This window comes from Streptomyces sp. NPDC006314 (assembly GCF_040613075.1).
Taxonomy (GTDB): Bacteria; Actinomycetota; Actinomycetes; order Streptomycetales; family Streptomycetaceae; genus Streptomyces.
The window spans coordinates 56,445-138,234 of sequence record NZ_JBEXRL010000021.1 but is presented as its reverse complement, the minus strand read 5'-3'; the positions used below and the strand labels follow the sequence as shown (position 1 = coordinate 138,234).

Annotated in this window: 69 protein-coding genes and 3 pseudogenes; 25 read left to right on the top strand and 47 right to left on the bottom strand. The window is 71.8% G+C overall.

Annotated features, from left to right (window positions below; genetic code table 11):
* Window positions 1-316: transposase (locus ABZ079_RS30460; RefSeq protein WP_356942647.1), on the top strand; the 316-nt coding region annotated here is incomplete at its 5' end.
* A 94-nt stretch (window positions 317-410) separates the two neighbouring features.
* Window positions 411-1,007 carry a flavin reductase family protein gene (locus ABZ079_RS30455; RefSeq protein WP_356942646.1) on the top strand — a complete coding sequence of 199 codons (597 nt, stop codon included), beginning with the start codon at window positions 411-413 and terminating at the stop codon, window positions 1,005-1,007.
* A gap of 32 nt (window positions 1,008-1,039) precedes the next feature.
* On the opposite strand, the gene ABZ079_RS30450 is transcribed toward ABZ079_RS30455, so the two are convergent.
* Window positions 1,040-2,344, bottom strand: coding sequence for an MFS transporter (locus ABZ079_RS30450; RefSeq protein ID WP_356942645.1), 1,305 nt, complete (start codon window positions 2,342-2,344; stop codon window positions 1,040-1,042).
* 71 nt (window positions 2,345-2,415) lie between these two features.
* Here ABZ079_RS30450 and ABZ079_RS30445 point away from each other — a divergent pair, with 71 nt between their 5' ends.
* Window positions 2,416-3,447, top strand: a complete 1,032-nt coding sequence (locus ABZ079_RS30445; RefSeq protein ID WP_356942644.1) for a helix-turn-helix domain-containing protein — start codon at window positions 2,416-2,418, stop codon at window positions 3,445-3,447.
* Here ABZ079_RS30445 and ABZ079_RS30440 read toward each other — a convergent pair.
* From ABZ079_RS30440 to ABZ079_RS30425, 4 genes are all read right to left on the bottom strand, one after another.
* Window positions 3,343-4,608: an MFS transporter gene (locus ABZ079_RS30440; protein WP_356942643.1), complete on the bottom strand. Its 1,266-nt coding sequence runs from the start codon at window positions 4,606-4,608 to the stop codon at window positions 3,343-3,345. The genes ABZ079_RS30445 and ABZ079_RS30440 overlap by 105 nt on opposite strands.
* 88 nt (window positions 4,609-4,696) lie before the next feature.
* A complete protein-coding gene (locus ABZ079_RS30435) occupies window positions 4,697-5,746 on the bottom strand; it encodes a Zn-dependent alcohol dehydrogenase (protein WP_356942642.1) in 1,050 nt (349 codons plus the stop codon).
* The gene (locus tag ABZ079_RS30430) at window positions 5,746-6,894 is read right to left on the bottom strand and encodes an acyl-CoA dehydrogenase family protein (RefSeq protein WP_356942641.1); all 1,149 of its coding nucleotides are present in this window, start codon (window positions 6,892-6,894) and stop codon (window positions 5,746-5,748) included. Before ABZ079_RS30430 ends, ABZ079_RS30435 begins: the two co-directional genes overlap by 1 nt.
* A gap of 128 nt (window positions 6,895-7,022) precedes the next feature.
* Window positions 7,023-7,934 carry an SDR family NAD(P)-dependent oxidoreductase gene (locus ABZ079_RS30425; protein ID WP_356942640.1) on the bottom strand — a complete coding sequence of 304 codons (912 nt, stop codon included), beginning with the start codon at window positions 7,932-7,934 and terminating at the stop codon, window positions 7,023-7,025.
* Window positions 7,935-8,020: 86 nt separating this feature from the next.
* On the opposite strand from ABZ079_RS30425, the gene ABZ079_RS30420 reads away from it, so the two are divergent.
* A complete protein-coding gene (locus tag ABZ079_RS30420) occupies window positions 8,021-8,947 on the top strand; it encodes a cyclase family protein (RefSeq protein ID WP_356942639.1) in 927 nt (308 codons plus the stop codon).
* Between the two features lie 305 nt (window positions 8,948-9,252).
* Here ABZ079_RS30420 and ABZ079_RS30415 read toward each other — a convergent pair whose 3' ends face one another.
* From ABZ079_RS30415 to ABZ079_RS30400, 4 genes are all read right to left on the bottom strand, one after another.
* On the bottom strand, window positions 9,253-9,726 hold the full coding sequence (locus tag ABZ079_RS30415; protein ID WP_356942657.1) for an ATP-binding protein: 474 nt from the start codon (window positions 9,724-9,726) through the stop codon (window positions 9,253-9,255).
* A 551-nt stretch (window positions 9,727-10,277) separates the two neighbouring features.
* Entirely contained in the window at window positions 10,278-11,153 is an 876-nt protein-coding gene (locus ABZ079_RS30410) for an acyl-CoA dehydrogenase family protein (protein WP_356942638.1), read from the bottom strand.
* A 2-nt stretch (window positions 11,154-11,155) separates the two neighbouring features.
* Entirely contained in the window at window positions 11,156-12,289 is a 1,134-nt protein-coding gene (locus ABZ079_RS30405) for an acyl-CoA dehydrogenase family protein (RefSeq protein WP_356942656.1), read from the bottom strand.
* The gene (locus ABZ079_RS30400) at window positions 12,289-13,491 is read right to left on the bottom strand and encodes an amidohydrolase family protein (protein WP_356942637.1); all 1,203 of its coding nucleotides are present in this window, start codon (window positions 13,489-13,491) and stop codon (window positions 12,289-12,291) included. The genes ABZ079_RS30405 and ABZ079_RS30400 overlap by 1 nt, the downstream gene beginning before the upstream one ends.
* A 142-nt stretch (window positions 13,492-13,633) precedes the next feature.
* Here ABZ079_RS30400 and ABZ079_RS30395 point away from each other — a divergent pair, with 142 nt between their 5' ends.
* The gene (locus ABZ079_RS30395) at window positions 13,634-15,148 is read left to right on the top strand and encodes an AMP-binding protein (RefSeq protein WP_356942636.1); all 1,515 of its coding nucleotides are present in this window, start codon (window positions 13,634-13,636) and stop codon (window positions 15,146-15,148) included.
* A 271-nt stretch (window positions 15,149-15,419) separates the two neighbouring features.
* Here the strand turns inward: ABZ079_RS30395 and ABZ079_RS30390 are convergent, their stop codons facing one another.
* Together ABZ079_RS30390 and ABZ079_RS30385 are read right to left on the bottom strand one after the other, a co-directional pair.
* Complete coding sequence (locus tag ABZ079_RS30390) at window positions 15,420-15,932, bottom strand: EF-hand domain-containing protein (RefSeq protein ID WP_356942635.1); 513 nt, start codon at window positions 15,930-15,932, stop codon at window positions 15,420-15,422.
* Window positions 15,933-16,085: 153 nt separating this feature from the next.
* Window positions 16,086-16,466, bottom strand: coding sequence for an STAS domain-containing protein (locus ABZ079_RS30385; RefSeq protein ID WP_356942634.1), 381 nt, complete (start codon window positions 16,464-16,466; stop codon window positions 16,086-16,088).
* 337 nt (window positions 16,467-16,803) lie between these two features.
* Here ABZ079_RS30385 and ABZ079_RS30380 point away from each other — a divergent pair, with 337 nt between their 5' ends.
* Together ABZ079_RS30380 and ABZ079_RS30375 are read left to right on the top strand one after the other, a co-directional pair.
* Window positions 16,804-17,376 (top strand): sigma-70 family RNA polymerase sigma factor, encoded by a 573-nt coding sequence (locus tag ABZ079_RS30380; protein ID WP_356942633.1) that lies wholly within the window; start codon window positions 16,804-16,806, stop codon window positions 17,374-17,376.
* Window positions 17,373-18,797 (top strand): zf-HC2 domain-containing protein, encoded by a 1,425-nt coding sequence (locus tag ABZ079_RS30375; protein ID WP_356942632.1) that lies wholly within the window; start codon window positions 17,373-17,375, stop codon window positions 18,795-18,797. The genes ABZ079_RS30380 and ABZ079_RS30375 overlap by 4 nt, the downstream gene beginning before the upstream one ends.
* A 78-nt stretch (window positions 18,798-18,875) precedes the next feature.
* Here the strand turns inward: ABZ079_RS30375 and purU are convergent, their stop codons facing one another.
* A complete protein-coding gene (gene purU, locus ABZ079_RS30370) occupies window positions 18,876-19,754 on the bottom strand; it encodes a formyltetrahydrofolate deformylase (RefSeq protein WP_356942631.1) in 879 nt (292 codons plus the stop codon).
* Window positions 19,755-19,800: 46 nt separating this feature from the next.
* Window positions 19,801-20,301, bottom strand: coding sequence for a hypothetical protein (locus tag ABZ079_RS30365; protein ID WP_356942630.1), 501 nt, complete (start codon window positions 20,299-20,301; stop codon window positions 19,801-19,803).
* Between the two features lie 118 nt (window positions 20,302-20,419).
* On the opposite strand from ABZ079_RS30365, the gene ABZ079_RS30360 reads away from it, so the two are divergent.
* A complete protein-coding gene (locus ABZ079_RS30360) occupies window positions 20,420-21,745 on the top strand; it encodes an ABC transporter substrate-binding protein (protein ID WP_356942629.1) in 1,326 nt (441 codons plus the stop codon).
* A gap of 32 nt (window positions 21,746-21,777) precedes the next feature.
* Here ABZ079_RS30360 and ABZ079_RS30355 read toward each other — a convergent pair whose 3' ends face one another.
* Together ABZ079_RS30355 and ABZ079_RS30350 are read right to left on the bottom strand one after the other, a co-directional pair.
* On the bottom strand, window positions 21,778-23,451 hold the full coding sequence (locus tag ABZ079_RS30355) for a hypothetical protein (protein WP_356942628.1): 1,674 nt from the start codon (window positions 23,449-23,451) through the stop codon (window positions 21,778-21,780).
* 199 nt (window positions 23,452-23,650) lie between these two features.
* A complete protein-coding gene (locus ABZ079_RS30350; protein WP_356942627.1) occupies window positions 23,651-25,036 on the bottom strand; it encodes a transcriptional regulator in 1,386 nt (461 codons plus the stop codon).
* Window positions 25,037-25,351: 315 nt separating this feature from the next.
* Between ABZ079_RS30350 and ABZ079_RS30345 the strand changes: the two genes are divergently transcribed.
* The 3 genes from ABZ079_RS30345 (at window position 25,352) to ABZ079_RS30335 (ending at window position 28,495) form a co-directional block, all read left to right on the top strand.
* A complete protein-coding gene (locus tag ABZ079_RS30345) occupies window positions 25,352-26,017 on the top strand; it encodes a bifunctional DNA primase/polymerase (protein WP_356942626.1) in 666 nt (221 codons plus the stop codon).
* A gap of 115 nt (window positions 26,018-26,132) precedes the next feature.
* Complete coding sequence (locus tag ABZ079_RS30340) at window positions 26,133-26,909, top strand: ABC transporter ATP-binding protein (RefSeq protein ID WP_356942625.1); 777 nt, start codon at window positions 26,133-26,135, stop codon at window positions 26,907-26,909.
* A complete protein-coding gene (locus ABZ079_RS30335) occupies window positions 26,906-28,495 on the top strand; it encodes a transporter (protein WP_356942624.1) in 1,590 nt (529 codons plus the stop codon). Before ABZ079_RS30340 ends, ABZ079_RS30335 begins: the two co-directional genes overlap by 4 nt.
* Before the next feature lie 144 nt (window positions 28,496-28,639).
* Here ABZ079_RS30335 and ABZ079_RS30330 read toward each other — a convergent pair whose 3' ends face one another.
* Together ABZ079_RS30330 and ABZ079_RS30325 are read right to left on the bottom strand one after the other, a co-directional pair.
* Complete coding sequence (locus ABZ079_RS30330) at window positions 28,640-29,530, bottom strand: alpha/beta hydrolase (protein ID WP_356942623.1); 891 nt, start codon at window positions 29,528-29,530, stop codon at window positions 28,640-28,642.
* A gap of 291 nt (window positions 29,531-29,821) precedes the next feature.
* Window positions 29,822-30,514 carry a metal-dependent transcriptional regulator gene (locus ABZ079_RS30325; protein WP_356942622.1) on the bottom strand — a complete coding sequence of 231 codons (693 nt, stop codon included), beginning with the start codon at window positions 30,512-30,514 and terminating at the stop codon, window positions 29,822-29,824.
* 455 nt (window positions 30,515-30,969) lie between these two features.
* On the opposite strand from ABZ079_RS30325, the gene ABZ079_RS30320 reads away from it, so the two are divergent.
* Window positions 30,970-31,725 carry an SIS domain-containing protein gene (locus tag ABZ079_RS30320; protein ID WP_356942621.1) on the top strand — a complete coding sequence of 252 codons (756 nt, stop codon included), beginning with the start codon at window positions 30,970-30,972 and terminating at the stop codon, window positions 31,723-31,725.
* 195 nt (window positions 31,726-31,920) lie between these two features.
* On the opposite strand, the gene ABZ079_RS30315 is transcribed toward ABZ079_RS30320, so the two are convergent.
* The 3 genes from ABZ079_RS30315 to pdxH all read right to left on the bottom strand — a co-directional run bounded on the left by ABZ079_RS30315 (window position 31,921) and on the right by pdxH (window position 34,798).
* Window positions 31,921-33,315, bottom strand: a complete 1,395-nt coding sequence (locus ABZ079_RS30315) for a PAS domain-containing protein (protein WP_356942620.1) — start codon at window positions 33,313-33,315, stop codon at window positions 31,921-31,923.
* A 113-nt stretch (window positions 33,316-33,428) separates the two neighbouring features.
* A complete protein-coding gene (locus tag ABZ079_RS30310) occupies window positions 33,429-33,608 on the bottom strand; it encodes a hypothetical protein (protein ID WP_356942619.1) in 180 nt (59 codons plus the stop codon).
* A gap of 503 nt (window positions 33,609-34,111) precedes the next feature.
* The gene (gene pdxH, locus ABZ079_RS30305; RefSeq protein ID WP_356942618.1) at window positions 34,112-34,798 is read right to left on the bottom strand and encodes a pyridoxamine 5'-phosphate oxidase; all 687 of its coding nucleotides are present in this window, start codon (window positions 34,796-34,798) and stop codon (window positions 34,112-34,114) included.
* A gap of 165 nt (window positions 34,799-34,963) precedes the next feature.
* Here pdxH and ABZ079_RS30300 point away from each other — a divergent pair, with 165 nt between their 5' ends.
* Window positions 34,964-36,064, top strand: coding sequence for a citrate synthase 2 (locus ABZ079_RS30300; protein WP_356942617.1), 1,101 nt, complete (start codon window positions 34,964-34,966; stop codon window positions 36,062-36,064).
* Window positions 36,065-36,172: 108 nt separating this feature from the next.
* Here ABZ079_RS30300 and ABZ079_RS30295 read toward each other — a convergent pair whose 3' ends face one another.
* From ABZ079_RS30295 to ABZ079_RS30235, 13 genes are all read right to left on the bottom strand, one after another.
* Window positions 36,173-37,204, bottom strand: a complete 1,032-nt coding sequence (locus tag ABZ079_RS30295) for a 2-oxoglutarate and iron-dependent oxygenase domain-containing protein (RefSeq protein WP_356942616.1) — start codon at window positions 37,202-37,204, stop codon at window positions 36,173-36,175.
* A gap of 816 nt (window positions 37,205-38,020) precedes the next feature.
* A complete protein-coding gene (locus ABZ079_RS30290) occupies window positions 38,021-38,626 on the bottom strand; it encodes a TetR/AcrR family transcriptional regulator (RefSeq protein ID WP_356942615.1) in 606 nt (201 codons plus the stop codon).
* Entirely contained in the window at window positions 38,614-39,351 is a 738-nt protein-coding gene (locus tag ABZ079_RS30285; protein WP_356942614.1) for an enoyl-CoA hydratase family protein, read from the bottom strand. Before ABZ079_RS30285 ends, ABZ079_RS30290 begins: the two co-directional genes overlap by 13 nt.
* Complete coding sequence (locus tag ABZ079_RS30280; RefSeq protein WP_356942613.1) at window positions 39,348-40,916, bottom strand: 4-coumarate--CoA ligase family protein; 1,569 nt, start codon at window positions 40,914-40,916, stop codon at window positions 39,348-39,350. The genes ABZ079_RS30285 and ABZ079_RS30280 overlap by 4 nt, the downstream gene beginning before the upstream one ends.
* 27 nt (window positions 40,917-40,943) lie before the next feature.
* A complete protein-coding gene (locus ABZ079_RS30275; protein ID WP_356942612.1) occupies window positions 40,944-42,104 on the bottom strand; it encodes an acyl-CoA dehydrogenase family protein in 1,161 nt (386 codons plus the stop codon).
* Between the two features lie 52 nt (window positions 42,105-42,156).
* On the bottom strand, window positions 42,157-44,010 hold the full coding sequence (locus ABZ079_RS30270; RefSeq protein WP_356942611.1) for a biotin carboxylase N-terminal domain-containing protein: 1,854 nt from the start codon (window positions 44,008-44,010) through the stop codon (window positions 42,157-42,159).
* An 8-nt stretch (window positions 44,011-44,018) separates the two neighbouring features.
* Window positions 44,019-45,617: a carboxyl transferase domain-containing protein gene (locus ABZ079_RS30265; protein ID WP_356942610.1), complete on the bottom strand. Its 1,599-nt coding sequence runs from the start codon at window positions 45,615-45,617 to the stop codon at window positions 44,019-44,021.
* Window positions 45,614-47,290, bottom strand: coding sequence for an acyclic terpene utilization AtuA family protein (locus tag ABZ079_RS30260; RefSeq protein WP_356942609.1), 1,677 nt, complete (start codon window positions 47,288-47,290; stop codon window positions 45,614-45,616). Before ABZ079_RS30260 ends, ABZ079_RS30265 begins: the two co-directional genes overlap by 4 nt.
* Complete coding sequence (locus tag ABZ079_RS30255) at window positions 47,287-48,081, bottom strand: TIGR03084 family metal-binding protein (RefSeq protein WP_356942608.1); 795 nt, start codon at window positions 48,079-48,081, stop codon at window positions 47,287-47,289. The genes ABZ079_RS30260 and ABZ079_RS30255 overlap by 4 nt, the downstream gene beginning before the upstream one ends.
* A gap of 66 nt (window positions 48,082-48,147) precedes the next feature.
* On the bottom strand, window positions 48,148-49,545 hold the full coding sequence (locus ABZ079_RS30250; RefSeq protein WP_356942607.1) for a glycosyltransferase: 1,398 nt from the start codon (window positions 49,543-49,545) through the stop codon (window positions 48,148-48,150).
* Entirely contained in the window at window positions 49,542-49,718 is a 177-nt protein-coding gene (locus tag ABZ079_RS30245) for a hypothetical protein (RefSeq protein ID WP_356942606.1), read from the bottom strand. The genes ABZ079_RS30250 and ABZ079_RS30245 overlap by 4 nt, the downstream gene beginning before the upstream one ends.
* A 636-nt stretch (window positions 49,719-50,354) precedes the next feature.
* Window positions 50,355-51,626 (bottom strand): VanZ family protein, encoded by a 1,272-nt coding sequence (locus ABZ079_RS30240; protein WP_356942605.1) that lies wholly within the window; start codon window positions 51,624-51,626, stop codon window positions 50,355-50,357.
* A gap of 93 nt (window positions 51,627-51,719) precedes the next feature.
* Window positions 51,720-52,127, bottom strand: a complete 408-nt coding sequence (locus ABZ079_RS30235; RefSeq protein ID WP_356942604.1) for a hypothetical protein — start codon at window positions 52,125-52,127, stop codon at window positions 51,720-51,722.
* Window positions 52,128-52,384: 257 nt separating this feature from the next.
* On the opposite strand from ABZ079_RS30235, the pseudogene ABZ079_RS30230 reads away from it, so the two are divergent.
* Window positions 52,385-53,012, top strand: a pseudogene (locus ABZ079_RS30230) (IS5 family transposase); the annotation flags it as partial.
* Between the two features lie 56 nt (window positions 53,013-53,068).
* Window positions 53,069-53,219, top strand: a pseudogene (locus ABZ079_RS30225) (SAM-dependent methyltransferase); the annotation flags it as partial.
* An 18-nt stretch (window positions 53,220-53,237) separates the two neighbouring features.
* On the opposite strand, the gene ABZ079_RS30220 reads toward ABZ079_RS30225, so the two are convergent.
* From ABZ079_RS30220 to ABZ079_RS30205, 4 genes are all read right to left on the bottom strand, one after another.
* Window positions 53,238-54,176: an EamA family transporter gene (locus tag ABZ079_RS30220; RefSeq protein ID WP_356942603.1), complete on the bottom strand. Its 939-nt coding sequence runs from the start codon at window positions 54,174-54,176 to the stop codon at window positions 53,238-53,240.
* Window positions 54,177-54,367: 191 nt separating this feature from the next.
* Window positions 54,368-55,489, bottom strand: a complete 1,122-nt coding sequence (locus ABZ079_RS30215) for a peptidoglycan bridge formation glycyltransferase FemA/FemB family protein (RefSeq protein ID WP_356942602.1) — start codon at window positions 55,487-55,489, stop codon at window positions 54,368-54,370.
* Window positions 55,490-55,572: 83 nt separating this feature from the next.
* Window positions 55,573-56,358, bottom strand: coding sequence for a metallophosphoesterase family protein (locus ABZ079_RS30210; protein WP_356942601.1), 786 nt, complete (start codon window positions 56,356-56,358; stop codon window positions 55,573-55,575).
* A gap of 10 nt (window positions 56,359-56,368) precedes the next feature.
* The gene (locus tag ABZ079_RS30205; RefSeq protein ID WP_356942600.1) at window positions 56,369-59,308 is read right to left on the bottom strand and encodes an FAD-binding and (Fe-S)-binding domain-containing protein; all 2,940 of its coding nucleotides are present in this window, start codon (window positions 59,306-59,308) and stop codon (window positions 56,369-56,371) included.
* Between the two features lie 156 nt (window positions 59,309-59,464).
* Here ABZ079_RS30205 and serC point away from each other — a divergent pair, with 156 nt between their 5' ends.
* Window positions 59,465-60,583: a phosphoserine transaminase gene (gene serC / locus ABZ079_RS30200; RefSeq protein WP_356942599.1), complete on the top strand. Its 1,119-nt coding sequence runs from the start codon at window positions 59,465-59,467 to the stop codon at window positions 60,581-60,583.
* A gap of 114 nt (window positions 60,584-60,697) precedes the next feature.
* On the opposite strand, the gene ABZ079_RS30195 is transcribed toward serC, so the two are convergent.
* Window positions 60,698-61,666 carry a WD40 repeat domain-containing protein gene (locus tag ABZ079_RS30195; RefSeq protein WP_356942598.1) on the bottom strand — a complete coding sequence of 323 codons (969 nt, stop codon included), beginning with the start codon at window positions 61,664-61,666 and terminating at the stop codon, window positions 60,698-60,700.
* Window positions 61,667-61,754: 88 nt separating this feature from the next.
* On the opposite strand from ABZ079_RS30195, the gene ABZ079_RS30190 reads away from it, so the two are divergent.
* Together ABZ079_RS30190 and ABZ079_RS30185 are read left to right on the top strand one after the other, a co-directional pair.
* Window positions 61,755-62,429 carry a GDSL-type esterase/lipase family protein gene (locus ABZ079_RS30190; protein ID WP_356942597.1) on the top strand — a complete coding sequence of 225 codons (675 nt, stop codon included), beginning with the start codon at window positions 61,755-61,757 and terminating at the stop codon, window positions 62,427-62,429.
* Window positions 62,430-62,537: 108 nt separating this feature from the next.
* Window positions 62,538-63,677, top strand: coding sequence for a serine hydrolase domain-containing protein (locus tag ABZ079_RS30185; RefSeq protein ID WP_356942596.1), 1,140 nt, complete (start codon window positions 62,538-62,540; stop codon window positions 63,675-63,677).
* Window positions 63,678-63,718: 41 nt separating this feature from the next.
* On the opposite strand, the gene ABZ079_RS30180 is transcribed toward ABZ079_RS30185, so the two are convergent.
* Window positions 63,719-64,318, bottom strand: coding sequence for a hypothetical protein (locus ABZ079_RS30180; protein WP_356942658.1), 600 nt, complete (start codon window positions 64,316-64,318; stop codon window positions 63,719-63,721).
* Here ABZ079_RS30180 and ABZ079_RS30175 point away from each other — a divergent pair.
* Window positions 64,262-64,654 (top strand): annotated as a pseudogene (locus ABZ079_RS30175) (aldo/keto reductase); the annotation flags it as partial. The gene ABZ079_RS30180 and the pseudogene ABZ079_RS30175 overlap by 57 nt on opposite strands.
* 218 nt (window positions 64,655-64,872) lie before the next feature.
* Here the strand turns inward: ABZ079_RS30175 and thpR are convergent.
* Window positions 64,873-65,445 carry an RNA 2',3'-cyclic phosphodiesterase gene (gene thpR / locus ABZ079_RS30170; protein WP_356942595.1) on the bottom strand — a complete coding sequence of 191 codons (573 nt, stop codon included), beginning with the start codon at window positions 65,443-65,445 and terminating at the stop codon, window positions 64,873-64,875.
* 39 nt (window positions 65,446-65,484) lie between these two features.
* Between thpR and ABZ079_RS30165 the strand changes: the two genes are divergently transcribed.
* Window positions 65,485-66,000, top strand: a complete 516-nt coding sequence (locus tag ABZ079_RS30165; protein WP_356942594.1) for a GNAT family N-acetyltransferase — start codon at window positions 65,485-65,487, stop codon at window positions 65,998-66,000.
* 21 nt (window positions 66,001-66,021) lie between these two features.
* Here the strand turns inward: ABZ079_RS30165 and ABZ079_RS30160 are convergent, their stop codons facing one another.
* Both ABZ079_RS30160 and ABZ079_RS30155 read right to left on the bottom strand, forming a co-directional pair.
* The gene (locus ABZ079_RS30160) at window positions 66,022-67,365 is read right to left on the bottom strand and encodes an MFS transporter (protein WP_356942593.1); all 1,344 of its coding nucleotides are present in this window, start codon (window positions 67,363-67,365) and stop codon (window positions 66,022-66,024) included.
* A gap of 27 nt (window positions 67,366-67,392) precedes the next feature.
* A complete protein-coding gene (locus tag ABZ079_RS30155; protein ID WP_356942592.1) occupies window positions 67,393-67,830 on the bottom strand; it encodes a MarR family transcriptional regulator in 438 nt (145 codons plus the stop codon).
* Between the two features lie 153 nt (window positions 67,831-67,983).
* Between ABZ079_RS30155 and ABZ079_RS30150 the strand changes: the two genes are divergently transcribed.
* Complete coding sequence (locus ABZ079_RS30150; RefSeq protein WP_356942591.1) at window positions 67,984-68,166, top strand: ribbon-helix-helix protein, CopG family; 183 nt, start codon at window positions 67,984-67,986, stop codon at window positions 68,164-68,166.
* A gap of 19 nt (window positions 68,167-68,185) precedes the next feature.
* Here ABZ079_RS30150 and ABZ079_RS30145 read toward each other — a convergent pair whose 3' ends face one another.
* Window positions 68,186-69,637, bottom strand: a complete 1,452-nt coding sequence (locus ABZ079_RS30145; RefSeq protein ID WP_356942590.1) for an NCS2 family permease — start codon at window positions 69,635-69,637, stop codon at window positions 68,186-68,188.
* A gap of 150 nt (window positions 69,638-69,787) precedes the next feature.
* On the opposite strand from ABZ079_RS30145, the gene ABZ079_RS30140 reads away from it, so the two are divergent.
* A complete protein-coding gene (locus tag ABZ079_RS30140; RefSeq protein ID WP_356942589.1) occupies window positions 69,788-70,054 on the top strand; it encodes a DUF2530 domain-containing protein in 267 nt (88 codons plus the stop codon).
* 94 nt (window positions 70,055-70,148) lie between these two features.
* Complete coding sequence (locus ABZ079_RS30135; RefSeq protein WP_356942588.1) at window positions 70,149-72,545, top strand: HAD-IC family P-type ATPase; 2,397 nt, start codon at window positions 70,149-70,151, stop codon at window positions 72,543-72,545.
* Between the two features lie 108 nt (window positions 72,546-72,653).
* On the opposite strand, the gene ABZ079_RS30130 is transcribed toward ABZ079_RS30135, so the two are convergent.
* The 3 genes from ABZ079_RS30130 to ABZ079_RS30120 form a co-directional block, all read right to left on the bottom strand.
* Window positions 72,654-73,487, bottom strand: coding sequence for a hypothetical protein (locus tag ABZ079_RS30130; protein ID WP_356942587.1), 834 nt, complete (start codon window positions 73,485-73,487; stop codon window positions 72,654-72,656).
* Window positions 73,488-73,707: 220 nt separating this feature from the next.
* Window positions 73,708-74,466 (bottom strand): calcium-binding protein, encoded by a 759-nt coding sequence (locus ABZ079_RS30125; protein ID WP_356942586.1) that lies wholly within the window; start codon window positions 74,464-74,466, stop codon window positions 73,708-73,710.
* 115 nt (window positions 74,467-74,581) lie between these two features.
* Window positions 74,582-77,713, bottom strand: a complete 3,132-nt coding sequence (locus tag ABZ079_RS30120; protein ID WP_356942585.1) for a molecular chaperone Hsp90 — start codon at window positions 77,711-77,713, stop codon at window positions 74,582-74,584.
* Window positions 77,714-77,868: 155 nt separating this feature from the next.
* Here ABZ079_RS30120 and ABZ079_RS30115 point away from each other — a divergent pair, with 155 nt between their 5' ends.
* Window positions 77,869-78,360 (top strand): hemerythrin domain-containing protein, encoded by a 492-nt coding sequence (locus ABZ079_RS30115; RefSeq protein WP_356942584.1) that lies wholly within the window; start codon window positions 77,869-77,871, stop codon window positions 78,358-78,360.
* A 292-nt stretch (window positions 78,361-78,652) separates the two neighbouring features.
* On the opposite strand, the gene ppk2 is transcribed toward ABZ079_RS30115, so the two are convergent.
* Entirely contained in the window at window positions 78,653-79,648 is a 996-nt protein-coding gene (gene ppk2 / locus ABZ079_RS30110; protein WP_356942583.1) for a polyphosphate kinase 2, read from the bottom strand.
* Between the two features lie 190 nt (window positions 79,649-79,838).
* On the opposite strand from ppk2, the gene ABZ079_RS30105 reads away from it, so the two are divergent.
* Window positions 79,839-81,467 (top strand): alkaline phosphatase D family protein, encoded by a 1,629-nt coding sequence (locus ABZ079_RS30105; RefSeq protein ID WP_356942582.1) that lies wholly within the window; start codon window positions 79,839-79,841, stop codon window positions 81,465-81,467.
* The last annotated feature ends 323 nt before the right edge of the window (window positions 81,468-81,790 follow it).

The following is an 81,790-nucleotide window of genomic DNA, read 5'->3' as shown; positions in this document are numbered from 1 at the left end:
GGTGTGGGTCGACGGCGGCTACCGCCAGCACCTCGTCGAGCACGCTGCCACCCTCGGCATCGACATGGAAATCACCCAACGCAGGCCCGGGACCAGGGGATTCGCCCCTATCCCCAAGCGGTGGGCGGTTGAGCGGACCTACGGCTGGCTCATGCTCCACCGCCGCCTGGCCCGCGACTACGAAACCCACCCGCACCGATCCGAAGCCATGATCCACCTCGCCATGACCGACCTCATGGCCCGCCGCCTCACCGGCGAGAACACCATCTCCTGGCGTGACCCGACATCACGCAGCCAAAGGCCTATCTCGGGATGAAACAACGGGTGAAAACGACCTCTTATGCAGCGGCTTCGCGGGCTTTCCCCCCGGGCTTTTCATCTGACGTACCGTCAGTTTCAATGGGAGGGTGATGGGACACGCAGGGGCGGCGGCCGCCGCCGTCCGGTATCTGGGGCCGAGGCCGGTCGAGGCGCTGCCGCGGCCCGAGTTGCGGTGTGTGCGGGAGGACGAGCCGGCGCCGGTGGGGCAGGGGGACTTCCGGCGGGTACTGGGGGCCTTCGCGACCGGCGTCACCGTGATCACGGCACCGCCGGCCGACGCCTCCGGCTCCCCCGCCGGTTTCGCCTGCCAGTCCTTCTCCTCCCTCTCCCTCGACCCGCCCCTGGTCTGCTTCATGGTGGGTCGCACGTCCACCACCTGGCCGCGCATCGCCCGCGCCGGCGTCTTCTGCGTCAACGTCCTCGGCGCCGGCCAGGGCGAGCTGTGCCGCGCCTTCGCGGTGAGCGGGGCGGACAAGTTCGCGGGGGTCGCCTACGACCCGGCGCCCGTCTCCGGCTCCCCGCGTCTCGCCGGTGCCGCCGCCTGGATCGACTGCACCCTCCACGCCGTGCACACCGGGGGCGACCACCTGATCGTCGTCGGCCGGGTGGACGCCCTCGGTGAGGAGGGGCCGGGCGAACCGCTGCTCTTCCATCGGGGGCGGTTCGCCCGGCTCCGCACGGGCTGAGCCGACGGTCAGTCTCCCCGCGGTGGGCGGGTTCAGGTCAGGGCGGGCACTGAGGTCGCCGACGTGCGGCGGATCACCAGGGACATCAGGGCCGCCGCCGCGCACAGGGTGCCGGAGGCGTACCAGACCACGTTGTAGGAGCCGAAGAGGTCGCGGGCGAGGCCGCCGAGGTAGGCGACGAGGGCCGCGCCGATCTGGTGGGAGGCGAGCACCCAGCCGAAGACGATGGCGCTGTCCTCGCCGTACCGCTCGCGGCACAGGGCCAGGGTCGGCGGAACCGTGGCCACCCAGTCGAGGCCGTAGAAGACGATGAAGAAGAACATCGGCGGGTGGACGGCCGGGCCCAGCAGCATCGGCAGGAACACCAGGGAGATGCCGCGCAGGGCGTAGTAGACGGCGAGCAGGCGGCGCGGTTCGAAGCGGTCGGTGAACCAGCCGGAGGCGATCGTGCCGACCACGTCGAACACGCCGATGACCGCGAGCAGCGAGGCCGCCGTCGTGACGGGCATGCCGTGGTCGTGCTCGGCGGGCACGAAGTGGGTCTGGATCAGGCCGTTGGTGGAGGCACCGCAGATCGCGAAGGTGCCGGCGAGCAGCCAGAAGGTGCCGGAGCGGACGGCGGAGAAGAGGACCGTGAGCGTGCGGCGGGCGGCGCCGGTGACCGGGGGCGGCTTGGGGACGAACTCCTGCGCGCCGTACGGCTTCCGGCCGACGTCGGCCGGGTGGTCGCGCAGCAGGATCCAGACGAAGGGGACCACGGCGAGGGCGGCCAGGGCGACCGTGACGGCGGCGGGGCGCCAGCGGTGGTGCTCGACGATCCAGGACAGCAGCGGCAGGAAGATCAGCTGGCCGGAGGCGGAGGCGGCGGTGAGGATGCCGCTGACCAGGCCGCGCCGCTCGGTGAACCAGCGGTTGGTGACGGTCGCCGCGAAGGCGAGGGCCATCGCGCCGGTGCCGAGGCCGACCATCAGGCCCCAGTACAGCCACAACTGCCAGGCCGCCGTCATCCACACGGTCAGGCCGGATCCGGCGGCGATCACGGTCAGCGCGACCGCGACGACCCGGCGGATGCCGAACCGGTCCATCAGCGCGGCCGCGAAGGGCGCGGTGAGGCCGTAGAGCGCGAGGTTGAGGGAGACGGCCGCGCCGATCGTGCCGCGGGACCAGCCGAACTCCTGGTTCAGGGGATCGATGAGCAGGCCGGGCAGGGAGCGGAAGGCCGCCGCGCCGATGATCGTGACGAACGTGACGGCGGCGACGAACCAGGCGCGGTGCACACGGCGGCGCCGGGCGGGCGGGGCCTGGACGGGGGCTGCGGCTGGGGTTGTCTGAGTCACGTCATAGAGCCTCCTTCCGCGGGTCCCGCACATCGAGTGGCCCGAAGGACAGCATTCGTTAGGATCGGGCCATGCGTATCGGCCGGGACTTCCGTCCGCACCGGGTCGCCGTCCTCGCCCTGGACGGCCTGCTCCCCTTCGAACTGGGCATCCCCCACCGGATCTTCGGGCGGCCGACGGACGGCGGGGGCCATCACCTGTACGAGGTGGTGACCTGCTCGGTCCGGCCTCCCGGGCCGGTCGAGACGGACGCCGACTTCGCCGTGCACGTCCCCTACGGCCCTGAGGGCCTGGAGACGGCCGACACGGTGATCGTCCCGGCCTCGTACGAACTCGGCCCGGTCTACGAGGAGGGCAGGCTCACCGGCGAACTGGCCGCCGCGCTCGCCCGCATCCGCCCCGGCACCCGGCTCGCCTCCATCTGCACCGGCGTGTACGTCCTCGCCGCCGCCGGCCTCCTCGACGGCCGCCCGGCGACCACGCACTGGGCCGAGGCCGAGCGCTTCCAGCGGATGTTCCCGCGGATCATGGTGAACGCGGACGTGCTGTTCATCGACGACGGGGACGTGCTGACCTCGGCCGGTGTGGCCGCCGGGATCGACCTGTGCCTGCACATGGTGCGCCGCGACCACGGCACGGCGGTCGCCAACGACGTGGCCCGCCGCACGGTCGTACCGCCCCACCGGGACGGCGGGCAGGCCCAGTACATCGAGCGGCCCGTCCCCGCCCCCCGGCTGTCCACCACGACCGCCGCCCGCGCCTGGGCGCTCGGCCGCCTGCACGAGCCGATCCAGCTGCGGGAGATGGCCGCACAGCAGGCCATGTCGGTGCGCACCTTCACCCGCCGCTTCCGCGAGGAGGCCGGCGTCAGCCCCGGCCAGTGGCTCACCCAGCAGCGCGTCGAACGCGCCCGCCACCTGCTGGAGTCCACCGACCTGTCGGTCGACCAGGTGGCCCGGGACGCGGGCTTCGGCACGGCCCAGTCGATGCGGCAGCATCTACAGCAGACGCTCGGAGTCACTCCCACCGCGTACCGGAGAACGTTCCGCACCGGGGTGAACGGCTCCGCCGAGCGCCACGGGAGCGTGGGCAGCCCCGGCTGACCGCTCCCTGCGCACCTCACCCCACCATCCGATCCCGGTGAGCGCCAGGGTCAGCCCCACCCCCGCCAGGACCGCCGTGGAGGGAGCCGTCAGCTTCAGCAGGGCGCCCGCCAGCGAACCGGTGGCGGCGTAACCGGCGCCCGCGGCCGCGTACATCACCGAGTACCCCGCGGCCAGGGCGCCGGCGGGCAGCGCCTCGCGCAGGGCCAGGTTGCGGGTGAGCATCGCGCACGACTGGAGCAGGCCGCCCGCCGCCAGGGCGACCGCGATACCGGCCATGTGCGGTATCAGCGCGGCGAGGGTGACGCACACCGACGTGCCCCCCATCAGCACCACGCTGCGCGTGCGCAGCCGGCCCGGCCAGGAACGCAGGCCGTACAGAAACGCCCCGAGCCCCGCCGCCACGGCCAGTCCGGTGAGCAGCGGGCCGGACCAACCGACGGCGATGCCGCGCTGTTCGAGAAGGGCGGGCAGGACGAGTTCGGCCAGTCCGAGCAGGGTGAGGCTGGCCGCGCCGGTGACGTACACCGGCCAGGCGCCGGCCAGCAGGCGGATCAGCGGGACCCGGTCGCGGTCCTCCGGCTCGCCCGTGTCCCAGCCGGCCGGCAGCAGCCACAGGCCCGCGACCGAGACCGCCATCAGGCCGGCCGCGAGCAGCAGCGGCACGCGGGGGGCGGCACCGAGCGCGAGAGCGGTGACGACGGCCGGGGAGACGGCCCAGACGCCCGACATCAGCATCGACTCGGTGGACAGGGCCTGGGCGACGGCACGCTCCGGGACGACGGCGGTGAGCAGGCTGCGCAGACCGCCGGCGGCCCCGGCGGGCGCGGCACCGGCCAGGAAGGCGCACGCGCCGAGGACCGCGCCCGGCGCGCCGGGGAACGCCCCGAGGCCGCCGAACCCGGCCGCCCCGGCCAGCAGCCCTCCGGCCAGGTGCGGGCGCGGGCGGTCGGGGCGCATGCGCATGCCGAGCAGTGGGGCGCCGAGGATCTCGCCGATCACGTAGGCCGCGGCGAGGGCAGCGCCCAGCGAGTAGCCGCCGGGCCGCTCACGGACCAGGAAGACGAGCGCCAGCGGAGCCATGGCCACCGGCATGCGGGCGCCGATGGCCACGAGGGCCCAGGTCAGGACCTGCCGGGAAGCGACATCGCGATAGCTCATACGACGACCGTAGGGGGCGGCACCGACAGGAGCCGAGGGAATTCCCCCCGCCTGTGGACGACTTCGGGCCCCGCCCCGGCGGTGGGCGTCAGAACGTGAGCACCGCCCGGCCCACCCGCCCCGCCTCCGCGTCCGCGCGCGCCTTGCCGAAGTCCCCCACGGGATAGGTCGCCGTCACCAGCTCATCCAGCAGCAGGCGGTGTTCGCGGTACAGCTCGGCGTACAGGGCGATGTCCCGGTGGGGGCGCGAGGAGCCGTAACGGCAGCCGAGGACGGACTTGTCCAGGTAGAGCGAGGAGACCAGGAAGGAGGCCTCGGCCGTGGCCGGCGGGACGCCGAGGAGGACCGCCTGGCCGTGCCGGTCGAGGAGGTCGATGGCGGCGCGGATCAGCTCCACCCGCCCGACGCACTCGAAGGCGTGGTCGGCGCCCGTGGGCAGGAGGTCCCGCACGCCGTCCGTCGACGTCAGGAAGTCGGTCGCACCGAACTGCCGGGCCACCGCCTCCTTGGCCGGATCGGCGTCCACGGCCACGATCCGCAGGGCCCCCGCGAGCCGCGCGCCCTGCAGGACGTTCAGCCCGATGCCGCCCGTACCGATGACGACGACACTGTCCCCCCGGTCCACCCGGGCCCGGTTCAGCACCGCCCCCACGCCGGTGAGCACCCCGCAGCCGATCAGCGCGGCGGACTCCAGCGGGATGTCCTCGGCGATCCGCACCGCCTGTACGGCCTTGACGACCGTCCGTTCCGCGAAGGCCGAGTTGGAGGCGAACTGGTGCACTCGTCCCGTGCCCCGTGTGAACGGCGTACCCGGGCGCCCGATCGCCTGCCGGCACATCGTCGGCCGGCCCCGGTCGCACTCCGCGCATGTGCCGCAGTTGGCGAGCGTGGACAGCGCCACATGGTCGCCGGGCGCGACGTGCGTGACGCCTGCGCCGACCGCCTCGACCACCCCGGCGCCCTCATGGCCCAGCACCACCGGCACCGGGAAGGGGATGGTGCCGTCCACCACGGACAGGTCGCTGTGGCACAGCCCGGCCGCCGCGATCGCCACCAGCACCTCGCCTGGGCCCGGCTCCCGTACCGTCAGGTCGTCCACCACCAGGACCTGCCGGCCGTCGAACACCACGCCACGCATCACACGGCCCCCTTGGGCTCTCTGGGCAGACCGAGCACGCGCTCGGCGATGATCGTGCGCTGAACCTGGTCGGAGCCGCCGTAGACGGTGTCGGCCCGGGAGAAGAGGAACAGGTGCTGGGACGCGTCGAGTTCGTACGGCGCGGAAGGCGACCAGTCCGCGGGGCCTGCCGCGGCCGCCGCCCCGCGCACCCGCACCGCCAGCTCGCCGAGCCGCTGGTGCCAGTTGGCCCACAGCAGTTTGGCCACGCTGGGTGCGCCCGGGTCGCCCGAGCCGCCGAGGGTGCGCAGGGCGTTCCAGCGCATGGTCCGCAGCTCGGCCCACTGCCGGACGAGCCCCGCACGCAGGACGGGATCCTGTACGGCCCCGCTCTCCTCGGCCGCCCGCACCACCCGCTCCAGCTCCTGCGCGAACCCGATCTGCAGGGCCAGGGTCGACACCCCGCGTTCGAAGCCGAGCAGGCTCATCGCCACCTGCCAGCCCCGGCCCTCTCCGCCGACGACGTGTTCCGCGCGCGCGTGTGCCCCGTCGAAGAAGACCTCGTTGAAGTCGCTGGTGCCGGTCATCTGGCGGATGGGCCGCACCTCGATGCGGCCCGGCTGGTCCATCGGTACGAGCAGAAAGCTCAGACCGTGATGGCGGCGGGCGTGCGGATCGGTGCGGGCGAGCACGAAGCACCAGTCGGCGTCGTGGGCCAGGGAGGTCCAGATCTTCTGGCCGGTGATCCGGTAACGCGGGCCCTCCCGTACCGCTGTCGTGCGGACTCCGGCGAGGTCGGAGCCGGCGTCCGGTTCGCTGTAGCCCTGGCACCACAGTTCCTCGCCGGCCGCGATCGGGGGCAGGAAGCGGGCCTTCTGCTCGTCGGTGCCGTGGGCGAGGAGGGTGGGGGCGAGGAGGTTCTCGCCGATGTGCCCGGAGCGCGGGGGTGCGGGTGAGCGGGTGTACTCCTCGGCCCAGGCGACCTGCTGGGTGAGGGTGGCCGTGCGGTTGCCGTAGCCCGCCTCCGGCCAGCCGAGCCCTATCCAGCCGGCCTTACCGAGGGTGCGTTCCCACGCACGTCGCTCCGCCGCCGGGTGGGCGTGTGCGGCCAGCCAGCCGCGGGCCTCGGCACGGAAAGCCTCATCCTCTTCACTGAACCCGAAATCCACGTCGCCTCCGGTTGGGTACGAGAGCGCCCCTCGGGGGCGCGGGGCCGTATCGATATGCGGCTCCGCCGCGTGGGCGCGACCGGCCACACACGGCCCGCAGTCGCCGGACCACGACGCGTCCGAGCCCGTCAGGCGTTGGGCCGGCCGCCGTCCCGCGCCGCCGACTCCATCGCCGCCAGGTGCGCCAGCATCGGCATCGGGTCCACCCCCACCGACCCGGGCAGGAACTCCGCGATCGTCTCCGGCGTCCACCCGCCGGAGGCATACGCCGCCCGTATCTCCCTCGGCTGGGCCCACACCGCGATCTTCGGCCCGGCGATCGTGTACACCTGCCCGGTGATCCCCCGCTCCTTCGCGTCGTCGGACAGCAGGTACACCACCAGCGCGGCGACGTCCTCCGGCTCCCCGATCTCCGTCAGCTCCATCGGCACGTTCGCCGACATCCGCGTACGCGCCACCGGCGCCACCGCGTTCGCGGTCACCCCGTACTTGTGCAGGCCCAGCGCGGCGCTCCGCACCAGAGAGATGATCCCGCCCTTCGCGGCGCTGTAGTTGGCCTGGGACACCGAGCCCTGATGGTTGCCGCTGGTGAAGCCGATGAGCGTGCCGGACTTGCGCGCGCGCATGACGGCGGCGGCGGCCCGGAAGACGGTGAACGTGCCCTTGAGGTGGGTGGCGACCACCGGGTCCCACTCCTCCTCGGTCATGTTGAACAGCATGCGTTCACGCAGGATGCCCGCCCCGCACACGACCCCGTCGAGGCGGCCGTACGACGACAGGGCCGTGTCCACGACCCGTTGGCCGCCGGCCATCGTGGAGATGTCGTCGGCGACCGCGACGGCCTCGCCGCCCGCCGCCTCGATGTCCTCGACGACCGCCTCGGCGACCTCGCTGGTGGGTGCGGTGCCGTCGGTGGAGACCCCGTAGTCGTTGACGACGACCCGCGCGCCCTCGGCCGCCGCCGCGCGTGCGACGGCCCGTCCGATGCCGCGTCCGGCGCCGGTCACGGCGACCACTCTGCCTGCCAAGAAGTTCCCCACGCCCGGCCCCTTCCCGCATTTTCTGACGGCCCATTAGATTTTATGGCGCGCCGGACGCGCGGACACAAGCCCCGGGGAGGCACCGGATGGCACTGCCGGAGGAGTTCCACGAGATCGCCGAGCGCGTGAACAACTGGGGGCGCTGGGGGGCCGACGACGAGATCGGCACGCTGAATCTCATCACCGACGAGGTGGTGCGCGCCGCCGCCGCCGAGGTCCGCACCGGCCGCCGTGTCCCGCTCGCGCTGCCGCTCCGGCAGGACGGGGTGCAGGCCGGGATGATCCCGGGGCGGGTCAATCCGCTGCACACGATGGTGCAGATCAACCAGGAGCTGTTCGGGCCGGGCACGGTGGCGTGCAGCGACGACGCGGTGACCATGGGGCTGCAGGCGGGCACCCACTGGGACGCGCTCACCCATGTCTCGCACTCGGGGAAGCTCTACAACGGCCGGCCGGCGCACACGGTCACGGCGCACGGCGGTGCCGAGTTCAGCGGGATCGACAAGGCCCGGCACATCGTCTCTCGCGGGGTGCTGCTGGACGTGGCCCGGGCGCGGGGCACGGACCGGCTGGAGGGCGGCCACGCGGTCACGCCGGAGGACCTCGAGGTGGCGGAGGAGTTCGGCGGTACCCGCGTCCGGTCCGGTGACATCGTGCTCGTCCGCACCGGGCAGGTGCGGGTGTATCTGGCCGGGGACAAGCATGGGTACGGGTATCCGTCCCCGGGCCTGTCGGTGCGCTGCCCGGAGTGGTTCCACACCCGCGATGTGGCGGCGGTCGCGAACGACACGCTCACTTTTGAGATATTTCCGCCCGAGATCGAGCATCTGTGGCTGCCGGTGCATGCCCTGGATCTGGTGGAGATGGGGATGCCCCAGGGCCAGAACTGGAATCTCGAAGAGTTGTCCACAGCCTGTGGAGAAAAGCGGCGGTACGCGTTCCTGCTGTCGGCGATGCCCGAGCCGTTCGTCGGCGCGACGGGGACGCCGGTGGCGCCGGTGGCGATCCTCTGAAGCCGCCGGACTCGCCGCCGTGGAACCGGCCGTCAGGAAATCGGGGTTTTACAGGGCCCCCGGCTGGACCGGCCGGTGGCGCGTGTCCCCCCACCCTCGTGTGCACGCGCCGCCGACCGTGCGACCCACACTCGGCGAGGACCGCCACCACCGGGGCCCTCGCCGTCCCCTCGCGGCGAATCGACGCCCACCAGCGTGATCACACGGACGCGGGCCGTCAACGCCGGAACGCCCATTTGTCGCATAGGCCCTGTTCATGGTGCCCGCGCACGGATGCACCCCCGGCGCACCCGCGCATCGGGGGTCTACACCGCTTCGAAGGCGAGGCCCTCGTACGCGGGCAGTCCGCCCCCGCACGCCATCGCGGCGCTCTCCCGGGGCTGTGAACAGCGGTCCAGCTCGCACCAGATGCTCTTGCCGGCGCCCTCGGGGCTCCAGCCCCAGCGGTCCGCCAGGCAGTCCACGAGGGCCAGGCCCCGGCCACCGGTGGCGTCACCTGAGGCGCACCGCGGCACGGGGGCGCGGGAACTGGTGTCGGAGACCTCCACCCGCACCGTGGCCGACGGGGCGGCCGGGGTCGCCGGGCCCGGCAGGGAGAGTCGCAGCACGGCCGGTCGGCCGGTGTGCACCACGGCGTTGGTCACCAGCTCGGAGACGAGCAGGATCAGGTTCTCGGCCAACGGCTCGTCGGCCTCTATCCCCGACCCGGCGAGCCGCGAGCGGGCCCATCTCCTGGCCCGTCCCACCTCCGCGGGGTCGGGCCGGATCTCCAGCTGCACTTGAAGCACCTGCACCGCTCACACCATCCGAACCGGCGGACACATGACCCGACGCCACCCGGACGCCACGGCGCGAGCCGCGACGGTCAGCACGACGAGGGCCACGATCGTAGCCATTTTCTGCATGGCCAGAACAACGGCCAGAGCAAGGGTCACGGAACGTGATTCCCTTACGCGACAGCATGGTTGACGTACAGTCACCCCAACAAGCGCTTCGGGCATATTCCATCGCGAAGGAGTACGCGTGAGGCATACTGTGCGACGCTCGTGCCGGGGAGTCGAACAGGCGGAGGCAGAGGCCCTGGCCGCCCCGCGAACAGCGGCGCGCACCGCGCGGACCGGCACCACCCCAGGGGCACCACCGGCACGGCTCGTGCTCGCAGCCACTCGCATCCCACACAAGGTACCGGAGCGGGCGCCCGACTCCAGGCCGTGACGAGTCACGCAATGGACACAACCCGATATCGACGCTCCGTGATGCCACTACGCCACGATCCGCGACATCTTGGGCCATGGCTTTCCGGCGGCGCGGACCGGGAAGCCACCGGCCGTCAGACCGCCAGCCGTTCGGCGAGCAGCTCCTCACTCCGCGTGCCGCCGCCGCCACGACGGGCCCGCACCCAGGCCCGTTTCAGGTGCAGGTGCACATCGGCCTCCCAGGTGAAGCCCATGCCGCCGTGCACCTGAAGGCAGTCGCGGGCCCCGCGCACGGCGGCCTCGTCGGCGAGCAACCGGGCGGCGGCGATGTCGGCGCGGTCGGCCGTCACGGCGGCGGCGTAGACGGCGGCGCGTGCGGTCTCGACCCGCACCAGCAGGTCCGCGCACAGGTGTTTGACTGCCTGGAAGGCTCCGATCGGCCGCCCGAACTGCTCGCGTGTCCGGGCGTGTTGCACAGCCAGCTCGCACACCCGTGTGGCCGTGCCGAGCTGCTCGGCGGCGGTGAGGAGGACGGCCACGGGGTCGGCCTCCGCCACCCCGCCGGCACCAGGGATCCGGTGCAGGGGCGTGAGCGGGTCCACCGACCGCAGCGGTACGGCACCGGAGGCGTTCCCGCGGACGACGTCCGCCGCGTCCAGCCACTCCACGAGCGCGCCGTCCACGGCCGCCACGACCGTCTCCCCGGCAGCCGCACCGGGCACGGAGCCGGCCGCCAGGTGGGTGGCCACGAGCGGCCCCGGCAGCAGGGCCCGCCCCGCCTCCTCGAAGGCCAGCACCGCCTCGGGCAGGCCCAGTCCGACCCCGCCGTCCGCCTCCGGCAGCCGCAGGGCGAAGAACCCCGCCTGCCCGAGCGCCCGCCACAGCGCCCGGTCGATCAGGCCCGGCGCGTCCACGGCCGCCCGCAGCACCTCCCGCCCGCAGCACCGTTCCAGCAGCTCCCGCACGCCTGTCCGTAACGCCTGCTGGTCATCGGTGAGTTGGAAACGCACGCTCATCTCCCCCTGGGCATACCGAGGATGCGTTCGGCCACGATGTCGCGCTGGATCTGCGAGGTGCCGGCGGCGATGGTGTACGACAGGGCGGACAACCGGTCGAGGACCCAGGGACGGTCCAGGTCGAGGCAGTCCGGGCCGAGGACCTCGGCGGCGGTGTCGTACAGCTCCTGACGGGCGTGCGAGTAGGCGAGCTTGAAGACCGAGCCTCCGACGCCCGGCACCCCGCCGCCCGCCTCGGCCTCGCTCACGTTCCACTGGGTCAGCCGCCACAGCGCCCGGAACTCCGCGTCGAGCCGCCCGAGCCGCCGGCGCAGCACCGGGTCGTCCCAGCGGCCGTTCGTCCGGGCGGTGCGGGCGAGTTCGCCCAGCACCCGGCGGCAGGCGACGACCTCCCCGACGAAGGCCGTGCCGCGTTCGAAGGAGAGCGTCACCATGGTCACGCGCCAGCCGTCGTTCTCCGCCCCGACCCGGCCCGCGACCGGCACCCGCACCTCGTCCAGGAACACCTCGGCGAACTCGGCCGATCCGGCGAGCGTGCGCAGCGGTCGTACGGTGATGCCGTCGGCGTCCATCGGCATGGCGAGCCAGGTGATGCCCCGGTGCCTGGGCGCGTCCGGGTCGGTGCGGACCAGCAGTTCGCACCAGTCGGCGACCTCGGCGTGCGAGGTCCAGATCTTGGACCCCGTCACTATGTAGTGGTCGCTGTCGCGCCACGCGCGCGTGCGCAGCGCGGCGAGGTCGGAGCCGGCGCCGGGTTCGCTGAACCCCTGGCACCAGACCTCCTCGCCGCGCAGGATCGGTGGCAGCCAGCGCGCCCGCTGCTCGGGGGTGCCCTCGGCGGCGATGGTCGGCCCCGCGTGCAGCAGCCCGACGAAGTTGGCTCCTACGTAGGGCGCGCCCGCCTTCTCGGTCTCCTCCAGGAAGATCAGCCGGGTGGTCGGGGAGGCGTCCCAGTGGACGTCGGCGTACCCGGCGTCGTACAGCATGCGCTGCCAGCCGAGGTCGTAGGCGCGGCGGCCGGCCCAGTCGTCGGGCGAGGGCCTGGCCGGCAGGGTCGGCAGCACCTTGGCCAGCCACTCCCGCAGCCGGGCCCGGAACTCCTCCTCCTCGGGTGTACCGGAGAGGTCCATCACGAGGTCGGCTTGTCGAAGTCCAGGCCGAGCATGCGGATGGCGTTGCCCCGCATCAGCTTGTAGACCGTCTCGTCGTCCAGTCCCTTCACATGGTCGAGGGCGACCTCCTTGGTGTGCGGGAAGGTCGAGTCGACGTGCGGGTAATCGGTCTCGAAGGTGGCGTTGTCCCGTCCGACGACGTCGATCGACGCGACTCCGTGCTTGTCGCGGAAGAAGCAGCAGAAGATCTGCCGGTAGTAGTACGTCGACGGCGGCTCGGGGATCAGATCGCGCACGCCGCCCCAGGCGCGGTGCTCCTCCCACACGTCGTCGGCGCGTTCGAGGGCGTACGGGATCCAGCCCATCTGGCCCTCCGAGTAAGCGAGTTTGAGGCGCGGGAACTTCACCAGGACGCCGCTGAAGAGGTAGTCCATCATCGAGGCCATGGCGTTGTTGAAGCTGAGCGAGGCCTGCACGGCGGGCGGCGCGTCCGGGGAGGCGGCGGGCATCTGGGAGCTGCTGCCGATGTGCATGTTGACGACCGTGCCGGTCTCCTGGCAGGCGGCGAAGAAGGGGTCCCAGTACCCGGAGTGGATGGACGGCAGCCCGAGGCAGGTGGGGATCTCCGAGAAGGTGACGGCCCGCACCCCGCGCTCGGCGTTCCGCCGGATCTCCGCGACGGCCAGCTCCACGTCCCACAACGGGATCAGGCACAGCGGGATCAGCCGCCCGCCGCTGTCCCCGCACCACTCCTCCACCATCCAGTCGTTGTAGGCGCGCACGCAGGCGAGGGCGACCTCCTTGTCGTGCGCCTCGGCGAAGGTCTGCCCGCAGAAACGGGGGAAGGTCGGGAAGCAGAGGCTGGCCTCGACATGGTTGAGATCCATGTCCGCCAGGCGCGCCTCGGGATCCCAGCACCCGCGCCGCATCTGCTCCCGGGTGATCCCCTCCAGGGTCATCTCGTCCCGGTCGAAGCCGACGGCGGCGATGTTCCGCTTGTACGGGAACTTCAGGTCCTCGTAGATCCACCAGTCCGTCGGCTGCCCCTGCGGGTCCATGGTGATCCGGTACTTCCCGCCGACGTAGGCCAGCTCCCCGATGCCCGCGGTCAGCGGCTGGGGCCCCCGGTCCCGGTACCTGGCCGGCAGCCAGGTCTCGAAGAGATGAGCGGGCTCGATCACGTGGTCGTCGACGCTGATGATGCGGGGCAGTTCGGCCATGGGACCCACCTACTCATCTGATGGAGCGTCAGATTCATGCTCTGCCCGTCAGGCTAGTCGCGCGCCCCTGGACCGACAAGGCACACGGCCCTACGCTCTGGCCACTGTCTGACTGACCGTCAGCTGAAGGCAGGGGGCCGAAGTGAACGACACGACCGCACACGCCCTGAGCGCCTCCCGCACCCTGTGGGAACTGGCCGACCGGCGCGCCCGGCTCACCCCCGAGCGCCCGGTACTGCTCCAGGAGGACCGGGTACTCACCTTCGGTGGCCTGCGCGACCGCGCCGAACGAGTCGCCGCCGGCCTGTACGGCATGGGCGTGCGCCCCGGCACGGTGGTCGCCTGGCAGCTGCCCACCCGCATCGAGACGGCTCTGCTGTCCTTCGCGCTCGCCCGCCTGGGCGCCGTCCAGTCCCCGGTCATCCCCTTCTACCGCGACCGGGAGGTCGGCTTCGCGCTCAGGGAGTCGAGGGCGGAATTCTTCGCCGTACCGGGCGTGTGGCGGGGCCACGACCACACGGAGATGGCCCGGCGGCTGGGCGCCAAGGGTGTCTTCGAGGCATACGACACCCTTCCCGACGGCGACCCGTCCATCCTGCCCGCCCCACCCGCCGACGGCACCTCGGTCCGCTGGATCTACTGGACCTCGGGCACCACCTCCGACCCCAAGGGCGTGCTGCACACCGACCGCTCCCTGATCGCCGGCGGCTCCTGCCTGGCCCACGCGCTCCGCCTGACGCCGGCCGACGTCGGCTCGATGGCCTTCCCCTACGCCCACATCGCCGGCCCCGACTACACGGTGCTACTGCTGCTCCGCGGCTTCCCGGCCGTGATGTTCGAGCACTTCGCGCTGCCGGAGGCGCTGGCGGAGTACCGGCGGCACGGTGTGACGGTGGCCGGCGGCTCCACGGCCTTCTACTCCATGTTCCTGACCGAACAGCGCAAGCGGCCGGGCGAGAAGGTGATCCCCTCCCTGCGGCTCCTCGCGGGCGGCGGCGCCCCCAAGCCACCGGAGCTGTACCACCGCGTGGTCCGCGAGATGGGTGTCCAGCTCACCCACGGGTACGGCATGACCGAGGTTCCGATGATCACCATGGGCGACCCGGAGGACACCGCCGACAATCTCGCCACGACCGAGGGCCGCCCGCCCGAGGGCATGGAGATCCGGATCACCGGCGGCGAGGTGCGGCTGCGCGGCGAGGCCGTCTGCCAGGGCTATCTGGATCCCGCGCAGACGGCGGCGGCCTTCGACACCGACGGTTTCCTGCGCACCGGCGACCTGGGCCACGTCACCGACTCGGGGCATCTGGTCCTCACCGGCCGCCTCAAGGACGTGATCATCCGCAAGGGCGAGAACATCTCGGCCAAGGAGATCGAGGATCTGCTGGCGGCGCATCCGGCGGTGGGGGACGTCGCGGTGATCGGCCTCCCGGACGCCGACCGGGGCGAGCTGGTCTGCGCGGTGGTGGAACGGGCCGCTGGGGCGGCGGAGTTGACCTTGCCGGACGTCACCTCGTATCTGCGGGGCCAGGGCCTGTCCGTGCACAAGCTGCCCGAGCGCCTGGAGGTGGTGGACGCCCTGCCACGGAACGAGACGCTGCGCAAGGTGCTCAAGTACAGGCTGCGGGAACGGTTCGGCACCGTAGCGGGGCCGTGACAGGCAATGATCGATCCGGCGGACGGCCGCTTCGCCGGCGCCCGCCACCACTGTCGCGGCCGCGCCCGGCGTGCACCGGGGCAGCGCCCCTTCCGCCGCGGCCAAGGCGGTGCCTTCCGTCCGGACGCAGACGCTCGCGGACGGCAGCACGGCCGAGATCTTCAGACGGGGCGCCCACCACCACCGGCCGCGAATCGTCCACCGGGGCGGGGTGTACGCCACGCGGGGGGCGGTGCCGAACCGAGGTGACGGACCGAAAGGCGCGACGCAGTCACTCGGGGACGGTGAAGTAGCGGGCGAACGCGGGGACGATGTCCGGCTCGGCGATGCTGCCGTCGTCGTCGGCGTCGAGGGCCGCCGCGGTGGCCTCGGCGATCTCCTCCGGCACGCGCAGGACCCGGAGCACGCGGACGGCGTCGGTGACGGTGACGTGGCCGTCCCCGTCCGTGTCCGCCACCGCCAGGGCCGCGTGCAGGAAGGGGCGGGCGATCTCGGCGAAGCGGTCGGGGTTGTCGCGCAGGCGCTTGACCGCGCCGGTGACGAACTCCTCGCGGGTGATGCGCTGGTCGCCGTCCCGGTCCGCGATGCCGGCCATCCCCTGCCAGAAGGCCTCCGCGCCGGCGTACAGCGCCTGCCCCTTGTCGGAGCGGGCGGTCACGGTGAATTCGGCGAGCAGTCCCTTGGCCGCCGCGCTGAAGTCCTCGCGGTCGATGTAGCCGTTGCCGTCCTGGTCGAACAGGGCGAAGCGGGCGACGATCCTGCGCTCGTACTCGGTGCTGACCATGTCTGTTCGGGCCGCCTTACCTGTGCGTGGGTTGATCTGGCAGGGAGCGTACGACGTGGGCGGCCGTCGAATGGCGGAAAACCGACGGTTGTGCCGAGACCGGGGGAGTTCCGCGACAGCGGCGTGGCTTTGTCGCGAAGACGGCTGCGCCCCTCAGGCCGAGAGGGGGCCCGCCTCGTCCGTGGTCGCGGAGCCGAGGTCGGGGTGGACGTCGAAGAGGCGGCGGACGCCGAGCGCGCCGAGGACCCGGTTGACGTGCGAGCCGTCCTCGGCGCCCCGGTCGGGCAGGATCAGCCGCAGCCGGCCCTGACAGGAGCGGATCAGCCTGCGGACGGCGATGAGGACGCCGACCCCGCTGGAGTCGCAGAAGAACACGTCGGAGAGGTCCACGACGAGGCTGTGGTGCCCCTCGGCGACGACGTCGTGCACCCGTTGCCGCAGCACCGGCGAGGTCATCAGGTCCAGTTCCCCGGACACCTGGAGCACGGCCCACCCGCCCTGTTCGACGCCGGTCACCTTGAATGTCACGGCCATGCCCCTCCGCTCGCCGCCATTCCCGGAACCGCCCGGAAACGGAAGCAGTTCCTACGCTTCTTCCGCGCGGCTGCCCAGCGGCCGTTCCCTGAAACGTAGCGCGGCAAACCGGGCGTGATCGACAAGGGACTTGTTTCGGTCACTATCGATCGTGTTCGATCAGAGATGTATGCGCCGTGCGTGGAGGTTGTGTGAAGAGGGCACTATCACCTGCGGCGCTTCGGGGGGCGCACATTGACACAAAGGGGCGTGCGCTGTCAGACGTGCCGACTACATTCGAGAGGACGGCTCAGACACGCTGGACGGGCCGGGACACGGGCGAGGGGAGGGGAACCGCATGGCCAAGAAGGACGTACCGCCCCGCTGGGACCGCAAGATGCAGCAACGGCTGGCCCGCGGTGAGGCGGCCGCCCTCGGCGAGCTGTACGACCGGTTCGCCTCGCTCGTGCACAGCCTCGCCCACCGCGTCCTCGGCGACGAGAGTGCCGCCGACACCGTCACCCGCGAAGTCTTCGCCCACGTCTGGGAACACCCCGAGACCTACGACCCCAGACAGGGCCCCCTGCGCTCCTGGGTCGCCGCCGTGACCCACCGGCTCGCCGTGCAGCGGCTGCGCGACAGCGAGACCGCCGCGCTCCCCCGGGGGAACGGCGGCTCCACGGAGGAACTGGAGCGCAAGGTGCGCCGCGCCTCGGTCGCCGCCCGCGCCGACTACATCGTCCACTCCATGCCCGCCCCACTGCGCGCCGCCCTGGAACTGGCCTACTTCCAGCGCCGCGACTACCGCCAGACCGCCAACGACCTCGGCGTCACCGAGGACGAGGCCCGCCGCCGGCTCCGTCTCGGCCTGCAACTGCTCTCCACCGCCCACGACGTCGGGACGCCTCCGGGATACGGGGGTGCGGTGTGAGCGGGGCGGGACGGTCCGAGGCACACGACGAGTACGACGGCCACGAGACAGCGGAGGGGCAGCAGGAGCGGCAGGCCGAGGGCACCGAGGGGTACGAGGGTGGCGACGGCCGGAGCGAGAAGAAGCAGGCCGGCGACGGTGACAGCGGGGGTCCGGGCTCCGGGGACGTACCGCTCGGACCCGGCGGACCCGATCCGGCCCGGCGCCCGCGCATACCGGTTCGCCGCGCCTCCGTCGAGGACGGCGGGCGTCCGCTGCCCCACCTCGCCGACCCGGGGGACCACACGCCCGTACCGCCCGACCTGTCGCACGACGTCCTGAAATCACTCCTCGGCGCCTGGGCGCTGGCCGCCTGCCCGGCGGCGGAGACGGCCGCCGTGGAGGAGCACCTGGGCGCCTGCGGAAGCTGCGCCGACGAGGCCCGCCGGCTGCGCGAGGCGGTCGGACTGCTGCACCAGCCGGAGACCCTGGACCTGGACCCGGGGCTGCGCACCCGCGTCCTGGAGAGCTGCCTGGACCGCCGGCCGCCGCACATCCCGGTACCCGGGTGGGCGGCACCGTACGACGCCGAGACCGCCCGCCTGGACGCGCTGCTGCAGGACTTCGGGGACGCGGAGTGGCATGCGCCGGTGCGGCTGCGGTGGTTCGAGACCGACACACCGACGAGCCGTCGGACGACCGTCGCCGGGGTGATCGCGCACCTGCTGTCGGTGGACGGGCTGGTCGCGACCGCGCTCGGCCTGGAGGACCCGCTGGCCGAGGTCGCCGAGGCGGCGGAGAAGGACGCGGTGGGCCCGGCCGGACGCACCGAGGCGTTCTGGCGGGCCTCCCACTTCCCGCCCACCCGCTCGGTACGGGCGCCCTGGCGGGAGCAGAGCCACAGCCTGGTGCGGACGGTGTCGTTCACGGGCGGCCACTCGGGCGGACTCGCGGTGTCGTACGGCGACTTCGAACTGCCGCTGCACGACGCGATGCTGGACCGCGCCTTCGAGTGCTGGGTGCACGCCGAGGACATCGCGGAGGCGGTGGACTACCCGTACGAGCCGCCCGCGCCGCGCCATCTGAGCCGGATGATCGACCTCGCGGCCCGTATGCTGCCGGCCGCGCTCGCCGAGCGGCGCCGCGCGGGCCTGTCCACGCCCGGTACGACCCCGCACCTCGTCAGCGCGGGCGCGCCCGGGCGCAGCCTTCGGCTGGAGATCGAGGGCGCTGCGGGCGGCGAGTGGCTGATCCCGCTGGACTCACCGGCGGCGGTGGGCTCCGCGGACTTCGAGGTGGCCCATGTCGCCCTGGACGGCGTGGAGTTCTGCCGCCTGGCCGCCGGCCACGTGCCTCCGGCGGAAGCGGCGGCGGGCCAGGTGGGTGACCGTCAGGCGATCAAGGACGTACTGTTCGCGGCGGCTTCGCTGAGCCGGCTGTAAGGGTGGGCCCGGATTCGTCGGCGGCTGCGGGTCACCGGTGGCCCCCGCGGCCGCCCCGCGGCCGAACGGCCCGAGCCGTCAGGCGAACACGACCGTCCGGCGCCCGTTCAGCAGGATCCGGCGCTCCGCGTGCCACTTCACCGCCCGCGCCAGCGCCTGGCACTCCACGTCGCGCCCGATGGCGACCAACTGGTCCGGGGTCACGCCGTGCCCGACCCGCTCGACCTCCTGCTCGATGATCGGCCCCTCGTCGAGGTCCGCGGTGACGTAGTGCGCCGTCGCACCGATCAGCTTCACACCCCGCGCGTGCGCCTGGTGGTACGGCTTCGCGCCCTTGAAGCTCGGCAGGAAGGAGTGGTGGATGTTGATGATCCGGCCGCTCAGCTGCTTGCACAGGTCGTCCGAGAGGACCTGCATGTAGCGGGCGAGGACGACCAGTTCGACCTTCTCCTCACGCACGATCTCCAGCAGCTTCGCCTCACCCTCCGGCTTGGTGTCCTTCGTCACCGGAATGTGGTGGAACGGAATGTTGTAGGAGCCCACCAGCTCTTCGAAGTCGGTGTGGTTCGAGACCACGCCCACGATCTCCACGGGCAGCGCGCCGGTCTGGGCCCGGAACAGCAGGTCGTTCAGGCAGTGCCCGAACTTGCTGACCATCAGCAGGATGCGCATCCGCGCGTCGGCACGGTTGATCTGCCAGTCCATGTGGAAGGAGTCGCCGATCGCCGCGAAGCTCGCCCGCAGCTTGTCCACCGTCACCGGCGCTTCGGCCGAGAAGTGGACGCGCATGAAGAACAGGCCCGTGTCGTGGTCGCCGAACTGCTGGCTGTCCTCGATGTTGCAACCGGTCATGAACAGATAGCTGGACACGGCGTGCACGATGCCCTGCTTGTCCGGGCAGGAGAGGGTGAGGACGTACTGGTCGGCCGGGGCGGCGGTCGCGGACTGCTCGTTCATGCACTACAGGGTCCCATACCGGCCCCGCGCCACGGGCCGCCGTCCGCTAGGCGGACCTGGTCATGATCCGCAGCACTTCCAGGCTGCGCGGCGGGGCGTCCGCGTCGTCACCGTCACTCGCCGCGAGGCGCAGGTGCGCGTCCCGCGCCGCCCGCACCGCCTCCGGCCACGCGTGGTGGTCGAGATACGCGGCGACCGGCGCGTCCGGGCCGACCTGGTGCATGATCCGCAGCACCCGCAGCACGGCGGTGTCGACGAGCGCCGCCTCCTGCGAGTCCCGGAATATCGTGCCGACGTACTTCTCCGCCGACCAGTTGTCCAGCCAGGTGTCCTCCACCAGCCGGTACACGGCGTCGGTGACGTCGCCGTACCCGTCCACGCCGGCCAGCCAGACGTCCCGCTGGAACACCGGGTCGGAGAGCATGTGCAGCGCCGAGCGCACATTGCTGCGCCAGCGCCACCACGGCATGTCGTTCAGGGGCATGCCGCCCATGGTGGAGGAGCGGCGGCCGCGACGGGAAGAGTTCTCCGAACCTTGCACGGTCATCGATCGTACGTTCCCGGTCACACGACCCTCACCGAACCCCTGTAATTCACCCCCCTGTCACCTCTCATCGACCGAGGGTCACTCTCCGGTTAGCGATGTGAGGGAATCGTGCGTGAGCATGACCGGCAGGCGACGCACCCGCAGCACCCCCCTTCCCCCACGTTCCCGGCCCGTCAGAGGCACCGCGCTGGCCGCGGGCGCCCTGGCCCTGTGCGCGTCGTTCGCCGCCGGATGCGGGGTCGTCCCCGGTGCCACGGGGGGCTCCGGGGGCGACCCGGTCACGGTGATGACCTGGGCGCCGCAGGACACCGACGCCACCAACAAGCCCGGCATGCCCGCGATGGCCCGCGCCTACGCGAAGTGGATCAACTCCCACGGCGGCATCCACGGCCACAGGCTCGAGGTGCTGACCTGCAACGACCACAACGACAGCGTGGGCGCCGCGAAGTGCGCCCGGCGCGCCGCGGCCGAGGGCGTGGTCGCGGTCGTCGGCTCCTACAGCCAGTTCGCCGACTCCTACCTCGCCCCGCTGGAAGGCGCCGGCATCCCCTACATCGGCGGTTACGGCGTCACCAACGACGAGTTCACCGGCTCGATGTCGTACCCGGTCAACGGCGGCCAGCCCGCCCTCCTGGCCGGCCTGGGCAAGGCCCTCGCGGACACCTGCGGCAACGTCGTCCTGGTGCGCCCGGACAGCATCGCGGGTGACGAGTTGCCCGTGATGCTCGACTCGGGACTCAAGACGGGCGGGCATCCGGACGCCGACGACCAGCTGGCCGCCGAGGACGCCACCGAGTACGGCGGCCAGGCCGAGCAGGCACTGCGCCAGGCGACCAGGGACGCGACGGAGAAGGGCTGCGTGGTGCCCGCGCTCGGGGACCGCACCGACACCTTCATGGACTCCTTCCGGCGGGCCCGGGAGGACTTCCCCGGGGTGCGCACGGCGACCGTGCTCGGCAGCGTCGACCAGACGGTGATCAACGCGACGGGCGGGGCGTCCGGGCCGTACGAAGGGGCGTACATCACCGGCTGGTACCCGCCGGCGTCCGACGCGCGCTGGGATGCGATGAGGAAGGTGATCAACGAGGAGGCCTTCGGCGACAACCGCATCGACCCCGCCGACGCCGGGGTGCAGACCACCTGGATCGCCTACACCGTGCTCAAGGCCGTGCTGGAGGAGACCGGCGCCGGCGAGGTGAGCGCCGACACCGTGCGCCGCACCCTCGACGACGGCCTGCGGGTCTCCACCGGCGGCCTCACCCCGACCCTGCACTGGCCCTACGAGAGCGAGCTCGCCGCCGTCGGCTTTCCGCGGATGGTCAACGCGAACGTGACCCTCCAGGTGGTCCAAGACGGCAAGCTGGTCGCGGCCCGCAAGGGCATCGGCGCCGGCTCCGGGATCGCCGACATGACCCGGACGCTGGAGAACGCGGACGTGCAGTGAGCCGCACGGCCGCACCCCCGGCCGTCAGCCCGTCACAGCTGGGTGGGCTGGCGCTGGGTCAGGCCGTACTTCGTCGCGATCACGTTCCACAGCGCCGCCGCCTTCACCTTCTGCGCGCTGGCGGTGCCGCTCTCCCGGTTGCCGGCCTGGGTCTCGCCGGTGGTGCGGGCATGGCCCTTCTTGCAGCCCTTGTGGCCGCCCTTGACCTGGCCGGCCCAGGCCGCGTAGTGGTTGTCGGCCGCGGCGGACGCCTGCCACGCCTTGGTCAGGGCGGCGGTGAGGTCGCCGTTGGCCGGCAGCTTGTCCACGGACAGCTTGCCGAGCCGGGTGACGAGCTGGCTGCGCTGCTTGGCCGCGTCGCGCAGGCTGGAGGCGGCCTGGTCGAGGTTGTCGCACTGCCTGACGTCGGCCACCGCCTGGATCACCGAGGCGCGGCTGCTGCCACTGTCGGCGAGCAGCTTGTCCAACGCGACCGCCTGCTGCCGGGCGGGGTCGACGGTGGGCGAGGCGGAGTCCTCGGTGGCCGGGGACGTGGCGGCGACCGGTTTGCCGTCGTCCTGCTTTTCCTTGCCGCCCCAGGCGCTGAGCAGCGCACCGGCACCCACGCCGAGGACGACGATGCCGACCCCGATGGCCGCGATCAACGGCACCCGCGACCGGCCCCCGCGCCGCCCCCGGTCGTCCTGCGCCGGGCCGTACGACGCCTGCGCAGGGCTGTACGACGCCTGCGGCCGGCGGGCGTAGGCGTCCGACCGCTCGGCACGCGGGAGCTGCTGGGTGGACCCGGCCGGGCCCGCGCCGCCCGCGGGTCCGCTGCGGAAGAGGTTGTCGAACTCGGCCGGCGGCTTCCGGTCGGCGCCCTCGGCCTGGGCGGTGTAGGGCGGTATGTACTGCGTGGCCTCCGCGTCGGAGTGCGCGGGCGCTCCCTGCCGGGGCGCGTGGCCGAGGTACCGCGTGTCCTCACCGGCGGACTCCGGCGGCAGCGCGCCGGGCGTCACCGGGGGGATGTACTGGGTGGCACCGTCGGCGGACGCGCCGGGCACGGGCGGAAGGTACTGGGTCGCGCCCTCGGCCGGGGCCGCCTGGACGGGCGGGATGTACTGGGTCGCGCCCTCATCCGCGGGGGCGGCGGCGACCGGCGGGATGTACTGGGTGGCTCCGTCGGCCGTCGGGGGCAGCGGGGCCCTCGCGGCCGCGTACCCGTCCGGCACGGCGGGCGGCAGCGGCGCGGCTGAGGCCGGGTACTGCTGCTGGTGCCCCTGGTAGGGGTCGGGCGCGCCGTACCCGGGCTGCGGGGCGCCGCCGTACTGGGGCTGCCGGCCGCCGGGGCCGTGTGAGGACGCCTGGCCGCCGTACCGCGGCTCCTGGGCACCGGCGCCATAGGCGGACGTCTGGCCGCCGTACGACGGCGCCGGGGCGCCCTCGGGGGGCAGCGGGCCGGGGTTCGCGGCCGACGCGGGCTGCTGGTCGGGGCCGCCCGGGGTGCCCCACTGCGGGACCGCCGCCGGGGGCCGGTCCTGGCCCGACTGGGGGGTCTGCGGCTCGGGGCCCCACGAACCGCCCCAGGCCTGTCCGCCGGCCGGGGCGGCGGGGGCGGGCGCTCCTGCCATGCCCGGCAGCAGCGGCTCGCCTCCGTCGGAGGGCAGCACGATGCCTTCGCGCGCGGGTCGCGCCGAGGGCTCCTCGCCCTGTCCACTCTGCGTCACCGGGACTCCTACCAATGGGGGACCTTGTGAATCGTCGGCTCACGCTACCGGGTCCCCCGAGCCGGGTGCCACGCAGCCGAGGGCGCGATCTTCTCCCCTGTGACAGCGGTAACAGGACCGCCCCGCGATGCGCTGTTCACGGCACCCGGCGCGCCCGGATGCCGTTCCCCTCACGTCCACGCGATCGCGGGGCGAGTGTTCAGGCGGCCTGCTGGAGATCGAGACGTGCCCCGAACTCCCGTACCACCGCCTCGTCCCGGAAGGGAGCCAGCCGCTGCTGGAGATCCTCCAGGTACTCGGCGCCCCGGTTGGAGCGGAGCGTCTCCAGCAGCTCCACCGCCTTCATACCGGTACCGCAGGCCTGTTCGATCTCGCGCTGCTGCACCTGAGCCGTGGCGAGCAGCACATAGCCGATGGCGCGTCGGCGGGCCCGGGACTCGGGATGCCCGGCCAGCGACTGCTCGGCATACCGGGCCGCCGCGTCCGCCTGCCCGAGATCACGGTGGCAGTGCGCCAACTCGTCGGCGAGGTAGGCCTCGTCGAAGTGCGCGATCCACACCGGGTCGTCCCCCGAGGCCGCGTCCGCCCCTTCCATCGCCGTGAGCGCCCGGCCGACGGCCGCCTGGGCCGCGCCCACGTCGCCGAGCAGGGCGTGTCCGCGCGCCTCGGCCGCGTGGAACATCGCCTCCACACGCGGGGTCACATGCCCGCGCGCCCCCTCCTGCGCCGCCCGCGCCAACTGGGCGATCTCCCGCGGGTTGCCGAGCTGCGCGGCCAGGTGGCTCATGGACGCGGCGAGGACGTAACCGCCGTAACCGCGGTCCCCGGCGGCCTGCGCGAGCCGCAGCGACTGGATGTAGTACCGCTGGGCCAGGCCCGGTTGCCCGGTGTCGACGGCCATGTACCCGGCCAGCTCGGTCAACCGGGCCACCGCGGCGAAGAGTTCGCGGCCGACCGCCTCCCGGTAGGAGCCCGCGAGGAGTCCGGAGACGACACTGTTGAGATAGTGCACGACCACCGGGCGCACATGCCCGCTGCCGTACTGGTGGTCGAGGTCCGTCAGCGCCTGGGTCATGGACCGTACGGCCGCCACGTCGGACTGGCCCACGCGCGGGCCCGCCTGCCGGGCCACCTGGGCGTCCGGCGCCGAGATCAGCCAGTCGCGGCTGGGCTCGACCAGCGCGGAGGCGGCGACGGAGGAACCGGCCAGGAAGTCCCGGCGCCCCACGTCGCTGCGCCACAGCTCGCAGACCTGCTCGATGGCCCCCAGTACCGTCGGCGAGAACTGGAGGCCGACCCCGGAGGCGAGGTTCTTGCCGTTGGCCATGCCGATCTCGTCGATCGTGACCGTACGGCCGAGCTTGCGCCCGAGCGCCTCGGCGATGATCGCCGGTGCCCGGCCCCGCGGCTGCTGACCGCGAAGCCAGCGGGCCACGGACGTCTTGTCGTAGCGCAGGTCGAGACCGTGCTCGGCGCCGCACATGTTGACGCGCCGGGCCAGCCCGGCGTTCGAGCACCCCGCTTCCTGGATGAGTGCCTGCAGCCGTTCGTTCGGCTGCCTCGCCACGAGAGGCCTTGCGGCCATGTACTACCCCCTGCGAACCCCTGGAGCGCGAAGTTCCGGCCGGGAGATCCGGCCGGGACGTTCCGGTCGGGAAGATCCGGCCGGGTGATCTGTTCGGAAAGATCACTGCCCAGCTGACATACCGTCAATGCGTGACATGTGCGGTTTGCCGGGGTAACGGCTGATGCCACCCCACCCCTGGTTACCCCACACACGCCGTGCTTCCTCCCGCGCGCCCCCGCATGTGCACCCATGCGCCCCGACTGCCGAATCGATGCTCCTCCCCCGCGCGCGCTGCAGCCGTAACTCCAGGTGAGCCCGGGAGTTGAGTGGGGCGTGGAAGAGACGATCGCGGGCGCCCAGAACACTCAGATTGCCGGTCAGATCCCGCAGCAGCGCGGGGAATCGCTGCCGGAGACCGCCGTACGCTACGCCGAGGAGCGGCACTGGGACGTGTTCCCGGGCACCTGGCTGGAAGCCGTCGATGGGACGCAGCGCTGCTCGTGCGGCGACCCCACCTGCCCTGCGCCGGGCGCACACCCCGCGCGCCCCGACTGGGTGACCCTGGCGACCGGCAGTGCGACCGTCGTCCGCCGGATGTGGCAGAAGCAGTCGACGGCGTCGATCCTGCTGCCGACGGGACGGACCTTCGACGCGCTGTCCGTCCCGGAGAGCGCCGGTTTTCTGGCACTGGCCCGTATGGAACGGATGGAGTTGATCCTGGGTCCGGTGACCTTGACTCCTGACCGGCGGATGCAGTTCTTCGTGCTGCCGGGGGCGTCTGTGAAGGTGCCGGAGCTGGTACACGAGTTGGGGTGGTCGCTGTCGTCGCTGGACCTGGTGGTCCTGGGTGAGGGTTGCTATGTGGCTGCTCCCCCGACCCGGTTCGGCTCCCGCGGTGCCGTGCAGTGGGCCTGCCGGCCGACCCCGGCGAATCGGTGGCTGCCGGATGCGGAGGAGTTGATCTCCCCGCTCGCGTATGCGTGCGGTCGGGACCGGTAGCCGTTCGCCGTCTCGTCTGCCTGGTCTCCGCGATCGGCGCGTGCGGGTCGCGTGTGGTGCGCGCGCGGTTCCCCGCACCCGTTCGGGCGCGCTGGCCTCGCCGTAGCCTTCAGGTATGACCGAAGCTGCAGTGCGTGTACGGGGGCTCTGGAAGCGGTTCGGGCAGCAAGTCGCTGTCGGGGGAATCGATCTGGAGTTGCCCGCCGGGAAGTTCATCGGGCTGGTCGGGCCCAACGGGGCCGGGAAGACCACCACCCTCTCCATGGTCACCGGGTTGCTGCGGCCCGATGAGGGGACCGTGGAGGTCGTCGGGCACGACGTGTGGCGGGATCCGGTGGCCGTCAAGGCGCGGATCGGGGTGCTGCCCGAGGGGCTGCGGCTGTTCGAGCGGCTTTCCGGCCGGGAACTGCTCGCCTACTCGGGGCGGTTGCGCGGGCTGCCGGGTGCCGAGGTCGACAAACGGGCCACACAGCTGCTGGACGTGCTCGACCTGGCCGGTGCCCAGCACAAGCTCGTCGTCGACTACTCGACCGGCATGCGCAAGAAGACCGGACTCGCCGCCGCTCTCCTCCACAACCCCGAAGTGCTCTTCCTGGACGAGCCGTTCGAGGGCGTCGATCCGGTGTCCGCGCAGACCATCCGGGGCGTGCTGGAGCGGTACACGGCCTCCGGGGCCACCGTCGTCTTCTCCTCCCACGTCATGGAGCTGGTCGAGTCGCTGTGCGACTGGGTCGCGGTGATGGCGGCGGGACGGATCCGCGCGACGGGAACGCCGGCCGAGGTGCGCGGGGCACACCCCACCCTGCACGAGGCGTTTCTGGAGCTGGTCGGCGCGAACGGCCGCGACACCGGCTCCGATCTGGACTGGCTGGGCGGCGGAGCGGCCCGATGACGAGCCCGACCTCCACTCTCGTACAGCTGAAACTGTCGCTGCTGAAGAACGGGCTGCGCCGGTCGGGGGGCAGGCGGGCCGCGTTCGCCGCGTCGGCCGTCCTCGCGGTCCTGTTCGCGCTGTCGCAACTGCTGGGACTGCTCCTGCTGCGCGGGCAGGCGCACGCCGACGTGGTGGCCGTGGCCGGCACGGCCGTGCTGGCGCTGGGCTGGGCGGTGCTGCCGCTGTTCTTCCCGACCGGCGACGAGACCCTGGACCCAACCCGGCTGGTGCTGCTGCCGCTGCACCCGCGGCCGCTGGTACGGGCCCTGCTCGCGGCCTCCCTGGTCGGCGTCGGCCCCCTGTTCACACTGCTGGTCCTCGTGGGCTGCGCGCTGTCCCTGGCGCACGGCCCGGCGGGGTACGTCGTCGCGGTCGTCGCCATCGTCCTCGCCCTGCTGGTCTGCGTGGCGCTGGCACGGGCCGTCGCGGCTGCCAACGTACGGCTGCTGACCAGCAGAAAGGGCCGCGATCTGGCCGTGCTGAGCGGGCTGGTGATCGCCGTCGGGGCGCAACTGGTCAACTTCGGGGCGCAGCGGCTGGGGTCGTCCGGGCTGGGGAAGTTGCAGCCGGTCGCGGACGTACTGTCCTGGGTGCCGCCGGCGTCGGCGGTGGGGGCCGTGCGGGCGGCGAGCGAGGCGTCGTACGGCACCGCGGTCGCACGACTCGCGGTTTCGGCGGCCGCCCTGGGGTTGCTGGTGGTGGTCTGGGGGCGGAGCCTGAACCGGCTGATGACCGCGCCCGACGGGTCCACGCTGCAGGCTCTCGACGCCGGGACACGGGACCGTGCCTCGGTGGCCGGGCTCGGGCGGCTGCTGCCGGGCGGGCGCACGGGCGCGGTCATGGAACGCAGCCTGCGCTACGTCTGGCGCGACCCCAGGACCAAGGCCGCGTGGGTGACCTCGCTGGCCATCGGGCTGATCGTGCCGGTGTTCAACGCGGTACAGGGCACCGGGTCGATCTACTTCGCGTGCTTCGCCGCCGGGATGCTCGGCATCCAGATGTACAACCAGTTCGGGCAGGACACCTCCGCGTTCTGGATGGTGGCCACGACCATCTCCTCGGCACGGGACGCCTACGCCGAGCTGCGCGGCCGGGCCCTGGCCCTGCTCCTGGTCACCCTCCCGTACGCCGTCCTCGTGACGGTGCTGACGACAGCGCTGCTGGGCGCCTGGGCGCGGCTGCCGGAGGTGCTGGGGCTGTCCTTCGCGCTGCTCGGGGCGATGCTGGCGACCGGCGCGTGGACCTCGGCCCGCTTCCCGTACTCCATCCCGCAGGAGGGCCACAAGAACGTCGTCCCCGGGCAGGCGGGCCTGGCCTGGATCTCGATCTTCGGCGGCATGGTCGCGGCGGCCCTGCTGTGCGCCCCCGTCATCGCCCTGACCATCTGGCTCGACGTGAGCGCGGACGGCGACACGGGGACCTGGCTGCTGCTGCCGGTGGGGGCGGGGTACGGGGCCGGGCTGACGGCGCTGGGCCTGCGGCTGGCGGCACCGCGAACGGCAGCCCGCCTACCGGAGATCCTCACGGCGGTGAGCAAGGGGTAGCGCGGGAGATCTCCGGCGCAGGCCCGCCCCCGCCCTTTCAGGGGCGCGGGGCTGTCTTCACTGTGCGGCTCCGCCGCGTGGAGGCGATCAGCCACGACGGACGCGCGACCGCCGAAGCACCGGACCAGGCAGACGAGAGCGCGCTCAATCCCCGAGCACCGCGTCGAGAAACGGCTCGACGGCCGCCCGCCAGGCCTCCGGCTGGTCGTAGTGGGCGAGATGACCGGCGTCGGGAACCTCGGCGTACTCACCGCGTGGCAGGACCCGGACCATCTCCTGGGCCTCGGCGCGGCCCAGTTCGCCGTCCAGGGCGCGCACCACCAGGGCCGGGCATTGAACCTGGGCCAGCTCCTCCCAGTGTGCGTCGTACACCCACGTCTCCCGCGACTTCAGCATCTGCTCCGGCTCGAAGACGGGGCGCCAGCCGTCGTCGCACTCGTGCATGACCTCGGCGTAGAAGGCGCCACGGGCCGGGTTGGGGCGCTCCACCCGGGGATCGTCCTCACCGAACCACTTGCGGACGTCGGCGAGCGTGGTGAAGGGGACGGGCCAGGTCCGGAACCAGTCGGCCCACTCGCGCTGTGAGGCCGCGCCGAGCGCGGAGGCCCGCATGTCGCAGATGACCAGACCGCGCACCAGGTCGGGCCGCTTGGCGGCGAGCTGCCAGGCGGTCAGCGCGCCCATGGCGTGGCCGATGAGGACGGCGGGGGCGAGGCCGAGCTGCTCGATGGCGGCCTCGGCGTCCTCGACGTAGGCGTCGCGGGTGTAGGCGGCCTGTGGGGGCTTGTCGCTCTGGCCGTGGCCGCGCTGGTCGAGGGCGACGGCGCGGTGGCGTTCGGCGAGCCGGCGGGCGGTTGCGGCCCAGTGGGAGGCGCGGCCCATCAGGCCGTGCAGTAACAGCACACCGGGAGCACCCGGCTGCGGGTCCGGGTGGTCCGGGTCCGGGCGGTCCGGGTCCCTCTTGGGAGGGTCGGCGAACTCCCAGGCGGCCAGTCGCACGCCACCCGCTCCCGTCACGTCGATACGCCGTGCCATGGGCCTGGCACCCCCCAGCTCCGCCTGCCTCGTACCGGTGTTCTGCCGTCGTCCTGCCGCCCGCAGACTATCGAATACCTATTCGAAAATTGTGGCCCTGCGTGCAACACCCCTCATTCGAGTGACACCCCTCAAGGAATGATCGCCGCCACCGAGGGGATCTCTTCTGGCGGGAGGCGGACCGCTCGGGGAAAAACGGTCCGAGGGGGATGACCCTGGGAGCTCGGGGCTCCGGGTCAGCACAGGGGAGGACAGGCCCCGGCGCCACACGGCGCCGGGGCCCTCGCCTGCTCAGCGCTTGGCGACGAACACGTGCGAGGCGACGTCCGCCTCCAGCTCGGCCGCCTCACCTCCGCTACCCACCAGCACCCCACCGGCCGACTCCGTCACGCTCACCACGGAACCCGGCTGCACACCCGCCCGCCGCAGCGTGTACATCAGCTGCGCGTCGGTCTGGATCGGCTCGCCGATACGGCGGACGACGACCGTCTTCCCGTCCGTGCCGGGGCCCAGGTCGGCCAGCGAGACCATGCTGTCGTCCAGGAACGGATCGGCCCCGTCCTTCTCGCCCAGTTCCTCCAGGCCCGGGATCGGGTTGCCGTACGGCGACTCGGTCGGGTGGCGCAACAGCTCCAGCACCCTGCGCTCCACGGCCTCGCTCATCACGTGCTCCCAGCGACACGCCTCCGCGTGCACCTGCTCCCACTCCAGGCCGATCACGTCGACGAGGAGACACTCGGCCAGGCGGTGCTTGCGCATCACGCGCGTGGCCAGCCGGCGGCCCTCGTCGGTCAGCTCCAGGTGACGGTCGCTGGCCACGGAGACCAGGCCGTCGCGCTCCATCCGCGCCACCGTCTGGCTCACCGTCGGCCCGCTCTGGTCGAGCCGCTCCGCGATGCGGGCGCGCATGGGCACGACGCCTTCCTCTTCGAGCTCGAGGATGGTGCGGAGATACATCTCCGTGGTGTCGATCAGTCCGGACATACGTGCCCCTCGATTACCTCTGCCGGAAGCCGGCCGCGTGCGCTGGCCCTGGCACCAATTCTGCCGGATCCCACTGACATGCGGGCGGTACCGGGAAAACGGGGGCCTGAGGCGCGGGAGCGGCGGATGTCCCGGGGGGTGCGGGGCGCTCGTCTCGGAGGGTGTGCGGGGCGTTCGTGTCGGGGGGGAGGCGGGAGGCCCGTGTCGGTGGGTGCGGACCGTTCCCGGCCGCGGGTGCGGGCGGGAACGGTCGCGAACTCCCCCGCGCCTCCAGTGAGTTGCCGCGCTGCCGGGTTCGAGGCTCCGCGGCCGCTGGCGAGCGACCCCGACCCGCGGCCCGCACCCGCACCGGGCGCGCGGGCGACACCGACGCCCGGGAAACCCGGCCGTATTGACACCGCACTGGTCCAGACCTCACGGTGATCCACGACACAGACGCTGCGAAGGGGCACCGCATGAGCGACGGCACGCCTGCCGACCTGTTCTTCGACGCCGCCATCGGCCTGCTGCAACGGGTCCGTGAGGAGGAGGCCGAGGCGATCACCGCGGCCGGCACCCTGCTCGCCGACACCGTCACCGCCGGCGGCCGCCTGTTCGCCTTCGGCGCCGGGCACTCCTCCCTGGCCGCCCAGGACGTCGTCTACCGCGCGGGCGGTCTCGCCCTGATGAACCTGCTCGCCGTACCCGGAGTCGTCGGCGTCGACGTCACCCCGGCCACTCTCGGCTCCGCCCTCGAACGCGTCGACGGCCTGGCGAGCGCCGTCCTCGACACCTCGCCCGTCCGCGCCGGCGACGCGCTCGTGATCATCTCCCTCTCCGGCCGCAACGCCCTGCCCGTGGAGATGGCGATGAGCGCCCGTGCCCTCGGTGTGCAGGTCATCGGCGTGACCTCGGTCGCGTACGCCACGCAGACCGAGTCCCGGCACGCCTCCGGCACCTTCCTGAAGGACCACTGCGACATCGTCCTCGACTCGAAGATCGCGGTCGGCGACGCGGAACTCACCCTCGACACCATCCCGGCGCCCTTCGCCCCCGCTTCCACCGTCGTCACCGCGGCCCTCGTGCAGGCCGTCATGGCCGCCACCGCGGCCACCCTGGCCGACCGCGGCATCGAGCCCCCGCTACTGCGCTCCGGCAACGTCGACGGCGGCCACGAGTGGAACGACCGGGTGATGCGGGAGTACGGCGACCGGATCTTCTACCGCCACTGATCCCCCTCGGGCGGCAGCGGGACGCGCGGCTCCTCGGGAACCCCCGGGCGGCCCGGCGCACCACAGCCACCGGCGAGAAACGCCGCTGCCGCACGAACGCAGCGGCCACCGGGCAGCCCGCCCAGGCCCCGGAGGCCCGCCCAAGTCCGCCGCTCGCTCGCTCGCCCGGAGCCGAGTGCCCAGCGCCCGCCGCCCCTACTCCCCCGCCTCCTCCCGCACCGCCTCCGCCAGATCCAGCGCCGCCGCGATACGCCCCGCCACATCCTCCGCATAGGCCGTGTCGGACCGCTCGAAGCGGCTGCGGCCCGCCCCCCGCAGGAAAGTCACCACACCGAGCGTCCGCCCCCGGCTGCGCAGCACCGCGCACAACGCGTGCACCGCGTCCCCGGGCCACTGCCGCTCCAGCGCCCACTCCCGCGCCCGCTCCGCCGGGACCGACCCGGCGTCCGCGCGGACCGCCCCGGCCCGCTCCACGCACTGCAGCGCCGGATGTCCCTCCTCGTACCGCACGGGCAATCCGGCCGCCCCGGTGAGCAGACTCGGCCCCGGTGCCCCGGCGGGCGTGGCGGCGAGCCGGACCAGCCGTACCGGGCCCGGCGCCCCCTCGTCTCCCGCGCGCGGGTCGCCCGCCACCCGGTCGATGAGCGCGTGGTCGGCGAAGCCCGCGAGGGCGAAGTCCAGATGGACGGTGGCCGCTTCCGCCGGGTCCTCGCACTCGGCGGCGGCGCGGGCCGCGCGGTGCAGCTGGTTCGTGCGGAACCGCAGCAGAGCCGCCTCCTGCTCGCCCTGCTTGGCCTCGGTGACGTCCTGGAAGAGCCAGCCGACCCCGAGCGGCACCGGTTCTTCCGCGAGCGGCGAGGCCAGCCGCAGGAACCCGCTCCGCCAGCAACGCCGCTTCTCACCCTCCGAGGTGCGCACGGTCACCCACATCTCGGCGGGCGCGGGCGGCGCACCCTCGGCCAGCACGTGCGTCAGCGCGGCCTCCAGCTCCTCCACGCCCTGCGCGAGCAGCTCACCGAGCGGCCGCCCCAGCACGGCCGTACGCCTGATCCCCAGCGCGCGGGCGGCGTGCGCGTTCACCACGGCGGGCCGCAGATCCGCGTCGACGAGCACGACACCCCACGACGCGTCCTCGAACAGGGCCTCGCTCAGCGCGATCGACCTCTCCAGATCGATCTGCGCGTGCACCTCACTGAACGCGCAGTACACACCCGCCGGTTTGCCGTCGGGCCCGCGCACGGCGGCGGACTGCGTCCGTACGAGCACCCGCCCGCCGTCCTTCGTGACGAGCGCGAACTCGTGCACCTGCCGCCCCGGCGCGGTCATCGCGGACATCAGCCGCGCCTGCACCTCCTCGGCGTCGGCACTGCGCACCGCCCACCCGGCGAACCCGTGCCGTCCGACGGCCTCGGCGGCGGTCCACCCGAGGATCCGCTCGGCCTCCCGATTCCAGTGCGTGACGACGCCCCCGGCATCGAAGGCACACAGGGCCGCGTCCATGCCGTCCAGCAGCGCGGCGAGCAGATCGGAACCACCGGGCTCGTCCGGCCCCAGCTCATCCGTGGTTCCACTCCGCCGGGAAGCACTCACCTCGACCCCCTGCAGGCTGCGTCCGCGCACGTACGGCGCTCGGTTCGCTCACTGGCCTTCATTCAACTGGAACGTGACGCAGCCCACATCATGTTCCCGCAAGATTGCGGAATTCAATGCCCGCCCCCCTCGGGGGAGAGCCGCAGGTCCACCCACTCATCGCGCTCCCCGTCCAGCACATACCGGTCGGTCTCCACAAATCCATGCCCCCCGGCGAACCCCAACCCGTCCTCGTTCACCGCCGGCACACACGTCTCGATCACCTCGGCGCCCATCCCGCGCGCGTGAGCCACCCGGGGCGCTTCTCCGGCTTGGGAACCCTGCCGTCATCGACCCGGAAAAACAGTTGAACCCTCCCCGCCTGCTTCATAGAGTGCCAAGCAAGCAGAAGGGAGGTGATCGGGTAAATGAGTGAAACCCGGACGCGCGAGGTGGCTGCGGGCTAGCGGCCCGCCACCACACCGAGTGCGGTGCCGGACCAGCGTGTGCGAGTAACACGCAGCCGGCCCAATCCAACGCAGTCACCCGGCCCGCGGGCTGCCGGTACGTCCGGCCGGCTCCTCCTTGAGGACCCAAGCCCGCGGGTCGTCTGCGTTTCCGGCCTGCTCGGTTTCCCCTCCCCTTCCGACGCTGTCCTGCGCTGAGGCGAGGACGCGCGGGGGGTGTTCGCGGCGGAGGGGGAGATCCTGTTCCCGCTGCTGTCGACGTGGACCTCAGGCTGTCGGCGGTGCTGCGGCCGCCCACGTTCCGCACTGACCCGCGGCATCCTGCTTCAGTTTCCAGGTGCCGTCCGGCGTCACGGGCAGAGCCGCTCCACGCTCCAGGTGCCGTCCGGCTGGGCGACGTAGCGCAGGCGGTCGTGGAGGCGGTTCTGGCGGCCCTGCCAGAACTCGATCATCTCGGGGGCGATACGGAAACCGCCCCAGTGCGGCGGGACCGGGACCTGCTCGCCCTCGGGGTAGCGGCCTTCGAGGTCGGCGTAGGCGGTGTCCAGTTCGTTGCGGGAGGCGATGACCGTGGACTGGGCGCTGGCCCAGGCGCCCAGCTGGGAGCCGTGCGGGCGGGTACGGAAGTAGGCGGCGGTCTCGTCGCGGCGGGTGCGGCGGGCGGTGCCGGTGACGATGACCTGGCGGGCCAGCGGATGCCAGGGGAAGAGCAGCGAGACGTACGGGTTCTCCGCCAGGTCGCGGGCCTTGCGGGAGTCGTAGTTGGTGTAGAAGACGAAGCCGTCGGTGTCGAACTGCTTCATCAGGACCGTGCGCGAGCTGGGGCGGCCCGAGGCGTCCGCCGTGGAGACGACCATCGCGTTGGGCTCGTAGACCGTGCCGTGGAGAGCCGCGCGGGCGGCGTCCTCGAACCAGCGGGCGAACTGGTCCATCGGGTGCGTGGCGAGGTCCTGTTCGGTGAGGCCCTCGGCCCGGTACTGCTTGCGCATGGCGGCGGGGTCGATGACGGGGTCCAGGAGGGGTTCGCGGTCGGTCACGCGGTCATCTTGCCGTATCGAACGCGTCTGGCACCCAGTGTCTCGTGGTCTCCCCAACTGTGGCACCGGGGGTTATCGTGCTGTTCCCCTCCGGTTCGGGTGACCACCGGCCGATCGGGGCATCACCGGGGTGACCGCCGCCGACACATCACGAGGAGCCGCCTGATGTCCGATTTCGTACCCGGGCTCGAAGGAGTCGTCGCGTTCGAGACGGAGATCGCCGAACCCGACAAGGAGGGCGGTGCCCTGCGCTACCGGGGCGTCGACATCGAGGACCTGGTCGGGCACGTCTCCTTCGGGAACGTGTGGGGTCTGCTGGTCGACGGCGCCTTCAACCCCGGCCTGCCGCCCGCCGAGCCGTTCCCGATCCCGGTGCACTCCGGTGACATCCGGGTGGACGTGCAGTCGGCACTGGCCATGCTCGCCCCGGTGTGGGGCCTGAAACCGCTGCTCGACATCGACGTGGAGCAGGCCCGCGCGGACCTCGCCCGGGCCGCCGTCATGGCGCTGTCGTACGTCGCCCAGTCCGCGCGCGGGCAGGGACTGCCGATGGTGCCGCAGCGGGAGATCGACAAGGCGCAGTCGGTCGTGGAACGGTTCATGATCCGCTGGCGGGGTGAGCCGGACCCCAAGCATGTCGCCGCCGTCGACGCGTACTGGACGTCCGCCGCCGAGCACGGGATGAACGCGTCGACCTTCACCGCGCGGGTCATCGCCTCCACCGGTGCGGATGTCGCCGCGGCGCTGTCGGGTGCGGTCGGCGCGATGTCCGGTCCGCTGCACGGGGGTGCGCCGTCCCGGGTGCTCGGGATGATCGAGGAGATCGAGCGCACGGGGGACGCGGAGGCCTACGTCAAGCAGGCCCTGGACCGGGGTGAGCGGCTGATGGGCTTCGGGCACCGGGTGTACCGGGCCGAGGACCCGCGGGCGCGGGTGCTGCGGCGTACGGCGCGGGAGCTGGGTGCGCCGAGGTTCGAGATCGCGGAGGCGCTGGAGAAGGCCGCGCTGGAGGAGCTGCACAATCGGCGGCCGGATCGGGTGCTGGCCACCAACGTGGAGTTCTGGGCGGCGATTATGCTGGACTTCGCCGAAGTGCCGGCGCACATGTTCACATCGATGTTCACGTGCGCCCGTACGGCCGGGTGGTCGGCGCACATTCTGGAGCAGAAGCGGACGGGCAGGCTGGTGCGGCCGTCGGCGAGGTATGTCGGGCCGGGGCCGCGTAGCCCGCGTGACATCGAGGGGTACGCGGACATCGCCCACTGAGAGGGGCCCGGAGGAGGGCGGCGGACTGCGGCCGGTCCGCTGTGACGTGTCGCGCCCACGCGGCGGGGCCGCACATGGATGCGGCCCCGCGCCCCTTGAGGGAGTCGATCACGCCGGCGTCAGAAGGCTCGCATGGTGCCGCTCCGCCACCAGCGGATGCGCCCTGAGCTTTCCCTTCAGTTCGTTGTAGCCGTACTCGGCGAACAGGGGGTTGGCCGGGTCCGTGGTGACGCCAGGTGCCGTCGAGGCGTGCGGGAACGGCAGGGGCTCGATCCTCGCGTCCAGGCGGGGGTTGTAGAAGAACGGGACCGAGAAACGTTCCGTCGCTCCGGGCGGGCTGACCACGCGGTGGTGGGTGGCGAGGAGATAGCCGTTGGTCGCCACCTCCAGCAGTTCACCGAGGTTGACCACGAAGGCGCCCTGGATGGGCGGTACGTCGTGGAAGAGGCCGTCCTCGCGCTGGACCTGGAGGCCGCCGACCGTGTCCTGGAGCAGGAGGGTGAGGAAGCCGTAGTCCTTGTGCGCGCCCACGCCCTGGTCGGTGCCGTCGCCCGCGCTGCCGGGGTAGCGGACGAGCTTGAGGTGCGGGTGGGCGTGGGCACCGAAGACCGGGTCGTAGAAGTCCGCCGGGGCGCCGATGGCGGTCAGGAGTTCGTGCAGCAGGCGCTGGGCGACCGTGCTCAGCTTGTCGATCCAGGCCAGGGCCGCCGTGCGGAGTTCGGGGAGCGCGGCCGGCCACTGGTTGGGGCCCTGCAGCCACCAGTACGGGGGCTCGCCGGGGCCGGGGACGCGGGCGGGGCGTTCGGCGCCGATGTCGAGCTGGTCGCGCCAGTCGCGGGCGCCGCCGGTGCGCTCGTCGCCGGTGCGGGTGTAGCCGCGGAAGTGCGGGGAGCCCACGTTGTCGAGGGCGAGCCGGTCGGCCTCGGGAAGGGCGAAGAAGGCGCGCATGGCAGTGAGCAGCGCGTCGGTCTCGGCCTGGGTCACGCCGTGTCCGGTGAGCTGGAAGAAGCCGACGTCGTGTGCGGCGCTGTGCAGTTGGGCGTGGAGCAGGGCGCGGGCCTGGGGGCCGCGGTCGGCGGCCGACAGGTCGATGATCGGGAGCTGGTGGTACGACGGGGTCGTCGCGCTGTGCGTGGTCATGGTGCGTCCGCAGGGTGTACGGGGCATGGGCGGCCGCCGAGGGTGGTGCGGCCGCCGGGTGCCGGAAAGAGGAGAAGAAGGGGGCTGGGTCAGGCGGTGAAGCGCCGACAGCCCATGCTCGTGACGCGCACGTAGTCCACGTGGCGGCGGCGAACGAGCATCGGAAGCATGCGCCAAGGGTACTGCGCGACGCGGGATACGCCTGTGGCCCGGTTCACGGCCCAGGGAGCGGGGGCGCGGAGGTCGGATCTCGCCCCAGACGTATGTCGTGCGGTGACCGCCCGGCGCGTCGGCGACCAGCGCGCGGAACTCCCCGGTGAACGCCGGCCGGTTGCCGAACTCGAAGCCCGGGTGGCCGAAGGCCCGGTGGCCGGGGTCCCGGGTCCGGCCGGGCAGGGCCCCGGGTGGCGCAGGCGGGACAGCCTTCGTCGGCGGCACCGGCCGCGTACCAGAGGCCCAAGGCCTGGGCGAAGGGTCTCCAGGCCGCTCCGGTCTGGTCCCACTCGCCGGTGAGCAGGCGGGTGATGGCCGTGCAGCGCGGGCAGCGGACCGTTCGGCTTCTCCCCGGCCGCCATGGAAGCCGGTGCGCCCGGTACGCACGGGCCAGACCGTCGTACGGCTTCCCGTCCGCGTCCGGTGGCCACCGCCAACTCCCGGTGCGGGCCGGGCGGATGACCGAGCGGCTGCCCGAGGACGCCGTCGGCCGGGCACGCGCTCGGTGAGCCGCGGCGCCTCCGCGGCGGTGGTGTCGGGACCGACGATCGTCCGGGAGGTGTCCCCCAGGTCCGCCAAGGCAGCCGGGCCACGGACAGCGGTTCAGCCGAGGGCTTCCTCCAGCAGCGACGCCCACTGGGCGACGACCCGCCGGCGGCGGGCGGTGTCGTCGGTGAGGAGGTTGGCGAGGCCGAGGCCGCGGGCCATGTCCAGGAAGCCCTGGACGGTCTCGCGGACGCCGGGGCGGGACTCGTCGGCGCCGAGGAGATCGACGGCGATGCGATGGGTCTCGCGGCCGACGCGGGCCTCCAGCTCGGTCACCCGGCCGCGCAGCTGCTCCTCGTTGGATGCGGCGACCCACAGGTGCAGGGCGGCCCGGAAGAGGGGGCCGGTGTAGAGGCCGACGAGGGCGGCGACCACGGCCCGGCGGTCTGCGGCGCCCTCCGGGAACAGAGCGCGCAGGGCCGTGGAGCGTTCCTCGGCGACGTACTCGACGGCCGCGGTGAACAGGTCCTCGCGGGTCGGGAAGTGGTGCTGGGCGGCGCCCCGGGAGACACCGGCGCGTTCGGCGACGACGGAGACCGTGGAGCCCGCCCAGCCGTGCTCGGCGAGGCAGGCCACGGCGGCCTCCAGGAGCCGCTGCCGGGTGGCCCGGCTGCGGTCCTGCTTGGGTACGCGGTCGCGTTCCGCCGTACTCACACCACCCATGCCGCATCCCGTCTTTCCAGAAATGCCGTCATCCCCTCCCGGGCCTGGTCGGAGGAGAACAGCCGGGCCGAGAGGGCGGTCAGCCCCGCCGCGTCCCGGTCGAACGTCTCCAGCACCCTAGCCGTGAGCAGCTGTTTCGTCTCGGCCAGGGCCTGGGGTGAGGAGCGGCGCAGGCCGTCCAGGACGGGGGCGAGGGCTTCGTCCACGTCGTCGGCGGTCGCGGTGAGGAGGCCTGCTCGTACGGCCTCGGCGGGGTCGAAGCGTTCGCCGGTGAGGTAGTAGCGGGCCAGGGCCCGGGGGTCGGTGCGCGGCAGCACCGGGAGGGAGATCACCGCGGGGGCCACTCCGATGCGGACCTCGGTGAAGGCGAAGGTGGCTTCGGTCGACGCGGCGGCGATGTCACAGGCGGCGAGCAGGCCGAGGCCGCCTGCGCGGACGTGTCCGGTGATCCGGGCGACGACGGGTTTGGGCAGCTCGACGATCTGCCGCAGCAGGCCCACCAGGGCGTCCGGGTGGGGCGGGTCGCGCAGGTCGGCGCCGGCGCAGAAGGTGGTGCCGGTGTGGGTGAGGACGACGGCTCGGACGTCCGGGTTCTTCGCGCAGCCGGTCAGGGCTTCGGTGAGCTCGGTGACGAGTGCCGCGGAGAGGGCGTTGCGGGTGTCGGTGGAGTCGAGGCTGAGGGTTTCCACGGCACGCGTACGCGTGCGTCCGATCAGTGCGGTCACGGGTGCTCCCTGAGCTGTCGGCGCAGGATCTTGCCGGAGGCGGCGCGGGGGACGGTGTCGACGAAGGTGACCCGGCGGACGCGCTTGTAGGGGGCGACGCGTTCGGCGACGTACAGCATGATCTCGTTCTCGGTCAGGTCGTCGGCGGTGGGCCGGCGGACGACGAAGGCGTGCGGGACCTCGTTGCCGTCCTCGTTGGAGGCGCCGGTGACGGCGGAGTCGGCGATGCCGGGGTGGGTGAGCAGCAGGGCCTCCAGTTCGGCGGGGGCCACCTGGAAGCCCTTGTACTTGATGAGTTCCTTCACCCGGTCGACGACGAAGAGCCAGCCGTCGGCGTCGATCCGGCCGACGTCTCCCGTGTGCAGCCAGCCGTCGGTGTCGATCATGGCGGCGGTGGCGTCGGGGCGGCCGAGGTAGCCCTTCATCACCTGGGGTCCGCGGATCAGGATCTCGCCGGCCTCGCCGGTGCCGAGGTCCTCGGCGGGGTCGTCCAGGGAGACGATCCGCATCTCGGTGCCGGCGATCAGCCGGCCGACCGTGCCGGCGGGGGCCTGGCGCAGGCGGTCGAGGGGGACGACGTGGGTGCCGGGTGACAGCTCGGTCATGCCGTAGGCCTGGCCGATCGGGGGCAGGCCGAGGCGTTCGGAGCAGGCGAGGGCGAGACGCGCGTCGAGTGGGGCGGCGGCACTGATGACGTACTTCAGCGAGGAGAGGTCGTAGCGGGTGACGGCCGGGTGCTTGGCGAGGGCGAGGACGATCGGCGGGGCGACGTACAGGCCGGTGATGCGGTGGGTCTCGATCGCGGTGAGGAACGTCTCGAGGTCGAAGCGGGGCAGCACGACCACCGTGGCGCCCTTGCGCAGGGGGGCGTTCATGAGGGCGGTCAGGCCGTAGATGTGGAAGAACGGCAGGACGGCGAGGATGCGGTCGCCGGGTCCGGCCGGGACGGCGGGATCCAGCTGGGCGAGGTTGGTGGCGATCTGCCGGTGGGTGAGCATCACGCCCTTGGGGATGCCGGTGGTGCCGGAGGAGTACGGCAGCGCGGCGATGTCCTCGGCCGGGTCGATGTCGACGCGCGGCTCGGGGGCGGTGGTGTCGAGCAGGTCGATCAGGGAGCGGTGTCCGGGTGCGCTGTCGCACACGAGGATCTCGCGTATTCTCCCCGTGAGTTCGGCGGCCCGGCGGGCGGTCTCCAGCAGCGGGGAGACGGTGACGATCCAGCGGGCGCCGCTGTCGCCGAGCTGCTTGGCGAACTCCTCCGGCGTGGCGAGGGGGTGCACCGTGGTGACGGCGGCACCCGCGCGCGTGGCCGCGTAGAAGGCGGTCGGGAAGGCGATCGTGTTGGGGCTGTGCAGGGCGAGGACGTCGCCCTTGCGGACGCCCGCGGCGGCGAACGCGGCGGCGATGCGCCGGTGGAACCGGTCCACCTGCTCGTACGTGAGGGTGGTGCCGTCCGTGCCGTCGATCAGCGCGGGCTGCTCACCGAACTCGGCGGCCCGGCCCAGGACGGCCTCGTGGATGGGGAGTTCCACGGGCGGGACGTCGGCGTACTCGCTGCGGAACACGGTTCCTCCAAGAGGATCGACGGTCGCCTAGTACGACTTGGGCAGACCCAGGGTCTGGTGGGAGACGTAGTTGAGAACCATCTCCCGGCTCACCGGGGCGATACGAGCCACGCGCGCGGCCGTTATCAACGAGGCGAGCCCGAATTCGCGGGTGAGGCCGTTGCCGCCGAGGGTGTGCACGGCCTGGTCGACGGCCCTCACGCAGGCCTCCCCGGCCGCGTACTTGGCCATGTTGGCGGCCTCGCCCGCGCCGATGTCGTCGCCGGCGTCGTAGAGATGGGCCGCCTTCTGCATCATCAGCCGGGCCAGTTCCAGGTCGATGTGCGCCTGCGCGAGGGGATGGGCGATGGCCTGGTGGGCGCCGATGGGAGCCTTCCAGACCGTGCGGTCGCGGGCGTACCCGATCGCCTTCGCCAGCGCGTGACGGCCCATCCCGATGGCGAAGGCCGCCGTCATGATCCGCTCGGGGTTGAGTCCGGCGAACAGTTGCAGCAGGCCGGCGTCCTCGTCGCCGACGAGCGCGTCCGCGGGCAGCCGTACGTCGTCCAGGACCAGCTCGAACTGCTTCTCGGCGGCGTTGAGTTCCATCTCGATCGGACGCTTCTGGAAGCCCTCGGCGTCCGTCGGGACGATGAACAGACAGGGCTTGAGGCGTCCGGTACGGGCGTCCTCGGTGCGGCCGACGATCAGGACGGCGTCCGCTATGTCGACACCGGAGATGAAGACCTTGCGGCCGGTGAGGAGCCAGTCCGTGCCGTCCTTGCGGGCCGTGGTGGTGATGCGGTGGCTGTTGGAGCCGGCGTCGGGTTCGGTGATGCCGAAGGCCATGAGGCGCGTGCCGTCGGCGATCCCGGGAAGCCACTGCTGTTTCTGTGCCTCGGTGCCGAAGCGGGAGATCACGGTGCCGCAGATCGCCGGGGAGACGACGAGCATGAGGAGGGGGGAGCCTGCGGCGCCCAGTTCCTCGAGGACGATGGAGAGTTCTGCTATGCCACCGCCGCCTCCGCCGTACTCCTCCGGAAGGTTGACGCCCAGGTAACCGAGTTTTCCGGCCTCGGACCAGAGTTCGGCCGGGGGCTTTCCTTCGGCGACGGTGCGGGTGACGTAGTCGCGGCCGTAGCGCCTGCCGAGGGCTGCGACTGCGGATCGGAGGGCTTTGTGTTCTTCGGATTCGACGGGGGTGGTCATGCGATTCCTCCGGATGCGGCTCGTGTGTGGTTGCTCGCGGTTCCCCGCGCCCCTAGGGCTGGTCGCTCTCGACCACCGCCAGAAGCGTGCCCACCTCCACCTGTTGTCCAGGGGTCACCGGGAGGGCTGTCAGCTTGCCCGTGACGGGCGCCGAGATCTGGTGCTGCATCTTCATCGCCTCCAGCCAGATCAGTGGCTGTCCGGCCGCCACGGGGACACCCTCGGTCAGGCCCTCGGCCATGCGGACGACCGTGCCCGGCATCGGCGCGAGCAGGGAACCCGGGGCGAGCTGGGCGACCGGGTCGGGGAAGCGGGGCAGAGCGGTCAGGGCGGTGGTGTTGACGTACACCTGCTCGCCGTAGCGCGCCACCTGGAACGTGCGCCGCACGCCGTCCACTTCGAGGATCACCAGACACGCGTCCGCGTGCACGACCCGGACGCCGTCGGCCGCGAGACCCTGCCGGGTGTGCCGATAGTGGACCTCGTGCTCCTCGCCCGCCAGCTCGTACCGCTTGACCTGGGGTTGTGAGGGCACGTTGCGCCAGCCGCCGAAGCGGGAGCGGCCGTGGGCGTCGGCGAGGGCGGCGGCGAGGGGCGCGTGGGGGTCGGTGGCCGGTGCGGTCAGGTCGGGCAGGTGGCGGTCGTAGAAGCCGGTGTCCATGCGGGCGGACGTGAACTCCTCGTGCCGCAGGGAGCGCACCAGCAGGTCGCGGTTGGTGACCGGGCCGTGGATCGCGGACGTCTCGAGGGCGCCGGCGAGTTTGCGGATCGCCTCCGCGCGGGTGGGGGCGTGGGCGACGACCTTGGCGAGCATCGGGTCGTAGTGGACGCCGATGGGGTCGCCGTCGGTGTAACCGGTGTCCAGGCGGACGCCGGCCGGTACGGCGAGGCGGTGCAGGGTGCCGGTCTGCGGGGCCCAGTCGCAGGCGGGGTCCTCGGCGTACAGGCGGGCCTCGATCGCATGGCCACGCACGCGTGGCGGCTCGGTCGTCAGCGGCCGGCCTTCCGCGACGCGGATCTGTTCGGCCACCAGGTCGATGCCGAACACGGCCTCGGTGACGGGATGTTCGACCTGGAGGCGGGTGTTCATCTCCAGGAAGTGCGCGCGGCCGTCGGCGACCAGGAACTCGACCGTACCGGCGCCGACGTAGGAGACGGAGCGGGCGGCGCGTACGGCCAGCGCGTGCAGTTCTTCGGTGAGCGCGGCCGGCAGGCCCGGCGCCGGGGCCTCCTCGATGACCTTCTGGTGGCGGCGCTGGAGGGAGCAGTCGCGGGTGCCGAGCGGCCAGATCGTGCCGTGGGTGTCGGCGAGGATCTGCACCTCGACGTGGCGGCCGTGCTCGATGTACGGCTCCACGAAGACCTCGCCGTCGCCGAAGGCGCTCGCGGCCTCGGCGCGCGCGCCCTCCAGTGCGGCGGGCAGCTCCTCCAGGCGGCGCACGATCCGCATACCGCGCCCCCCGCCGCCCGCGGCCGCCTTCACCAGGACCGGCAGGTCGGCCTCGGTGACCTCGGCCTCGCCGAGGGGTGCGAGACCCATCAGCTCCTTGGCGCGGGTCTTGGACGCCATGGCCTCGATGGCCTCCGGGGGCGGGCCGATCCAGGTCAGGCCGGCGTCGAGGACGGCGCGGGCGAAGCCGGGATTCTCGGAGAGGAAGCCGTAGCCGGGGTGGACGGCGTCCGCGCCGGCGGACAGGGCGGCCTTCACGATCAGATCACCGCGCAGGTACGTCTCCGCGGGCGCCGCGCCCGGCAGCCGTACCGCCGTGTCGGCCACGCGCGCGTGGAGCGCGTTCCCGTCGGCGTCCGAGTGCACGGCGACGGTCCGGATACCCAGCTCACCGCAGGTGCGGAAGATCCGGCAGGCGATCTCGCCCCGGTTGGCGACGAGCACAGTCGAAATCACGTGGTCCCTCACATCCGGAAGACGCCGAAGCCGCCGCGCGCGCCCTCGTAGGGCGCGGTGTGGAGGGCGGACAGGCACAGGCCGAGGACGGTGCGGGTGTCGCGCGGGTCGATGACGCCGTCGTCGTACAGCCGCCCGGACAGGAACATCGGCAGCGACTCGGCCTCGATCTGCCGCTCCACCATGGCGCGCAGGGCCGCGTCCGCGTCGTCGTCGTACGGCCGCCCCTTCGCCGCCGCCGACTGCCGGGCGACGATGGAGAGCACGCCCGCGAGCTGCTGCGGGCCCATGACGGCGGACTTGGCGCTGGGCCAGGCGAACAGGAAGCGGGGGTCGTAGGCGCGGCCGCACATGCCGTAGTGCCCGGCGCCGTAGGAGGCGCCCATGAGGACCGACAGGTGCGGGACCCGGCTGTTGCTGACCGCGTTGATCATCATCGCGCCGTGCTTGATGATCCCGCCCTGCTCGTACTCCTTGCCGACCATGTAGCCGGTGGTGTTGTGCAGGAAGAGCAGCGGGATGTCGCGCTGGTTGGCGAGCTGGATGAACTGGGCGGCCTTCTGGGACTCCTCGCTGAAGAGAACACCCTGGGCGTTGGCCAGGATGCCGACGGGGTAGCCGTGCAGACGCGCCCAGCCGGTGGCGAGGCTCGTCCCGTACATCGGCTTGAACTCGTCGAAGTCGGAGGCGTCGACGATCCGGGCGATGACCTCGCGCGGGTCGAAGGGGATCTTCAGGTCGCCGGGGACGATGCCGAGGAGTTCGTCCGGGTCGTACTTGGGCGGGTCCGCCGGGCCCGGGTCCTCGTGCGCCTTGCGGTGGTTGAGGCGGGCCACGACCCGGCGCGCCTGCCGCAGCGCGTCCCGCTCGTCCACGGCGAAGTAGTCGGCGAGGCCCGACACGCGCGCGTGCATCTCCGCGCCGCCCAGGGACTCGTCGTCACTCTCCTCGCCGGTGGCCATCTTCACCAGCGGGGGCCCGCCGAGGAACACCTTCGCGCGTTCCTTGACCATGATCACGTGGTCGGACATGCCGGGGATGTAGGCGCCGCCGGCCGTGGAGTTGCCGAAGACTACGGCGATGGTCGGGATGCCGGCGGCGGAGAGCCGGGTGAGGTCGCGGAAGATGGCGCCGCCCGGGATGAAGATCTCCTTCTGGGAGGGGAGATCGGCGCCGCCGGACTCCACCAGGCTGATGCAGGGCAGCCGGTTGGCGAGGGCGATGTCGTTGGCGCGCAGGGCCTTCTTCAGGCTCCACGGATTGCTGGCGCCGCCGCGTACGGTCGGGTCGTTGGCGGTGATCAGGCACTCAACGCCCTCCACCACGCCGATACCGGTGACCAGGGAGGCGCCCACAGTGTAGTCGCTGCCCCAGGCGGCCAGCGGGGACAGCTCCAGGAACGGGGTGTCCGGGTCGAGGAGCAGCTCGATGCGCTCCCGGGCGAGCAGTTTGCCGCGTGCGCGGTGCCGCGTGACGTACTTCTCGCCGCCGCCCGCGAGCGCCTTGGCGTGCTCGGCCTCCAGCTCGGCGAGCTTGGCCAGCATGGTCTCGCGGTGGGCCAGGTAGTCGGGGTGATGAGTGTCCAGGGCTGTCTTCAGAACGGTCACAGCAGGGCCTCCGGGATGTCCAGGTGGCGGGAGCGCAGCCATTCGCCGAGGGCCTTGGCCTGCGGGTCGAAGCGGTGCTGGGAGGCGACGCCCGCGCCGAGGATCCCCTCCACCACGAAGTTGAGGGCGCGCAGGTTCGGGAGCACGTGCCGGGTGACGGGCAGCTCCCGGCTCTCGGGGACGAGCTGCCGGAACCGGTCGGCGGTCAGCTCGTGGGCGAGCCACCGCCAGGTCTCGTCCGTACGCGCCCACACCCCCACGTTGGCGTTCCCGCCCTTGTCCCCGCTGCGGGCTCCGGCGACCCGCCCGAGGGGCACCCGGCGGGTAGGTCCGGGCGGAAGGGGATCGGGCAGAGGCGGCTGCGGTACGTCGTCCAGGACGCGCGTCTCCTGGGGCGGCGGTACGGGGATACGGCGTCCGTCGTGGAGAACGGCCACATGGTCGACACCACCATGGGGCACGTACACATCCTCGAAGACTCCATAGGGGGCGCCCTTTCCGGGTGGGGACAGCACATGGAAGCCCGGGTAGCCGGCCAGCGCCAGCTCCACGGCGGCCCCGCTCAGCGCCCGGCCCGCGACCTGCTGGTCCGGGTCCCGGATGACGAGCCGCAGCAGGGCGCTGGCGGCCTCCTCGGTGTCGGCGTCGGCCCGGTCGGTGCGGACGAGGTCCCAACGGACCTCGGCCGGCGGTGACGTGGTGAGCGCGTCGGACAGCTGCTCCCGGACCAGGTCCGCCTTGGCCTCGATATCGAGTCCGGTGAGGACGAAGACGATCTCGTTGCGGAAGCCGCCGAGCCGGTTGAGCCCGACCTTGAGCGTGGGCGGCGGAGCCTCTCCACGAACGCCCTCGATCCGCACCCGGTCCGGTCCGTCCTGGCTGAGCCGTACGGTGTCCAGGCGAGTGGTGACATCAGGGCCGGCGTACCGGCCGCCGCCGGTCTCGTAGAGCAGCTGGGCGGTGACCGTGCCGACGTCCACGAAGCCGCCGGTGCCGGGGTGCTTGGTGACCACGCTGCTGCCGTCGGCCTGGATCTCGGCGAGCGGGAAGCCGGGGCGGCGCACGTTGCCCTCGCGGAAGAAGGAGTAGTTCCCGCCGGTCGCCTGCGGGCCGCACTCCAGCACATGCCCGGCGACGACGGCACCGGCGAGACGGTCGTACTCCCCCGGCTGCCAGCCGAAGTGGGCGGCGGCGGGCCCGGTGACCAGGGCCGCGTCGGTCACCCGCCCGGTGACCACCACGTCGGCACCGGCCCGCAGACACTCGGCGATACCGAAGCCGCCGAGGTAGGCATGGGCGGCGAGGGTGCCGGGGTGTTCGGCGGTGAGGTCGTCGCCCTCGACGTGCGCGACGCGTGCGGGGACGCCGAGCCGGTCGGCCAGTCCCCTGATGGCCTGAGCGAGTCCGGCCGGGTTCAGGCCGCCCGCGTTGGTGACGATCCGCACCCCCCGTTCGCGGGCGAGGCCGAGGCAGTCCTCCAGCTGGCGCAGGAAGGTGCGGGCGTATCCGGCGGAGGGGTCCTTCAGCCGGTCGCGGGCGAGGATCAGCATGGTGAGTTCGGCGAGGTAGTCACCGGTGAGGACGTCGACCTCGCCGCCGGTGAGCATCTCCCGCAGGGCGTCGAAGCGGTCGCCGTAGAAGCCGGAGAAGTTGCCGATGCGCAACGGCTTCACCGGGGGCCCTCCTTCGGCGGGCGGCCGGTGCCGGGCGGGCCCGCGAAGGCCTGGGCGATGTCGAGCCAGCGGTCCGCGTCCGGACCCACGGCCGTCAGGGCGAGGTCGGCACGGTGGGCGCGCTGGGTGACCAGGAGGCAGAAGTCGAGGGCGGGGCCGGTGACGCGCTGGGGGGCGTCGGGTGGGCCGAAGTCCCACAACTCACCCGAGGGGGATGTCAGTTCCACGCGGAATTCGTCTCCCGGAGGGGTCAGCCCATGGACGGTGTGGGCGAAATCGCGGGTCCGCACCCCGAGCCGGGCCACATGCCGGAGCCGGCCGGTGGGCGGCCGCGCCACACCCAGGGCGTCGGCGACGTCCAGTGCGTGGGCCCAGGTCTCCATGAGCCGGGCGGTGGCCATGGAGGCGGCGGACATGGGTGGGCCGTACCAGGGGAAGCGGGCGCCGGGTGGTGCGGTACGCAGAGCCCGGTCGAGGGCGGCGCGCCCGGCCCGCCAGGCCGCCAGCAGCTCGGCCGGCGGGAGCCCGGCACCCTCCGCCGCCCCCTCGTCCACGAACGAGCCGGGGGCGGCGAATGCCTTCTCGACCAGCGCCTGGAAGGCGTCGGCGTCGGTGACCGCCAGCAACGCCGAGCGATCGGTCCAGGCGAGGTGCGCGATCTGGTGGGCGACGGTCCAGCCGGGCGCGGGAGTGGCGAGGGCCCACTGCTCGGTGCTCAACTCGGCCACGAGCAGGTCGAGTTCCTCACTCTCGGCACGCAGGTCGTCGATGACGGGCGTCGGATCGGCCATGGGGGGAGCATGGCAGCGGGGGCAGAAACAATCAAGCACGCTTGCATGAATTTCCGGCCGGACACCTCAGCCGGTGGGTGCGAGATCCAGCTCGACCTTCTGCCGCGTGCCCCAACCGGTGCGGTAGCACGTCGCCATGGCGTACCAGCGGACCACGCGGAAGACGGTGAACGCGAAGATCTGCGCCAGCGGCGCCGCGGCGAACGTCAGGAGCTGGGCGGCGAAGGGCTCGTCACTCCGCCGGAAACTCAGATACCGGAGTGATTGGCCGTACCCCACGAGAACGGGGATGAGGAGCAGCTCCCACGTCCAGACACCGCGGACGAGCGGCAGATAGAGGAAGAGGGCGATGAAGATGGCGGTGGAGAGCACCATCTGGATCCATCCGATGAGGTGGCCCCAGTAGGCGTAGTTGTTGAGCCGCAGGTACCGGAAGCGCCAGAACGTGCGGATGAAGGCGCCGCGCATCCAGCGCGTGTACATGCGGAAGAGCTGCGAGAAGTTGTCCGGCATCAGGGTGGTGGCGAAGGCCGTGGGCTGCTGCACCGCCTTGCCCTGCTGCAGGGCGTAGATGGTCAGCATGGAGTCGTCGGAGAACTCGACCTTCCGGCCGAGGAAGGTCTCGTTGAGGTAGCCGTCGAGGTTGTCCTCGACGACGTGGGCCCGGTAGGCGGCCAGCACACCGGAGTTGACGAGGACACCGCCCAGAGCCGACTGCGCCGATCGGTCCACCAGCTGCCCCACCACGAACCACAGGTCGGTGAGCCGGACGAGCACGTCCCGCCAGCGCCTGCGCTCGCCCTTGCCGTTCACGTTGCCGCGCAGGTTGGAGGCGAGCACGATCCCGGCCACGGACTGGATCTCCCGGTCCGCGAAGGGCTTGAGGATCTCCGCGATCGCCTGGCAGTCCAGGTTGGCGTCGGAGTCCACGGTGACGTAGACGTCGGTGGCGATGCCGGCCCGCCGTGCGGCCGCCAGGGCCAAGCCCTGTGCGTGGCGCTTGCCCGGCACCGGAGTGCTCTCCCACAGCAGCGGGACACCCCGCTGCTCGCACACGCCCTCGAACCACGAGCGGACGGCCGCGTAGTCGACAGAGTTGTCGTTCTCCACCACGACCACACACTGCGGAAGGCGCGCCTGCTCGACGATGGACGCCAAGCAGGCCTCGAAGGCGTTGGGGCCCTCGTTGCGCACCGGCACGGGCACGGTCACCCGCAACGCGTCCAGCTGCGCCTGCTGGTCGGGCGCCACCTTCCGCGGCCGCTCGCAGAAGTAGAGCACGCACTGCCACATGAGCAGCAGGAACGCGAGGGCGTAGACCGTGGCGAAGTGCTGCCCGTGCCCCTGCCACGTGGTGATGCCTGAGTAGATGTGCCGGACCAGCCAGACGGAGAGGGCCGCCACCGAAAGGGCGGCCCCCACCAGAATGCGGGTCCGGGTACGGCGTACCCGGATCGTCTTCATCGCTCGTGGACCGCCTTCCCCCGCCGGAACGACGTGCGTACGAGCACGGCCCCGAGGCCGACCACGACAGCCGCCAGGCCCAGCAGCCACAGCTGCTGGAAGGCGATCCCGCCGAGGGTGACGGCCCCGGCCCCGGTTGCGGCGAGTGAGCCGCTCCCCCCTGTGTAGTTCATCCAGCAGCCTTTCTCCGGTGTTCTTGCTCAGAACACAGAGTCAGGCCAAGGCCATGGGGGTGTCCGGCTTTTCCCCGTTCGTTCGAGGGCCGGCGACCAAGTTCGAGACCCATTTCGATCACGGCCTCCGCCAGAGGAATCACCCTGGCGGCCATCACCGTTGAGGTCGACGACGCCTTTCCCAGCACCTCGTACCGCCTCGATCGGCGGATACACCTGCTGCGACACCGCCGCCCGCACCGCCGCCCCGACGTCGTGCAGGCCGGTGCTGGACGAGCCTGTACAGGTGCTCGCTCTTGTCCGTCATCCGGTGCCGGCCACCCGCCACCTGCGCACCACGTCTCCCTCCGTCGTCAGCCACGTTCCATATGTGTGAGCTGATCGCCGAGCGTGAATGGCTGAAGGTGTTCCTAATGCCCGCCTACTCGCCCCGACCTTGACCCGGTCGAGGGAATCCGGTCGAGGGAATAGGGCGCCCGTCAAGCGCAGCCTGGCCAACCTCGCCGCCGTCGCCCTCGACCGGCTCGAACGCCTCCAGTATCGGCCCGGCAACCTCGACGGCTTCATAGCAGGCACCGCTTGACCCTCGACGCCCCAGCGTCACCCTGACGAGCCGAAGCCGGCACGGGACAACCTCTAGCGGGCTAGGGTGCTCTGCGAGACCTGATGACCGGTAACGGCATCGACGAACACATCACCGTTCATAACGCCCATCATCCACACTGGCCGCCAGCCACGGCCCTTAACCTTCTGGGCTAGAAGTACCGCGCCCTGGACGGTGTGACCCGTGTACTTACGCGCAAGCCGCACTGCCTCGTCCTGTGAAACGGTGCTCTTGGGCAGCTTGGGATCCTTTACGGCGCGGGCGGTGAAGTTCATTATGCGTCCACCCGAGGTCACCGTGACGTTCAGCCGCATGGGCATCATCAGTCCCTCGCTGTACCGACGATATACGAACATGTAGACCGCGGTGTTACCTGATCCGCTGACATGGACGGTTCGCTTGGTTCCGCGTACCTCGGTAGGGAACCACCGCTGGACGAAACGGGTTGAGACCTCTTGGGCCTGGTCCTGATTCAGGGGGCCGGCCTCGGCCCTGTTGTCCGTGAAGGCAGCTTCTTCCAACTTCTTCTCAGGCCACCACCCGGTGATCTGACCCCGGTTGGTTTTCGCCGTCACCAGTCCAGTGTGCTTCGCAACAACGGTCTGCTTGACCTGAGTACCCTCACCGAAGACATATACAGCGGCCTCAGTGATCCATGTGTCTGCACCCTCGACGGCCCGCTGGTCGGCAGCGAATCCCGGGCGCTCTGTCAGCGGAATGTAAGGAGTGATGGAGGAGCGGAAGGTCCCGATCAACGCAGCACAGCCCGTAACGGCGAGAGCCGCTCCCCAGAGCACGTCACGCTTGACCCTCCATGTGCCCTGCCCAATACGCCACGCCCATACGACTCCTGCCGCCACTCCGAGTAGGGCCCCGGTGGTATTGGCAACGATGTCTGTGGCACTGCAGGAGCGTCCCATGGACCCCTCTGCCTGGATGAGTTCGATCAGGCCGCTTCCAACTGCCGCTATCACGACGGTGGTCAGTGGACGCTGAAAGAGGAGAGCAGCGAAGAAGGGGGCCGGGATGAACAGAGCAACGTTCAGCAACGCGCTCGAGGAGGTGAACATCTGAGGAAACGGCGAACTCAGATCGCACACTGCTCCGCCACCAACGGGTCCTCCGTCCGTGGGCAGCAATGTCACAGCGAAGACACCGGCGAGACAGACAGCCAAGAGCACGCGCACCGTGATCGGTTTCCGACGCGCGCGAGCGATCAGCCCTGTCGGAACCGCCAGGAAGAAGGTGATCAAGCCGAACCAGAGGAGCAGCCCAGGAACGGCCTGAACGGACGCGTCGATCACGTGAGCAGCGGCCCTTTCGCGAGAGGCAATGAGACGAGAACGGGGAAGGAGTCCGTTGCATGGGACTTCTTCCCCGTGTGATCGCCGGGCGGATCAGCAGAAGGTGACCGGCGGCGTGTAGTACTTACCCGTAGTAGCGTCCATCCGACCTGTCGCCGTGCAATCCGGGGCGTACCTGGCTATCGACTGGCCGCCGAAGGAGTGCGAGATCGACTGTCCCGCAGACACCGCCTTCTGCTTGTCCTTGAAGAGGCCCTCGCTCGTTTCCATCATCAGAGTGACGTAGACTTTGCTGCCGCCACTCTTGTCGTACTCCGTAGCGCCGTAGAAAACACTGGGGTTACCGCTGACGACGGAGCCGTTGCGCGCCTCGAAACTCAGCTTTCCGTTGGACAGTTTGGTGCTGGTGGTGCCTCCGGTACCGGCGAAGGCCGCCGTAGTACCCCCGAGAACCAGCGCCGCGGATACGGCGGCGATGGTCAAGATGCGACTGGTAGCCATGATGAATCCCTTCCCCCGAGCTCATTGCCTGGTCAAGCAAGAGTCTCGTTGGCTAGACAGCTTAGTCGAACCCTTGACCTAGGCATGCCAATTATGATCGTTGCGGTCGGTGATGCGGATCACGTTCGACCTTGCGCCGCTCACGAAGAGTGGACCTCTTAGACCATGGTCTACATGGTTAGTTGGTCGTTGAACTGGCTATGGGAGTGAGCGGTGGGGATGGATGCACCGGATGGGTTGCGGGAGGTCGCCAGGCGGCCTTGCCGCCCTGCTTCGGGGCATCGAAGTCGACCCGTGCGCCGCCGGTTTCTCATGTCGTCCCCGGCCGGTGTGTGGGCACGCCTGCACCAGAACGTGCTGCACCTCCTGGACGGCCAGAACCCGGTCGATCTGTCGCGCGCGGCCCTCGACTCCTCTCATGTGCGCGCTACAAAAGGGATGAACTCGCGGGTCCGTCGCCCATGGATCGGGGTAAGCCCGGTTCAAAGATGCACATCCTTTCCAACGCGAATGGAATGCCCTTACGCGTCGGACTCTCCGCAGCCAACACCCACGACAGTTTCGCGCTGAAGCCGATGCTGTCCCACTTCCACATGGGATACGAATCTCAGGCAGCTGATTCCAAACCGCAGCGCCTGCATACGGACGAGGCATACGTCCCCCACCTGCGGCGATGGCTCTGAGGCGAGCGGATCGGCGTCCGTGTCGCCCAGAGGCGTCGAGTCCAGCGAGCGACTGGGGCGTCGCCGATGGGCCATCGAACGCATGTCCTGGCTGACCGGCTACCGGCGTCTCAACCACCGCCGAGCGGAAACCCGGCAACTCCTAACCTTTCGCGGACTGACAGCCGCACTCTGCTGCTACAAACGGCTCCTCAAACTCACCGTAAGGGTCCGTCCGGGTGGTGCTGTCGGTTTGCTCCGAGAGGCGGCGGCCGTCCGGTGCCGTTCCGGTACGTGTGGCCGGCCGATGGATCTGATGGCCCGGCTCGCGGGGCTACGGCTGCGCGAGCGGTGGGACGGCTGGACCCGGGGCCCCTGCACCAGCGAGAGCCGGCAGCACGTGTCGGTGCGGGAGAAGCCGGGCGACTGATCCCGGCCAGGGCGTGCGTCAGGCGTCCGGGGCCTGCGGCCGGAGCTTGCCGCGGCCCACCTGGGTGCGCACCGCGCCGATGCTCGCCGCGATGACCAGGGCGATCGCGGCGGCCTCCGTCGCGGACAGGGCCTGGCCGAGGATCAGGAAGCCGGCCGCCGCCGCGATGGCCGGCTCCAGGCTCATGAGGATGGCGAAGGCGGAGGCGGGCAGCCGGCGCAGGGCCAGCAGTTCCAGGGTGTACGGCAGGACCGAGGAGAGCAGGGCCACCGCCGAGCCGAGGGCCACGGTGGTGGGGTTCAGCAAGCGGGTGCCCCCCTCGGCGATGCCCAGGGGGAGGAAGAGCAGGGCCGCCACCGCCATGGCGAGGGCCAGGCCGTCCGCCTGGGGGAAGCGGCGGCCCGTACGGGCGCTGAAGACGATGTATGCCGCCCACATGGCGCCGGCTCCCAGGGCAAAGGCGACACCGGTGGGGTCGAGGTCGCTGAAACCTCCGCCGCCGAGCAGGAAGACGCCCGCGAGCGCGAGGCCGGCCCAGAGCGCGTTGAGCGCACGGCGGGAGGCCAGGACGGACAGGGCCAGCGGGCCGAGGACCTCGAGGGTGACCGCGGGGCCCAGCGGGATACGGGCGACCGCCTCGTAGAAGAGGCCGTTCATCGCGCCCATGGCGATGCCGAACACGATCACCGTGCCCCAGTCGGTGCGGGAGTGCCCGCGCAGCTTGGGGCGGCACACCAGCAGGAGGATCACGGCCGCCGCGAGCAACCGCAGGGTCACCACACCGAGCGCGCCGGCCCGGGGCATCAGCGTCACCGCGAGGGCGGCGCCGAACTGCACCGAGACACCGCCGGCCAGCACCAGCCCGACGGGGCCGAGCGGACCGAGGCGGCGCGGGGTACCGCCTGGGGATGCGGGTGCGTGCTGCGTCGAGGGTGCGGTGGCGCTGGGGGTGCTCACGGGGCGGTCCTGGGGCTGGCTCGGGATCGGATAACGTTCATCGTGATGGACTACAGAGTCCAGGCTAATGGACTCCGCCAGGAGTGTGAACCCCTTATGTAACTGTCCTGGATGCTGAGACGCCCGGCGTTCGGATGCCGGGCCGTCGGGTTCGGATGCCGAGCCCGGGCTCCTCGTCCCCGCGCGTGTGCTCAGCGGCGGGCCATGTAGACGTCGAGCGCCTTGTGCAGCAGGCGGTTCAGCGGGAAGTCCCACTCGCCCACGTACTCCAGGGCCTCCCCGCCCGCGCCCACCTTGAAGCGGAGCAGGCCCAGCAGGTGGTTCGACTCCTCCAGGGTGTCGGTGATGCCCCGGAAGTCGTAGACGTGGGCGCCGAGTGCGTGGGCGTCGCACATCATGCGCCACTGCATCGCGTTGTTGGGCTGTACCTCGCGCTTGCGGCTGGTGGAGGCGCCGTAGGAGTACCAGACGTGCCCGCCGACGATCAGCATCGTGGCCGCGGCGAGCACATCCCCGTCATGGTGGGCGAGGTACAGCCGCATCCGGTCGGGGTCTTCGGTGGTGAGCGCGGTCCACATCCGCTGGAAGTAGGGCAGTGGACGCGGGATGAACCGGTCCCGCTCGGCGGTCTCGGTGTAGAGGCCGTAGAAGACCGGCAGATCCTCGTAACCGCCCCGGACGATCTTCACGCCCGCCTTCTCGGCCTTCTTGACGTTGCGCCGCCACTGCTGGTTGAGCCCGCCCCGGACGTCCTCCAACGACCTTCCGGCAAGCGGCACTTGACACACGTACCGGGGCTGTCCGGCGGCGAAGCCGTCCTCCCCGCCGGGCTCGCTCTGCCGCCAGCCCATCCGGCGCAGCCGGTCGGCGAGGTCGAGGGCCCCCTGCTCCGACGAGGTCGGCGCCACGTCCCGCAGCCGGTGCGCGTCGGGGTCGGCGATCGCGGTCTTGACCGCCTCGGGGCTCCACCGCCGCGCCACCACGGGCGGTCCCATCTTCACCGAGAAGGCGCCCCGGCTCTTCAGATGGGCCAGCATCGGCTCGAGCCAGCGCTCCAGACCGGGCGCCTCCCAGTCGATGACCGGCCCCTCGGGCAGATAGGCCAGACAGCGCTTCAGCCTGGGCAACGGCCGCAGCAGCACCAGCCCCACCCCGACGAGCCGCCCGTCCGCCTCGAACCACCCCAGGCTCTCCGCCCGCCAGTCCGGCTTCACATCCCCCCACGACGGCATCTGCAGATGACTGGCCGAGGGGCGGCCGGCCACGAAGGCGAGGTGCTCGGCACGGCTGATCGGCCGGAGAGTGAGGCTCATACGCGGGGCTCCTCGAAGCTCGCAGGTTTTCGGGGAGATCTCAGGGGCGCCTTGGAGATCTCAGGTCACCTTGAAGATCAGGGTCATCTCACCCTACGAACACCCCGCCCGTCCTTCGGTCCCCACGCCGCCAGTACCTCCGTGTCGGTCGCCCGCGCGTGCAGGAAGTAGTCGGCCCACTCGGCGATGTCCGGGTAGCCGCACTCCCGGACCAGCCGGGCCACCGCCGCCGCTCGGTCGTACGACGTCACGCGCAGGTCGGCGCCGGGTCCGAGAAGGCACCAGTGGGCGCCCGGGCGGCCGTAGGGCATGCCGACACTGCCGGGGTTGACCACCAGGCGGCCGTGGGACAGCCGGACGTAGGGCATGTGGGTGTGGCCGCAGACGACCGTGCCGATGCCGGGGGCCAGCCCGGAGAAGACCTCGGCCCAGCGGCCGGGGCGGGAGTCGACCAGCACCAGCTCCTCGTCGTCGCGCGGGGTGGCGTGGCAGAACAGGACCCTGCCGAGGCCGCGCACGCGCAACGTGAGCGTCTTGGGCAGCGCGGCGAGGAAGTCCACTTGCTCCCCGGTGAGTTCCCGGGCCGCGAAGGGGCCGATGGGATCGGGGATCTCCGTCCGCTCGCCCCGCCGGTACTCCACCAGCTCCCGGTCCGCGTTCCCGCCGACCCACAGCACGCGCTCGCCCTGCGCCCGCAACAGCTCCAGCACCTCGGCCGGCTGCGGACCCGCCGTGATGTCCCCGGTGAGGACGATCCGGTCGGCCGCGACCACCTCGGGCTCCGCCAGCACGGCCTCCAGCGCGGGCAGCACGCCGTGGATGTCGGACAGGACGGCCACTCGGACGTACTCCTCGGTTTCCCCGGTCACTTCGCTCCCCTCACTCGCCCGTTCGCCGTGCTTGCTCGTCCAGCGCCTGCGCCAGCACCTCCGCCAGATGGCGTCCCCGTACCCCCGCCAGCTGTTCCAGCTGTGTCCGGCAGGAGAAACCGTCCGCGAGGACCACCGTCCCCTCCGGCGCTTCCCGTACCGACGGCAGGAGGTGTTCCTCCGCGCAGGCCCGTGACACCTCGAAGTGGCCCCTCTCGAAGCCGAAGTCGCCCGCGAGTCCGCAGCAGCCTCCGCTCAGGTCGCCGGTGAGGCCCGCGGACTCGCGCAGTCGACGGTCGGGGGCGTCGCCGAGCACCGCGTGCTGGTGGCAGTGGGTCTGGCCCGCGACCGGGCGGTCCACGGCGGGCGGGGCCCAGTCGGGGGCATACCGCGCCAGGACTTCGGCGAAGGTGAGGACCGCCGAGGACAGCCGGGCCGCACGGGGGTCGTCATGCAGCAGTTCGGGCAGGTCGGTGCGCAGGGTCGCGGCACAGCTCGGCTCCAGGACGACGACCGGGACCCCCGCCCGCAGCACCGGCTCCATCAGGTCCAGCGTGCGGCGCATGACCGCACGGGCCCGGTCGAGCTGGCCGGTGGAGACGTAGGTCAGGCCGCAGCAGACCCGGGCCCGACGGGCGGTGAGCAGCACGGTCGCCGCCCTCGACCTGCCGTCCCCGACGGCCCCGCCGCGCGCGATCAGCGTCGGCGGAAGGGCTACCCGCAGCCCGGCGGCCTCCAGCACGCGGACGGCGGCCCGGCCGACGGACGGGGACAGATGCTCGGTAAAGGTGTCCGGCCACAGGACGACCAGCTCCCCGGAATCCTGCACGGGACCGCTGGAACCCCCGCCGGAGTCCGCGGAACCCCGAACGGGGCCACCTACACCCTGGACGGGCTTCCTCCCGCGCCACCAGCCGGTGAAGGTCTGTGTCGCCAGTCGGGGCAGCTGCCGCTCCGGTGCGATGCCGCCCAGGCGTTTCGCCACATACGCCAACGGCCGTACCCCGGCGAGTGCGTTGAACAGCGGAGCCGTACGCGTGCGGGCGATCCAGCGCAGCCACTCCGGCAGCCGGCCCATGCTGTGGTGGGCGGCGGGGCGGCGGCGGCCTGCGTAGTGGTGGTGCAGGAACTCCGCCTTGTAGGTGGCCATGTCGACCCCGACCGGGCAGTCCGAGCGGCAGCCCTTGCAGGACAGGCAGAGGTCGAGCGCGTCGCGGACCTCCGTGGACCGCCAGCCGCCGGTCACCAGGTCGCCCGCGAGCATCTCGTGCAGCAGCCGGGCCCGGCCACGCGTGGAGTGCTCCTCCTCGCCGGTCACCCGGAAGGAGGGACACATCACGGCGGGGCCGGACGTCGCCGCCGTACGGCACTTGGCGACGCCGACGCAGCGGCGGACGGCCGCGCGGAAGTCGCCGCCGTCGGCCGGGTAGCCGAACGTCACGTCGACCGGGCGACGGGGCAGGACGGAGAAGCGGAGGCCGGTGTCGAGGGGTGCCGGACGGACCAGCATGCCGGGGTTGAGCAGGTCGTCGGGGTCCCAGACCGCCTTGGCGCGCTCGAAGAGGGCCACCGTCTCCGCGCCGTACATACGGGGCAGCAGCTCCGCGCGGGCCTGTCCGTCACCGTGCTCCCCGGACAGCGAGCCGCCGTGCTCCACCACCAGGTCGGCGAGGTCCTCGGAGAAGCGGCGGAAGCGGCCGACACCGGCCTGGGTGAGCAGGTCGAAGTCGATGCGGACGTGGATGCAGCCGTCGCCGAAGTGGCCGTACGGGGTGCCGCGCAGGCCGTGGGCCGACAACAGCGCGCGGAAGTCGCGCAGGTAGGCGCCGAGCCGGGCGGGCGGAACGGCGCAGTCCTCCCAGCCGGGCCAGGCCTCCGTGCCGTCGGGCATCCGTGTCGCCGTACCGCTCGCGTCCTCCCGGATCCGCCACAGCGCCCGCTGGGCCACCGCGTCCGTCACCACCAGGGAGTCGACGACGTCGGCCGCGCGCACGATCCGCTCCGCACGCGCGCGTGCCTGCGTCGCCGACTCCCCGCCGGTCTCCACGAACAACCAGGCACCGCCTCTCGGCAGCCCGGCCGGTGAGCGCACCAGGTCGGCCGCCATGCCCTCCACCGTCAGCGGCCCGTGCACGAGGAGTCCCGCGGCTGCCTCGGCGGCCGCGCTCTCGTCGGCGTACGCCAGCACCGCGAGGGCACCCGCGCGGGGGGCCTCCACCAGCCGTACGACCGCCTCGGTCAGGATGCCGAGGGTGCCCTCCGAGCCGCAGAAGGAGCGGGCGACGTCCGCGCCGTTCTCGGGCAGCAGGGCGTCCAGCGCGTACCCGGAGATGCGGCGGGGCAGGTCCGGGAAGCCCGTGCGCAGGCGGGCGCGCTCGTCCTCCGCCAACCCGAGCAGCCCGTCCGGCGCACCGGCCCAGCCCTGCCCGAGCCGCAGCCGCTGTCCGCGCGCGGTGATGACGGACAGCTCGCGCACGCTGTCCGCGGTCGTCCCCCAGGCGACCGAGTGCGAGCCGCACGCGTTGTTGCCGATCATCCCGCCGAGCGTGCACCGGCTGTGCGTCGACGGGTCCGGGCCGAACCGCAGCCCGTGCGGGGCGGCGGCCTCCTGGAGCCGGTCGAGGACGAGGCCGGGCTGCACGGTGGCCGTGCGCGAGCCCGGGTCCAGCTCCAGCAGGCCGTTCATGTGCCGGGTGAAGTCCAGCACCACGCCTGTGCCGGTCGCCTGCCCGGCGATCGACGTGCCCCCGCCGCGCGCCACCACCGGCACCCCGCGAGCCCGGCACACCTCGAGCACGGCAGCGACGTCCTCGGCGTCCCGGGGGGCCACCACCCCCAGCGGGACACGCCGGTAGTTGGACGCGTCCATGGTCACGAGCGCCCGGGAGGTGACATCGAATCCGACCTCACCCCGAACGGCCCTGCGCAGCTCGCCCGCCAGATCTGTCATGCGTCCAGAATGCATCCGATCACGTACAGTCACCGCATCTTTTCCACAGCCCCGCGCGTATCGTCGTACAACCCCACAAGTCCACGGCTCGGCGATCTCGTCTCATCGGACGGACACGGCTCCACCTCGCTTTCCCCCACCGGCTAACCTCCTTCCGTGGCCGACATCCAGATCCCCGCTGACATCAAGCCCGCCGACGGACGCTTCGGCGCTGGCCCCTCCAAGGTGCGCACCGAGGCGCTGGACGCCCTCGCCGCCACCGGTACGTCCCTGCTGGGTACCTCCCACCGCCAGGCGCCCGTGAAGAACCTGGTCGGCAAGGTCCGCGAAGGCATCTCCGAGCTGTTCTCCCTGCCCGAGGGCTACGAGGTGATCCTCGGCAACGGCGGCTCCACCGCCTTCTGGGACATCGCCACCCATGGCCTGATCGAGAACAAGTCACAGCACCTCAGCTTCGGTGAGTTCTCCTCCAAGTTCGCCAAGGCCGCCAAGCTCGCGCCCTGGCTGGCCGAGCCGACCGTCATCTCCACCGACCCCGGCACCCACCCGGAGGCGCGGGCCGAGGCGGGTGTCGACGTCTACGCCTTCACCCACAACGAGACCTCCACCGGCGTCGCCATGCCGATCCGGCGTGTGGCCGGTGCCGACGAGGGCGCGCTCGTCCTGGTGGACGCCACCTCCGGCGCGGGCGGCCTCCCGGTCGACGTCGCCGAGACGGACGTCTACTACTTCGCCCCGCAGAAGTCCTTCGCCTCCGACGGCGGCCTGTGGATCGGCATCTTCTCGCCGGCCGCGATCGAGCGCGCCGAGCGCGTCCACGCGAGCGGCCGCCACGTCCCGGAGTTCTTCTCGCTGCCGACGGCGATCGACAACTCCCGCAAGAACCAGACGTACAACACCCCGGCCCTCGCCACCCTCTTCCTGCTCAACGAGCAGCTGGAGTGGCTCAACGGCCAGGGCGGCCTGGCCTTCTCCACGGCCCGCACCAAGGACTCCTCGACCCGCCTGTACGGCTGGGCGGAGGAGTCGAAGCACGCCGCCCCGTTCGTCTCGGACCCGGCCAAGCGCTCGCAGGTCATCGGCACGATCGACTTCTCCGACGAGATCGACGCGGCCGCCGTCGCCAAGGTGCTGCGCGCCAACGGCATCGTGGACACCGAGCCGTACCGCAAGCTGGGCCGCAACCAGCTCCGCGTCGCGATGTTCCCGGCGATCGACCCGGCGGACGTCGAGGCGCTGACGAAGTGCATCGACTACGTCATCGAGAAGCTGTAGCCCCGAGGGAAGCTGTAACCCAGGGACGAGCGTGAGGGCGCCCGGTGTCTGCCGCACCGGGCGCCTCGTCCTCTGTGGCCGCGCGGCTCAGGGCCGCGGGCGGGTGGGTGACGCTCAGCCCCGGCGCCGCAACCGCCGCACTCCGAACAGGGCGGCCGCGCCGACGACGAGGACGACGGCGCCGACCTTGAGGCTCGCGGTGCCGGTCGTGCCGTCGGCGGAGCCGGAACCGCCGCCCGCCGAGGCTGACTCGGCGGGCCGGTCCGGTGCGTCCTCCGCCTGCACCGGGCTGCCCGCGCCCTCGCTGCCGTACATCAGCTTCGTCCCGTCGGCGGAGTACGACAGGGACTCCCCCTGCCCCTGCAACGGCACGTCCAGGCGGCCCTTGCGCTGGATCCGGCCGCCGTTCCAGTCGTAGTAGATCCCGCCGAAGTAGCCGCGTACGGCGAGCTGTTGTCCCTCCGGGGAGAACGCGGCGTCGGTGGCCCAGAGATCGACGGCTCCGATCGGCCTGAAGATGTTCGCGCCGGAGGTGGAGAGGGTCGCCGGGCCCTCGTACAGGTGCCCGCCGTCCTCCTTCTTGTCGACGATGTAGACGCGCCCGGTCTTCGGGTGGACGAGCAACGACTCGGCGTCCCGCGGCCCGTTCTCGTACTTGACGACGTACTGCGTGGCCGTGACCGTCTCGTCCTTCAGCACCTTCGGCTCGGGCAGCCGGTAGATCCACACGTACGGCCACCTGCCGCCGAAGTTGTCGCCGATGTCGCCGACATAGATCTCGTTGTGCGGCCCGACCGAGATGGCCTCGACATCGCGCGGTGCCCCGATGCCGCGCAGGGTGAGCCGGGCGACGGTTTCGCCGGTCCGGCCGTCCACGGCGTAGAGGTACGGCCCGTCGTCGCTGTCGTTGTGCGTCCAGTAGACGCCGGGATGGAGGCGGGAGGCGGCGAGGCCGCTGGACTCGGTGATCCGCGGGTCCTTGAGGGTGAACCCCTGGTCGCCGTCACCGTCGGCGGCGGAGGCGGGCAGCGCACAGGCGCCGGCGAGCAGCACCCCGGCGAGAACGGCGAACGATCGACGCATGCCCCAAGCCTGCCATCACGGCCGGTGGTTCGCGGGACGTGGTGGGCCTCACACCCCATCGGCACCGGTGATCGTCCATCATGAGCGGATGCTCAGGTTCATGCCCGTAGGTGACTCCATGACGATCGGGAGCGCGGGCGAACACACCTGGCGTCACCGGCTGTGGCGGCATCTGCGCGAGACGTACGGAGGGCCCTTCACCTTCGTCGGCCCGCGCGAGGAGCTGTACGACAAGACGGCCGACGCCCCGACGTCCCTCGCCTACGCCGACCCCGACTTCCCGCGCGCCCACCTGGCGGGCTGGGGCGAGGGATGGCTGCACATGGCCCCGTTGATCGGCGACGCGATACGGGCCCACCGCCCCGACGTCCTGCTGGTCTCCCTGGGCCTGATCGACCTCGGCTTCTACACGAACGCCGAGCAGACGGCGGAGAACGTACGGGCCTTCATCACCGCCGCCCGTGCCGCCGACCCGCGCGTCCGCATGGTGCTGCTGCCGGTGATCCCCAACATCCGGGCCGCGGCGGACACGGCCTTCGCCTCCCAGGTGGACCACTTCAACGTCCTGCTCGCCAAGACGGTGGCCGACCTGGACGAACACCGCTCCCCGGTCCTGCTCGCCTCGCCGCCCGAGTCGTACGACATCCACACCGACACCTACGACGGCACGCACCCCAACGCGAGCGGGGAGCACCGGATCGCGGAGGCGTTCGCGAAGGCGATGTGGGAGGCGTGGGGACTCGGCGGACCGTACGCGGCGTGATCGGGTCGGCCTGACGGCTCGGCTCCGGGGTTCCTCAGGGTCGTGACAGGGTTCGCCCAGGGGCGTTCCGGATGCCCCCGCGTGCCGGCGAACGGCAGTATCGATCCCATGACATCCCTCTCCCGACGCGCCTTCACCGGTGCTTTCACGGCCGGCGCCCTGGCCTTCGCCACCGGAGGCGTCACCACCGGGGCCACCGCCGCGCCGCTCGGCGATCCCGCCGCCTTACGCGACGCGATCAGCGATCTCTCCCATCCGCAGGCGACCTCCTCCCACCTGCTGGTGGAGTGGTCCGGAACCCGCTGGTACGGCACCGCGGGCACCGCCGATCCCGCCCAGGGACGGCCCGTACGGGCGGACGACCGTTTCCGGGCGGGCAGCCTGACGAAAGCGTTCGTGGCGACCGTCGTCCTTCAGCTCTGGGCAGCAGGCCGGGTGGATCTCGACGCGACGATCGCCCGCTCCCTCCCCGGCCTTTCCCTGCCCTCCCGCTTCGACCGCATCACGGTGTCGCATCTGCTCAGCCACACCAGCGGCCTGCCCGACCACCGGGGCTTGCCGGACCTCGGAACACCGGAAGCGGCCCTGCGCCACCGCTTCGACCACTGGACACCGCAGGCCCTGGTCGACACGGTGACGCACGACCCCCTTAAGTTCACCCCCGGCACCGCACAGGAGTACCGAGGAATCAACTACGTGCTCCTCGCCCTGCTGGTCGAGGAACTGACAGGGTGTCGCCACGGCGACGTGATCGCCTCCCGGATCCTGCACCCGCTGGGGCTGACCGGCACGCTGGTCCCGGGCGACGATCCGCGTATGCACGGCCCGCACGTCCACGGCTATCTGCGCATGACGGACGGCAGCCTGCGCGACGTCACCGTCTACGACCAGTCCGCTTCCTGGGGCGAGGGCGAACTGGTCTCCACCGCACAGGACCTCTTCCGTTTCCAGCACGCCTTGTTCACCGGCGCGCTCCTGCCGCCCCGGGCCCTGGAGAAGGTCTTCACCCTGCCCCCGCCCACGGTGCGCATGCTGGACGGCAGCCCGGCCCGGTACAGCATGGGCCTGCAGACGGCCACGGTGAACGGCACGACGTTCTGGGGGAAGACCGGTGAGACCTACGGATACCGCACCCGCATGTTCGCCACGCGCGACCTGGCCACGCGCTTCGTGCTGTCGTACACGCCGACCGCGCTCAACGCGCGGGAGGACATGATCAACCGGGTCGTCGCCGTCCTCACCGCCTGATCAGCGGCAGGCGCGGGTCGGACTCGGCCGTTCCTTCCGCTTCACCGAGCGGACCCGATGAAGCCATCGGCGGCCTGGTCCAGCCCCCACACATACAGGGCCTCTCCCGACTCGGACGGAGTGACCCAGACGCCGTCGCCCAGGGCGGTGGGGGGCCGGGTGCCGACCGGGACCGGGTAGGCGACCTCGACGGGCGTGCCCGGGACCGAGGTGCCGATGATCCAGTGCCGGCCCTCGCCCCACTCCTCGTCGCTCTCGACGGTCGAGCCGATCAGGGTCGTCTCGTCGAGGAAGCCGCCCGCCCAGTCCCAGTAGGGAAGCGCCTCGTCGTTCCCGGGCTCGGCGTCGGGATGCCGGGGTACGGCGGTCTCGGCGTCCCACACCAGCCCCTCCAGGACCGAGCCACCGGTGTCGCGGACGGCCAGCGTGTCCTGTTCGTGGGTGACGCTCATCAGCCGCTCGCCCGACGGACTCACACTCATCAGCGCCAGGTCGCCCTCGAGGTACTCGACGGCCAGGGTCTGCCCGTCCCATCGCCCCCAGCGCACCGGCGCCCCGTCCTGCCCCTCCCCGATGCTCAGCTGGTCGTACCGGCCGCGCAGGACTACGGCCTCGGGGTCATTCCGTGGTCGCCGCTGCACGGAGGGGTGCTCGGCGGTGTGATCAAGAAGCAGGTCAAGGGCGGTCGCCGTGCCTCCGGGCGGGCCGCCGACGCCCTCGCCGACCCCGCCACCCGCGCGCGGATCCAGTCCTACGAGGATCTGCTCGACAAGCACGGCCTGGAGCCCGGGGAGGCCGCTCTGGCGTGGCTGCTGACCCGGCCCGGCGTGACCGGCCCGATCGTCGGCCCACGCACCGCCGAGCAGCTGGAGTCGGCCCTGAGGGCGGTGGAGCTGGAGCTGAGCGAGGAGCTGCTGTCCGGCCTCGACGAGATCTTCCCGGGCCCGGGCCCGTCCCCGGAGGCCTTCGCCTGGTGACACCGGGCGGGCCGGCGCCCCGGAAGTGCGGCGGGGCCGCGTTCGGCACGCGGCTCCGCCGCGGGGGCGCGACCAGCCACAGCCGGCCCGCAGCCGGAGGACGGCCGCAGTGCCCGGCGCCCTACCTCACCGCCGACGCCACGGCCACCACGACGAACATGAGAACAAGCGCACCGGCCATGATCCGGTTCCGGGTTTTCGGGTCCACGTATTCGAGACTAACCGGCACCGTCCAGTGCCCAGCGGGCGACCGCCTCGTACCGGGGCTGCTCCCCCGGCACCCCGGACCTCGGCAGGTTGCTGCGCACCAGCGCCAGATCGGCCACGGTCCACGTCCGGCTGATGAACTCCCCGAGCTGGTCCACGTAGGGCCGTACGTCGACCGCGTCCCGGCTGCGGGCCAGCGTCAGATGGGCCTTGTAGCGGCGGTGCCCGCCCATCGGCACCCCGGCCTTGCGGGCCGCCGACTCCGTCCGGTCGGCCAGCAGGCGCAGGGCCTGGGTGTCGCCGGAGGCCCCTGTCCACAGGGCACGGCCGTGGCCGAACTGGCCGCCCCCGGAAAGAGCCAGCTCGAACGGGGACGTGCGGTGGGCCGCGCGGGACAGGCGGTCCGACAGGGCGGGTACGAGGTCGTCGGCGACCTCGCCGTAGAAGGCGAGCGTGAGGTGCCAGCCGGGGCGGGCCGTCCAGCGCAGGCCGTCGGCACCCGGCAGCCGCCTCAACCGGGCTACTTCGGCGGCGAGTTGGACCGTGACGTCCTCCGGGGGCAGTACGGCGGCGAAGAGTCTCATGCCTTCACCTTCCCAGACGGGCGTGGGCATGATGGGCCCATGACGATCACCATCCGCGAAGGCGGCCCCGGCGACGCCCCCCTGATCCTCGGCATGCTCGACAGCGCCGTGGAGTGGCTGGTCTCACAGGGCCGTACCGGGCAGTGGGGGACCGAATCCTGGTCGGGGAACCCCCGGGCCGTGGAGCTGGTGCACCGATACGCCACCGCGGGCACGCCGTACTTCGCCGAGATAGACGGCACTGCGGCGGCCACGCTCACGCTCAGCACGGGCCCCGGCTCCTATCTGGAGCCGGCCGACGAACCCGAGCGGTACATCCATCTGTTCGCCACCGACCGCCGTTTCAAGGGCCGGGGCGCCGGGGCCGCGCTGCTCGCCCACGCGGCCCAGGTGACCCGGCAGTCGGGGATCTCCCTGCTGCGCGTGGACTGCTACGCGGGCGACGACGGCAAGCTGGTCGCCTACTACGAGAGCAACGGCTTCATCCGGACCGAGCCCTTCACCTTCGGCGAGGACAAGTGGCCGGGGCAGGTGCTGGCCCGGAGGGTCCTGTAGCGGACCCTCCGGGTGGGCGGATCACGCCGCCGCCGCCAGCTGTTCCCGCTCCCTCGGTACGAAGCGGACCCGCGGGTGGCCGTGGTGCCAGGCCACCGCCAGGCGCAGGCCGCCGATGCGGGCGAGGACCAGCCCGATACCGGCGGCGGCCACGGCGGAGATGATGCCGCCGAGGGCGAAGCCGGCCCGGGCGCCGTAGGTGTCGGTGATCCAGCCGACCACCGGTGCGCCCAGCGGCGTACCGCCCATGAACACCATCATGAACAGGGCCATCACCCGGCCGCGCATCGCCGGGTCGGTGGCCATCTGCACGGCGGTGTTCGCGGTGACGTTCACCGTGAGGCCGAAGACGCCGATCGGGACCATGAGCAGCGCGAACAGCCAGTACGACGGCGCCACCGCGGCCGCCGTCTCCAGCGCGCCGAAGGCAAGCGCGGCGGCGATCAGGACGCGCAGCCGGGCCGTGCCGCGCCGGGCGGCCAGCAGGGCTCCGCCCAGGGAGCCGACGGCTATCAGGGTGTTGAAGAGGCTGTAGGAGCCGGCGCCGGAGCGGAAGACGTCGTCCGCGTAGGCCGACAGCCACACCGGGAAGTTGAAGCCGAAGGTGCCGATGAAGCCGACGAGGACGATCGGCCAGATCAGCTCCGGCCTCTTCGCCACGTAGTTCAGGCCTTCCCGGAGCTGGCCCTTGCCGCGCGGCGCGCGCTCGACCACGTGCAGTTCGCGGGCGCGCATCAGGAGCAGGCCGGCGATGGGGGCGGCGAAGGAGAGACCGTTGGCGAGGAACGCCCAGCCGGTGCCCACGCCGGTGATCATGAGACCGGCGACGGCGGGGCCGACCAGACGGGCCGACTGGAAGTTCGCGGAGTTCAGGCTGACCGCGTTCTGCAGCTGCTCGGGGCCGACCATCTCGGAGACGAAGGACTGCCGGGCCGGGTTGTCGACGACCGTGGCGAGGCCGGCGGCGAAGGCGGCGACGTAGACGTGCCAGATCTGGACGTGGCCGGAGAGGGTCAGGAAGGCGAGGGCGAGGCCCGTGACGGCCATCGACGTCTGGGTGACCAGCAGGGTGGGCCGCTTGGGCAGGCGGTCCACGAGGACGCCGCCGTAGAGGCCGAACAGGAGCATCGGCAGGAACTGCAGGGCCGTCGTGATGCCGACGGCCGCGGAGGAACCGGTGAGACCGAGAACGAGCCAGTCCTGGGCGATGCGCTGCATCCAGGTGCCGGTGTTGGAGACGACCTGGCCGAGGAAGAAGAGGCGGTAGTTCCGGATCTTCAGCGAGCTGAACATCGAGGACTTGCGGGAGGTGGGGGTAGTAGTGGTCGGTGCGGGGGCGGAAGCTGCTCCGGATCCCGTACTCAAAAGTGTTCGCCTCCTTGAATGGCCTGCTTACAGGTGTGCGAGCTTCTCCAGCACGGGGGCGGCGGCGCGCAGTTTGGCCCACTCGTCCTCGTCGAGGCCCTCGACGAGGCCCGCCAGGAACGCGTTGCGCTTGCGGCGGCTCTCCTCGAGCATGGCCTCGGCCTGCTCCGTCGGGGTGACGACCTTCTGGCGCCGGTCCTCCGGGTGCGGCTCCAGCCGGACCAGCCCCTTGGCTTCGAGCAGCGCGACGATGCGGGTCATCGACGGCGGCTGGACGTGCTCCTTGCGGGCCAGTTCGCCCGGGGTGGCACTGCCACAGCGGGCCAGGGTGCCGAGCACCGACATCTCGGTGGGGCTCAGCGACTCGTCGACCCGCTGGTGCTTGAGCCGACGGGACAACCGCATCACGGCGGAGCGGAGAGAGTTCACGGCGGCAGCGTCGTCGCCATGGGTAAGGTCCGGCATGTTCTTTAGGGTAACTCATTACCCTGGCTAAATACCACCCGGCATGCGTCCATGCCCGTGACGCCGGCCACTGAACCTTCTGATCACCCGTATGGGTGAGTCAGTTCCGGAAAGTGACGCAGCGGGCGGCCGGATGTGGCGACCCTCGTAGGCATGGGGACCAGCGTGCTCAGCCTGCGGATGGACGGGGAGCTGCTCGAAAGGCTCCGGCACCATGCGGCGAAAAGAGGAATGAGCGTGCAGGACTATGTGGTCCGCACGCTCATCCGGGACGACTTCGACGAGCGGTTCCAGACCGCCGTCGAGGAGACGGAGAGGTTCTACGGCGTCACCTGACGCCGCAGGTGACGAAGGCTCAGGTCAGGCCCAGGGCCGGCATCAGGTAGTAGAAGGCGAAGACGGCCGAGACGACGTACATCGCGACCGGGATCTCACGGGCCCGCCCGGCGGCCAGGCGCAGCACCGTGAAGGTGATGAAGCCCATGCCGATGCCGTTGGTGATCGAGTAGGTGAACGGCATCATCAGCATCGTCACGAAGGCCGGGATGCCGATCGTGTAGTCGGCCCAGTCGATCTCCTTGATGGAGTGCGACAGGATCAGGAAGCCGACCGCGACCAGCGCCGGGGTGGCCGCCTGGGACGGGACCATCGTGGCGACCGGGGTGAGGAAGAGCGCCACCGCGAAGAGGGCGCCGGTGACGACGTTCGCGAAGCCCGTCCGGGCGCCCTCGCCGACCCCCGCCGTGGACTCCACGAACGCGGTGGTGGCCGAGGAGGAGCTGGCACCGCCCGCCGCGACCGCGAGGCCGTCGACGAAGAGGACCTTGTTGATACCCGGCATGTAGCCCTCGGCGTCGGTCAGCATGGCCTCGTCGCTGATGCCCATGATCGTGCCCATGGCGTCGAAGAAGCACGACAGCAGGACCGTGAAGACGAAGAGGATGCCGGTCAGCACGCCGACCTTGGCGAAACCGCCGAAGAGGCTGACCTGGCCGACCAGGCCGAAGTCGGGCGTGGCCACCGGGTTGCCCGGCCACTTCGGGATCGTCAGGCCCCAGGACGGGATCGGGGCGACCGCGTTGATGATCACCGCGAGGACGGTCATGCCGACGATCGAGATCAGGATGGCGCCGGGCACCTTGCGGACGATCAGCGCGAAGGTGAGCAGCGCGCCCAGGATGAAGATCAGCACCGGCCAGCCGGTGAGGTGACCGCCCACGCCGAGCTGGACCGGAACGGTGGTCTGGGCGGCGTCCGGCATACGGGTGACGAAACCGGAGTCGACCAGGCCGATCAGCATGATGAAGAGGCCGATACCGATGGCGATCGCCTTGCGCAGGCCGAACGGCACGGCGTTCATGACGCGCTCGCGCAGACCGGTGGCGACCAGCAGCATCACCACGAAACCGGCCAGCACGACCATGCCCATGGCGTCCGGCCAGCTCATCCGGGGCGCCAGCTGGAGCGCGACGACGGAGTTGACGCCGAGGCCGGCGGCGAGTGCGATCGGGACGTTGCCGATGACACCCATCAGCAGCGTGGTGAACGCGGCGGTCAGCGCCGTCGCCGTCACCAGCTGGCCGTTGTCCAGGTGGTGCCCGTACATGTCCTTCGCGCTGCCCAGGATGATCGGGTTCAGCACGATGATGTATGCCATCGCGAAGAAGGTCGCGAAGCCGCCGCGGACCTCACGGGCGAGGGAGCTACCGCGCTCGGAGATCTTGAAGTAGCGGTCGAGGGCGCCGTGGGCGGACACCCCGCCCGGCTTTTCGGGGGTGGGGACCTTGGCAGGTGCCGAGGTGGGCATGCGAAACCTCATCACCAACGGGGTTCCCCCGAGCCTCATTGGAGTTTCATACGAGCAGAAGCGGCCATAGACAAACGGTTTCAGTATGAAGGTATGAGTGCCAGATCGCTATCTCCGCGCGTAGACGCCGACCGCGCCTAAGCTGTGCGCATGGCTAAGTGGACCCCCAAGCACGAGGCGCCGGAGCCCCTGGAGGGCCCCGTGGTCGCCACCATCACCGGCGGCACGATCGTGTGGTTCGTCCTCTTCCTCGTCCAGCTGCCCTTCTACGGATGGTTCGAGGACCACGACCGTCTGTGGTGGCTGTGGGCCTGCCTGGCCGGGGGCGGCCTGGGGCTGATCGGTATCTGGTACGTCCGCAAGCGGGACGCGGCGATCAAGCGGGACGCGGGGCTGAGGGCGGCGTCGGGGAAGTAGCCGTACAACCAGCGCAGGACTCCCCTCCTCCCCAGGTCGGAAATCGGCTCTGCTCGGCAGGTGAACGGGCAGATCCGCACGTACCGTCGAATGCATGACCCATATCGACGCGGGTGCCGAAGTCGACCCCGTGCACCCGGTGGCCCTGCCCAAGGGCCGGCCGGCGGGGCTGACCGGTGCCGAAGTGGCGGAGCGGCGTTCGCGTGGGCAGGTCAACGACGTGCCGGTGCGCAGCAGCCGGTCGCTGGGCGAGATCGTCCGGGCGAACGTCTTCACCCGGTTCAACGCCATCATCGGTGTGCTCTGGCTGATCATGCTGTTCGTCGCGCCGATCCAGGACGGCCTCTTCGGCTTCGTGATCCTCGCCAACACCGGCATCGGCATCGTCCAGGAGTGGCGCGCCAAGCAGACCCTCGACTCGCTCGCGGTGATCGGGGAGGCCCGGCCGACGGTACGGCGGGACGGCGTCGCGGCGGAGGTGTCCACCAGCGAGATCGTCCTGGGCGATCTCATGGAGATCGGCCCCGGCGACAAGATCGTCGTCGATGGGGTGTGCGCGGAGGCCGAGGGTCTGGAGATCGACGAGTCGCTGCTCACCGGCGAGGCCGATCCCGTGGTCAAACGCCCCGGCGACCCGGTGATGTCCGGCAGCTTCGTGGTCGCGGGCGGCGGCGCCTTCGAGGCCACCAAGGTCGGCCGCGAGGCCTACGCGGCCCAGCTCGCCTATGAGGCCTCCCGCTTCACCCTCGTCGATTCCGAGCTGCGCACCGGCATCTCCACGATCCTCAAGTACGTCACCTGGATGATGGTCCCGGCCGCGATCGGCCTGGTCGTCACCCAGCTCGTGGTGAAGAACAACGGGTTGAGGGACGCCGTGGCCCGCACGGTCGGCGGGATCGTCCCGATGGTCCCGGAGGGGCTGGTGCTCCTCACCTCCGTCGCCTTCGCCATAGGGGTCATCCGGCTGGGCCGCAGGCAGTGCCTCGTGCAGGAGCTGCCGGCGATCGAGGGGCTGGCCCGCGTCGACACGGTCTGCCTGGACAAGACCGGCACGCTCACCGAGGGCGGCATGGACGTCACCGAGCTGCGGCCGCTGGACGGGGCGGACGAGACCTATGTACGCCGGGTGCTCGGTGCCCTCGGCGAGTCCGACCCGCGCCCCAACGCCTCCCTCCAGGCGATCATCGACGCCTATCCCGACAGCGAGGACTGGCGCTGCGTCGAGTCGCTCCCCTTCTCCTCCGCCCGAGGGTTCAGCGGGGCCGCGTTCAGTGAGGGCGACGGCGAGACCAGTACCTGGCTGCTGGGCGCCCCCGACGTCCTCCTCGCCCCGGGGGACCCCGCCCTGGCCGAGACCGAGCGCCTCAACGAGCAGGGTCTGCGGGTTCTGCTGCTGGCCGGCACGCACCGCGATCTGGACGACCCCGAGCCGGCCCGGGGTGCCCGCCCCACCGCCCTCGTCGTCCTGGACCAGCGGCTGCGGCCCGACGCGTCCGACACCCTGCGCTACTTCGCGGACCAGAACGTCCGCGCGAAGGTGATCTCCGGCGACAACGCGGTGTCGGTCGGCGCGGTCGCGGCCAAGCTGGGCCTGGACGGTACGGCGGTGGACGCACGGCGGCTGCCCGCCGACCGGGCCGGGATGGCGGACGCGCTCGACGCGGGGACGGTGTTCGGGCGGGTCACACCGCAGCGCAAGCGGGACATGGTCGGCGCGCTGCGGTCGCACGGGCACACGGTCGCGATGACCGGCGACGGCGTGAACGACGTGCTCGCGCTCAAGGACGCCGACATCGGCGTGGCCATGGGCTCGGGCTCGGAGGCGACCCGCGCGGTGGCGCAGATCGTCCTACTGGACAACACCTTCGCGAGCCTGCCGTCGGTGGTGGGCGAGGGCCGCCGGGTGATCGGCAACATCACGCGCGTGGCGACCCTGTTCCTGGTGAAGACCGTCTACTCGGTGCTGCTGGCGGTGCTGGTGGTGTGCTGGCAGGTCGAGTACCCCTTCCTGCCCCGGCACCTGACCCTGCTGTCCACCCTCACCATCGGCGTGCCGGCCTTCTTTCTGGCCCTCGCCCCCAACAAGGAGCGGGCGAAACCGCACTTCGTGCGCCGGGTGATGCGGTACTCCGTCCCCGGCGGAGCGGTGGCAGGGGCGGCGACCTTCCTGATGTACCTGATCGCCCGCCACCACTACACCGGTCCCGGCTCCCTGGACGCGGAGACCAGCGCGGCCACCCTGACCCTGTTCCTGATCTCCATGTGGGTGCTGGCGATCATCGCCCGCCCCTACACCTGGTGGCGGGTGGCCCTGGTGGCCGCGATGGGCGTGGCGTTCCTGCTCGTCCTCGCGGTACCGGCCCTGCAGGGCTTCTTCGGGCTCAGGCTGGTCGGCGTCACGATGCCGTGGACGGCGGTGGGAGTGGCCGCGGTGGCGGCGGCCGCCCTGGAGTTCCTGTGGAAGTGGGTCGACCATCGGGCGCTGCGCTGAGCTGGAGCCTCCGTGGCCCCGGTTACCGCGGGACCGTTGTGACCGGTCGCGCCCCCGCGGCGGAGCCGCATGGCGAATGCGGCCCCGCCGCCCCCTACGGGCGCTGCCTCACTGCACGTCGACGTAGTCAGCCGTGGACGTGACCGCCGGGGTGGTCGAGGTGCCCGCGAAGCTGAGGCGCCAGTAGCCGTCGTACGAGGCGGTGGCGGTGGCCGTCACATTGCCGGACGAGTCGGAGTAGACCGTCTTGACGGTGGTGTAGGCGGTCGTCGAGCCCGCCTTCTTGTACTGCAGCTTGACCGGCTGGCTGGTGTAGCCGTGGTAGAGGTTGTCCTCCCAGTTGGCGCGGGTCAGCTTGCCGGTGGTGGTGAGGGTCTTGCCCTTGACGACCGGCTCCGGGCCCGCGTTGGCGGTCAGCTTGGAGTAGCGCTGGAGCAGGGTGGTGGCCATGCCGCCCTGGTCCTTGAAGCCGACCTTGCTCAGGTCGGGGTTCTCCGGGTCCTGGCCGTTGAAGGCGATGGCCTCGGCGGCGACCGACCAGCTTCCGGCGTCGGCGTTCTTCAGCTCGCCCTCGCCCGGGTAGATGTCGACGGTGCCGGTGCAGGTGGCGGTCGTCGACGTGACGACCGTGCAGGTGGCCGAGTCGTCGCCTTCGAGCATCTTGCTCGGGGCGTCGAAGGAGCCGCGGTAGAGGTAGGCGTCGGTGTAGAAGTCGGACGCGGTGACGTCGACGTCCGAGCCGTGGGTCAGCGTGTAGGTGTACGTGGTGCTGACCTTGTTGGTGGTGCCGACCTTGATCGCCGAGGCGATCTTGAGGTTCGAGAAGCTGACGTCCATCGTGTACGGCGTGCCGCTGGACCCGGCGGCGTGCGCGGCCGGGACGGCGAAGGCGGAAAGGGCCAGGGCGCCGGAGACGGCGGCCACGGTGGCACGTATGCGCATGTGCGTTCCCCTGGAGGGAGAAGTGATCGTGAAGTCGGTTGACTCACGCGATCAGATCCGTGACACAGGGGGCCGGTTGTACGGCAAGAGGCGATATCAGCCAGTTTTTAGGACTGGATTGCCGTTCCGTTGCGCAGGTGAGGCGGTTTCGTGACACAAGTGAGAGGAAACGTTCCGGCCTCGGGAGCGGTAGGCGCGCCCGAGACCGGAGCGGCGCCGCTTACTGCACGTCGACGAAGTCAGCGGTGGCGCTGACCGCCGCGGTGGTGGAGCTGCCCGCGAAGGAGAAGCGGTAGTAGCCGTCGGCCGTCGCGGTCGTGGTGGTCTTCAGGTTGCCCTTGGAGTCCGCCTTGACGGTCTTCAGCGTGGTGTAGGTGCTGGAGCCCTTCTTCTTGAACTGGAGCTTGACCGACTGCGAGCCGTAGCCGCCGTACGTGAGCGACTCCCAGTTGGCGCGGGTGAGCGCACCGGTGACGGTGAGGGTCTTGCCCTTCTTCACCGGCTCGGGCGCGGCGTTGGCGGTGAGCCTGGCGGCGCGCTGGAACGAGAAGGAGCCGGCCTTCTCCTTCCACACGTAGTCCTCGTCGTTGGCGTCGACCCACGCGTCCACGTACCAGGTGCCGGCGCTCTTGTTGGTGAGGGAGTCGGTCTTCGGGTCGATCTTCACCGAGGCGGTGCAGGTGGCGGTGGTGGCGGTGACGTCGGTGCAGGTGGGCTTGCCGGTCGTCGCGAACCCGTTGTCGGGGCCGAAGAGGGCGAACTCGTCGGCACCCTTGATGCCGGAGTCGTCCGTGGCGGTCACGCTGACCTTGACGGTCACCGCGTTGGACGTGCCGATGGTCACCTTGTTGTCACCGTCCACGACCACCTTGGTGATCGCGGTGTCGCCCTGGCCGCCGTCGGCCTGCGCGGCCGGTAGGGCGAGAGCGGACAGGGCCAGAGCGCCGCCGACGACGGCGACAGAGGCTCGAATACGCATGTGTTCCCCTGCGTGCGTAGTGATGGGAGAGTCGGTTGACTCCCGTGGTCAGACAGGGCACGCAGGGGAACGGTTGTAAAGAATTTGAAGATTCAGTGATGAACTTCTGGAGACCTCAGTCGAACCACCGGTCCCGCGCCAGCTCATCCGTCCGGGACGGGTCCTCCAGCAGGGCGGCGACCTCGAAGCGGCGCGGCCACTGCCCCGCCGCCCAGGCGAGACCCGCGGCGACCCCTTCCAGCGTGGCCGCGTGCAGCACACCGTCGTCGGTCAGCCGCCAGTCGATCCCGACACCGTCCACGACCAGTTCGTCGTGCTCGACGTACGTCTCCGGTGTACGCGGCCCGAGCAGCACCCGCACCGGGTCCGGTACGTCGTGCTCGGTTCCCTCCGAGTGGACCTCGCCGGTGACGGACTCGCTGAGCCGCCGCACCTGGAACAGCTCGGCCAGCTCGGCGGCCCGGGACGGCCGGACCGGCAGCAGCGCCACCCCGTCGGTGAACGGCAGCAGATCGGGGGAGTCGACCACGACCGCGTCCGCTGCGTCCACGACCTCCACCCGCCCGTCGACCACGGCCCGCAGCTCGTCCGGCAGGGTCACCTGCTCCGGGTCCAGCTCGGCCAACGCGCCGTACAGGCCGTGCAGCTGGGCGGCCGTGACCGACCGCTCCGGGTCGGCGAGCCGGTCCAGCAGCTCGGCGGCGCCGCCGGGCTCCTCCAGCAGGGCTCCGACGGAGGTCCGCACCCCGAGCGCCCGCAGCACCTGCTCGTCCGCGAACCCGGTGGCGTCGGCCTCGTCGTACAGCCCGCGCAGAAGCGGGTCGCCACCGGCCGCGAGGAGACCGGCGGGACGACGGCCGTCGAGGACCGGGTGACCGCGCAGCCACCACGCGGTGTACGGCCGTACGACCTCGTGCGTGCCGTCGTGCAGCAGGATGCGCACGGGCTGGGTGAGGGCGTCCCGCAGCGGCCGCCGGGCGAGCAGCGCGAGAGCCTCGGGCCAGTGCTCGTCGTCCACCAGGTCGAGGTCGCGGACGGCGACGAGTTCGGTGGCGACCGGGGGCACCGGGCTGTCCGGGAACCGGTCGAGGATGTCCTCGCACCACACGTCCACGGCGTCCAGCAGCCCCGCGTCGTCCGGCTCCGCGAAGTCGCCCTCGCGGGGCTCCAGTTCGTCCGGATCGAGGACGACGTCGGTGGCGCGGACCAGCGCGAAGTCGGCGAGCACCCCGCAGGCGGTCAGCGGCTGCTCGCCCCACTTCCGGGCCAGGTCGGCGTCCACGGCGGCCAGTTCGTCCTGGCGGATCACGCGCGCGAAGGGACTACCGGGAAGCACGAGTTCACCCGCCGGGGCCGGCTCCCCGTCCTCGTCGGGCAGTGCGAGGGCACCCAGCCACGGCTCGTCACCGGGTTCCAGACCCGCGTCCCGCACCAGTCCGAGCACGGTGTCGGCCAGTTCCTCGGCGTCCGGCGCGTCCACCTCCCAGCCGATCCCGCCCTCCTCGTCCAGGGAGGCGGCCACGGCGGCCCGCACCTGCGGGGTGGTCAGCACCGCGCGCGCGGTGGCGGGCAGCGCGCCCAGCTTCTCCAGCAGCGGGTGCGCGGCGTCCTCGTGGGCGACCTTCAGCCCGAGCCGCCCGAGGACGTCCAGGTCGATGCGGGTGCCGTCCAGCGTGGGCAGCAGCACCTGCCGGGGCCCGATGGTGGTCCGTCCGTCCGCAAGCGGCACCGGCAGCCCGGACAGCCGGTCCGGGTCGACCCCGGCGAGGCTGTCGTAGAGCCGCCACCACCAGTCGGGGTCCTTCTCCAGACCGGCGAGCCGGTCGATGGCGTCGGCGAGCGGCAGCCGGGCGACGCCGAGGGTGCGCAGCTCGGCGCGCCGCTCCATACCGGCGGGCAGGAGGGTGGGCAGCACCTCGGCGAGCACCCGCACGGTGTCCGCCCCGGCGCCCTCCACGACCTCCGCGTCCCTGGGCCGCAGCGCCTCCGGCAGCTCGTCCTCCCCCTTGGCCTCGACGGCCGGCGGCAGGAACGCGGTACGCGGCAGCCGGTCCAGGACCGCCTGCCGCAGGGCCCCGTCCAGCTCGCCCTTCCCGAGCGGCCCGGGCACGAGGTCGACGACCCCGTCCGTCACCGGCCGCCAGCCGGCGAGCAGGTCGGCGTAGGCGTCGGCCGCGCGCTGCACCAGGAAGTCGGTGAGCGGGCCGGGCGCCGTGTGCCGGCGGGTGGTGTCGAGGGGGAAGGAGGCGATGAGGAGGGCGGGAACACCGAGGGGCTCCTCGCTGGGCGTGGGCGCGTGCACGACGGGGGTGGTACGAGGCCGTACCGGGCGGCCGCCCTCGTCCTCCGGTACGGCCCAGGTCACCGACCAGTGCGGGCGCAGGCGCTCCTCCACCGGCCGGTCGGCGAGCAGGTCCGGGGTGAGCGGCCCGTGCGCGGAGACGGTACGCCACCGGGTGGTGCCCTCCCGCGAGTCCTCCACGACGGTGACGGCGCCCTCGGCACGACGCCGAAGGGTGCGGGGGGCTTCGCCGTTCACCTCCACGACGACTTCCGCCAGCCCCGGCAGGGCGAGGAGCAGGGCGTCGTCGACGGCGTCGAGGAGGCGCTCGGCGAGGTCGGCGGCGGCGGCGTCGCGGAGGGGCAGGATGACGGCCGTGTCGTAGGGATCGGGCGCGGTCCCTTCGGCGGCGAAGGGCAGCCTGAGGAGGGGAACGTGTCCGTCGCGCCGGCGGACCTCGTCACCGAGCCCCGGGCTGTGCCGGGCGATGTCGGCGGCCAGCTCCCGCGCCTCGGCCAGGGACCAGCGGACCCCGCCGTGGCGCCCGACGATCGCGGGCTCGTCCGTGACCGAGAGTACGGCGGCGAACCCGACGCCGAACCGCCCGACGGCCCCCTGCGTGGTCTCGGCGTCCCGCTTGGCGGAGGCCCGCAGCGTCGACAGCGACTCGACACCGGCCGCGTCCAGCGCGGCACCGGTGTTCGCGGCGACCAGCACGCCGTCGCGGAGGGTGAGCCGCAGCCGCCCCGCGGTCTTCGCGCGTGCGGCGGCGTCGGCGGCGTTCTGGGCCAGCTCGACCACGAGCCGGTCCCGGTAGCCGCCCAGGACCAGGTCCTCCTCGGCGTTGGCGTCCTCGCGGAACCGGGCGGGGCTGGTGGCCCAGGCGTCGAGGACACCGCGGCGCAGGCGGGCGGTACCGAAGGGGTCGGCGCCCTCTGGTGCCGGTCGCACGAACTTGCTGCTCACGTTCACTCTCCTCGTCGACGTGAGGTCGAAGGTACAGCGCGGGCGGGAGGGAGACCGAAGGGGCGTGGTGGCCGCGGAGCCGGGAGCAATCAGTACGGACGGCGCGGGTATGCGGAAGTCACCCGATCCCTCCGCACGAAAGTGGTACCCGTTCCATGGCCCAGACACAGGACGTCGTCGAACTCATCCTCCAGGACCACCGGCGCATGGAGGACCTCTTCCGGTTGATGCGAAGCGTCGAAGCCGACCGAGCAGCAGCGCTGGGGGAGTTCGCCGACCTGCTGATCGCGCACGCGCTGGCCGAGGAGGCCAAGGTCTACCCCGCCCTCAAGCGGTACAAGAACATCGACGACGAGGAGGTCGAGCACGGCGAGCACGAGCACGACGAGGGCAACAAGGCCCTCCTGGAACTCCTCCAGGTCGAGGAGGTCGGCTCGGACGAGTGGGACGCGAAGCTGGAGGACCTGGTGGAGGCCGTCACCCACCACGCCGACGAGGAGGAACGCACCATCCTCAACGGTGCGCGCGAGAACGTGGCGATGCGGCGGCGCGAAGAGCTGGGCGTGGCGTTCCTGGAGGAGCGTGAGCGTCAGCTGAAGGCCGGCTGCGGCTCCGTCGACAACGTACGCCGCATCGTCGGGTCCTGACCGCGCGCGCTGGGTGCGAGGCCGGTGCGTGCCGCTTCCGGCTGCGCGGCCTGCGCGATGCCCGGAGACAGTGCGGTACCCCTCGGGCCGGCCCACGGCGGCGGGGCCACGAAGGCCGTGAGGGGTTCGCACCCGGCGCCGAGGGAGCCGCTGCGGACTGAAGGGCCGGCCAGATGTGTCCGGGCCGGACCCGGCGCCGGGTCCGGCCACGACGCCCTCACACGCCGGGGGTGCACGGCCGGCCCTGCCCCCGTGCACCGCGCCTCTCCTCACCTGGAGAAGCGGTCGGCCGTCACCGCGGGTCCGGATGGTTCCCGGGTCCGCCGCCGGGGCCGGCCAACGGGGTCGGCGACAGGGCCGTGGATTCCTCGCCCGGCTCCAGCAGGGTGTCCGCCGCACCGACGATCAGCGGATCGGGGGCGCCCACCGCCGTGTGGTCCTTGGCCGGGTAGTCGAAGCGGTCGAGGAGGCTGCGCATCGCTTCCAGCCGGCCCCGCCGTTTGTCGTTGTTCTTCACGACCGTCCAGGGCGCGTGGGCCGTGTCGGTCGCCCGGAACATGTCGACCTTGGCGGCGGTGTAGTCGTCCCAGCGGTCGAGCGAGGCCAGATCGGTGGGGGAGAGTTTCCAGCGGCGTACCGGGTCGACCTGGCGAATCGCGAACCGGGTGCGCTGCTCGGCGCGGGACACCGAGAACCAGAACTTCACCAGCAGGACGCCGTCATCGGTGAGCAGCCGCTCGAACATCGGAGCCTGCCCGAGGAACTGCCGGTACTCGGCTTCCGTACAGAAACCCATGACCCGTTCGACTCCCGCCCGGTTGTACCAGGAGCGGTCGAAGAAGACGATCTCGCCGCGGGCCGGCAGGTGCGTCACGTACCGCTGGAAGTACCACTGTCCCGCCTCCCGTTCGGTCGGCTTCTCCAGCGCCACCACGCGGGCACCCCGGGGATTGAGCCGCTCGGTGAACCGCTTGATGGTGCCTCCCTTGCCGGCCGCGTCCCGCCCCTCGCACACCACGACGATCCGCTGGCCGGTGTCCTTCACCCAACGCTGGAGTTTGAGCAGCTCGATCTGCAGGATCCGCTTCGTCCGCTCGTACTCGCGCCGGCCTATCCTGCGGTCGTAGGGGTGGTTCTCCCGCCAGGTGTCTATCGACCGGCCGTCGGCGTCCAGGAGCACCGGCCGCTCCGGCTGCCGGTCGTCCACCTCGAGACCCCGCAGCAGGTCGTCCTCACGCACTGTGCTGTGCGTCCGTTCCGCCTCCGTCACCTGCTCGTGCTCGGCCACGACGCCACCTCTCCCACCTCGCCGCCCGCCGGGGCCACCCCGCCGGGCCCACCGCGATCACCCTCCACGTGCCCACACCGGGCGGACCCAGACGCATGACATGACCGGCGAACGGCTGCCGGCCACCGGGCCCTGTACGGTCTCTACGGTCGTTCCTTTCCGTACGGTGCGAGACAGGAGGACGATCACCGTGGCCGAACTGCGTCTGGGACCGCTGCTGAGGTACACCGACGGCTTGTGCGCGACCGTGTGGGTCGAGGCGAGCCGGCCCTGCACGGCGGAGGTGCGCTGCTCCAACGGTGCGGGCGGCACGGCCCCCACCTTCCAGGTGGCCGGGCACCATTACGCGCTCGTCACGGTGACCGGTCTGGAACCGGGCACCTCACCCACCTACGAGGTGTACCTGGACGGCACCCCGGTATGGCCACTGCCCCGCTCCCCGTTCCCGCCCTCCGTCATCCGGACTCCCAGCGCCGGCGACGCCGTCCGGGTCACCTTCGGGTCATGCCGTTGGGCCGCGCCCCCGGCCGACGGCAAGGACCCGGTCGGCCCCGACGCCCTCGACACCCTCGCCACCCGGCTGTCGGCCGACCCCGACGCGCAGCGCCCCGACGTCCTGCTGCTGCTGGGCGACCAGATCTACGCCGACGAGACGTCGGAGGAGACGCGGCGCTGGCTCGCCGGCCGCCGTGATCTCGACGAAGCTCCCGGCAGCCAGGTCACCGACTACGAGGAGTACTGCCACCTCTACTACGAATCCTGGCTCGACCCCGAGATCCGCTGGCTGCTGTCCACCGTGCCCAGCTTCATGATCTTCGACGACCACGACATCGTGGACGACTGGAACACCTCCGCCGCCTGGCTCGCCGACATGCGCACCACCGACTGGTGGCAGGAACGGCTGCTGAGCGGCCTGATGTCCTACTGGGTCCACCAGCACCTGGGCAACCTCTCCCCGGCCGAACTGGCCGACGACCCGACCTACGCCGCCGTCCGCGCCGCGCCCGACGGCACCGGGGCGCTGCGCGCCCTCGCCGCACAGGCCGACGCCGATCTCGCCTCGGTCCGCTTCAGCTACCGGCGCGACTTCGGCCGGGTCCGGGTGGTGATGGTGGACTCCCGGGCCGCGCGGGTCCTCGACGAGGACCGCCGTGCCATGCTCGACCCGGGCGAGGCCGACTGGCTGCGCGAGCAGGTGCTGACCGACGCGGGATCGTACGACCACCTTCTGATCGGTACCTCCCTGCCCTGGCTGCTGCCGCACCTGGTGCACGACACCGAGGCCTGGGACGCGGCCCTGTGCGCCGGGGAACGCGGGAAGCGCTGGGCCCGCTTCGGCGAGTACCTGCGCCGCGGAGCCGATCTGGAGCACTGGGCGGCCTTCCCCCGCTCCTTCGCCGACCTCGCCGCACTCATCGCCGAGGCCGGATCCGCACCGGGCGCCCCGGCAAGCGTGTGCGTGCTGTCCGGGGACGTGCACCACGGGTACCTCGCGCAGGCGTCCTGGCCGTCCGGCGGACCCGGCATCCCGGTCGTCCAGCTCACCTGCTCGCCCGTGCACAACTCCGTGCCCCTGACGATGCGGATCGGCTTCCGCCTCGGCTGGAGCGCCCCGGCCCGTCTGCTGGGGCGGCTCCTCGCCCGGCACGGCCGCTGCTCCCGGTCACCGGTGACTTGGCGCAAACAGGGCGGCCCATGGTTCGGCAACCAGCTCATGACCCTGACCCTGCGCGGACGTTCGGCCCACCTGCGCCTGGAGCGGACCGGCAAGGAAGCGGCACTGCACACCGTGCATGAATGCACGCTGACGCCCGGGTAGTTCCTGGCCCGGCAGGGTGGAGTCGGCCAGGTGCCGAGCGGGTGCGGTTCTCCCCCGCCCCCCGAGGCGCCCGTTCGGGACACAGAGCGACTCGGTCCCGGGGCCGCCCCTGGACCCGGCGCCGAGGGTGGCCACCCGGCCGCCGACGCGGCCACCCATGGCCGGGTGGTGGGGGTGAACGCGCTCACGCAAGCACCGGGCTACCGCCGCCGGGCCCTCGCCGAGGAAGACCGTGCGGGCCGAGGTGCGGTGCGGGTGGTCAGGGGACGAGCCGACGGTGGACCTGCCGGGCGCCGCCCGCCTGGCCGGGGTCGTCCGCCATC

Bases quoted from the DNA above. Each gene is read 5' to 3' on its own strand.
- ABZ079_RS30295 (WP_356942616.1), bottom strand. From the start codon at position 37,204: ATGACCACGCACAGCGCGACGACCCCGTCGTACCACCAGCTCCCGATC.
- ABZ079_RS30335 (WP_356942624.1), top strand. From the start codon at position 26,906: ATGACGAGCCCGACCTCCACTCTCGTACAGCTGAAACTGTCGCTGCTG.
- ABZ079_RS30195 (WP_356942598.1), bottom strand. From the start codon at position 61,666: ATGCGTCGATCGTTCGCCGTTCTCGCCGGGGTGCTGCTCGCCGGCGCC.
- ABZ079_RS30130 (WP_356942587.1), bottom strand. From the start codon at position 73,487: ATGCGCATACGTGCCACCGTGGCCGCCGTCTCCGGCGCCCTGGCCCTT.
- thpR (WP_356942595.1), bottom strand. From the start codon at position 65,445: ATGAGACTCTTCGCCGCCGTACTGCCCCCGGAGGACGTCACGGTCCAA.
- ABZ079_RS30145 (WP_356942590.1), bottom strand. From the start codon at position 69,637: ATGCCCACCTCGGCACCTGCCAAGGTCCCCACCCCCGAAAAGCCGGGC.
- ABZ079_RS30435 (WP_356942642.1), bottom strand. From the start codon at position 5,746: ATGCGTGGCGTGGTGTTCGACGGCCGGCAGGTCCTGGTGGTGGACGAC.
- ABZ079_RS30125 (WP_356942586.1), bottom strand. From the start codon at position 74,466: ATGCGTATTCGAGCCTCTGTCGCCGTCGTCGGCGGCGCTCTGGCCCTG.
- ABZ079_RS30455 (WP_356942646.1), top strand. From the start codon at position 411: ATGGGACACGCAGGGGCGGCGGCCGCCGCCGTCCGGTATCTGGGGCCG.
- ABZ079_RS30300 (WP_356942617.1), top strand. From the start codon at position 34,964: ATGTCCGATTTCGTACCCGGGCTCGAAGGAGTCGTCGCGTTCGAGACG.
- purU (WP_356942631.1), bottom strand. From the start codon at position 19,754: ATGAACGAGCAGTCCGCGACCGCCGCCCCGGCCGACCAGTACGTCCTC.
- ABZ079_RS30250 (WP_356942607.1), bottom strand. From the start codon at position 49,545: ATGAAGACGATCCGGGTACGCCGTACCCGGACCCGCATTCTGGTGGGG.
- ABZ079_RS30360 (WP_356942629.1), top strand. From the start codon at position 20,420: ATGACCGGCAGGCGACGCACCCGCAGCACCCCCCTTCCCCCACGTTCC.
- ABZ079_RS30445 (WP_356942644.1), top strand. From the start codon at position 2,416: ATGCGTATCGGCCGGGACTTCCGTCCGCACCGGGTCGCCGTCCTCGCC.
- ABZ079_RS30400 (WP_356942637.1), bottom strand. From the start codon at position 13,491: ATGGCCGAACTGCCCCGCATCATCAGCGTCGACGACCACGTGATCGAG.
- ABZ079_RS30135 (WP_356942588.1), top strand. From the start codon at position 70,149: ATGACCCATATCGACGCGGGTGCCGAAGTCGACCCCGTGCACCCGGTG.
- ABZ079_RS30235 (WP_356942604.1), bottom strand. From the start codon at position 52,127: ATGGCTACCAGTCGCATCTTGACCATCGCCGCCGTATCCGCGGCGCTG.
- ABZ079_RS30155 (WP_356942592.1), bottom strand. From the start codon at position 67,830: ATGCCGGACCTTACCCATGGCGACGACGCTGCCGCCGTGAACTCTCTC.
- ABZ079_RS30385 (WP_356942634.1), bottom strand. From the start codon at position 16,466: ATGGCCGTGACATTCAAGGTGACCGGCGTCGAACAGGGCGGGTGGGCC.
- ABZ079_RS30440 (WP_356942643.1), bottom strand. From the start codon at position 4,608: ATGAGCTATCGCGATGTCGCTTCCCGGCAGGTCCTGACCTGGGCCCTC.
- ABZ079_RS30245 (WP_356942606.1), bottom strand. From the start codon at position 49,718: ATGAACTACACAGGGGGGAGCGGCTCACTCGCCGCAACCGGGGCCGGG.
- ABZ079_RS30380 (WP_356942633.1), top strand. From the start codon at position 16,804: ATGGCCAAGAAGGACGTACCGCCCCGCTGGGACCGCAAGATGCAGCAA.
- ABZ079_RS30190 (WP_356942597.1), top strand. From the start codon at position 61,755: ATGCTCAGGTTCATGCCCGTAGGTGACTCCATGACGATCGGGAGCGCG.
- ABZ079_RS30150 (WP_356942591.1), top strand. From the start codon at position 67,984: ATGGGGACCAGCGTGCTCAGCCTGCGGATGGACGGGGAGCTGCTCGAA.
- ABZ079_RS30365 (WP_356942630.1), bottom strand. From the start codon at position 20,301: ATGACCGTGCAAGGTTCGGAGAACTCTTCCCGTCGCGGCCGCCGCTCC.
- ABZ079_RS30275 (WP_356942612.1), bottom strand. From the start codon at position 42,104: ATGACCACCCCCGTCGAATCCGAAGAACACAAAGCCCTCCGATCCGCA.
- ABZ079_RS30215 (WP_356942602.1), bottom strand. From the start codon at position 55,489: ATGAGCCTCACTCTCCGGCCGATCAGCCGTGCCGAGCACCTCGCCTTC.
- ABZ079_RS30350 (WP_356942627.1), bottom strand. From the start codon at position 25,036: ATGGCCGCAAGGCCTCTCGTGGCGAGGCAGCCGAACGAACGGCTGCAG.
- ABZ079_RS30405 (WP_356942656.1), bottom strand. From the start codon at position 12,289: ATGGACCTCTCCGGTACACCCGAGGAGGAGGAGTTCCGGGCCCGGCTG.
- ABZ079_RS30165 (WP_356942594.1), top strand. From the start codon at position 65,485: ATGACGATCACCATCCGCGAAGGCGGCCCCGGCGACGCCCCCCTGATC.
- ABZ079_RS30255 (WP_356942608.1), bottom strand. From the start codon at position 48,081: ATGGCCGATCCGACGCCCGTCATCGACGACCTGCGTGCCGAGAGTGAG.
- ABZ079_RS30185 (WP_356942596.1), top strand. From the start codon at position 62,538: ATGACATCCCTCTCCCGACGCGCCTTCACCGGTGCTTTCACGGCCGGC.
- ABZ079_RS30420 (WP_356942639.1), top strand. From the start codon at position 8,021: ATGGCACTGCCGGAGGAGTTCCACGAGATCGCCGAGCGCGTGAACAAC.
- ABZ079_RS30140 (WP_356942589.1), top strand. From the start codon at position 69,788: ATGGCTAAGTGGACCCCCAAGCACGAGGCGCCGGAGCCCCTGGAGGGC.
- ABZ079_RS30115 (WP_356942584.1), top strand. From the start codon at position 77,869: ATGGCCCAGACACAGGACGTCGTCGAACTCATCCTCCAGGACCACCGG.
- ABZ079_RS30390 (WP_356942635.1), bottom strand. From the start codon at position 15,932: ATGGTCAGCACCGAGTACGAGCGCAGGATCGTCGCCCGCTTCGCCCTG.
- ABZ079_RS30320 (WP_356942621.1), top strand. From the start codon at position 30,970: ATGAGCGACGGCACGCCTGCCGACCTGTTCTTCGACGCCGCCATCGGC.
- ABZ079_RS30330 (WP_356942623.1), bottom strand. From the start codon at position 29,530: ATGGCACGGCGTATCGACGTGACGGGAGCGGGTGGCGTGCGACTGGCC.
- ABZ079_RS30290 (WP_356942615.1), bottom strand. From the start codon at position 38,626: ATGGGTGGTGTGAGTACGGCGGAACGCGACCGCGTACCCAAGCAGGAC.
- ABZ079_RS30205 (WP_356942600.1), bottom strand. From the start codon at position 59,308: ATGACAGATCTGGCGGGCGAGCTGCGCAGGGCCGTTCGGGGTGAGGTC.
- ABZ079_RS30340 (WP_356942625.1), top strand. From the start codon at position 26,133: ATGACCGAAGCTGCAGTGCGTGTACGGGGGCTCTGGAAGCGGTTCGGG.
- ABZ079_RS30325 (WP_356942622.1), bottom strand. From the start codon at position 30,514: ATGTCCGGACTGATCGACACCACGGAGATGTATCTCCGCACCATCCTC.